106 protein-coding genes (1 of these 106 running past the window's edge) are annotated in these 115,343 nt (G+C 59.6%); 53 read left to right on the top strand and 53 right to left on the bottom strand.

Annotated elements, in window-relative coordinates; all coding sequences use genetic code 11:
* The 4 genes in view from EJA70_RS25160 to lnt are tightly spaced (at most 17 nt apart) and all read left to right on the top strand, a layout consistent with a single transcriptional unit that may run on beyond the window.
* Window positions 1-790, top strand: partial view of a PhoH family protein gene (locus EJA70_RS25160; protein WP_008081076.1) — the 3' portion only. Its footprint begins 209 nt before the window's first position; the window shows 790 of its 999 coding nt (coding positions 210-999); its start codon lies off the left edge, out of view; its stop codon occupies window positions 788-790.
* Entirely contained in the window at window positions 783-1,277 is a 495-nt protein-coding gene (gene ybeY / locus EJA70_RS25155; protein WP_158834321.1) for an rRNA maturation RNase YbeY, read from the top strand. The genes EJA70_RS25160 and ybeY overlap by 8 nt, the downstream gene beginning before the upstream one ends.
* A 5-nt stretch (window positions 1,278-1,282) precedes the next feature.
* Entirely contained in the window at window positions 1,283-2,122 is an 840-nt protein-coding gene (locus EJA70_RS25150) for an HlyC/CorC family transporter (protein WP_158834319.1), read from the top strand.
* Between the two features lie 17 nt (window positions 2,123-2,139).
* On the top strand, window positions 2,140-3,663 hold the full coding sequence (gene lnt / locus EJA70_RS25145; RefSeq protein WP_158834317.1) for an apolipoprotein N-acyltransferase: 1,524 nt from the start codon (window positions 2,140-2,142) through the stop codon (window positions 3,661-3,663).
* A 201-nt stretch (window positions 3,664-3,864) separates the two neighbouring features.
* Here the strand turns inward: lnt and EJA70_RS25140 are convergent, their stop codons facing one another.
* Together EJA70_RS25140 and EJA70_RS25135 are read right to left on the bottom strand one after the other, a co-directional pair.
* Complete coding sequence (locus tag EJA70_RS25140) at window positions 3,865-4,626, bottom strand: YdcF family protein (protein WP_158834315.1); 762 nt, start codon at window positions 4,624-4,626, stop codon at window positions 3,865-3,867.
* 104 nt (window positions 4,627-4,730) lie between these two features.
* Complete coding sequence (locus EJA70_RS25135; RefSeq protein WP_008081071.1) at window positions 4,731-5,054, bottom strand: hypothetical protein; 324 nt, start codon at window positions 5,052-5,054, stop codon at window positions 4,731-4,733.
* Window positions 5,055-5,308: 254 nt separating this feature from the next.
* Here EJA70_RS25135 and leuS point away from each other — a divergent pair, with 254 nt between their 5' ends.
* From leuS to holA, 3 genes are all read left to right on the top strand, one after another.
* Window positions 5,309-7,915: a leucine--tRNA ligase gene (gene leuS / locus EJA70_RS25130; RefSeq protein ID WP_158834313.1), complete on the top strand. Its 2,607-nt coding sequence runs from the start codon at window positions 5,309-5,311 to the stop codon at window positions 7,913-7,915.
* Window positions 7,916-8,003: 88 nt separating this feature from the next.
* Entirely contained in the window at window positions 8,004-8,609 is a 606-nt protein-coding gene (lptE, locus tag EJA70_RS25125) for an LPS assembly lipoprotein LptE (protein WP_008081069.1), read from the top strand.
* 39 nt (window positions 8,610-8,648) lie between these two features.
* Complete coding sequence (gene holA / locus EJA70_RS25120; protein ID WP_158834311.1) at window positions 8,649-9,686, top strand: DNA polymerase III subunit delta; 1,038 nt, start codon at window positions 8,649-8,651, stop codon at window positions 9,684-9,686.
* A gap of 58 nt (window positions 9,687-9,744) precedes the next feature.
* Here the strand turns inward: holA and EJA70_RS25115 are convergent, their stop codons facing one another.
* The gene (locus EJA70_RS25115) at window positions 9,745-10,707 is read right to left on the bottom strand and encodes a hypothetical protein (RefSeq protein WP_158834309.1); all 963 of its coding nucleotides are present in this window, start codon (window positions 10,705-10,707) and stop codon (window positions 9,745-9,747) included.
* A 163-nt stretch (window positions 10,708-10,870) separates the two neighbouring features.
* On the opposite strand from EJA70_RS25115, the gene arfA reads away from it, so the two are divergent.
* Window positions 10,871-11,023 (top strand): alternative ribosome rescue factor ArfA, encoded by a 153-nt coding sequence (gene arfA, locus EJA70_RS25110; protein ID WP_008081065.1) that lies wholly within the window; start codon window positions 10,871-10,873, stop codon window positions 11,021-11,023.
* A gap of 244 nt (window positions 11,024-11,267) precedes the next feature.
* Window positions 11,268-12,590 (top strand): lytic murein transglycosylase, encoded by a 1,323-nt coding sequence (locus tag EJA70_RS25105; RefSeq protein ID WP_158834307.1) that lies wholly within the window; start codon window positions 11,268-11,270, stop codon window positions 12,588-12,590.
* Between the two features lie 86 nt (window positions 12,591-12,676).
* Here the strand turns inward: EJA70_RS25105 and EJA70_RS25100 are convergent, their stop codons facing one another.
* From EJA70_RS25100 to EJA70_RS25040, 13 genes are all read right to left on the bottom strand, one after another.
* Window positions 12,677-13,624: an LD-carboxypeptidase gene (locus EJA70_RS25100; RefSeq protein ID WP_158834305.1), complete on the bottom strand. Its 948-nt coding sequence runs from the start codon at window positions 13,622-13,624 to the stop codon at window positions 12,677-12,679.
* A gap of 107 nt (window positions 13,625-13,731) precedes the next feature.
* The gene (gene lipA, locus EJA70_RS25095; protein WP_161806657.1) at window positions 13,732-14,730 is read right to left on the bottom strand and encodes a lipoyl synthase; all 999 of its coding nucleotides are present in this window, start codon (window positions 14,728-14,730) and stop codon (window positions 13,732-13,734) included.
* 25 nt (window positions 14,731-14,755) lie between these two features.
* Entirely contained in the window at window positions 14,756-15,403 is a 648-nt protein-coding gene (lipB, locus tag EJA70_RS25090; protein WP_008087909.1) for a lipoyl(octanoyl) transferase LipB, read from the bottom strand.
* Entirely contained in the window at window positions 15,403-15,678 is a 276-nt protein-coding gene (locus EJA70_RS25085; protein ID WP_008087908.1) for a DUF493 domain-containing protein, read from the bottom strand. Before EJA70_RS25085 ends, lipB begins: the two co-directional genes overlap by 1 nt.
* 85 nt (window positions 15,679-15,763) lie before the next feature.
* The gene (locus EJA70_RS25080) at window positions 15,764-16,921 is read right to left on the bottom strand and encodes a D-alanyl-D-alanine carboxypeptidase family protein (RefSeq protein WP_008087907.1); all 1,158 of its coding nucleotides are present in this window, start codon (window positions 16,919-16,921) and stop codon (window positions 15,764-15,766) included.
* Between the two features lie 189 nt (window positions 16,922-17,110).
* Complete coding sequence (locus EJA70_RS25075; RefSeq protein ID WP_129395666.1) at window positions 17,111-18,121, bottom strand: septal ring lytic transglycosylase RlpA family protein; 1,011 nt, start codon at window positions 18,119-18,121, stop codon at window positions 17,111-17,113.
* Complete coding sequence (gene mltB / locus EJA70_RS25070; protein ID WP_008087906.1) at window positions 18,121-19,131, bottom strand: lytic murein transglycosylase B; 1,011 nt, start codon at window positions 19,129-19,131, stop codon at window positions 18,121-18,123. Before mltB ends, EJA70_RS25075 begins: the two co-directional genes overlap by 1 nt.
* A gap of 17 nt (window positions 19,132-19,148) precedes the next feature.
* Window positions 19,149-20,252 carry a rod shape-determining protein RodA gene (gene rodA / locus EJA70_RS25065; RefSeq protein ID WP_042704880.1) on the bottom strand — a complete coding sequence of 368 codons (1,104 nt, stop codon included), beginning with the start codon at window positions 20,250-20,252 and terminating at the stop codon, window positions 19,149-19,151.
* 31 nt (window positions 20,253-20,283) lie between these two features.
* Window positions 20,284-22,179, bottom strand: coding sequence for a penicillin-binding protein 2 (gene mrdA / locus EJA70_RS25060; RefSeq protein WP_158834303.1), 1,896 nt, complete (start codon window positions 22,177-22,179; stop codon window positions 20,284-20,286).
* A gap of 10 nt (window positions 22,180-22,189) precedes the next feature.
* Window positions 22,190-22,657 carry a 23S rRNA (pseudouridine(1915)-N(3))-methyltransferase RlmH gene (gene rlmH, locus EJA70_RS25055; RefSeq protein ID WP_003185785.1) on the bottom strand — a complete coding sequence of 156 codons (468 nt, stop codon included), beginning with the start codon at window positions 22,655-22,657 and terminating at the stop codon, window positions 22,190-22,192.
* A 9-nt stretch (window positions 22,658-22,666) separates the two neighbouring features.
* Window positions 22,667-23,161 carry a ribosome silencing factor gene (gene rsfS / locus EJA70_RS25050; RefSeq protein WP_008087903.1) on the bottom strand — a complete coding sequence of 165 codons (495 nt, stop codon included), beginning with the start codon at window positions 23,159-23,161 and terminating at the stop codon, window positions 22,667-22,669.
* 72 nt (window positions 23,162-23,233) lie between these two features.
* Window positions 23,234-23,956: a nicotinate-nucleotide adenylyltransferase gene (nadD, locus tag EJA70_RS25045; RefSeq protein ID WP_158834301.1), complete on the bottom strand. Its 723-nt coding sequence runs from the start codon at window positions 23,954-23,956 to the stop codon at window positions 23,234-23,236.
* Entirely contained in the window at window positions 23,925-25,196 is a 1,272-nt protein-coding gene (locus tag EJA70_RS25040; protein ID WP_008087899.1) for a glutamate-5-semialdehyde dehydrogenase, read from the bottom strand. The genes nadD and EJA70_RS25040 overlap by 32 nt, the downstream gene beginning before the upstream one ends.
* A 177-nt stretch (window positions 25,197-25,373) precedes the next feature.
* On the opposite strand from EJA70_RS25040, the gene EJA70_RS25035 reads away from it, so the two are divergent.
* Together EJA70_RS25035 and EJA70_RS25030 are read left to right on the top strand one after the other, a co-directional pair.
* Window positions 25,374-26,069, top strand: coding sequence for a DNA-3-methyladenine glycosylase (locus EJA70_RS25035; protein ID WP_008087896.1), 696 nt, complete (start codon window positions 25,374-25,376; stop codon window positions 26,067-26,069).
* A 126-nt stretch (window positions 26,070-26,195) separates the two neighbouring features.
* On the top strand, window positions 26,196-27,512 hold the full coding sequence (locus tag EJA70_RS25030) for a bifunctional DedA family/phosphatase PAP2 family protein (protein ID WP_158834299.1): 1,317 nt from the start codon (window positions 26,196-26,198) through the stop codon (window positions 27,510-27,512).
* Between the two features lie 91 nt (window positions 27,513-27,603).
* Here EJA70_RS25030 and EJA70_RS25025 read toward each other — a convergent pair whose 3' ends face one another.
* From EJA70_RS25025 to EJA70_RS25015, 3 genes are read right to left on the bottom strand one after another with little or no spacing between them, the layout of a single operon-like run.
* Window positions 27,604-28,194 (bottom strand): LON peptidase substrate-binding domain-containing protein, encoded by a 591-nt coding sequence (locus EJA70_RS25025; RefSeq protein ID WP_158834297.1) that lies wholly within the window; start codon window positions 28,192-28,194, stop codon window positions 27,604-27,606.
* 10 nt (window positions 28,195-28,204) lie between these two features.
* Window positions 28,205-28,921, bottom strand: coding sequence for an LrgB family protein (locus EJA70_RS25020; RefSeq protein ID WP_008085111.1), 717 nt, complete (start codon window positions 28,919-28,921; stop codon window positions 28,205-28,207).
* Window positions 28,921-29,283, bottom strand: coding sequence for a CidA/LrgA family protein (locus tag EJA70_RS25015; protein ID WP_008085109.1), 363 nt, complete (start codon window positions 29,281-29,283; stop codon window positions 28,921-28,923). Before EJA70_RS25015 ends, EJA70_RS25020 begins: the two co-directional genes overlap by 1 nt.
* 190 nt (window positions 29,284-29,473) lie before the next feature.
* Between EJA70_RS25015 and EJA70_RS25010 the strand changes: the two genes are divergently transcribed.
* The 3 genes from EJA70_RS25010 to EJA70_RS25000 all read left to right on the top strand — a co-directional run bounded on the left by EJA70_RS25010 (window position 29,474) and on the right by EJA70_RS25000 (window position 32,428).
* Complete coding sequence (locus tag EJA70_RS25010; RefSeq protein ID WP_007909575.1) at window positions 29,474-29,929, top strand: MaoC family dehydratase; 456 nt, start codon at window positions 29,474-29,476, stop codon at window positions 29,927-29,929.
* Between the two features lie 102 nt (window positions 29,930-30,031).
* Window positions 30,032-31,759 carry a C13 family peptidase gene (locus tag EJA70_RS25005; protein ID WP_158834295.1) on the top strand — a complete coding sequence of 576 codons (1,728 nt, stop codon included), beginning with the start codon at window positions 30,032-30,034 and terminating at the stop codon, window positions 31,757-31,759.
* Window positions 31,760-31,786: 27 nt separating this feature from the next.
* Window positions 31,787-32,428 (top strand): oxidoreductase, encoded by a 642-nt coding sequence (locus EJA70_RS25000; RefSeq protein WP_008083662.1) that lies wholly within the window; start codon window positions 31,787-31,789, stop codon window positions 32,426-32,428.
* Between the two features lie 130 nt (window positions 32,429-32,558).
* Here EJA70_RS25000 and EJA70_RS24995 read toward each other — a convergent pair whose 3' ends face one another.
* The 4 genes from EJA70_RS24995 to EJA70_RS24980 all read right to left on the bottom strand — a co-directional run bounded on the left by EJA70_RS24995 (window position 32,559) and on the right by EJA70_RS24980 (window position 36,998).
* A complete protein-coding gene (locus EJA70_RS24995) occupies window positions 32,559-32,843 on the bottom strand; it encodes a YceK/YidQ family lipoprotein (RefSeq protein ID WP_158834293.1) in 285 nt (94 codons plus the stop codon).
* Window positions 32,836-33,483: a flavin prenyltransferase UbiX gene (gene ubiX, locus EJA70_RS24990; protein WP_007909567.1), complete on the bottom strand. Its 648-nt coding sequence runs from the start codon at window positions 33,481-33,483 to the stop codon at window positions 32,836-32,838. The genes EJA70_RS24995 and ubiX overlap by 8 nt, the downstream gene beginning before the upstream one ends.
* Window positions 33,480-34,829, bottom strand: coding sequence for a UDP-N-acetylmuramate:L-alanyl-gamma-D-glutamyl-meso-diaminopimelate ligase (gene mpl / locus EJA70_RS24985; RefSeq protein WP_008083666.1), 1,350 nt, complete (start codon window positions 34,827-34,829; stop codon window positions 33,480-33,482). Before mpl ends, ubiX begins: the two co-directional genes overlap by 4 nt.
* 255 nt (window positions 34,830-35,084) lie before the next feature.
* A complete protein-coding gene (locus EJA70_RS24980) occupies window positions 35,085-36,998 on the bottom strand; it encodes a sigma-54-dependent Fis family transcriptional regulator (protein ID WP_158834291.1) in 1,914 nt (637 codons plus the stop codon).
* Between the two features lie 380 nt (window positions 36,999-37,378).
* On the opposite strand from EJA70_RS24980, the gene EJA70_RS24975 reads away from it, so the two are divergent.
* The 9 genes from EJA70_RS24975 to EJA70_RS24935 all read left to right on the top strand — a co-directional run bounded on the left by EJA70_RS24975 (window position 37,379) and on the right by EJA70_RS24935 (window position 46,865).
* Window positions 37,379-38,899, top strand: a complete 1,521-nt coding sequence (locus tag EJA70_RS24975; protein WP_008083670.1) for an aldehyde dehydrogenase family protein — start codon at window positions 37,379-37,381, stop codon at window positions 38,897-38,899.
* Window positions 38,900-39,205: 306 nt separating this feature from the next.
* A complete protein-coding gene (gene eat, locus EJA70_RS24970; RefSeq protein WP_008083672.1) occupies window positions 39,206-40,576 on the top strand; it encodes an ethanolamine permease in 1,371 nt (456 codons plus the stop codon).
* 164 nt (window positions 40,577-40,740) lie between these two features.
* Window positions 40,741-42,135, top strand: coding sequence for an ethanolamine ammonia-lyase subunit EutB (locus tag EJA70_RS24965; protein WP_158834289.1), 1,395 nt, complete (start codon window positions 40,741-40,743; stop codon window positions 42,133-42,135).
* On the top strand, window positions 42,132-42,965 hold the full coding sequence (eutC, locus tag EJA70_RS24960; RefSeq protein ID WP_371924619.1) for an ethanolamine ammonia-lyase subunit EutC: 834 nt from the start codon (window positions 42,132-42,134) through the stop codon (window positions 42,963-42,965). The genes EJA70_RS24965 and eutC overlap by 4 nt, the downstream gene beginning before the upstream one ends.
* A gap of 115 nt (window positions 42,966-43,080) precedes the next feature.
* Window positions 43,081-43,542, top strand: coding sequence for an N-acetyltransferase (locus tag EJA70_RS24955; RefSeq protein ID WP_003228592.1), 462 nt, complete (start codon window positions 43,081-43,083; stop codon window positions 43,540-43,542).
* 246 nt (window positions 43,543-43,788) lie between these two features.
* Window positions 43,789-44,439 carry a DedA family protein gene (locus EJA70_RS24950; RefSeq protein ID WP_008081798.1) on the top strand — a complete coding sequence of 217 codons (651 nt, stop codon included), beginning with the start codon at window positions 43,789-43,791 and terminating at the stop codon, window positions 44,437-44,439.
* Window positions 44,440-44,443: 4 nt separating this feature from the next.
* Window positions 44,444-45,256 carry a zinc-dependent peptidase gene (locus EJA70_RS24945; RefSeq protein ID WP_158834285.1) on the top strand — a complete coding sequence of 271 codons (813 nt, stop codon included), beginning with the start codon at window positions 44,444-44,446 and terminating at the stop codon, window positions 45,254-45,256.
* Between the two features lie 112 nt (window positions 45,257-45,368).
* A complete protein-coding gene (gene ppa, locus EJA70_RS24940; RefSeq protein ID WP_008052339.1) occupies window positions 45,369-45,896 on the top strand; it encodes an inorganic diphosphatase in 528 nt (175 codons plus the stop codon).
* 222 nt (window positions 45,897-46,118) lie between these two features.
* Window positions 46,119-46,865 (top strand): helix-turn-helix transcriptional regulator, encoded by a 747-nt coding sequence (locus EJA70_RS24935; protein ID WP_158834283.1) that lies wholly within the window; start codon window positions 46,119-46,121, stop codon window positions 46,863-46,865.
* A 346-nt stretch (window positions 46,866-47,211) separates the two neighbouring features.
* Here EJA70_RS24935 and EJA70_RS24930 read toward each other — a convergent pair whose 3' ends face one another.
* The 5 genes from EJA70_RS24930 to EJA70_RS24910 are packed head-to-tail and all read right to left on the bottom strand — an operon-like array spanning window position 47,212 to window position 55,660.
* Window positions 47,212-48,693: a hypothetical protein gene (locus EJA70_RS24930; RefSeq protein WP_158834281.1), complete on the bottom strand. Its 1,482-nt coding sequence runs from the start codon at window positions 48,691-48,693 to the stop codon at window positions 47,212-47,214.
* 55 nt (window positions 48,694-48,748) lie between these two features.
* The gene (locus EJA70_RS24925; protein WP_158834279.1) at window positions 48,749-52,159 is read right to left on the bottom strand and encodes a DEAD/DEAH box helicase family protein; all 3,411 of its coding nucleotides are present in this window, start codon (window positions 52,157-52,159) and stop codon (window positions 48,749-48,751) included.
* 1 nt (window position 52,160) lies between these two features.
* Window positions 52,161-52,991, bottom strand: a complete 831-nt coding sequence (locus tag EJA70_RS24920; RefSeq protein ID WP_178116984.1) for a hypothetical protein — start codon at window positions 52,989-52,991, stop codon at window positions 52,161-52,163.
* Between the two features lie 3 nt (window positions 52,992-52,994).
* Complete coding sequence (locus EJA70_RS24915; protein WP_158834277.1) at window positions 52,995-54,110, bottom strand: restriction endonuclease subunit S; 1,116 nt, start codon at window positions 54,108-54,110, stop codon at window positions 52,995-52,997.
* Complete coding sequence (locus tag EJA70_RS24910; protein WP_256677729.1) at window positions 54,107-55,660, bottom strand: class I SAM-dependent DNA methyltransferase; 1,554 nt, start codon at window positions 55,658-55,660, stop codon at window positions 54,107-54,109. The genes EJA70_RS24915 and EJA70_RS24910 overlap by 4 nt, the downstream gene beginning before the upstream one ends.
* A gap of 273 nt (window positions 55,661-55,933) precedes the next feature.
* On the opposite strand from EJA70_RS24910, the gene EJA70_RS24905 reads away from it, so the two are divergent.
* The 6 genes from EJA70_RS24905 (at window position 55,934) to EJA70_RS24880 (ending at window position 61,233) form a co-directional block, all read left to right on the top strand.
* Window positions 55,934-56,854, top strand: coding sequence for a restriction endonuclease (locus EJA70_RS24905; RefSeq protein ID WP_158834275.1), 921 nt, complete (start codon window positions 55,934-55,936; stop codon window positions 56,852-56,854).
* A gap of 184 nt (window positions 56,855-57,038) precedes the next feature.
* Window positions 57,039-57,650, top strand: coding sequence for a DarT ssDNA thymidine ADP-ribosyltransferase family protein (locus tag EJA70_RS24900; protein WP_137216635.1), 612 nt, complete (start codon window positions 57,039-57,041; stop codon window positions 57,648-57,650).
* Window positions 57,625-58,269, top strand: coding sequence for a DUF4433 domain-containing protein (locus tag EJA70_RS24895; protein ID WP_158834273.1), 645 nt, complete (start codon window positions 57,625-57,627; stop codon window positions 58,267-58,269). Before EJA70_RS24900 ends, EJA70_RS24895 begins: the two co-directional genes overlap by 26 nt.
* Complete coding sequence (locus tag EJA70_RS24890) at window positions 58,266-59,351, top strand: macro domain-containing protein (RefSeq protein WP_158834271.1); 1,086 nt, start codon at window positions 58,266-58,268, stop codon at window positions 59,349-59,351. Before EJA70_RS24895 ends, EJA70_RS24890 begins: the two co-directional genes overlap by 4 nt.
* A gap of 203 nt (window positions 59,352-59,554) precedes the next feature.
* Window positions 59,555-60,724: a GGDEF domain-containing protein gene (locus EJA70_RS24885; protein WP_158834269.1), complete on the top strand. Its 1,170-nt coding sequence runs from the start codon at window positions 59,555-59,557 to the stop codon at window positions 60,722-60,724.
* A 77-nt stretch (window positions 60,725-60,801) separates the two neighbouring features.
* Window positions 60,802-61,233: a hypothetical protein gene (locus EJA70_RS24880; RefSeq protein WP_150648528.1), complete on the top strand. Its 432-nt coding sequence runs from the start codon at window positions 60,802-60,804 to the stop codon at window positions 61,231-61,233.
* Window positions 61,234-61,242: 9 nt separating this feature from the next.
* On the opposite strand, the gene EJA70_RS24875 is transcribed toward EJA70_RS24880, so the two are convergent.
* The 6 genes from EJA70_RS24875 to EJA70_RS24850 are packed head-to-tail and all read right to left on the bottom strand — an operon-like array spanning window position 61,243 to window position 71,438.
* Window positions 61,243-62,055 carry a YfaP family protein gene (locus EJA70_RS24875; RefSeq protein ID WP_158834267.1) on the bottom strand — a complete coding sequence of 271 codons (813 nt, stop codon included), beginning with the start codon at window positions 62,053-62,055 and terminating at the stop codon, window positions 61,243-61,245.
* Window positions 62,056-62,058: 3 nt separating this feature from the next.
* Window positions 62,059-63,678: a DUF2300 domain-containing protein gene (locus EJA70_RS24870; RefSeq protein WP_158834265.1), complete on the bottom strand. Its 1,620-nt coding sequence runs from the start codon at window positions 63,676-63,678 to the stop codon at window positions 62,059-62,061.
* 1 nt (window position 63,679) lies between these two features.
* Window positions 63,680-68,254: an alpha-2-macroglobulin gene (locus EJA70_RS24865; RefSeq protein ID WP_158834263.1), complete on the bottom strand. Its 4,575-nt coding sequence runs from the start codon at window positions 68,252-68,254 to the stop codon at window positions 63,680-63,682.
* Window positions 68,251-68,901: a DUF1175 domain-containing protein gene (locus EJA70_RS24860; protein WP_158834261.1), complete on the bottom strand. Its 651-nt coding sequence runs from the start codon at window positions 68,899-68,901 to the stop codon at window positions 68,251-68,253. The genes EJA70_RS24865 and EJA70_RS24860 overlap by 4 nt, the downstream gene beginning before the upstream one ends.
* On the bottom strand, window positions 68,886-70,598 hold the full coding sequence (locus EJA70_RS24855) for a DUF2138 domain-containing protein (protein ID WP_158834259.1): 1,713 nt from the start codon (window positions 70,596-70,598) through the stop codon (window positions 68,886-68,888). Before EJA70_RS24855 ends, EJA70_RS24860 begins: the two co-directional genes overlap by 16 nt.
* Window positions 70,599-70,646: 48 nt before the next feature.
* The gene (locus EJA70_RS24850; RefSeq protein WP_158834257.1) at window positions 70,647-71,438 is read right to left on the bottom strand and encodes a YfaP family protein; all 792 of its coding nucleotides are present in this window, start codon (window positions 71,436-71,438) and stop codon (window positions 70,647-70,649) included.
* A 565-nt stretch (window positions 71,439-72,003) separates the two neighbouring features.
* On the opposite strand from EJA70_RS24850, the gene EJA70_RS24845 reads away from it, so the two are divergent.
* The 4 genes from EJA70_RS24845 (at window position 72,004) to EJA70_RS24830 (ending at window position 77,175) form a co-directional block, all read left to right on the top strand.
* Window positions 72,004-72,246, top strand: a complete 243-nt coding sequence (locus EJA70_RS24845; RefSeq protein ID WP_003228627.1) for an exodeoxyribonuclease VII small subunit — start codon at window positions 72,004-72,006, stop codon at window positions 72,244-72,246.
* Window positions 72,243-73,130 (top strand): (2E,6E)-farnesyl diphosphate synthase, encoded by an 888-nt coding sequence (ispA, locus tag EJA70_RS24840; protein ID WP_158834255.1) that lies wholly within the window; start codon window positions 72,243-72,245, stop codon window positions 73,128-73,130. The genes EJA70_RS24845 and ispA overlap by 4 nt, the downstream gene beginning before the upstream one ends.
* A 91-nt stretch (window positions 73,131-73,221) precedes the next feature.
* Window positions 73,222-75,120 (top strand): 1-deoxy-D-xylulose-5-phosphate synthase, encoded by a 1,899-nt coding sequence (dxs, locus tag EJA70_RS24835; RefSeq protein ID WP_158834253.1) that lies wholly within the window; start codon window positions 73,222-73,224, stop codon window positions 75,118-75,120.
* 168 nt (window positions 75,121-75,288) lie between these two features.
* Window positions 75,289-77,175, top strand: coding sequence for a TonB-dependent receptor domain-containing protein (locus EJA70_RS24830; RefSeq protein WP_158834251.1), 1,887 nt, complete (start codon window positions 75,289-75,291; stop codon window positions 77,173-77,175).
* A gap of 132 nt (window positions 77,176-77,307) precedes the next feature.
* Here the strand turns inward: EJA70_RS24830 and EJA70_RS24825 are convergent, their stop codons facing one another.
* The 12 genes from EJA70_RS24825 to nrdR form a co-directional block, all read right to left on the bottom strand.
* Window positions 77,308-78,108 (bottom strand): cobalamin-binding protein, encoded by an 801-nt coding sequence (locus EJA70_RS24825; RefSeq protein ID WP_158834249.1) that lies wholly within the window; start codon window positions 78,106-78,108, stop codon window positions 77,308-77,310.
* Window positions 78,108-78,527, bottom strand: coding sequence for an MFS transporter (locus EJA70_RS24820; RefSeq protein ID WP_158834247.1), 420 nt, complete (start codon window positions 78,525-78,527; stop codon window positions 78,108-78,110). The genes EJA70_RS24825 and EJA70_RS24820 overlap by 1 nt, the downstream gene beginning before the upstream one ends.
* Window positions 78,524-79,141 (bottom strand): GTP cyclohydrolase II, encoded by a 618-nt coding sequence (gene ribA, locus EJA70_RS24815; RefSeq protein ID WP_008081835.1) that lies wholly within the window; start codon window positions 79,139-79,141, stop codon window positions 78,524-78,526. The genes EJA70_RS24820 and ribA overlap by 4 nt, the downstream gene beginning before the upstream one ends.
* A 222-nt stretch (window positions 79,142-79,363) precedes the next feature.
* Entirely contained in the window at window positions 79,364-80,107 is a 744-nt protein-coding gene (locus tag EJA70_RS24810; protein WP_158834245.1) for an ABC transporter substrate-binding protein, read from the bottom strand.
* Between the two features lie 37 nt (window positions 80,108-80,144).
* On the bottom strand, window positions 80,145-80,648 hold the full coding sequence (locus EJA70_RS24805; protein ID WP_008081837.1) for a phosphatidylglycerophosphatase A: 504 nt from the start codon (window positions 80,646-80,648) through the stop codon (window positions 80,145-80,147).
* Window positions 80,645-81,610: a thiamine-phosphate kinase gene (thiL, locus tag EJA70_RS24800; RefSeq protein ID WP_158834243.1), complete on the bottom strand. Its 966-nt coding sequence runs from the start codon at window positions 81,608-81,610 to the stop codon at window positions 80,645-80,647. Before thiL ends, EJA70_RS24805 begins: the two co-directional genes overlap by 4 nt.
* A gap of 18 nt (window positions 81,611-81,628) precedes the next feature.
* The gene (gene nusB / locus EJA70_RS24795; RefSeq protein ID WP_158834241.1) at window positions 81,629-82,129 is read right to left on the bottom strand and encodes a transcription antitermination factor NusB; all 501 of its coding nucleotides are present in this window, start codon (window positions 82,127-82,129) and stop codon (window positions 81,629-81,631) included.
* The gene (gene ribE, locus EJA70_RS24790; protein ID WP_003228649.1) at window positions 82,126-82,602 is read right to left on the bottom strand and encodes a 6,7-dimethyl-8-ribityllumazine synthase; all 477 of its coding nucleotides are present in this window, start codon (window positions 82,600-82,602) and stop codon (window positions 82,126-82,128) included. The genes nusB and ribE overlap by 4 nt, the downstream gene beginning before the upstream one ends.
* A gap of 235 nt (window positions 82,603-82,837) precedes the next feature.
* Window positions 82,838-83,929, bottom strand: coding sequence for a bifunctional 3,4-dihydroxy-2-butanone-4-phosphate synthase/GTP cyclohydrolase II (ribBA, locus tag EJA70_RS24785; RefSeq protein ID WP_158834239.1), 1,092 nt, complete (start codon window positions 83,927-83,929; stop codon window positions 82,838-82,840).
* Between the two features lie 16 nt (window positions 83,930-83,945).
* Entirely contained in the window at window positions 83,946-84,623 is a 678-nt protein-coding gene (locus tag EJA70_RS24780; RefSeq protein WP_008081847.1) for a riboflavin synthase, read from the bottom strand.
* A 47-nt stretch (window positions 84,624-84,670) separates the two neighbouring features.
* The gene (ribD, locus tag EJA70_RS24775; protein ID WP_158834237.1) at window positions 84,671-85,804 is read right to left on the bottom strand and encodes a bifunctional diaminohydroxyphosphoribosylaminopyrimidine deaminase/5-amino-6-(5-phosphoribosylamino)uracil reductase RibD; all 1,134 of its coding nucleotides are present in this window, start codon (window positions 85,802-85,804) and stop codon (window positions 84,671-84,673) included.
* A complete protein-coding gene (gene nrdR, locus EJA70_RS24770; protein ID WP_007910946.1) occupies window positions 85,801-86,265 on the bottom strand; it encodes a transcriptional regulator NrdR in 465 nt (154 codons plus the stop codon). The genes ribD and nrdR overlap by 4 nt, the downstream gene beginning before the upstream one ends.
* Window positions 86,266-86,393: 128 nt before the next feature.
* Here nrdR and EJA70_RS24765 point away from each other — a divergent pair, with 128 nt between their 5' ends.
* From EJA70_RS24765 to trxA, 3 genes are all read left to right on the top strand, one after another.
* Window positions 86,394-86,858: a YbaY family lipoprotein gene (locus tag EJA70_RS24765; protein WP_026000529.1), complete on the top strand. Its 465-nt coding sequence runs from the start codon at window positions 86,394-86,396 to the stop codon at window positions 86,856-86,858.
* On the top strand, window positions 86,855-87,508 hold the full coding sequence (locus EJA70_RS24760; RefSeq protein WP_158834235.1) for a methyltransferase: 654 nt from the start codon (window positions 86,855-86,857) through the stop codon (window positions 87,506-87,508). The genes EJA70_RS24765 and EJA70_RS24760 overlap by 4 nt, the downstream gene beginning before the upstream one ends.
* A 198-nt stretch (window positions 87,509-87,706) precedes the next feature.
* Window positions 87,707-88,579, top strand: a complete 873-nt coding sequence (gene trxA / locus EJA70_RS24755) for a thioredoxin (RefSeq protein ID WP_158834226.1) — start codon at window positions 87,707-87,709, stop codon at window positions 88,577-88,579.
* A gap of 113 nt (window positions 88,580-88,692) precedes the next feature.
* On the opposite strand, the gene EJA70_RS24750 is transcribed toward trxA, so the two are convergent.
* Entirely contained in the window at window positions 88,693-89,052 is a 360-nt protein-coding gene (locus EJA70_RS24750; protein WP_008081852.1) for a hypothetical protein, read from the bottom strand.
* Between the two features lie 135 nt (window positions 89,053-89,187).
* On the opposite strand from EJA70_RS24750, the gene EJA70_RS24745 reads away from it, so the two are divergent.
* The 5 genes from EJA70_RS24745 to EJA70_RS24725 all read left to right on the top strand — a co-directional run bounded on the left by EJA70_RS24745 (window position 89,188) and on the right by EJA70_RS24725 (window position 93,382).
* Entirely contained in the window at window positions 89,188-89,787 is a 600-nt protein-coding gene (locus EJA70_RS24745) for a DUF2796 domain-containing protein (protein ID WP_158834224.1), read from the top strand.
* 139 nt (window positions 89,788-89,926) lie between these two features.
* Window positions 89,927-90,637, top strand: a complete 711-nt coding sequence (locus tag EJA70_RS24740; RefSeq protein WP_158834222.1) for an ABC transporter ATP-binding protein — start codon at window positions 89,927-89,929, stop codon at window positions 90,635-90,637.
* 1 nt (window position 90,638) lies between these two features.
* Window positions 90,639-91,904 carry an ABC transporter permease gene (locus EJA70_RS24735; protein WP_158834220.1) on the top strand — a complete coding sequence of 422 codons (1,266 nt, stop codon included), beginning with the start codon at window positions 90,639-90,641 and terminating at the stop codon, window positions 91,902-91,904.
* Between the two features lie 11 nt (window positions 91,905-91,915).
* A complete protein-coding gene (locus EJA70_RS24730) occupies window positions 91,916-92,434 on the top strand; it encodes a DUF3299 domain-containing protein (RefSeq protein WP_158834218.1) in 519 nt (172 codons plus the stop codon).
* A 249-nt stretch (window positions 92,435-92,683) separates the two neighbouring features.
* Window positions 92,684-93,382: an OmpW family protein gene (locus EJA70_RS24725; protein ID WP_008081866.1), complete on the top strand. Its 699-nt coding sequence runs from the start codon at window positions 92,684-92,686 to the stop codon at window positions 93,380-93,382.
* Between the two features lie 381 nt (window positions 93,383-93,763).
* Here EJA70_RS24725 and EJA70_RS24720 read toward each other — a convergent pair whose 3' ends face one another.
* Entirely contained in the window at window positions 93,764-94,696 is a 933-nt protein-coding gene (locus EJA70_RS24720; protein ID WP_158834216.1) for an NAD-dependent epimerase/dehydratase family protein, read from the bottom strand.
* The gene (locus EJA70_RS24715) at window positions 94,689-95,573 is read right to left on the bottom strand and encodes a sugar nucleotide-binding protein (protein ID WP_045123148.1); all 885 of its coding nucleotides are present in this window, start codon (window positions 95,571-95,573) and stop codon (window positions 94,689-94,691) included. Before EJA70_RS24715 ends, EJA70_RS24720 begins: the two co-directional genes overlap by 8 nt.
* A 324-nt stretch (window positions 95,574-95,897) precedes the next feature.
* On the opposite strand from EJA70_RS24715, the gene EJA70_RS24710 reads away from it, so the two are divergent.
* Window positions 95,898-100,184, top strand: coding sequence for a DEAD/DEAH box helicase (locus tag EJA70_RS24710; protein WP_158834214.1), 4,287 nt, complete (start codon window positions 95,898-95,900; stop codon window positions 100,182-100,184).
* Between the two features lie 157 nt (window positions 100,185-100,341).
* Here the strand turns inward: EJA70_RS24710 and EJA70_RS24705 are convergent, their stop codons facing one another.
* A complete protein-coding gene (locus EJA70_RS24705) occupies window positions 100,342-102,438 on the bottom strand; it encodes a mechanosensitive ion channel family protein (protein ID WP_158834212.1) in 2,097 nt (698 codons plus the stop codon).
* A 345-nt stretch (window positions 102,439-102,783) separates the two neighbouring features.
* Here EJA70_RS24705 and EJA70_RS24700 point away from each other — a divergent pair, with 345 nt between their 5' ends.
* From EJA70_RS24700 to EJA70_RS24685, 4 genes are read left to right on the top strand one after another with little or no spacing between them, the layout of a single operon-like run.
* Window positions 102,784-103,710 (top strand): DUF72 domain-containing protein, encoded by a 927-nt coding sequence (locus EJA70_RS24700; RefSeq protein ID WP_158834210.1) that lies wholly within the window; start codon window positions 102,784-102,786, stop codon window positions 103,708-103,710.
* Window positions 103,707-104,504, top strand: coding sequence for an endonuclease/exonuclease/phosphatase family protein (locus EJA70_RS24695; RefSeq protein WP_008081885.1), 798 nt, complete (start codon window positions 103,707-103,709; stop codon window positions 104,502-104,504). The genes EJA70_RS24700 and EJA70_RS24695 overlap by 4 nt, the downstream gene beginning before the upstream one ends.
* The gene (clsB, locus tag EJA70_RS24690; RefSeq protein ID WP_158834208.1) at window positions 104,501-105,775 is read left to right on the top strand and encodes a cardiolipin synthase ClsB; all 1,275 of its coding nucleotides are present in this window, start codon (window positions 104,501-104,503) and stop codon (window positions 105,773-105,775) included. The genes EJA70_RS24695 and clsB overlap by 4 nt, the downstream gene beginning before the upstream one ends.
* Entirely contained in the window at window positions 105,772-106,761 is a 990-nt protein-coding gene (locus EJA70_RS24685; RefSeq protein ID WP_158834206.1) for a lysylphosphatidylglycerol synthase domain-containing protein, read from the top strand. Before clsB ends, EJA70_RS24685 begins: the two co-directional genes overlap by 4 nt.
* A gap of 77 nt (window positions 106,762-106,838) precedes the next feature.
* Here the strand turns inward: EJA70_RS24685 and EJA70_RS24680 are convergent, their stop codons facing one another.
* The 3 genes from EJA70_RS24680 to EJA70_RS24670 all read right to left on the bottom strand — a co-directional run bounded on the left by EJA70_RS24680 (window position 106,839) and on the right by EJA70_RS24670 (window position 109,972).
* Window positions 106,839-107,594 carry a S9 family peptidase gene (locus tag EJA70_RS24680; protein ID WP_158834198.1) on the bottom strand — a complete coding sequence of 252 codons (756 nt, stop codon included), beginning with the start codon at window positions 107,592-107,594 and terminating at the stop codon, window positions 106,839-106,841.
* Window positions 107,584-108,693, bottom strand: coding sequence for a DUF3182 family protein (locus tag EJA70_RS24675; RefSeq protein ID WP_158834196.1), 1,110 nt, complete (start codon window positions 108,691-108,693; stop codon window positions 107,584-107,586). Before EJA70_RS24675 ends, EJA70_RS24680 begins: the two co-directional genes overlap by 11 nt.
* A gap of 298 nt (window positions 108,694-108,991) precedes the next feature.
* Window positions 108,992-109,972, bottom strand: a complete 981-nt coding sequence (locus tag EJA70_RS24670; RefSeq protein WP_158834194.1) for a GlxA family transcriptional regulator — start codon at window positions 109,970-109,972, stop codon at window positions 108,992-108,994.
* A gap of 101 nt (window positions 109,973-110,073) precedes the next feature.
* On the opposite strand from EJA70_RS24670, the gene EJA70_RS24665 reads away from it, so the two are divergent.
* The 7 genes from EJA70_RS24665 to EJA70_RS24635 all read left to right on the top strand — a co-directional run bounded on the left by EJA70_RS24665 (window position 110,074) and on the right by EJA70_RS24635 (window position 115,273).
* On the top strand, window positions 110,074-110,628 hold the full coding sequence (locus tag EJA70_RS24665) for a cysteine hydrolase family protein (RefSeq protein WP_008081891.1): 555 nt from the start codon (window positions 110,074-110,076) through the stop codon (window positions 110,626-110,628).
* A 243-nt stretch (window positions 110,629-110,871) separates the two neighbouring features.
* Entirely contained in the window at window positions 110,872-111,453 is a 582-nt protein-coding gene (locus tag EJA70_RS24660; protein ID WP_256677725.1) for a YjfI family protein, read from the top strand.
* 17 nt (window positions 111,454-111,470) lie between these two features.
* Window positions 111,471-112,169, top strand: coding sequence for a PspA/IM30 family protein (locus tag EJA70_RS24655; RefSeq protein WP_158834190.1), 699 nt, complete (start codon window positions 111,471-111,473; stop codon window positions 112,167-112,169).
* A 158-nt stretch (window positions 112,170-112,327) separates the two neighbouring features.
* Complete coding sequence (locus tag EJA70_RS24650; protein WP_008081894.1) at window positions 112,328-112,966, top strand: DUF2491 family protein; 639 nt, start codon at window positions 112,328-112,330, stop codon at window positions 112,964-112,966.
* A gap of 14 nt (window positions 112,967-112,980) precedes the next feature.
* On the top strand, window positions 112,981-113,406 hold the full coding sequence (locus EJA70_RS24645) for a DUF350 domain-containing protein (RefSeq protein ID WP_158834188.1): 426 nt from the start codon (window positions 112,981-112,983) through the stop codon (window positions 113,404-113,406).
* Window positions 113,407-113,423: 17 nt separating this feature from the next.
* A complete protein-coding gene (locus EJA70_RS24640) occupies window positions 113,424-114,113 on the top strand; it encodes a DUF1190 domain-containing protein (RefSeq protein ID WP_158834186.1) in 690 nt (229 codons plus the stop codon).
* A 2-nt stretch (window positions 114,114-114,115) separates the two neighbouring features.
* Entirely contained in the window at window positions 114,116-115,273 is a 1,158-nt protein-coding gene (locus tag EJA70_RS24635) for a glutathionylspermidine synthase family protein (RefSeq protein WP_158834184.1), read from the top strand.
* Window positions 115,274-115,343: the final 70 nt, after the last annotated feature.

The raw sequence follows: 115,343 nt of genomic DNA, 5'->3' as shown, positions 1-115,343 counted from the left end.
GGAAACCAAAGGTTCAGAGCTGTCGCCAGATACGGTGCACCTGTTCCTGCAGGAATCGGCCGTGGTCGAGCTGGACAACCACGCCCCCGCCGAAGCTTCCGTTGCCCTGCGCACCAAGAAAGGCATGATTCGCCCGCGCGGCTTGAATCAACTGCGCTACGTCAAGGAAGTCCTCGGCAACGACATCAACTTCGGCATCGGTCCGGCCGGTACCGGCAAGACTTATCTGGCCGTGGCCTGCGCTGTCGATGCACTGGAACGCGAGCAGATCCGTCGCATCCTGCTGGTGCGTCCGGCGGTTGAAGCGGGTGAGAAACTCGGCTTCCTGCCCGGCGACCTGTCGCAGAAGATCGACCCGTACCTGCGCCCGCTCTACGACGCGCTCTACGAGATGCTCGGCTTTGAATACGTGGCCAAGCTGATCGAACGTCAGGTGATCGAAGTTGCGCCGCTGGCCTACATGCGCGGTCGCACGCTGAACAACAGCTTCATCATTCTCGACGAGAGTCAGAACACCACCGTCGAACAGATGAAAATGTTCCTCACGCGGATCGGCTTCGGCTCTACAGCGGTCATCACCGGTGACATCACCCAGGTCGACTTGCCGAAAGGCACCAAGTCGGGCCTGCATCATGTGATCGAAGTGCTCAAAGACGTGCCGGGCATCAGCTTCACCCACTTCCAGCCGAAAGACGTCGTGCGCCATCCTTTGGTCCAGCGGATCGTCGAAGCTTACGAGCGCTTCGAAAACCGTGACGAAGCGCCCAAGGACACCTCGCGAAATGCTTGAGCTAGACCTGCAAATCGCGACTGACGCGAACGCGCCGAGTGAAGCCGACTTCCGTCTGTGGTGCGAACTGGCCCTGCGCCAGCGCACCGCCGACTCGGAAATGACCATTCGTCTGGTCGACGAGGAAGAAGGCCGCGAGCTCAATCATACCTGGCGCCAAAAGGATTACGCGACCAACGTCCTGTCGTTCCCTGCTGACGTGCCCGACGAGTTTCTCGACATCCCGTTGCTCGGCGATCTGGTGATCTGCGTGGCGGTGGTTGAGCGCGAAGCCGCCGAACAAGGCAAGGAACTAAAGGCCCACTGGGCGCATCTGGTCATTCACGGCTGCTTGCATCTGCTTGGTTACGACCATATAGATGACGACGAAGCCGAAGAAATGGAAGCACTGGAACGCGAGTTGCTTGCCGAATTGGGCTATCCCGATCCGTACGCGGACGACGAAACCGAAACATCCCCTATCGTTACAACAAAGGATTCAGAGTAATCGCTATGAGCGAAGATCGATCGAGCAACGGGCAGAAGTCATGGCTGGGTAAACTGACCCAGGCTTTTGCCCACGAGCCGAAGAACCGTCAGGAGCTTCTCGAGCTGCTGCGTGATGCACATCAGAACAAACTGCTGGACAGCGAAGCGCTGGCCATCGTCGAAGGCGCCATTCAGGTGGCTGACCTGCAAGTACGCGACATCATGGTGCCGCGCTCGCAGATGATCAGCATCAAAGCGACCCAGACACCCCGTGAATTCCTCCCGGCCGTGGTCGACTCGGCCCACTCGCGTTATCCAGTCATCGGCGAAAGCCATGACGATGTGATGGGCGTGCTGCTGGCCAAGGATCTGCTGCCGCTGATCCTCAAGGAAAACGGCGACAGCTTCAACATCAAGGATCTGCTGCGCCCGGCCACGTTCGTGCCGGAGTCCAAGCGTCTGAATGTGTTGCTGCGTGAATTCCGCGCCAACCACAACCACATGGCCATCGTCATCGACGAATACGGCGGTGTGGCGGGCCTGGTGACCATCGAAGACGTGCTGGAACAGATCGTCGGCGACATCGAAGACGAGCACGACGTCGAAGAAGACAGCTACATCAAGCCGCTGCCAAGCGGCGATTTCCTGATCAAGGCCCTGACGCCGATCGAGAACTTCAACGCGTTCTTCGACAGCGAATTCTCCGATGACGAGTTCGACACCGTCGGAGGGCTGGTGATGAGCGCGTTCGGGCACTTGCCAAAACGCAACGAAATCACTGAAATCGGCGCCTATCGTTTCCGCATCCTGAACGCCGACAGCCGTCGGATTCATTTGCTGCGACTCACGCCAATCGCCCGGTAATACATCTAAGGATTGAAATGCGCTGGACAACCCGCCCCGGCTGGCCCGGTAACCTGCTGGCCGTGGCGGCCGGTGCAATCACCACCTTCGCTCTGGCACCGTTCAACATCTGGCCGCTGGCTTTGCTGGCAGTCGGTTTGTTCTATGCCGGCATGCGCGAGCTGAGCCCGCGTCAGGCGCTGGGCCGTGGCTGGTGTTTCGGTTTCGGCCTGTTCGGCGCCGGCACCAGTTGGATCTATTACAGCATCCACCATTTCGGCGGCGCTTCGGTGCTGTTGGCCGGGTTTCTGATGCTGCTGTTTACCGCCGCGATTGCCTGGTTCTTCGCCCTGCCCGCCTGGATTTGGGCGCGCTGGCTGCGCCGTAACGAAGCGCCGCTCGCTGATGCGTTGGCGTTCGCCGCGCTGTGGGTCGCTCAGGAAATGTTTCGTGGCTGGTTCCTCACCGGTTTCCCGTGGTTGTACTCGGGTTACAGCCAGCTCGATGGTCCGTTGGCCGGGCTTGCGCCAGTCGGCGGCATGTGGCTCGTGGGGTTCGTGCTGGCACTGACTGCTGCGCTGATCTACAACGCACCGCGCTTGCTGCAAAGCGGACGCAAAGGTTTTGTCGTTGCCGGTCTGGTGTTGCTGATCGCACCGTGGGCTGCCGGTATCGCGCTTAAGGGTCACGCCTGGACAAGTCCGTCGGGAGCGCCTCTAAGCGTTGCGGCGATTCAGGGTAATGTCGCACAAAGCATGAAATGGGACCCGGCCGAGCTCAATGCACAGTTGGCGTTGTACCGTGATCTGAGCTTCCGTTCGAAACCGGTGGATCTGCTGATCTGGCCGGAAACCGCCGTGCCGGTGCTCAAGGAGTCCGCCGAGGGCTACCTGAGCATGATGGGCAACTTCGCGGCCGAGCGTAAATCGGCGCTGATCACCGGCGTGCCGATTCGCGAAATGGTCCGTCACGAACGCCGCTTCTTCAACGGCATCACCGTGGTCGGCGAAGGCGACGGCACTTATCTGAAGCAGAAACTGGTGCCGTTCGGCGAGTACGTGCCGCTGCAGGACATCCTGCGTGGCTTGATCGCGTTCTTCGACTTGCCGATGTCCGACTTCGCCCGTGGCCCGGCCGATCAGGCGTTGCTGCAAGCCAAGGGTTATCAGATTGCCCCGTTCATCTGCTACGAAGTGGTGTACCCGGACTTCGCTGCCGGGTTGTCCGCGCGCAGTGATTTGTTGCTGACGATCAGTAACGACACTTGGTTCGGCACCTCCATCGGCCCGTTGCAACATTTGCAGATGGCACAGATGCGGGCGCTGGAAGCCGGGCGCTGGATGATCCGCGCGACCAACAACGGCGTGACCGGGCTGATCAACCCATTCGGGCAGATCACCGAGCAGATTCCGCAGTTTGAACAGGGTGTGCTGTACGGCGAAGTGGTGCCGATGCACAACCTGACGCCGTATCTGCAATGGCGCTCGTGGCCGTTGATCATTGTCTGCTTGCTGCTGTTTGGCTGGGCACTGATGGCCAGCCGGATGTCGAAAACCCTCTAAAAGCATTAGTTTCAAACCTACTTCTGTGAGGGATTCATTGTGGCGAGGGGATTTATCCCCGATCGGTGGCGAAGCCGCCGCAAATCCATAACACACGGTATATCTGATGTACCGCGATTGCAGGTTTTGGGGCGGCTTCGCCACCCATCGGGGATAAATCCCCTCGCCACAGAAGCTCTATCCAACCAAGAAGTCGCTTTCTCAGCGGTAAAACAGCGAATACCCCACCTGCCCCACCGCTTCATTCAGCAACTGCCCGCTCTGCCAGATCGATTTGAATTCCGGCAACCAGCCACCGAAGGGTCGGGCGTTATCAGTGCCTAAAAAGCCCACCGGCGCCGCAACCACTTCAAACCCGGCCTGCTCGAAGCACCATACCGCACGCGGCATGTGCCAGGCCTGCGTCACCACGACTACGCGTTTGATGCCCTGCGGCAGCAACAGGTCGGCGCTGAATTTGGCGTTTTCCCACGTGGTGCGGCTGTCGCCTTCCTGCCAACGCACCGTCACGCCAAAGTCATCGAGCAATGAATCTGCCATCAGCTTTGCCTCGGTCGGCGGCGTACCGTAATGCAGCCCGCCACTGGTCAGAATCGGCAGGCCCGACGCCTTGGCCAGCCGTGCCGCATAACGCTGACGCTCAAGCCCCACGCCGGTTGGCTGATCCTCACCCCACGCCAGATCACCACGTTCGCGCCCGGAACCCAGCACCACAATCGCATCGGCCCGTTGCGCCAGCGTCGCCCATTCGGCACGGGCCAGCGGTGGCTCACGCTCCAGCGCCTTGGCGCCCCATTGCACAACCACCGGCAGGCTCATCAACCACAACCCGCCAAGCCCCAGGGCAAAACACACTCCGGCCAGGCGCGGCCGCGAACGGCGCAGCCACCACGCAACCAGCAACAACAGCAGCAGAATGCCGGGCGGCAACAAGAGTTGTTTGATCAAATAGCGAAAAGGCATCGGGCATCTCCAAAGATGCCCGAAGCCTAAAAGTGTTGATGAAGCGTTACAACCGATAGGTGGGATCCCGTTGAAAAAGATCCGTTTCTTGACCTGCCATGCGCTTACTTGGCCTGCAGAGCACGTACTTTGACGGTGTCTCTGCCGGGCGCCTTGTCCTTGAGCCAGATGACCTTGGCCGAATGTGCTGCATCGAGCTGCTTCACTGCTTGTGACAGGCATCCATGCGTTTCACGTTCACTGCGATCCAGATAGGCCTTGACCAGTTTGAACTCGGCGGGACTCAAGCCACGCAATTCCAGTTCCAGGGGGCGCTCGTCGCGCAGCCGGTCAGCGGTTTTTACAGCGTCCAGGGCCATACCCAGACGATCGATCAACCTCTCGTACAACTCGGGTTTAGTCACGTTTTTTTGCCGTTGCTCCACCATCCCTCACCTCATTGAAGATAAGACTCACTCCCCAGTTAGAGCTTAGCTTCGCTGCACAAACCGGCTGTACGCCGCGACCAACGGCCCCGACGCAAGTATTGCGGGGTATGTAGCTGTAATCAGGGTTTCCCTAGGCCAAGCGCGGTCATGTATGCTACGGCGCTTCCTGTAATTCCACTTCCAGCTCGTCCGGGCCAACCCCGGAACCTGCGTTGAAGAGGATTAGGCCACCCCTATCCAGTACAAAAGTAGCCATGCACGAACAATATCAGCCCCGTGAAATTGAAGCCGCCGCCCAGTCATTCTGGGATGAGCAAAAGTCCTTTGAAGTCAGTGAACAGCCAGGCAAGGAGACTTTCTACTGCCTGTCGATGTTCCCTTACCCCAGCGGCAAGCTACACATGGGGCACGTGCGCAACTACACCATCGGCGACGTGATCTCCCGCTATCAGCGCATGCAAGGCAAGAACGTTCTGCAACCGATGGGTTGGGACGCCTTCGGCATGCCGGCAGAAAACGCCGCGATGAAGAACAACGTAGCGCCGGCAAAATGGACCTACGAAAACATCGCCTACATGAAGTCGCAGCTGCGCAGCCTCGGCCTGGCGGTCGACTGGTCGCGTGAAGTCACCACCTGCAAGCCGGATTACTACCGTTGGGAACAATGGCTGTTCACTCGCCTGTTCGAAAAAGGTGTGATCTACCGTAAAAACGGCACCGTGAACTGGGACCCGGTCGACCAGACCGTTCTGGCTAACGAGCAGGTCATCGACGGTCGCGGCTGGCGTTCCGGCGCGCTGATCGAAAAGCGCGAAATCCCTATGTACTACTTCAAGATCACCGCCTACGCGGATGAGCTGCTGGAGAGCCTCGACGAACTGACTGGCTGGCCTGAACAGGTCAAGACCATGCAGCGCAACTGGATCGGCAAATCCCGCGGCATGGAAGTGCAGTTCCCGTACAACGTCGACTCGATCGGCGAAGCCGGCACGCTCAAAGTCTTCACCACCCGTCCGGACACCCTGATGGGCGCGACCTATGTTGCCGTGGCTGCCGAGCACCCACTGGCTACCCTGGCCGCCAAGAACAACCCTGAGCTGCAAGCGTTCATCGCTGAATGCAAGGGCGGCAGCGTTGCCGAAGCCGACGTCGCTACGCAAGAGAAGAAAGGCCTGCCGACCAGCCTGTTCGTCGAGCACCCGCTGACTGGCGAAAAACTGCCGGTGTGGGTCGCCAACTATGTGCTGATGCACTACGGCGACGGCGCTGTCATGGCGGTACCGGCGCACGACGAGCGCGATTTCGAATTCGCCCACAAGTACAACCTGCCGGTTAAATCGGTAGTCCGTACCAGCTCTGGCGACACCAACCCTGCCCCGTGGCAAGACGCCTACGGCGAGCACGGCACGCTGATCAACTCCGGCGAGTTCGACGGTCTCGACTTTGCCGGCGCGTTCGACGCCATGGAAGTCGCCCTGATCAAGAAAGAACTGGGCGCCTCGCGCACTCAGTTCCGCCTGCGCGACTGGGGCATCAGCCGTCAGCGCTACTGGGGCTGCCCGATCCCGATCATCCACTGCGAAACTTGCGGTGACGTGCCGGTACCGGAAGACCAACTGCCTGTCGTTCTGCCGGAAGACGTGGTGCCGGACGGCGCCGGTTCGCCGCTGGCACGCATGCCTGAGTTCTACGAATGCAGCTGCCCGAAATGCGGCCAGCCTGCCAAGCGTGAAACCGACACCATGGACACCTTCGTTGAGTCGTCGTGGTACTACGCCCGTTACGCCTCGCCGCACTTTGAAGGCGGTCTGGTGGAAAAATCCGCAGCCGATCACTGGCTGCCGGTCGATCAGTACATCGGCGGTATCGAACACGCGATTCTGCACCTGCTCTACGCGCGCTTCTTCCACAAGCTGATGCGCGATGAAGGTCTGGTCAGCTCCAACGAGCCGTTCAAGAACCTGCTGACCCAAGGCATGGTGATCGCCGAAACTTACTACCGTCGCGAAGCCAATGGTGCCTACACCTGGTTCAACCCGGCGGACGTAGAACTTGAGCGTGACAGCAAAGCCAAGGTCATCAGCGCCAAGCTGAAATCCGACGGTCTGCCGGTGGAAATCGGTGGCACCGAGAAAATGGCCAAGTCGAAAAACAACGGCGTCGACCCACAGTCGATGATCGATCAGTTCGGCGCCGACACCTGCCGCCTGTTCATGATGTTCGCTTCGCCGCCTGACATGAGCGCCGAATGGTCGGACTCCGGCGTTGAAGGTTCGCACCGTTTCCTCAAGCGCGTCTGGCGCCTGGCGCAAGCCCACGTCACTCAGGGCTTGCCGGGCAAACTTGACGTTGCCGCGCTGACCGACGAGCAGAAAGCCGTGCGCCGCTCGATCCACCTGGCCATCAAGCAGGCCAGCCATGACGTCGGCCAGAACCACAAATTCAACACCGCCATCGCTCAGGTGATGACGCTGATGAACGTGCTGGAAAAAGCCGCGCAAGGCACCGAACAGGATCGCGCGCTGGTTCACGAAGGCCTCGAAGCCGTGACCTTGCTGCTGGCACCCATCACGCCGCACATCAGCCACGAACTGTGGAACCAGCTGGGCCACACTGGCGCAGTCATCGACGCCGGCTGGCCGGCTGTGGACGAAAGCGCATTGGTGCAGGACAGCCTGACGCTGGTTATCCAGGTCAACGGCAAACTGCGTGGTCAGATCGAAATGCCGGCCAGCGCAACCCGTGAAGAAGTGGAAGCCGCCGCCCGCATCAACGAAAACGTGCTGCGTTTCGTCGACGGTCTGACTATTCGCAAAGTGATCGTGGTACCAGGGAAACTGGTCAACATCGTCGCCAGCTAAATTGGATTGGGCGTCAGGTCCGCCTGACGCACTGTAAAACCTTTCGGGCCGCAGGGTCGGCCCACATGGTTTCAAGGGGAGCAACACAATGATCAAACGCAATCTGCTGGTGATGGGCCTCGCTGTGCTGCTGAGCGCCTGCGGTTTCCAGCTGCGTGGCACTGGCACTACCGAACTGACGATCAAGGAACTCGACCTGAGCGCCCGCAACGCCTACGGCGAGACGGTGACCGAGCTGCGTCAGGTGCTCGAGTCCAGTGGTGTCAAGGTCTACAGCGGTGCACCGTACAAGCTGTACCTGGCTGACGAGCAGGAAAACCAGCGCATTCTCAGCTACGCCGGTGCCGGCCGTACTGGCGAATACCAGGTCAATACCGTTCTGAACTACGACATCGTCGGCGAACACAATCTGAACCTGCTGAGCGACAAGCTCGAAGTGCAGAAAGTGTTCATCCACGACGGCAACAACCTCGTCGGCTCCGATCAGGAAGCCAACGACGCCCGTCGCGAGACCCGCCGCGAGCTGGTTCAACGGATGATGCTGCGCCTGCAACAACTGACCCCAGGTCAACTGCAGCAGCTGCAACAAGCGGCCAATGACCGCGCCAAGGCTGAAGCCGACGCGCTGCAAGCGGCGCAAAAGGCTGAAGCGGAAACCCCGCGTCAGTCGCCGCTCGAAGTACCGCAGCAGTAAGACGTTCGGGGCGCTCAGGCGCCCCGTTCGGTATTTCTTATGAAGCTCGCTCCCGCCCAACTCGGTAAACACCTGCAAGGTGCCCTTGCGCCGGTCTACATCATCAGCGGCGATGACCCGCTGCTGTGCCAGGAAGCCGCCGACGCCATCCGCCGTGCTGCCCGTGAACAAGGGTTCGACGAACGCCAGGTCTTTGCTGCCGACGCCAATTTCGATTGGGGCACGTTGCTGCAGGCCGGCGCGAGCATGTCGTTGTTCGCTGAAAAGCGCCTGTTGGAACTGCGCCTGCCTTCAGGCAAGCCCGGTGACAAGGGCGCCGCAGCGTTCATCGAATACTGCTCGCGTCCCGCTGAAGACACGGTGCTGCTGATCAGCTTGCCCAAGCTCGATGGCAGTACGCAGAAGACCAAGTGGGGCAAGGCGCTGGTCGAAGGCCAGCAGACCCAGTTCATCCAGATCTGGCCGGTGGATGCCAATCAACTGCCGAGCTGGATTCGCCAGCGTCTGTCGCAGGCCGGTTTGTCGGCCAGCCAGGACGCGGTCGAATTGATTGCTGCACGTGTCGAGGGCAACCTGCTCGCCGCCGCGCAGGAAATCGAGAAGCTCAAGCTGATGGCCGAAGGTGGCCAGATCACCGTTGAAACCGTGCAGGCCGCAGTGGCGGACAGTGCGCGTTTTGACGTGTTTGGCTTGACCGATGCGGTGCTCAACGGCGAACCGGCGCACGCATTGCGCATGCTGGAAGGCTTGCGCGGTGAAGGGGTCGAGCCACCGGTGATTCTTTGGGCGCTGGCGCGGGAGTTGCGCCTGCTGGCCAATATCTCGCTGCAGTACAGCCAGGGCACGCCACTGGACAAGTGCTTCAGTCAGGCGAAACCGCCGGTCTGGGACAAGCGCAAACCCCTGATGAGCAAAGCCCTGCAACGCTACTCGGCGCAACGCTGGGCGCAGTTGTTACTGGAAGCCCAGCGCATCGATGCGCAGATCAAGGGTCAGGCCGCGGGTTCGCCGTGGATGAGTCTGAGCCGACTGGCATTGTTGATGGCAGGCCAGCGGTTGACGCTACCTGCCGAGTAAGGCCAACCGAAGCGGCGCCAATGCCCGAGCCCGCTCTGCATCCGTGATTGAACAGCCCTCACGGGTAAATCTGATCACTACCCGAGTAGGTAAAGGAAGCCGCCCAGGTTGACTTGTTGATCGTCAACATTACGACAGGCACAACCTTGCCACCACTTTGACTGTAATAAGCACTCTGATTCTGCCTTGCCTGAGTCCAGCCTGGCGTTGAGCCGCTGGTGTAGAAAAACGCCTTGATGGGCATATTGGCAGCCGCTTGTTTGGCCCAGACACGAACAACCAGTTCGTTTTCGTCATTGACGCCATTCTTCGGAATTTTTGGCATCGCCAGCAAGGCTTCTCGAAACAACACTGCCGTCTGATCAGGCGATGTATCTCGAACATCGAAACTGCATTGTTTCTGCTCGCGCACTGTTGCACCGGCCAAGTAGTGCGTCAAAAATTTAGTCGACGTGGTGATCGCCTGCGAAGCGCAGGAAGCACTGCGATTACCATGCAGACTGTGTGGCCCACAACCGTAGTCCGACCGCCACTCTGTCGCGCCATCTATGGGAAAGAAGCACAGATACTGAAACTTCAACTGACCGGCAAGCTCGGAGACCGGCGTGACTATATAGCCGTTATTGGCATGGCTATAGAGGGCTGGAAACCGAGAATCCTGGCGCATATAAGAAAACGCAACGAAGCCTTTTTTCACGTTGGCCGGGCTTGGATCCCAGATATTGAAACCCGGTCCGTTGGTCGTCCCCCTGATCACGACGCCTGAACACAAAAAACTCGGTGCAGTTTCACTATTGAAACAATTGCGCGACGTTTGATTCCATTTCGCATTGAGATCAGCAACCACCGCCGCACCATTGTTGCGAGGTTGTGAGAAAGCACCGAATTGCTGGTCACCTGGCACGCTTTGAGTTGAAATCTGTTCTTCGCTCGGTACCGGTGGGGCGGGGACCGGTAGTTCCTGTGTAGCGGAGCAGGCAATCAACAAAAAGGCCCAGACCAACAAGATTATTTTTTTCACGATCGATATCCCTTGTGCATCGTGGTTATGAAATCTGCCGTAATGCATAAACGGACGATCTGCGTACTTGCGTTCAAATGCCTGAGTGATCCGCAAAGCAGGATTACCGGCTACGCTACTGACGCAACGCTGTATACTCGCCCGGTCTAAAAGGAGACCCACCATGAGCAAAAAGCGCCCCAACAAGGCCAAATCCATCGTCGCCCAACCCTTGTTTCGCAGTCGTCAAGAGCGACCAACCAAGGGCAAAGGCAGCTACCGCCGCGAAGCCTTCCAGTCTAAAAGCTGGGAGGCTTCTTGCTTTCTGGCGGCATGAATGACGCTGGAACTCGCTTCGTCTGATGGCCTCTCCCCCTCTTCTCTGTACCATTTGAGCACTCATTTAGCGCCGCTTTGGCAAAGCGCGTAACTGTCAAACCTGACAGTTGATCAATGCAGAATTCGGAGTTTTACTGGCCGGATAAACATTAAATCCCGAGCAAAATCTGCCCCCTCGCAAGTCGCTTGGCACGGCTGTCGTGTTAAGGTCTGCACCTGATTCGTTTCCCCTGGAACTGTGCATGCCCCTAAGTCTTTCCCGTCGTTGGCCTGTTCGCCATTCGATCGCTGCAGCAAGCTTCGTTCTGCTTGTCGCCTGTGCGGAAAAACCCACCGCCGCCGACGCGCAACCTCTTCAAGCCGCCCCTGTCGCCACGGCCCCAGCGATTATCCCGCCGGTAGTGCCGTCCGCCGACCCTCTCGATCTTCAGCCGACCCAGACCTTTGCCGAATGGCAGGCAGGCTTCCGCAAGGACGCGCTCGCCGCCGGGATCAGCCCTGAGTTGTTTGATCGCGCCTTTGCCGATGTCAGTTTCGACGCCAGCGTGATTCGTGCCGACCGCAGCCAGCCGGAATTCTCCCGCCCGGTGTGGGAATACCTCGACGGCGCGCTGTCGCCGCTGCGCGTGCGCAAGGGTCAGGCGCTGCTCAACCAGTACGCCGACATTCTGCAAAGCATCGAACAGCGTTATGGGGTCGACCGTCAGGCGCTCGTTTCGGTGTGGGGCATGGAGAGTAATTTCGGTCAGTTCCAGGGCAGCAAATCGGTGATCAACTCACTGGCTACCCTCGCCTACGAAGGCCGCCGCCCGGGCTTTGCCCATGCGCAATTGATTGCTGCCCTGCAGATCCTGCAACAGGGCGATATCACGCCAGAGAAGATGCTCGGTTCCTGGGCCGGGGCGATGGGCCAGACCCAGTTCATTCCGACCACCTACAACACCCACGCCGTGGATTTCGACGGTGATGGCCGCCGCGACATCTGGGGCAGCCCGGCCGATGCCCTGGCTTCGACCGCGCACTACCTGCAAAGCTCAGGCTGGCAGCGTGGGCAGCCGTGGGGTTTCGAGGTGCAACTGCCGAGCAGTTTCAACTACACACTGGCGGATGGAGCGATTCGCAAGAGCGTCGCCGAATGGCGTCAGCTGGGTGTGAACTTGCCTAATGGCGCTCAGGTACCTGAGGGCTCCGAGCAACTGTCCGCGGCCCTGCTGTTGCCGGCCGGTTATCGTGGCCCGGCGTTCCTGATCCTCGATAACTTCCGGGCGATCCTCAAGTACAACAATTCCTCGTCGTATGCCTTGGCGGTGAGCCTGTTGTCCGAGCGTTTCAGTGGCGCAGGCTTGATCAATGGCAACTGGCCGAAAGACGACTTGCCGTTGAGCCGCACCGAGCGCATCGAGTTGCAGACCCTGCTAAGCGCGCGCAATTACGATGCGGGCACGGCGGACGGGATTATCGGCGCCAATACGCGCAAGGCGATTCGCAGTGCACAGCAGTCGTTTGGCTGGCCGGCGGATGGCTATCCGACGCACAAGTTGCTTGAGAGCCTGCGGGGCCAATAAGCAAGATCAAAAGATCGCAGCCTGCGGCAGCTCCTACAGGGATCGTATTCCAATGTAGGAGCTGCCGCAGGCTGCGATCTTTTGCTTTATCGGGTCACCACATCCTGCTCGAGCATCAATTCCTTCTTCCCGGCATCCAGCCGTACCAGCGCGCCCATCGGCAGCGTCAGGTTCGGGTCGCAATGCCCGCTACGCCACCCCGACAACACCGGTATCCGCAAAGGCTCGAACGTCTGCTTGAGCAAACGATTCAGCGACTCGACATCTACCCCGGCAATGTCCCCGACCAACACCCCGCGCAACTTGGTCAACTTGCCGGCCAGACGCATCTGGGTCAGTAACCGGTCGATCCGATACAGCGGTTCGTTGATGTCTTCGATCAGTAGAATTACCCCTTCGACATCGATTTCGTAAGGCGTGCCTAGTGTTGAAGCGATCATTGCCAGATTGCCGCCAAGCAAACGCCCGTGTGCAACGCCGGGCTCAACGGTGGTCAACGGATACGCCACCGGATGGCTCAGCACACTCCCCGCTTTCACCTGACCACGCAGCATGGCGAAGAACGACGTCACGGTCGGCGGTTCCTTGTCACCCAACAGGTCGGCGTTGAGCAGTGGCCCGTGGAAGGTCACAAACCCGGCGTAACGGCTGATCGCCAGGTGCAGCGCGGTGATATCGCTGTAACCGACGAAAGGCTTGGCGTGGCGGCCGAGCAGGTCGTAGTCGATGCGATCCAGCAGGCGCGGCGTACCGTAGCCGCCGCGCAGGCAGATGATCGCGTCGACTTCAGGGTCGGCAAACGCAGCGTGCAGGTCATTGAGACGCACGTCATCGCTGCCGGCCAGATAACCATCTTTCTCGTAGACACCGGGGAACACCTTCAGCGCATAGCCGCGAGCGCGCATCCATTGCACAGCCTTGTCGGTATCCAGCGCGCCGGGGCCGGCCGGCGCGATCACGCCGATCACGCCCTCTGACGGCAGCGCCGGCACGGGTTTATGCGGGAAAAGGCTGTGGGTCGGTCGAACGGTCATCCATGGGGCTCCCAGTGTGAAGTCATGCGCACACAGTAGTCAGGAAAGCAGGCAAAAAAAAGCCCGCCGGACTTAAAGCCACGGCGGGCATTTTATTCAGCGCTGAATCAGGAACCCATCAACTCAGCCTTGACCAGCTTCGCTTGCTCGTCAGCGTGGTACGAAGAACGCACCAGCGGGCCGGAAGCGACGTTTTTGAAGCCCATCTTGTAACCTTCCTCGGCGAACCAGGCGAAGGTGTCCGGGTGCACGAAACGCTGCACCGGCAAGTGGCTGCGCGACGGTTGCAGGTACTGACCGAGGGTCAGCATGTCGATGTCGTGTTCGCGCATGCGCTTCATGACTTCGATGACTTCCTCGTCGGTCTCGCCCAGACCCAGCATCAGGCCGGATTTGGTCGGAATGTGCGGCATCATCTGCTTGAAGCGTTGCAGCAGAGTCAGCGACCACTGGTAATCCGAACCCGGACGCGCAGCCTTGTACAGGCGCGGCACGGTTTCCAGGTTGTGGTTGAACACATCCGGCGGCTCGGCGGCGGTGATTTCCAGCGCGACGTCCATGCGGCCACGGTAGTCCGGGACCAGGGTCTCGAGCTGCACGTTCGGCGACAGTTTGCGGATTTCGCGGATGCAGTCAGCAAAGTGCTGGGCACCACCGTCGCGCAGGTCGTCGCGGTCAACCGAAGTAATCACCACGTACTTGAGCTTGAGGTCGGCGATGGCGATGGCCAGGCTTTCCGGCTCGTTGACGTCCAGTGGCTTCGGACGACCGTGGCCAACGTCGCAGAACGGGCAGCGACGGGTGCAGATGTCGCCCATGATCATGAAGGTCGCAGTGCCGCCGGAGAAGCACTCACCCAGGTTCGGGCAGGACGCTTCTTCGCAGACGCTGTGCAGCTTGTGTTTACGCAGCAGGCTCTTGATACGGTCGACTTCCGGCGAAACCGGGATGCGCACACGAATCCAGTCAGGCTTCTTCGGCAGTTCGGTGGTCGGAATGATCTTTACCGGGATGCGTGCAACCTTCTCGGCGCCGCGCAGCTTGACGCCGGCTTCTACCTTGGGACGCGGGGCCGGGCGCTCGGTCACGTCGAGCGTCGGGATCATGGTTTGCACTGCATCAGTAGTCATATCAGTCGATTCCGCCCGTCAGGGTCGTCTGCTCAGCATAGTCGAGGTGTTTGACGAGCTGCGCACGCAGCCGGGCACTTACCTCGGCAAATTCAATCGATCCTGCGTGATCGCTCAGCTGGGTCATCGCCAGCCCGGCATAGCCGCAGGGATTAATCCGTCGAAACGGTTCCAGGTTCATATCCACGTTCAGGGCCAGGCCATGAAAGGAACAACCGTGGCGAATCCGCAAACCCAGAGAAGCGATTTTTGCTCCATCGACATAGACGCCGGGAGCATCTGGCTTGGCTGCAGCGGTAACGCCGTAGCTGGCCAGCAGTTCAATCAGGCAAAGCTCCATGCGGCTGACCAGATCGCGCACGCCGAAACCCAGCTTGCGCACATCCAGTAACAGGTAAGCCACCAATTGGCCGGGGCCATGATAAGTCACCTGGCCGCCACGATCGACCTGCACCACCGGGATATCTCCCGGCAGCAGCAAGTGTTCGGCCTTGCCGGCCTGGCCCTGAGTGAACACCGGTGGGTGTTCGACGAGCCAGATTTCGTCGGCGGCATCGCTGCCGCGTTCGTTGGTAAAGCGTTGCATGGCATGCCAGACCGGCTCGTAAGCCATCTGGCCGAGCTCACGAAAGCCCAGCGTGCCTGGCATCACAACACCATGTGCACGAAACCGGTTGCCCGCAGTTCGCTGTTGATGTTGTACAGCTGATCCTGATCGGTCGCGACGATGTGCAACTGGATGGTGGTGTATTTGCCGTTGCTGCTCGAACGCTCGTCGACACGCTCATCGTTGATCTTCGCGAATTTCTTCACGATTTCGATGATCTTGTCTTTGTGGCCTACCCCCGTGTCGCTGATCACCTTAACCGGATAATCAACCTGGGGAAATTCGATCTTTGGCGCCTTTACTTCGGTATCGGTCATGGCGTAACGGCCTCTTGAGCGCAAGCCGTGATAACGCGCATGGCCCCGCACCGGATCGGGGCGGGGCCATGCAGGTCAACACAAATCAGTTGAACAAGCCGTAGAAGAATAGACGGATGCTATCCCACATGCGGCGGAAGATACCACCCTCCTCGACGCCATCCAGAGCGATCAGGTCAGCGCTGTGCACGACCTTGTCTTCCAGTTTGACTTCGACTTTACCGATCACGTCGCCCTTGGCGATTGGCGCGGTCAGTTGCGGGTTCATGGTCATGCTGGCAGCGAGCTTCTTCAGCTGGCCTTTTGGCAGGGTCATGGTCAGGTCTTCAGCCAGGCCGGCCTTGACTTGATTGGTGGTGCCTTTCCACACCGGGGCCTGAGCCAGTTCGGTGCCCTTCTGGTAGAAGGTCTGGGTTTCGAAGAAGCGGAAACCGTAAGTCAGCAGCTTCTGGGTTTCAGCGGCGCGAGCCACTTCGCTGTTGGTACCGAACACCACCGCGATCAGGCGCTGGCCGTCACGTACCGCCGAGGACACCATGCAGTAGCCGGCTTCGTCGGTGTGACCGGTTTTCAGACCGTCAACGGTCTTGTCGCGCCACAGCAGCAGGTTACGGTTAGGTTGCTTGATGCCGTTCCAGAAGAACTCTTTCTGCGAGTAGATCGCGTAGTGAGCCGGGTCTTCGTGGATGATTGCACGGGCCAGGATTGCCATGTCGTGAGCCGACGAGTAGTGCTCAGGGTTTGGCAGGCCGGTCGGGTTCATGAAGTGGGTGTTGCTCATGCCCAGATCAGTCACCGTCTTGTTCATCAGGTCGGCGAACGCATCTTCGCTACCGGCGATGTGCTCGGACAGGGCGACGCTGGCGTCGTTGCCGGACTGGATGATGATGCCGTGCAGCAAGTCGCTGACAGTCACCTGCGAGCCGACTTTGATGAACATCCGCGAACCGCCGGTGCGCCAGGCGTTTTCGCTGACGGTCACCGGATCGTTTTCACCGATCTGGCCACGGCGGATTTCCAGGGTCGCGATGTACGCGGTCATCAGCTTGGTCAGGCTGGCCGGCGGCAGACGCTGGTCGCCATTGTTCTCGACCAGCACGTTGCCGCTGCTGGCATCCATCAGAACGTAGGCTTTAGCGGCCAGTTGTGGTGGCGACGGCATCATCTCGGCCGCGAAGGCGGCTGGCGAGAGGAGCAGCGGGACTAGCAGACACAGGCGTTTGGCAAAGGTGGTGATGTTCATCCGTCTCTCGAAATCGCTAATGGAAACTGTCCTTGCGGACAAAATTTAATCAGATGGCTTTCTAACGAGCCATCGCGTGTTCAGTTGCTCACTCCAGTCACCCTTGCCGGGCTTTTGTTCTTCGACGAGCCAACAACCTGATTCACCCCCCAATCGCTGGTGAACCGTCAATCAAGATCTACGTTTTGCTTACTCGGTGACCACGCTTGGCGAACCAAGGTTGGCCAGGCGCACGCTGTTCTGCACCTGGGCAATTTCACCCGGCGAGCCGATCGGCCCCAGACGTACCCGATGCAGGGTCTGCTGATTGCGCACGATCGAACTGATGAACACCGGAGCGCTCACCATCCCGCTGAGCTTCGACCTCAGGAGTTCTGCAGCGTCCGGGTTGGCGAACGCGCCCACCTGCAGATACTGGCCAGTTGCTGTTGCAGAAGCGTTTTTTTTTGCACTCATCGGCACCGGTACGGTGTCTGAGGCATGTTGTTGCGGTGGCGGCGTCCACTGCTCGACGGTGCCGGCCGAGGCCGTGATCACCGGCGCGCTGTTCTGCGCGACCTGCGGCTCGTTGAGCATCAACGGTGCCGGACGGCCCTTGGCAGCCCAGTATTGCTGCGGATCGATGCCTTCAACCTTGACCCGCGCAGTGCCGGTTTCGGCGTAACCGAGTTTTTTCGCGGCCGCGTACGACAAGTCGATGATGCGATCGGAATAGAACGGCCCACGGTCATTGACCCGCAGGATCACCGTGCGGTTGTTGTCCAGATTGGTCACCCGAACGTAACTTGGCAGTGGCAATGTCTTGTGGGCGGCACTCATGCCGTACAGGTCATAGACCTCGCCATTGGCGGTGTTCTGACCGTGAAACTTGGTGCCGTACCAGGACGCCGTGCCGGAGGCGACGTAGGTCTTGGATTCCTGCAACGGGAAGTAGGTTTTGCCCAGTACGGTGTAAGGGTTGGCTTTGTACGGACCGGTGTGCAGGGTCGGCGTGGCATCGGGGATGCGCGATACGTCGACGTCCCACCACGGCGCACCGTCTTTGTGCGCACGGTTGATGTCCAGGCCCGGCTGCGCACGCACAGCGGTATTCGAGGTTTTCGGCGTTGGCGAACGGCTGGTCGAACAACTGGCGACCAGTACTGCCAACGCAGCGAATGCCACCAGCTTCAGGGGTTTATTGTTAGGCAATGCCTGCATTACTTGACGCCCCGTGCTTGTACCAGCTGTTCAGACAGTTGATGTACGGCCATGGCGTACATCACGCTGCGGTTATAACGCGTGATCGCGTAGAAATTCTTCAGGCCCATCCAGTATTCAGGGCCGTTGTCGCCTTCGAGGCGAAATGCAGTCACCGGCATATCATCGCGCAGCGCATCATGACTTGACCAGCCCAGCGCCCGCAACTCTCCGACCGTCTTCGTCGGCTCGATGCCGGTGGTCAGGCCTTCATCGACCTGCTCGCCACGCACATCGGCGCGGCTGACCACCGGCTCACCGGCGACCCAGCCGTGACGCTTGAAATAGCTGGCAACGCTGCCGATCGCATCGTCCGGGTTGTTCCAGATATTGATGTGGCCGTCACCGTCGAAATCCACCGCATACGCGCGAAAGCTGCTCGGCATGAACTGCGGCAGGCCCATGGCCCCGGCGTACGAACCTTTGAGGGTCAATGGATCGACCTGCTCTTCGCGCGCCAACAGGAGGAACTCACGCAGTTCCTTGCGGAAAAATTCGGCACGGGGAGGATAGTCGAAACCGAGCGTCGACAAGGCATCGATCACCCGGTAATTACCGGTATTACGTCCGAAAAAGGTTTCAACGCCGATGATCGACACGATGACTTGTGCCGGCACGCCGTATTCCTGCTCGGCACGGGCCAGCGTCGCCTCGTGCTGACGCCAGAAGTCGACACCGCGGGCAATGCGCGCGTCGGTGATGAACATCGGGCGGTATTCTTTCCACTGTTTGACCCGTTCGGCAGGTCTGGAAATGGCATCGAGAATCGCCTGCTTGCGTTGAGCCTCGCGGAACACCGCCATCAGTTGCTCACCGGCGAAACCGTAGTCGCGGGTCATTTCACCGACGAACTCGGCCACCTGAGGAGAGCCTTCGTACTCGCCGGCCAGCGCTTCCTGCATGCTGCCCAGGAGGCCCATCAGGCCTACCACTGGCGCGCATCGAGTCGCCCAGCCACGCATTACTTGCATTGAACTCTTCACCTTATTCAAACCTGTGCGATCCACTTGCGATGGGTATGGATCGACATCAAAACCCCAAACGCTGACAGCAGCGTCACCAGCGAAGTTCCTCCGTAGCTAATGAACGGCAACGGTACCCCTACGACCGGCAACAGGCCACTGACCATACCGATGTTGACGAAAACGTAAACAAAAAACGTCATGGTCAACGCACCGGCGAGCAATTTGCCGAACAGCGTTTGCGCCTGAGCGGTGATCACCAGCCCTCGGCCAATCAGCAACAGGTAAATCAGCAGCAGCGCACAAATACCCACCAGGCCGAACTCCTCGCCGAGTACGGCAATGATGAAGTCGGTGTGGCTTTCCGGGAGGAAGTCGAGGTGCGACTGGGTGCCGAGCAGCCAGCCTTTGCCGAACACACCGCCGGAACCGATCGCGGCTTTCGACTGAATGATGTTCCAGCCGGTGCCGAGCGGATCGCTTTCCGGGTCGAGGAAGGTCAGGATTCGCTGCTTCTGGTAGTCGTGCATGATGAAAAACCACATCGCCACCGACACCGGGATCGCCGCCGCCAGCACGCTGAGAATCCAGCGCCAGCGCAGCCCGCCCATGAACAGCACAAACGCACCGCCCGCCAGAATCAGCAGCGAAGTGCCGAGGTCAGGCTGGCGGACGATCAGGATGAACGGCACACCGATCAGCATCAGGCTGATGCCGACGTGCTTGAGCTGCGGCGGCAACGTGCGCTTGGACAGGTACCAGGCGATGGTCGCCGGCATCAGGATCTTCATGAATTCCGAGGGCTGGAAGCGGATCACCCCGGGAATATTGATCCAGCGCGTGGCGCCCATGGCGTTGTGGCCCATGATGTCCACCACCAACAGCAACACCACGCCGATCACATAACCGAGCGGCACCCAACGGGCCATGAAACGCGGCTCGAACTGGGCGATGACGATCATCGACACCAGGCCGATGCCGAACGAGGTAGCCTGTTTGGCCAGCAGGTCCCAGCTCTTGCCGCTGGCCGAATACAGCACGAACAGGCTGCCGGCGGCGAGAATTAGCAGCAGGATCAGCAACGGACCATCGATATGCAGTCTTTGCAGCAGCGTCGCGCGGCGACGCATCACATCCTCACTGGAGAGCATGCGATCAAAGTTATTCATCACGGGCCGTAGCCTCCGCACTGATTGGGCTGGCGTATTCGGCCTTCAAACGTCCGTCCTGATCGAGCAGCCAGGCGTCCATGACCTGACGCACCACGGGCGCGGCGACACCGGAGCCGGATTCACCGTTCTCGACCATCACCGACACGACGATGCGTGGGTCATCGGCCGGGGCAAAGCCGACGAACAAGGCGTGGTCGCGATGACGCTCCTGAACCTTGGAGCGGTCGTATTTCTCGCCCTGCTTGATCGCGACGACCTGAGCCGTACCCGATTTGCCGGCGATACGGTATTGCGCGCCGATGGCCGCTTTGCGCGCGGTACCACGAGCGCCGTGCATCACTTGCTGCATGCCGTGGTTGACCTTGGTCCAGTCCGACGGATCACGCAGGACAATGTCCGGTATCGGATTCTCATCCACCGGTTTCACTCCTTCGAGGGATTTCGCCAGGTGCGGACGGTTCCAGATGCCTTTGTTGGCGACCAGCGCCGTGGCCTGGGCCAGTTGCAGCGGAGTCGATTGCATGTAGCCCTGGCCGATCCCGAGGATCAGGGTTTCGCCAGGGAACCACGCCTGTTTGCGCGTCGCTCGCTTCCATTCGCGGGACGGCATCAGGCCGGGCGATTCTTCGAACATGTCCAGCGAGACCTTCTGGCCGATGCCGAACTTGTTCATGTAAGCCGACAGCCGATCGATGCCGAGCTTGTGCGCCAGGTCATAGAAGTAGGTGTCGTTGGACCGCATGATCGCCGTGTCGAGGTCGACGAAACCGTCGCCCGTGCGGTTCCAGTTACGGTATTTGTGATCGTAGTTGGGCAGCATGTAGTAGCCCGGGTCGAACACTCGGCTCGACGCCGTCACCACACCGGAATCAAGACCGGCAATCGCCACCGCCGGTTTGATCGTCGAACCCGGCGGATACAGACCGCGCAATACACGGTTGAACAACGGCCGATCGATCGAATCACGCAACTCGGCATACGCCTTGAAGCTGATGCCGGTGACGAACAGATTCGGGTCGAAGCTCGGCTGACTGACCATCGCCAGCACTTCGCCGGTCTTCGGATCCAGCGCAACCACCGCGCCACGGCGCCCGCCCAATGCCGCCTCGGCCGCTTCCTGCAATTTGATGTCCAGACTGAGGACGATGTCCTTGCCGGGAATCGGGTCGGTGCGCTTGAGCACCCGCAACACGCGGCCGCGAGCGTTGGTCTCGACTTCTTCGTAACCCACCTGACCGTGCAATTCCGGCTCGTAGAAACGCTCGATGCCGGTTTTACCGATGTGATGGGTGCCGCTGTAGTTGACCGGATCGAGGCTCTTCAGCTCTTTCTCGTTGATCCGCCCCATGTAGCCCACCGAGTGCGCAAAATGCGCGCCTTGCGGGTAGTGACGAACCAGTTGCGCGACCACTTCCACGCCTGGCAGGCGGAACTGGTTAACGGCGATGCGGGCGATCTGCTCTTCGGTCAGCTCGAACAGGATCGGCACCGGCTCGAACGGCCGGCGCCCCTGACGCATGCGTTTCTCGAAGATCACCCGATCCTCGGGCGTCAGTTCCAGCACTTCGACGATGACGTCGAGCACCTGCTGCCAGTCGCCGGAGCGCTCGCGGGTCATGCTCAGGCTGAAGCTTGGACGGTTGTCCGCCACCACCACGCCGTTGCGGTCAAAAATCAGCCCGCGCGTCGGCGGAATCGGCTGCACATGGACGCGGTTGTTTTCCGACAGTGTCGAGTGGTACTCGTACTGGATCACCTGCAAGTAATACAGCCGCGCAATCAGCACGCCGATCAGCAACATGATCGCAATGGCCCCGAACACGACGCGGCTACGCACCAGGCGTGCGTCCTTTTCGTGGTCCTTGATGCGGATCGGCTGAGACATGAGGGCAGGCTTACTTGTGGTAAGGGTGACCGGACAGCACGGTCCAGGCACGATACAACTGTTCGCCGATCAGGATCCGCACCAGCGGGTGCGGCAACGTCAGCGGCGACAACGACCAGCGCTGATCGGCGCGGGCACAGACTTCCGGCGCCAGCCCTTCCGGGCCACCGACCATGAAATTGACCGTGCGCGAATCCAGCCGCCAGCGATCGAGTTCGACCGCCAGCTGTTCGGTGCTCCAGGGTTTGCCGTGGACTTCCAGCGTGACGATCCGCTCGTTCGGCCCGACCTTGGCCAGCATGGCTTCGCCTTCCTGACGGATGAAACGGGCCACGTCGGCATTCTTGCCACGGGTATTGAGCGGTATTTCCACCAGTTCGAGCGCCAGCTCGGACGGAAGACGCTTGGCATACTCATGCCAGCCTTCTTCCACCCATTTGGGCATGCGTGAACCGACGGCGATCAGGCGCAGTCGCACAGCAATCCCTTACAGCTGGTCTTTGTTGAGCTTGGTGAAATGCTCGTGGGTGTTTTCCGGGCTGTGGTGCTTGGCGTCGGCCGCGCGGCTTTGCTCGGCACCGGCCCACAGGCGTTCCAGGTCGTAGAACTGACGCGCCGAGGCAGTCATCATGTGCACGATCACCAGGTCCAGGTCCAGCAGCACCCAGTCGCTGTCGCCCTTGCCTTCTTCGCCCAGCGGCTTGGCGCCCTGCTTTTTGACTTCTTCGCGAACCTTGTCGAGCATCGCGTTGATCTGGCGGTTGGACGTACCGGTGGCGATGATCATGTAGTCGGTGATGCTTTGCTTGTCGCGAACATCGATGATCTGAATGTCTTGCGCCTTGACGTCTTCCAGGGCTGCAACGGCAATCTTGACCAGTTCGTCGCCTTTGAGCGGCTCATTGGTGTTGACCGGCTCTGGCAGCGGGGCGCTCTTGAATGTGCCTTTGCGCTTTACTTTGGTTTGGTCTTTGTCAGTCATATAAAACTCGTTTTGCTCATATATTCGGCGGCTTGGCGATACGTGGATTCGTATCAGTGAAGCACGCCTTGCTCAGTTCGACGCACGGTAAAGACCGTGCGCATCGATGTAGGCCAGGACCGCGTCGGGCACCAGGAAACGTACCGACTTACCGCTGGCCAGCAGTTGACGGATCTGGGTGGCGGAAACCGCGAGCGGTGTCTGCCAGACGAATGCAATCTGTCCGCTCGGCCCTTTCAGGGCCAGCGGGTCGCTCACCGAACGCGCTGCCAGCAGGTTGCGCAAGGCATCCGGCGGTTCGCTGTCGGCGTCCGGGCGCTGTAGCACCAGGATGTGGCAATGCTGGAGCAACTCTTCCCAGCGATGCCAAGTGGGCAGGCCGCAAAATGCGTCCCAGCCCAAAAGCAGAAAAACCTGGGTCTCGGCGGGCATTTCAGCACGCATCAACTCCAGGGTATCAATGGTGTAAGACGGTTTGTCCCGCTGCAATTCGCGGGCGTCTACCACCAGCGGCGGCACTCCGGCCACCGCGCACTCGACCATCGCCAGCCGATCCTGCGCCGACACTTGCGGCGTATTGCGATGCGGCGGCCGTGCACTCGGCGTCAGCCGCAACTCATCGAGCGCCAGCGCTTCGGCGACTTCCAGACCACCGCGCAAATGGCCGATGTGCACCGGGTCGAACGTACCGCCCAGCACGCCAATGCGTCGCGGACGGGTTTCGCTGCCGGGCTGCGGCGCTGTCAGGTCGAGGTCGGACAAGTCAAACCGTCGCCTGGCCGCGCAACTGGCCATCACCGACCACGATGTACTTCTCGCAGGTCAGTCCTTCGAGGCCCACCGGGCCACGGGCGTGCAGCTTATCAGTAGAAATGCCGATCTCGGCACCCAATCCGTATTCAAATCCATCGGCGAAGCACGTCGGGGTGTTGATCATCACCGACGCCGAGTCGACTTCCGCGACAAAACGGCGGGTGTCAGCGAGGTTTTCGCTGACGATCGAGTCGGTGTGATGGGAGCCGTAATGGTTGATGTGCTCGATCGCCTGGTCCAGCCCGTCGACCACGCGGATCGACAAAATCGGCGCCAGATATTCAGTGTTCCAGTCTTCTTCGCTGGCCGCGACCGCTTCGATGATCGCCCGGGTGCGCTCGCAGCCGCGCAATTCGACGCCTTTTTCGCGGAACTGGGCAGCCATCGTCGGCAGGAAATCCTTCGCGACTGTTTGATCGACCAGCAGCGTCTCCATCGCACCGCAAATACCGTAACGGTAAGTCTTGGCATTGAAGGCGATGCGCTGGGCTTTCGGCAGATCGGCGTGGGCACTGACGTAAACGTGGCAGATGCCGTCCAGATGCTTGATCACCGGCACCCGGGCATCGCGGCTGATGCGCTCGATCAGGCCACGGCCACCGCGCGGCACGATCACGTCGACGTACTCGGGCATGGTGATCATCGCGCCAACGGCGGCACGGTCAGTGGTTTCGACCACTTGCACCACGGCGGCGGGCAATTCAGCCTCGGCCAGACCGCGCTGGATGCACGCGGCAATCGCGCGGTTGGAGTGAATCGCCTCGGAGCCACCACGCAGGATTGTGGCGTTGCCGGACTTCAGGCACAGGCTGGCGGCATCGATGGTCACGTTCGGCCGGGATTCGTAAATGATCCCGATCACGCCCAGCGGCACGCGCATCTTGCCGACCTGAATGCCCGACGGACGGAAGCTCATGTCACGGATCGCACCGACCGGGTCCGGCAGTGCAGCCACCTGACGCAAGCCGACGATCATGCCGTCGATGCGCGCCGGGGTCAGTTCCAGACGTTCCAACAGTGCTGGCTCCAGACCGTTGGCGCGACCGGCGGCCAGATCCTGTTCATTGGCTGCAGCAAGCTCGGCGCGCGCAGCGTCGAGGGCATTGGCAGCAGCCTGCAAGGCGCGGTTTTTCTGCGCGGTGCTGGCACGGCCGATGACCCGGGAGGCTTCGCGGGCGGCGCGACCCAATCGGGTCATGTAGTCAAGAACGGACTCAGTCATGGTCTGCTGGGGTCTTGGCAAAGAGGAAAGCGGCAGATTATAGCTGTCGCGTCCCGGGACTAACAGCGGTGACGGGCGGATGGTCAAAATGAACCGCGAATCGCCGACGTTCAGGCGTAATTAAGCTGCGGATTGTTATCATCACGATCTCTTCAGCCTGGATAAACCTTGCCTGCCATGTCCAATCTGACTGTTCGCTCGCACGCCGAGCGCCTGCCGCTGGGGCTCCCGGACACTTTTTTTGACCGTGACGCCCAAGTGCTGGCCAAGGATTTGCTCGGCAAAGTCATCCGCCATCGCGTCGGCGATCTGTGGCTCAGCGCGCGGATCATCGAAACCGAAGCCTATTACTGCGCGGAAAAAGGCAGCCACGCGTCCCTCGGCTACACGGAAAAGCGTAAGGCTTTGTTTCTGGATGGCGGGCACATCTATATGTATTACGCCCGTGGCGGCGATTCGCTGAACTTCAGCGCGCAAGGGCCGGGCAACGCGGTATTGATCAAATCCGCCTATCCATGGGTCGATGAAATCAGCGGCCCGGCCAGTCTGGCGCAGATGCTCTTGAACAACCCCGATGCGCAGGGCCGTGCGCGACCGTCGCAAAAGCTCTGCGCCGGGCAAACGTTACTGTGCAAGGCGCTGGGACTGAAAGTGCCGGTGTGGGACGCCAAACGTTTCGATCATGAAGTCCTTCTGGTAGAAGACACCGGGCCCGCGCCCTCGCACATCATTCAGACCACCCGCCTGGGCATCCCCCATGGCCGGGACGAACACCTGATGTACCGCTTCGTCGACGCGACCTACGCACAATGGTGCACGCGGAACCCGCTGCGACGCGGCCAGGTCGAAGGCCGCGACTATTTCCTGCTGTAAACACACACTCATGTAGGAGCTGCCGAAGGCTGCGATCTTTTGATCTTGTTTTAAGGATCAGGATCAGAAGATCGCAGCCTTCGGCAGCTCCTACAGGGGGATCATCAATGGTTTGGAGTTTTTGGTATGGGCCCATGGCTCGATAGCGTAACCGGTTGGCTGGCGGCCAACCCGCAGTGGCTGGCCGCCGCAGTGTTTATTGTCGCGTGTGTGGAATGCCTGGCGATTGCCGGTTTGATCGTGCCCGGCACGGTGTTGTTGTTTGCCGTGGCGGTGCTGGCCGGCAGCGGCGCGCTGTCATTGAGCGAAACCTTGCTGCTGGGTTTCCTCGGCGGGATTCTCGGTGATTTGATCTCGTACTTCCTCGGCCGCCACTTCCACCAGAACATCCGCCGTCTGCCGGGCTTGCGCCATCACCCGGAGTGGATGGCCGGTGCCGAAAGCTACTTCCAGCGTTACGGCATCGCCAGCCTGCTGGTCGGGCGCTTTATCGGCCCGTTGCGGCCGATGCTGCCAATGGTTGCCGGTATGTGCGACATGCCCTTCCCGCGTTTCGCCGCTGTCAGCCTGTTGGCCGCCGCCGGCTGGAGCCTTGCTTATCTGCTGCCGGGCTGGGCCACAGGCGCGGCCATTCGCCTGCCGCTGCCGGAAGGTTTCTGGCTGCAAGCCGGGATTGTCGCGGCGAGCATTGCCGTGATGGTCGGCCTCAGCGTCAACAGCAGCCTGCGCCGCCACCGCCGCGCGACGATCTGGATCAGCAGCATGAGCCTGTTGATCCTGATTGGCCTGTTCATCGGTTATCCCTACCTGACGGCCCTCGATCAAGGCGTGATGACGCTGGTGCAGGAACATCGCCAGCCGATGCTCGATGAAATCGCCGTGACGTTCACCCTGATCGGCGAATTCCGCAACATGCTGATGTTCAGCGCCCTGCTCACCGGCCTGCTGCTCCTGTGTCGACAATGGCGTCAGGCAATCTTTGCCGGCGGCGTGTTGCTCTGCACAGCGTTGCTGAACACTGGCACTAAAATGTTTTTCGCTCGGGTGCGCCCGGAAGTGCTGAGCGATCCGCTGACCAGTTACAGCATGCCCAGCGGCCATGCTTCCGGCTCGTTTGCGCTGTTCCTGGTGCTGGCCGTTCTGGCTGGCCGCGGACAACCGCCGCGCATGCGCCTGACCTGGCTGTTTGTCGGCTGCATTCCGGCCCTGTCGATTGCCTTGTCGCGGGTTTATCTGGGGGCGCATTGGCCGACGGACATCCTCGCCGGGGCGATGTTGGCGGCGTGCGTGTGTGCGGCGGGGTTGTGGCTGAGCCAGCGTAAACAGCCACTGAATGCGATGCCGTTCAAGGTCTGGTGGCTGATTTTGCCGGCGCTGGTGGTGTTGTTCAGTCTGTTTGTGTTTCGGCATTTGCCAAACACGATGTTGCGTTACGCTTATTGAAGGTCAAAAGATCGCAGCCTGCGGCAGCTCCTACATGAGCTCAGTGTTCCTCATGTAGGAGCTGCCGCAGGCTGCGATCTCTTGCGGTCGGTCAGGCGAACAGCTCACCCTGCAATTCATCAAGCAGTGCCTGGATTGCATCCAGTCGCTGCTGCGGATCGTCGAGTTGCAGCAGGTCGATCTTGTCTTCCTCGGCAAAGGGCAACAGATAGGCCAACTGATTGGCCAATGACTGCTGACCGAGCGCTTCGATGCCCATGTTCAAGGCTTCGACCATCGGGTGTTCCGCCAGCGCCTTGAGCAGCGCAACCAGGTCGGCGTCTTCGTCCTGCAGCGGTTGCTCAGGCTCGTCATCCAGCCACTCGACGTCGGCAAGAATCAACTGATCGCGCTGCACTTCAGTGCGCAACACATTGAACCGGCGCCCTCCCTGCACGCGAATCCCCAGCAAGCCGTTGTCCTGCTGTTGGAAATCGGTAATGCGCGCCTCGCAGCCGACCAGCGCATAGCCCTCCGGCGCCAGCCCGACTTCGCTGCCCTGCAGAATGCACACCACGCCGAAACCGCCGCCCTGTTTCATGCAGCGGCCGATCATGTCCAGGTAGCGCGCTTCGAAGATCTGCAAGTCGAGCTTGCAACCAGGAAACAGCACTGTGTTCAGCGGGAAAAGCGGCAGACTCATAGACATTTCCTTACACCACCATCGACACCGCCAACGGCAGGAACACCGCCGTGGCCACGCCCATCAGACTCATCGCCAGCGCCGCGAAGGCACCGCATTCATCGCTCTCCTGCAACGCCACCGAGGTGCCGACGGCGTGCGCGGTCATGCCCAGCGCCATGCCGCGCGCCTCGGGGCTGTGCACGCCAAGTCGGGTCAACAGCGCCGGGCCGAAGATCGCGCCGATCACCCCGGTGATCAACACGAATACCGCTGCCAGCGCCGCGACGCCACCGATCTGTTCGGCCACCAGCATCGCAATCGGCGAGGTTACCGACTTCGGCGCCATGGTCATCAGGATCATGTGCTCGGCGCCAAACCACCAGCCCAAAAGCACGCCCATGCCGGTCGCCACCACGCCGCCTATCACCAGCGTAGTAAATATCGGCCAGAACAATTGGCGGATGCGTTTGAGGTTGAGATACAGCGGCACTGCCAGCGCCACCGTGGCCGGGCCGAGCAGAATACTGAGGATCTCGGTGCTCTTGCGGTATTCGGCATAGGTCAGGCCGCAGCCGAGCAATACGCCGATCACCAACAGCATGGAGACCAGCACTGGTTGCAGAAAGATCCAGCGGGTTTTCTCGAACGCCGCCAGCACCAGTTGATAGGCGCCGAGGGTGATACCGATGCCGAACAATGGATGATGGATTACCGAGGCCCAGGCCCCTTGCCAGTCGAAGAGCATCAGGACTCCTCCGACCGGTGCGCATGACGTTTGACCATGCGTTGCATCAGCACGCCGGCAAAGGCCATCGAGAGGATCAGCGACAGCACCAACGCGCCGACAATCGCCCAGAAATCGGCGGCAATCGCCGTGGCATACACCATCACGCCAACCGCCGGCGGCACCAGCAGCAATGGCAGATAACGCAGCAGACTGCCGGCCGCGAGGTTCAGCGGCTCGCCGACTTCACCGCGAATAATCAAGAAGATCAGCAACAGCAGCAGGCCGATGATCGGCCCCGGCAGCACCGGCAACAGCAAATGATTGAGCGCCGTGCCGAGCAATTGAAACAGCACCAGCAGGGTCAGGCCACGTAACAACATCCGACTTCTCTCCCGTCTCTCTCCCGTTCATCGCCCGCATTATAAGCACGCCTGCGCTATGGATCGGCATTCGCCAAAAGCATGGTCGGTTGACCGGAGCAAATCGCCATGATGATCTACAGTGGTTCGCAGGGCGGTCAAATCCCCCACCTGAAAAACTATAAAACCGATGAACCCAAGGAGAGTCTCAATGCCCTATGTTCCCGTTGCAGAGCTCAAAGATTATGTCGGCAAGGAACTCGGACGTTCCGAATGGCTCACCATTGATCAGGAGCGTATCAACCTGTTCGCCGAAGCCACCGGGGATTATCAGTTCATTCACGTCGACCCGGTCAAAGCCGCGCAAACGCCATTTGGCAGCACCATTGCCCACGGTTTCCTGTCGTTGTCGCTGATCCCGAAATTGATGGAAGACATCCTCATCCTGCCGCAAGGCGTGAAGATGGTGGTCAACTACGGCCTGGACAGTGTGCGTTTCATCCAGCCGGTCAAGGTCAATTCGAAAGTTCGCCTGAAGGTCGACCTAGGCGAAGTGACCGAGAAAAAACCTGGCCAGTGGCTGCTCAAAGCTACCGCAACGCTGGAGATAGAAGGTTCGGACAAACCGGCCTACATCGCCGAGCCGCTGTCACTCTGCTTCGTGTAAACGTTCCGGATGCGAAGCAGCGCACGCTGTTTCGCGTCACGTCTCTATTTATGCGACGCATAGCTGCGGCATACTCGGTCGCCTAATTGCCCGGATCCCGCTATGCGCTCACTCGCTGCCCTCGCACCCATTGCCTTGACCCTGATGCTCACCGCGTGCGGCGACGGCGAATCGCTGCTGCCCCCGGATGCACGCCTGCCGGATGGCGGACGCTATCGCGGCGAACTGGTCGATGGCTTGCTGCAAGGTCAGGGACGCGTCGACTACCCCAATGGCAGCTGGTACGCCGGGCAGTTCGACAAGGGCCAGTGGCATGGCCAGGGCGAATGGCACGGCAGCAACGGCGAGGTCTATCGCGGACAGTTCCAGCTTGGGCTGTTCGACGGTCAGGGCAGCCTGACTACCAACGCCAGCAGTTACATTGGCGGTTTCAAGCAGGGTCGGCGTGACGGCGAAGGCACCCTGAAAGAAAACGCCATGACCTACCGTGGCGAATTCAAGGCTGATCAATATTCCGGGCTCGGCCGTCTGGAAATGGACGACGGCAGTTCCTATCAAGGCCAGTTCGCCCACGGCAAGCCCAACGGCGAAGGTCAGCGTGGCGACTCCAGTGGCAACACGTTCAGCGGGCATTTCGTCAACGGTCAGTTGGAAGGCAACGGCACCTTCAACAGCGCTGACGGCGACATCTACGTCGGCGGCTTCAAGAACAATCAATTGCACGGCAAGGGCCGCTACGAAAACGCTGACGGCGATGTCTGGCTCGGTCAGTTCAAGGAAGGCGCGCTGACCGGCAAGGGCGAACTGATCGGTGCTGACGGCAGCCATTACATCGGCTCGTTCAGCGACTGGCGTTTCAGTGGGCCGGGCCGTTTGAATCTGTCCGATGGCAGTTTCTACATCGGCGGTTTCGACAACGACAGTTACTCGGGGCGCGGCACTCTGGTGCTCACCGATGGCAGCGTCATGAGCGGCACCTGGATCAACGGCCAGCGCGTGCGCGATGCCGACGGCAAGTTGCTGCCCGATACACTTGAGCTCGGTTTGCTTGCTCAGGGCCGTCTGCTCGAAGACGCCTTGGCCGCCATTCCCGCCTCGACCCCGGCGGTCGAGCTGTATACGCTGACCCTCGGCGGCGACGGCAAGCAGAGTGTGTTCCTGCGCGAATCCGATTATGTCGCCAACATGCTCAATACGCGCTTCGGTGCCTACGGCCAGATCCGTCTGGTCAACCACCGCGACCACCTCGGCGACCGGCCGATGGCCACCCGCGAGAACCTGCGCCGCGCCGCGCAAACCCTCGCCGAACGCAGCGGCCCGGAAGATTTGCTGTTCATCTACCTGACCAGCCACGGCACCGCCGAACATGAACTGGTGCTCGACCAGCCGCGCATGGAACTGGCCGACCTGCCCGCTGACGAACTCGCTGCTGTGCTCGCGCCGCTGAAAAACCGCGACAAGATCATCGTCATCTCATCCTGCTACTCCGGTGGTTTCATCCCGGCGCTGAAAGACGAACGCACGCTGATCATGACCGCCTCGCGCGCCGATCGCGTGTCCTTCGGCTGTTCGGAAGAAGCCAACTTCACCTACTTCGGCGATGCGCTGTTCGCCCAGGCGCTGAACCAGACCGATGACCTGGAGCAAGCCTTCAAACTGGCCAAGGCCACCGTCGCCGAACGCGAACTGGCGGACAATTTCGAAGCCTCGGAGCCGCAGATCTGGGCGCCGAAAACCGTGTTGGCGCACTGGCAACTGCTGCGTAAACAGCAAGCCAGAAAAGCTTTGCAAAGTGCTGCATTGAACGACGGAGCGATAAAGAGCAACTAAGCTGAACAGTATCAAGGGAGAGACACTATGTACTTGACGCCTCAGCACGTATTGCTTGCCGGAGCCACCGGTTTGACCGGTGAACATCTACTCGACCGTTTGCTCAACGAGCCAACGATTTCTCGCGTGCTCGCCCCTTCGCGTCGGCCATTGGCGGAACATCCGCACCTGGAAAACCCGGTCGGCGATCCGCAGGTGTTTCTGCCGCAGCTCAGCGGCCGGGTCGATATCGCCTATTGCTGCCTCGGCACCACAATCAAACAGGCCGGTTCCGAAGCGGCGTTTCGCGCGGTTGATCTGGACATGGTCGTGGCGTTCGCCAAGCGTGCACGGGAGATGGGCGCGCGGCATCTGATTGTCATCAGCGCGATTGGCGCCGATCCGAAATCGTCGGTTTTCTACAACCGGGTCAAAGGCGAAATGGAGCAGGCCTTGCGCGCGCAGGATTGGCCGCAACTGACCATTTGCCGACCTTCGCTGTTGTTGGGTGAACGCACGGAGCCACGTCTGGCCGAGCAGTTGGCCGGGCCGTTGTCGAAGCTGATTCCGGGCAAGTATCGTGGCATCGAGGCGTGCCAATTGGCGCGTGCGATGTGGCGATTGGCGCTGGAAGAGCAGGATGGCGTGCGGGTGATCGAGTCGGATGATTTGCGCAAGTTAGGCAAATAGTTCCAGGACTTTGTGGTGAGGGGATTTATCCCCGATGGGGTGCGCAGCGCCCCCAAGAATCTTAAAAGCGACGACTGCTGCGCAGCCGATCGGGGATAAATCCCCTCGCCACAAGGGGTTGTGTGCGCTTCTACAATCCGCCTGTTGCCTGAAAACTCACGCCGATCACGGTAAGAAGCGACAACGGCAACAACAGCGTATCCAACAACGCACTGCCCGGCAGATCCACCCCCGGATAGCTCGGCGCCTCAGCCCCGAAATGATCCATCGCGCAGCACCCGCCATTCAGCGCATACAAGTCCAGCCGCGTCCCGGAGTACACCACTGGCGCCCCCGGCTTGGCCGCGTCCAACGTGCGCGCCGTGGCGCACCCGTTCAGTAACAACGCCAGCCCGATGACCAGCAGCCTATTCATCGCTGCTCAAGTGATGCTCACCCCAACGCGGCAGCATGTCCTGCGGAATACCGAGCAGATTGAGAATCCGCGCCACGACGAAATCGATCAGGTCGTCGATGGTCTGCGGCTGGTGATAGAAACCCGGCGAGGCCGGCAGAATGGTCACGCCCATGTTCGACAGCTTGAGCATGTGCTCCAGATGAATACTCGAATACGGCGCCTCGCGCGGCACCAGAATCAACTGGCGGCGCTCCTTCAACGTCACATCAGCAGCGCGTTCGATCAGATTGTTGCAAGCGCCCGTGGCAATCGCCGACAACGTTCCGGTGGAACATGGCACCACGACCATCGCCGCCGGTGCGCCGGAGCCCGAAGCCACCGGCGACATCCAGTCTTCCTTGCCGTACACGCGGATCTGCCCGGCGGCAGCCCCGGTGTATTCAGTGAGGAACGCCTGCATCATCTGCGGTTTGGGCGGCAGCGTGACGTCGGTCTCGGTGGCCATGACCAATTGCGCAGCCTTGGAGATCAGAAAGTGCACTTCGCGATCTTCGCGCACCAGACAATCCAGCAGGCGCAAACCATACTGCGCGCCGGAGGCGCCGGTCATCGCCAGCGTGATGCGTTCCGGACCATTGCTCTCAAAACGAGTGTTCATTGCAGCGCCTCGGCGAGTTTGCCGTGCAGGCCGCCGAAGCCGCCGTTGCTCATGATCACCACGTGCGTGCCGGGCTGGGCCTGGCTCTTCACGCGTTCGATGATGCCTTCCAGCGAATCGCTGACAATCGACGGCACGGTGCACAACGCAGCGGTGCCAGCCAAATCCCAACCGAGGTTGGCCGGGGCGTACCAGATCACCTGGTCGGCATCGACCACGCTGGCCGGCAAACCGTCACGATGCGCGCCGAGCTTCATCGAGTTGGAGCGCGGTTCGATGATCGCGATCAGCGGTGCGTCGCCGATGCGTTTGCGCAAGCCGTCGAGGGTCGTAGCGATGGCGGTCGGGTGGTGAGCGAAGTCGTCGTAAATGGTGATGCCGCGCACTTCGGCGACTTTCTCCATACGACGCTTAACGTTCTTGAACGCGCTCAACCCGGCGATACCCATCGATGGCACCACGCCAACATGCCGCGCCGCTGCCAAAGCTGCCAAGGCGTTGGCAACGTTGTGCTGACCGGTCAGCTCCCACTCGACGGTGCCTTGCGACACGCCTTCGAACATCACTTCGAACGCCGAGCCGTCTTCGCTCAGCAGTTTGACCTGCCACTGACCGCCGGCACCGGTGGTTTGCACCGGGGTCCAGCAGCCCATTTCGATGACACGCTGCAAGGCCGGCTCGGTGGTCGGATGGATGACCAGGCCTTCGCTCGGAATGGTGCGCACCAAGTGATGGAATTGCCGCTCGATCGCCGGCAGATCCGGGAAGATGTCAGCGTGATCGAACTCAAGGTTATTGAGGATCGCGGTGCGCGGACGGTAGTGAACGAATTTCGAGCGTTTGTCGAAGAAGGCGCTGTCGTACTCGTCAGCCTCGATCACGAAGAACGGCGTACCGCCCAGTCGCGCCGACACCGAGAAATTCTGCGGCACGCCACCAATCAGGAAGCCCGGGCTCATGCCAGCATGTTCCAGCACCCAGGCGAGCATGCTGCTGGTGGTGGTTTTGCCGTGAGTGCCGGCAACCGCCAGCACCCAGCGACCTTGCAGCACGTGGTCGGCCAGCCACTGCGGGCCGGAGACGTACGGCAGGCCTTTGTTCAGCACATATTCCACCGCCGGGTTGCCGCGCGACATGGCGTTGCCGATCACCACCAGATCCGGCGCCGGATCGAGCTGCGCCGGGTCGTAGCCTTGCGTCAGTTGAATGCCTTGGGCTTCAAGCTGCGTGCTCATTGGCGGATAAACGTTGGCGTCGGAGCCGGTCACGTGATGGCCCAGCTCTTTGGCCAACACCGCCATCGAGCCCATGAAAGTCCCGCAGATACCCAGAATATGAATGTGCATAGTCGACCTCGTAAAACATGGCCGCAGGTTAGCGTAGGGAGGGGGAAATCGCACTCTTTAGGTGATGGGGCGGAATGGCATTTGTGTTCGGCTGTGGATTGTTGCCCCTCACCCCAGCCCTCTCCCGAGGGAGAGGGAGCCGATTTGTGGTGCTTGCAAAATATCAGTTCGGCTCAGGGCCTTCAGGTCGGCGTAAATCGCCAGAACACCTCGGTCAGTCCCCTCTCCCTCTGGGAGAGGGCTAGGGTGAGGGCTCTAACTGACCCGCCGCTCAATCCCATGTTTACGCAGCTTCCTGTAAAGCGTATTACGGCTAACCCCCAACTGCTCAGCCGTATGCGTCATATGCCACCGCGTCTGTTCCAGCGTTTTAAGCAGCGCCACCCGCTCAGCATCTTCCAATGGGCGCTCAGATACATCAGGTTGCAAAACCGCCACCCGTGCCTGGCGAATCATCACGGGCAAATCTTCCAGCCCGATCCGCCCTTCATCACACAATGCCGCCAAAGTGCGCAGCACATTGCGCAACTGCCGCACGTTCCCCGGCCAGTTGAACGCCAGCAGCGCCTGACGCGCCGACTCTTCGATGATGATCGTATCGCCGCCCGCCTCTTCGGCCAGCAAAAAATCCAGCAACTGCGACTTATCACTGCGCTCGCGTAATGCAGGCAACGCCACTTCCAGCCCATTCAAGCGGTAATACAGATCCTCACGGAAGCTGCCGTCGGCAACCCGCTCCAGCAGATTGCGGTGCGTGGCGCTGATGATCCGCACGTTGACCGACTCCGGCTCACCGCCGATCGGCACCACTTGCCGATCCTCCAGCACCCGCAACAAGCGCGTCTGCAAAGCCAACGGCATGTCGCCGATTTCATCGAGGAACAACGTACCGCCATCGGCCTGCTGCAACTTGCCGCGCATGCCGTCCTTGCGTGCGCCGGTGAAACTGCCGCCGCGATACCCGAACAGTTCGCTCTCGATCAGGCTCTCCGGGATCGCCGCGCAGTTGAGGGCGACGAAGGCTTTACTCGAACGCTGACTGGCCTGATGCACGGCCTTGGCGAAAGCTTCTTTGCCGGAGCCGGTTTCGCCGTTGATCAGCAGCGGCACATCACGTTCAAAAACACGCAGCGATTTGCGGAAGTCCGCCTGCAACGCCTCATCACCGAGACAGATGCCCGACAGCCGCGGAGCCTCAGCCACCATTGGCGCGGGCATGCTCGGCGCCGGTTTACGCGACTCACCGCGCAGCACGGCAAACAGATGGCGACCATCACGGGTGCGCAACGGCCAACTGGCGCTGGCATTCGCGCTGGCGCGGCCGAGCAACTCATCCAGCGAACAATCGAAAAACGCCTCGACCGGTTTCCCCAGCAAACCACCGCGAATATGCCCGAGCAGGTTCAGTGCGCTCTGATTGACCGCACTGATCCGCCCTTCGCCGTCAAACGCCAGCAGCCCCTCGCTGAACAACCCGACAGACTCGGCCTGCAAGTGGAAACGCAGCAACCATTGGTTATCGAAGCAGCGCAGGAAGTAGCAACTCTCAATCATCTTCGCCGACAGATTGACCAGCGCCATGGTGTGGAACTGGCTCTGCCGCGAGACATCGTGGCGGGCCGAGGACACGTCGAGTACCGCGAGCAATTCACCATGCGGGTCGAACACCGGGCTGGCCGAACAGGTCAGCCCGGTGTGACGCCCGCGAAAGTGTTCGTCCTGATGAATGGTCAGCGCCTGACGTTCGACCAGGCAGGTGCCGATGCCATTGGTGCCTTCGCAGGCCTCGCTCCAGTCCGCCCCGAGCCAGAGGCCTGCGCGTTCGAAAATCTTGCGTTCGGCGGGCGCGGTGACGCAGTTGAGGATCACCCCGCGCGCATCGGTCAGCAGCACTGCGTGGCCGGCGCCGGACAGTTGTTGATGGAGGCTGCTCATTTCATTGCCGGCGATCTGCAGCACTTGTTGCAGACGTTCGCGGCTTTCGAGGACGCGGCCATGTTCGAGCACGGTCGGCGCGATGCTCAGCGCCGGGTCGAGGTGATAGTCCTCAAGACAGCGCAGCCACGAGCGGGCAATCGACGGATCGGCGCCGGGACCGTGCAGGTGCGGTTTGCCCTGACTGACGGTGAGGACCTGCCGGGCATGGCGACTCAAATGGTTGTCGTGCATTTCTTATTGTTCTCCATATTCCCCGTGTAGGAGCTGCCGAAGGCTGCGATCTTTTGATTTTGTATTTTTGAAGATCAAGATCAAAAGATCGCAGCCTGCGGCAGCTCCTACAGGGGTTGCTGTTGGCTGAGCATCCTCCAGCTCAAGCACCATTGCAATGCTGGCAAGACTGCCCGGTCACACGCTGTGCCAAAAGCGGTACAAACTGTCACCCCTCCTGTACCGATACCGTCACAGCCCTAATCCACTCGTCCGACAAAAACCCGCCAACCCTTTGATTTCACAGCTCCGCACGGCAGTGGCCCGACCCTTGCTCTACGCTTATAGCAAGCGCACTTGCGCGTTTCTCTAATAAGTACAAAGCCAAGGAGAACATCATCATGCGTTACGCTCACCCCGGTACTGAAGGCGCCAAAGTCTCGTTCAAGAGCAAGTACGGTAACTACATCGGCGGCGAGTTCGTCGCGCCTGTCAAAGGTCAGTACTTCACCAACACCTCGCCAGTGAATGGCCAACCGATTGCCGAATTCCCGCGCTCCACTGCCGAAGACATCGACAAGGCACTGGACGCTGCGCACGCCGCTGCCGATGCGTGGGGCTCCACTTCCGTGCAGGCGCGCTCGCTGATCCTGCTGAAAATCGCCGACCGCATCGAACAAAACCTCGAACTGCTGGCGATCACCGAAACCTGGGACAACGGCAAAGCCATCCGCGAAACCCTCAACGCCGACATCCCGCTGGCTGCCGACCATTTCCGCTACTTCGCTGGCTGCCTGCGCGCCCAGGAAGGCAGCGCGGCCGAAATCGACGGCAACACTGTGGCCTATCACATTCATGAACCGCTGGGCGTGGTCGGCCAGATCATCCCGTGGAACTTCCCGATTCTGATGGCCGCGTGGAAACTTGCGCCAGCCTTGGCAGCAGGTAACTGCGTCGTGCTCAAACCTGCCGAACAAACCCCGCTGGGCATTACCGTGTTGCTGGAACTGATCGGCGATCTGCTGCCGCCGGGCGTGCTGAACATTGTTCAAGGCTATGGCAAAGAAGCCGGCGAAGCACTGGCCACCAGCAAACGCATCGCCAAGATCGCCTTCACCGGCTCGACCCCGGTGGGCTCGCACATCATGAAATGTGCGGCCGAGAACATTATTCCGTCCACCGTGGAACTGGGCGGCAAATCGCCGAACATCTTCTTCGAAGACATCATGCAGGCCGAGCCGACCTTCATTGAAAAAGCCGCTGAAGGCCTGGTGCTGGCGTTCTTCAACCAGGGCGAAGTCTGCACCTGCCCATCCCGCGCACTGGTACAGGAGTCGATCTACGACGAGTTCATGGCCGTGGTGATGAAGAAAGTCCTGCAAATCAAACGTGGCGATCCGCTGGACACCGACACCATGGTCGGCGCGCAGGCGTCCGAGCAGCAATTCGACAAAATCCTTTCGTACCTGGAAATCGCCAAGGGCGAAGGCGCCGAGCTGTTGACCGGCGGCAAGGTGGAAAAACTCGAGGGCAATCTGTCGACCGGCTATTACATCCAGCCGACCCTGCTCAAGGGCACCAACAAAATGCGCGTGTTCCAGGAAGAGATCTTCGGGCCGGTGGTGAGTATCACCACGTTCAAGGACGAAGCCGAAGCACTGGCGATTGCCAACGACACCGAGTTCGGCCTCGGCGCCGGCCTGTGGACCCGCGACATCAACCGCGCCTACCGCATGGGCCGTGCGATCAAGGCCGGTCGCGTGTGGACCAACTGCTACCACCTGTACCCGGCGCATGCTGCGTTTGGCGGTTACAAGAAGTCCGGCGTGGGGCGTGAGACGCACAAGATGATGCTCGACCACTATCAGCAAACGAAAAACCTGCTGGTGAGCTACGACATCAATCCGTTGGGCTTCTTCTAAAACCTGAGGGCGACACGGATATTCCTGTGTCGCCCGTTCAAATGTCATCGCTGGCAAGCCAGCTCCCACAGGTTTCGGTGGTGTCCCCATTATTGAGATCGGCAGAGATCCCTGTGGGAGCTGGCTTGCCAGCGATGGCGTCCTGAATGACACAACACAAAAGGTCTGGCCGCTCTGGCACGACCCTTGCGTACCCGTCATTCAGGTTTTGCACTGAAATTGCCGCTGCGTGAACAGCACCCATCCACCCAACCGCCACACCCGCAAGTCCAAAAAATCGAACAATAAAAAAGACAGCGAGGACTTATGACTTCAACCACACAGCTCAAACCCACACTCGGCACTCTGCACCTCTGGGGCATTGCCGTCGGCCTGGTGATTTCCGGCGAGTACTTCGGCTGGAGTTACGGCTGGGGCACCGCCGGCACTCTGGGTTTTCTGGTCACGGCGTTGATGGTCGCGACGATGTACACCTGCTTCATCTTTAGCTTTACCGAATTGACCACCGCCATCCCACACGCCGGCGGGCCATTTGCCTACAGCCGTCGGGCGTTCGGCGAGAAAGGCGGATTGATCGCCGGCATCGCCACGCTGATCGAGTTCGTCTTCGCGCCACCGGCCATTGCCATGGCCATCGGCGCTTACCTAAATGTGCAGTATCCGGAGCTTGATCCGAAGATCGCCGCCGTCGGTGCGTATTTCGTCTTCATGACCTTGAACATCCTCGGCGTCAGCATCGCGGCGACTTTCGAACTGGTGGTCACTGTGCTCGCTGTCGCCGAGTTGCTGGTGTTCATGGGCGTGGTCGCGCCGGGTTTCAGCTTCAGCAATTTCGTTCTGAATGGCTGGTCGGGCTCCAATGAGTTCACCGTGGCCTCAATCCCGGGCATTTTTGCCGCGATACCCTTTGCGATCTGGTTCTTCCTCGCCATCGAAGGTGCAGCCATGGCGGCCGAAGAAGCCAAAGACCCGAAACGCACGATTCCCAAGGCTTACGTCAGCGGCATTCTGACCCTGGTGTTTCTGGCCATCGGCGTGATGGTCATGGCTGGCGGCGTTGGCGACTGGCGTCAGCTGTCGAATATCAACGATCCGCTGCCGCAGGCGATGAAAGCCGTGGTCGGCAATAACTCGACGTGGATGCACATGCTGGTGTGGATCGGCCTGTTCGGGTTGGTGGCGAGTTTTCACGGGATCATCCTCGGTTACTCGCGGCAGTTCTTCGCGCTCGCCCGCGCAGGTTATCTGCCTAAGGGGCTGGCCAAACTCTCGCGCTTCCAGACCCCGCACCGGGCGATTCTGGCCGGTGGCGTGATCGGCATTGCGGCAATCTACAGCGACGGTCTGGTCAATCTGCAAGGCATGACCCTGACGGCGGCGATGATCACCATGTCGGTGTTCGGCGCCATCGTGATGTACATCATCAGCATGCTCAGCCTGTTCAAACTGCGCAAAACCGAGCCGAACCTGGAACGCACCTTCCGCGCGCCGGGCTATCCGGTGGTGCCGGCGATCGCGCTGTTTCTGGCGGTGGTGTGTCTGGTGGCGATGGCGTGGTTCAACACGCTGATCGGCTGTGTATTCCTCGGTTTCATGGCTGCCGGTTACCTGTATTTCCAGCTGACCGCCAAGCAACGCGCCGATGCACCGGCAGACGCTATGCTCGAAGGTATCTGACTGCCATATAAAAGTGCACAGCACCCATCCAGGCACTGTGCTGGAACCCTGTAGGAGCTGCCGAAGGCTGCGATCTTTTGATCTTGCTGTTAAGAAGATCAAGGTCAAAAGATCGCAGCCTGCGGCAGCTCCTACAGGGGGTTTATCGTTTACAGGAGGATATTGTGGCCGCATTCGCCCATTCCGTCGGCGCCCAGACCTATCGCTTCGACAGCCTCAAAGAGGTCATGGCCAAGGCCAGCCCCGCCCGTTCTGGGGATTTTCTCGCCGGCGTCGCTGCGCTCAACGACGGCGAGCGCGTGGCTGCGCAAATGGCGCTGGCCGACATCCCGCTCACGCACTTCCTGCAGGAAGCGCTGATCCCCTACGAGTCCGATGAAGTCACTCGACTGATCATCGACACCCACGAAAAACAAGCCTTTGCCGTGGTCAGCCACCTCACCGTCGGCGGTTTCCGTGACTGGCTGCTCAGCGACGCCGCCGATGAAACCAGCCTGCGCAACCTCGGCCCCGGCCTGACCCCGGAAATGGTCGCTGCCGTGTCGAAGATCATGCGTGTGCAGGATCTGGTGTTGGTGGCGCAGAAGATTCGCGTGGTGACGAAATTTCGCGGCACCCTCGGCCTGCGCGGGCGCCTGTCGACGCGCCTGCAACCGAATCACCCGACTGACGAACCGTCCGGCATCGCCGCGAGCATTCTCGACGGCCTGCTCTACGGCAACGGCGACGCGATGATCGGCATCAACCCGGCCACCGACAGCATCGCTTCGATCTGCGCGATGCTGGAGATGCTCGACGCGATCATCCAGCGCTACGACATTCCGACCCAGGCCTGCGTGTTGACCCACGTCACCACCTCCATCGAAGCGATCAACCGTGGCGTGCCACTGGATCTGGTGTTCCAGTCGATTGCTGGCACCGAGGCGGCCAACGCCAGCTTCGGCATCAACCTCAACGTGTTGCAGGAAGGCTATGACGCCGGCCTGAGCCTGAATCGCGGCACCCTCGGGCAAAATCTGATGTATTTCGAAACCGGTCAGGGCAGCGCTCTGTCGGCCAACGCCCACCACGGCGTCGACCAACAGACCTGCGAGACCCGAGCCTACGCCGTGGCGCGGCATTTCAAACCGTTTCTGGTGAACACCGTCGTCGGATTTATCGGCCCGGAGTACCTCTACAACGGCAAACAGATTATCCGTGCCGGCCTTGAAGACCACTTTTGCGGCAAGCTGCTCGGCGTGCCGATGGGCTGTGACATCTGCTACACCAACCACGCCGAAGCCGATCAGGACGACATGGACACCCTGCTGACCCTCCTGGGTGTCGCCGGGATCAACTTCATCATGGGCATCCCCGGCTCCGACGACATCATGCTCAATTACCAGACCACCTCGTTCCACGATGCGCTCTACGCCCGGCAGACCCTGGGGCTGAAACCGGCACCGGAGTTCGAACAGTGGCTGGCCAACATGGGCATCTTCACGCAAGCGGATGGCAAGGTTCGCTTTGGCAAAAACCTGCCGCCGGCCTTCCGCCAAGCGCTGGCACAACTGGGATGAGTCACATGGAAAAACCGCCCATCGACCCGCAAAACCCATGGCTGGAACTGCGCCGCCTGACTCCGGCGCGGATCGCCCTCGGCCGCACCGGCACCAGCCTGCCAACCAGCGCCCAACTGGACTTTCAGTTTGCCCACGCCCAGGCGCGCGATGCGGTGCATCTGCCCTTCGATCATGCCGGGCTCAGTGCGCAACTGAGTGACCGTGGGCGCGAGAGCTTGCTGCTGCACAGCGCCGCCGTGGATCGAAACAGCTACCTGCAACGCCCGGATCTGGGACGCAAACTGAGCGATGACTCGGCGCAAAGCCTGCGTGACTATGCGGCGGCGCATCCGGGTGGCGTGGATCTGGCAATCGTCGTGGCGGATGGCTTATCGGCGCTGGCGGTGCATCGCCACACGTTGCCGTTTCTCACCCGCCTGGAGGAGCAGATGAGCGGCGATGACTGGTCGATCGCGCCCGTCGTGCTGGTGGAACAGGGCCGCGTTGCCGTCGGCGATGAAATCGGCCAATTGCTCGGTGCAAAAATGCTGGTGATGCTGATCGGCGAGCGTCCAGGCCTGAGTTCACCGGACAGCCTGGGTTTATATTTCACCTACAATCCAAAGATCGGGCTGACCGATGCCTATCGCAACTGCATTTCCAATGTGCGGCTGGAAGGTTTGAGCTACGGCATGGCCGCGCATCGCTTGTTGTACCTGATGCGCGAAGCCTGTCGGCGTCAGCTGTCGGGGGTCAATCTGAAGGACGAAGCACAGGTGCAGACACTGGAGTCGGACACAGGGAAGGATATAAAAGGAAACTTCCTACTCGATCCGCCCACAACCTGAACCGTTTCCGCATTGCGTTTCTGCGCCGGTTTCAGGCAGGATCGATGCACGGCCGCCAGGGTTTCCCATCGCCGTCAGAGCAGTTGAAGACAGCCACTTGAAGACGAGACCTATCATGCGGATTATTCAAGCGACCCTCGAACATCTGGATTTGTTGACTCCGTTGTTCGTCAAATATCGCGAGTTCTACGGTTCCCTGCCTTACCCGGATTCCTCCCGCGCGTTTCTCGAAAAACGCCTGCGCCGCAAGGAGTCTGTGATCTATCTGGCCCTGGCCGACGATGACGACAAGAAACTGATGGGTTTCTGTCAGCTTTATCCGAGCTTCTCTTCGCTGTCACTCAAGCGCGTCTGGATCCTCAACGACATCTATGTCGCCGAAGACGCCCGTCGCCAACTGGTCGCCGACAACCTGATCCGCACCGCGAAGAAAATGGCCAAGGAAACCCAGGCCGTGCGCATGCGCGTCTCCACCAGCAGCAACAACGAAGTGGCGCAGAAAACCTACGAATCCATCGGGTTCAAGGAAGACACCGAGTTCAAGAACTACGTATTGCCGATCAGCGACGAACTCTGACAGCAAAAGATCGCAGCCTGCAGGAGCTGCCGAAGGCTGCGATCTTTTCGCCTTACCCATCCGCCCTGCCTTCCTGACAAATATTCACGCCCGACATCCCTCGCTACAAAACCAACACGCTTTTCAACTCTCAGACCGTATAATCGCGATCTTTCCGGCTTGTAAGAAAAACTACACCTCACTGTAGGCTTACACCCGATTCACCCGCACAGACCCGCTGAGTCGGGCCGACACACAGGTGCCTCCATGGATTTCAACCCGCTCGACCTTATCCTGCATCTCGATGTTTACCTCGACATGCTGGTAACCAACTACGGGCCATGGATCTACGCCATTCTGTTTTTGGTGATCTTCTGCGAAACCGGACTGGTGGTAATGCCGTTCCTGCCGGGTGATTCGCTGTTGTTCATCGCCGGCGCCGTAGCGGCGGGTGGCGGAATGGACCCGGTACTACTCGGTGGTCTGCTGATGCTCGCGGCGATACTCGGTGACAGCACCAACTACGTGATCGGACGAACGGCCGGGGAAAAACTCTTCAGCAACCCGAACTCGAAAATCTTCCGCCGCGATTACCTGCAGAAGACTCACGATTTCTATGACAAGCACGGTGGCAAGACCGTGACTCTGGCGCGCTTCCTGCCGATCATTCGTACCTTCGCACCGTTCGTCGCTGGTGTGGCAAGAATGCCGTACCCGCGCTTCTTTGGTTTCAGCGTGCTCGGCACCATTCTCTGGGTCGGCGGCCTGGTGACGTTGGGCTACTTCTTCGGCAACGTTCCGTTCATCAAGAAAAACCTGTCGTTGCTGGTTGTGGCGATCATCCTGCTGTCGCTGGTGCCGATGATCCTTGGCGTGGTTCGCAGCCGTTTCAGCGGCAGCAAAGCCGAATCGCACTAAGCCCATGTGGTCGCTGAGCGCCTGGCGACGCCGGCGCATTCTGGCGAAGCACCCGATTGCCGACGATATGTGGCAACGGGTGCGCGATCACCTGAGCTTTCTTGACGGCATCACCGACGCGCAAGACCAATGGCTGCGCGAAGCGTGCGTGCTGTTCCTCGAAGAAAAACATCTGACCGCCCTGCCCGGCGTCGAGCTGCATCAGGAGCAACGCCTGTTGCTCGCCGCTCAGGCGCAATTGCCACTGCTCAACCTCGGTGATTTGAACTGGTATCAGGGTTTCCACGAAATCGTCCTCTACCCCGATGACTTCCTCAGCCCGCAGCGTCACCGCGATGCCAGCGGTGTCGAGCATGAGTGGGATGGCGAGCACAGTGGCGAGGCCTGGCAACAAGGGCCGATCATCCTCGCCTGGCCAGGCGTGATGGCCAGTGGTGGCTGGGAAGGTTACAACCTGGTGATCCACGAACTGGCGCACAAGCTCGACATGCTCAACGGCGACGCCAACGGCCTGCCCCCGCTGCACGCCGACATGCGCGTCAGCGACTGGGCCGAGGTCATGCAGGCTGCTTATGACGATCTTGATGGCCAGCTTGAGCGTAACCCCGATGCCGAAACGGCCATCGATCCTTACGCCGCCGAAAACCCGGCGGAATTCTTTGCGGTCACCAGCGAATACTTCTTCAGCGCTCCAGATCTGCTGCACGAGGCTTATCCACAGGTCTATGCGCAACTGCAGCTTTTCTACCGTCAGGACCCGTTGGGCAGGTTGCGGCAACTTCAGGCCAGCGACCCGGTCTATCAGGCGCACGACTAAGCGCTGCACGACTTCTGGTACGTGGCGTCGGCGTAGGAATATGCCTATAATCGCCGCCACTTTTTGGTCAATCCGGCCAAGTGTTTTTGGTCAACTACGGGGGCAACGCCCAATGAGCTACAGCAAGATTCCGGCTGGCAAAGACCTGCCGAACGACATCTACGTCGCGATCGAGATCCCGGCCAACCACGCGCCGATCAAATACGAAATCGACAAAGACAGCGATTGCCTGTTCGTTGACCGTTTCATGGCCACCCCAATGTTCTACCCGGCCAACTACGGTTACATCCCGAACACCCTGGCTGACGACGGTGATCCCCTCGACGTGCTGGTTGTAACCCCTTACCCGGTTGCGCCAGGCTCGGTGATCCGCGCCCGTCCAGTCGGCATCCTGAACATGACCGACGACGGCGGCGGCGATGCCAAAGTTATCGCAGTGCCACACGACAAGCTGTCCCAGCTGTACGTCGACGTGAAGGAATACACCGACCTGCCGCCACTGCTGATCCAGCAGATCGAGCACTTCTTCGCGAACTACAAAGATCTCGAAAAAGGCAAATGGGTCAAGATCGAAGGCTGGGCCGGTGCTGACGCCGCCCGCGACGCGATCACCAAGTCGGTTGCTGCCTACAAGGGCTAATTGCCCTGACCCGCAGTCCGCTTGAAGAAAACCCCGGTCGATCCGGGGTTTTTTATGCTCGAGAAAGGTCGTCTTAAACAAGGCGTTTACGACGGACTACAGAAAAGTTTTAACCTGTGTAATTTCCCACAAGAACGTCTTACATCCCGTCGCAAAATTCAGCCCGTTTTTGAACGCCCGGTTTATTCAAACGGCTCTGGCACGGCCGTAGACTCCGTGTTTATGAGAAAGAACACTAGCGGTCCAAGATTCAGGGCACTCCTGGAAGCAGCGAACATCTCGACCACGGGTTTCGCAAAGTTCTGGGGCACGGAAGCCCAAAATGTCCACAACTGGTACACCCGGGGCGTCCCGGCGTATCGCATGGAAGAAGTCTCACGCCTGCTGTCCGTCAACAGCGAATGGCTGAAAACCGGCGAAGGCAACAAAGAAGCGCCGAGCCTGAACGCGCCTGCCAGCAACGGCGACACCTTCGACGCCCACGCCATCCGTGGCGTCTACACCGTCATCGATCCCAACGACATCAATCTGCTGTTCTTCAAGGAAACGCCGCTCACCGACGGCTCCGGCAAAACCCACGTCATCCAGGACCCGGACCAATCCATCCGCCTGCTGCGCAACCACCTCGATCAACTCGAAGTCAGACACACCGACGCCATCTGCGCGCACATGATCGGCAACAGCATGGCCGAACGCATCGAAGACGGCTCCGTCGTCGCCATCGACCGTGGCCTGACCCAAGTCGTCGACGGCGAAATCTACGCCATCGAACACGACGGCATGCTGCGCATCAAATACCTGCACCGCATGCCCGGCAACGGCTTACGGCTGCGCAGCCACAACAACGCCGAATACCCGGACGAAGTATTCCGCCCGGCGCAAATTGAAGAGCAAAGGATTCACATATTGGGCTGGGTGTTCTGGTGGTCGACCGCGGGCAAACGCCGGCCGGTGGTGCCGTTCCTCTGATCTGACGGCCAGCACCTCCCCCTGTAGGAGTGAGCCTGCTCGCGATGAGGCCCTGAAATACAGTACAAATCCCCAATACCTACTACAGCAGTCGCTCTAAACCGCACTTCAGACTGGGAATTCGCAGCAAAACTCAGTATCCTGCGCCCCACATTTGCGCATCGACCCGCCCCGCGGCTCAGAGAGCGCCCGACGCGGCAGACCAACGTCTGACCAAGTCCCACAGCCGGACGCAGATCCGGATGTACGTTTTGAAGGCTGGCAAGGCTTACCAAAAATAGGCCAAGCCAGTCCCCGAGAAGCCGGCCACAAGCCGGCTTTTTAATGTCTGAAATAATCTCTATACTCACCCTAGCTTATAAGAAGCTACACCTCTGGTAACTCTCTCGATCCATCTCGTATGCGATTTATAAAAACTCATAAAATCATCACTCGCACCATTATTTGTATATAAAGTAGGTTCGGGGGAAATCTGAAAAGATGCATAGGACAAACCAAGCGCATCACAAATCTCGAAGTCTTTTCCTGCGCGTCCAAATGAAAGATGGGAAATGTACTTCACCCCCAGCGCAGCAAATAATTTCTCCGGAGACAGTTTCAACCTTTGACCATTCCAAATATAACTCCCACAAAGTGAAATCAGTTCACCCCCCGCCGAATCCCAAATGGTCAGAGCGTACCTCGGAAGATGTGAATCATCTCCATCTTTATGAAACCCTACCAAACTAGCTATCACGTTCCGCGGATCGAAAATTTGAATATCAACTTTAATGCCTTCGCACTTTTCCTCAAACTCTTCTATAGTCCTTAAGATAAGCTTATTCCATGACGGCTGATGACGTGTAAAAGCATCAATACTTTTCAGATGCTTACCGTAGGCGGCCTTATGCTGAGATTTAAAAATAATATCCAGCCAGTCCTTTCCACCAGCTTTTTTTAGCGATGCACTTTGAATAAAGTCTGATACGGAGTGGAGAGGAAAGCGACGAGCCAACTCCTTAGAAAAGGAGACCTTATTCACCCCCCAGAGCGAGTCATATGAAGCCAATTTGTTCGGAGTTCCTCTATCCGTCTCTAAAAACTCTTTTGGCAGGATCCTCGTTAGTGCGAACAAATAATCTTCATACACATTGAATGGACCATCAATTGGCTCTCTTCCACTTTTTATGCCTGTCTGCTGGATAAGCTTATCAGCCTCACCAATGGTGGGCTCATCCCAGTCTCGCAGCGCGGCGAGATAAACCCTGGCTTTCACGTGTTCGAGTTCATTGGGATTAACAAAAATTGCAATTACAACAGGAACAGCAAATCGATCAATGTAACGTTTTAGAGTATCAAAGGCACTCCGCGCCGCTTCCAAATCTTCAAATACAATCTGTTGGTGCTCATTATGATACTCTAGGCGATAAACTGGAGCAGTCGCAGGATCAAATCGTTTTGAACTCAGCGGAACGCCATTATCATCAACCTCGAGTTCATACCCTTCTATCGAATACTCCGTTTCACGTTGAAACAACGGCAAAGAAGAAGCTAACTCTTTCCATACTGTCGACACGATAAACACTCGGCACTCATGCGCTTCCAAGCCACTCGACTGGATATACTTTGAAACCTCATGCAAAGCTTCCCGAGCTGACGACTCGGAGCGCTTTAGCTCTATAAAAACGTGAGAGCCACATTCATCCCTAGCATAAATATCAATAAATCCGCTAGAGCCTTCACGCCCCCTGACAAAAACCTCATCATCAACGAGTACGAGCCCAGACTCAAGAACAGCTAAGTTTTCTTTCAAATTATCTCGAATAACGTCTTCGCCAACAGCACTCATACATCTAGTCCTTAGATAGTTTCGAGAAACTCTTTCAATTTACTAACAACAGAGATCAAGCAACCAACGCAGCCGACTCTACAGCCTTCAGTGCGACAATCAGCTTGTCAACGTCTTCAGGAGCGAACAATCCGTCTGGCCCACTAGGCGTGATGTCTGTGAAGGGTGATTCATAGAGTAAGGCTGCGCTCATCACCCCATGTTCTGTCAAATGCTGAATCACCAAATTACTGAATTCGATTTGACTGGCATTGAATGATTTCCCAGCCAAGAACTCCGAAAGAGCATCAGATGCAGCATCGCGATCCAAGCCTACGAGCGAGCGGATGAATAGCCCCAACCCTTTGGCTTGTTCCTTGGCGCGGCTGATTTCCCCAGCACCGCCACCGCTCTCAACCAGCATCTGCTCAAGCGCTTCAAGATCCAGCGCAGTCAGCGGTTGATTACGTCGCAGCTTCTGCAGTGACAAATGATCCTGATGCGCCCGCAGGAACGCGCGGGCCTTGTCACGAAAACGCTCGAAACTCGCAGGATTCACCATCGAAGGCATGATCACTTCGTCGATTTGCCCCAACTCATCCTCAAAATCGGTATAGACGCGAACGCCTCGCCCTTTTTCCAGAAGCTTGATCAAACTGCGCAGTTTGCGACGCGCCTGCTCCAGCATCGACACCGTTACGTCTTCCCACCACTCCTGACTCGCTACGGCCTCGACCATCAGCAAATGCTCAGCAATCGCCGGGATGTTGCTTTGGCCCAACAGCGCCTCAGCCAGCTCCCGAACCTTTTCGCTCAAGTTGGCGAAGCCTGGCTCTGCATTGAGAACACATAGCTGCAGTCTGAGCAGCAAAAGATCGAAGCGCTTGGCTTCCTCATCCTCTTCCGCCAACTGGGTGGGTAGCCCGGACAGATGCTCGGCAAGCTCCTGCAGTTGGTTGTCACCGAGATCTTTCCAGATACCGGCAGCGGAGAACCGCTCAACCCAGTAACGCTTTGGTCGAACCACAAAGTTATCAAGCGTCATCGCACTGACGCGCTCGTGTAACCCACGAGCAATGTCAGCTCGAAGTTCATCGTCGCTATAGATGACCGAATAGGTGCCACAAGACTCTTTGGCATCAACACTGTTTCGGCGTCGATCCAGCGCCGCCAACATCTGCAAACGCGCTTTGAACAAACGCTGCCCCAGTGGCTCGCTCAACGTGCCCTCAGTTGGCTCAGGGTTCTGGTTGAAATATTCCAGGTTCTGGCAGAAATCAAAGATGAAGAAGTCCTCTTTGTCCTGGTCTGGCCCGAACAGGTCGTCGCACAATCGCGTACCACGTCCGACCATTTGCCAGAACTTGGCTTTGGAGCGAACGATCTTGAAGAACACCAGGTTGACCACTTCCGGCACATCAATACCGGTGTCGAGCATGTCCACGGAAATGGCAATGTGCGGCGCTTTGTCCTTGATCGAGAAGTCATCGATCAAGGATTGTGCGTAATCGGTTTTGTAAGTCACCACCCGAGCGAAAGCGCCCTTCTTGTCCGGATAGCTCGCGTCGAACCGCTCGGCGATGAACTCAGCATGTGCGTTGTTCTTGGCGAAAATAATGGTCTTGCCCAACCGATCGCCGCCCGCCACTTTGTGGCCGCGCTCCATCAGCGTCTGCAACACCTTGTCGACCGTGTCGGTATTGAACAACCAGCGGTTGACCGCATCAGCGCTGACCTCGTCCGGGACTTCTTGCTCCTCGCCCCATTCGAGCTCGTCCCACTGGTCTTTCTCTTCTTCAGACAGTTCGTCGTAGCTGATCCCTTCGCGCTGAAACTTCAGCGGCACAGAAACCCCACGCGGTTTGACCAGATAACCCTCAGCGATTGCATCATCCAAAGTGTAGGCATCGGTTGGGACGCCACTTTCAAGGTTGAACAGGCTGTAAGTATTCCGATCGATTTCGTCTTTAGGCGTCGCCGTCAGGCCAACCAGCAACGCATCGAAGTAGGAAAAGATCGCGCCGTATTTTTGATAAACCGAACGGTGCGCCTCATCGATGATGATCAGATCGAAATGGCCGACACCAAAGCGCCGCTGCCCTTCCTGCTTTTCATCGATCAGCCCCATCATCGTTGGGTAGGTCGAGACGTAGACGCGGCCCTCGGTGTTCTTCTCGGTCACCAGATTGACCGGCGCCGCGTTGGGCAAAAACTTCTTGAACGCGTTCGCAGCCTGATTGACCAAGGCCACGCGATCGGCCAGAAACAGAATGCGTTTGGCCCAATTACAGCGCATCAGCAAATCGCTCAAAGCGATGACTGTCCGGGTCTTGCCGGCCCCAGTCGCCATGACCACCAACGCTTTGCGCTGGTGATCCTGCTCGAAGGTTTCACCAATACGGCGAATGGCCCGTTGCTGGTAGTGCCGCTCGACAATGAGCGGGTCAATCGTCGCCTCACCCAACTTCTTGCGGCTGCTACGACGTTGAATCAGCAGCGCCAATTCGGCCTTCTTGTGGAAGCCCTGAATGAGGCGCGGCGGGTAAAGCAAGTCGTCCCACAGCCAGTGTTCGTAGCCATTAGTGAAATAGATCAGCGGGCGCTGGCCGAACATCACCTCCAGGCAATTGGCGTACAACTTGGCCTGCTGCTGCCCCTTGCGGGCATCGTGCTGCGTGCGTTTGGCTTCTATCAACGCCAGCGGCTTGCCGTCGTCGCCCCACAGCACGTAATCGACAAAACCTTGTTCTTTACTGTTCGGCATGCCCGCGACTTCAAACTCACGATCACGGGCGGCATTCAGTGGCCAGCCTGCCTCGTGCAGCAACTGATCGATAAACAAATCACGGGTTTGTGCTTCGTTGTAATCGTGGTTATCCGGCTGACTGGCGTTGGCGGCTTTGGCAGCGGCCACATCAGCACGTAGCTGGGCCAGTTCTTGATCCAGCGCGGCGTTTTTCTTCTGTGCTTGCGACAGCGCGGCGTCTCGTTGAGCGAGTTCGCGTTCAAGCTTTTGCAGTTGCGCTTGAGTTTGCGTGGCGGCGACTTGCGGCGGCTTGGGCAACAGCGCCGTGTCGAATTTTAGCGCGCCATCGGGTTTGCCCGCCGCGCTGCGTGCGTAATGCCGCCCCAACCAATAGGCCACATGAAACAGTTCACTCAGCACCGCTTTGGCATCTTGCTCGCGCACTTGCCGGGCGCTGTGCACGGCATCGTTACCGCGCTTGCGGATGACTTCCATTTTGGCGTGGAGCATCGGCCCAGTCAGGGTCTTGAATGTTGGCTCAAACAGGAACGCCGACAAGTCGCTTTTGTACGGCAGCTTCAGACTGCGATCAGCCTTGAACAGCCACGCCACCAACAACTCCAGCGTGCGCCGGGCGTAGAAGCAGGACGTGCGCGGATCCGCCAGCACATTGGCTTCAGCCTTCAGCGCCTCGGCATGCAACCCGGGCCATTCAGCGCGCAAGAAGGCAAAGTTACTCATATCAACGTCCTTGAAATATGGCGGCAACGTCCAGCCGATCGGTCAGGTAGGGGGTGAATCCGGTGAATAGGATACAAAGTGCCAGCATATCGCGCATCTCTATATTGCCTTCCACGCTACCGGGCTTACCGCCATGGCGGATGCCGGGATAGTCGCAGGTGAAACCATAGAGACTTTTCAGCGCTTGGCGAACCTTGGCGTGGGGCCAGTGCGGGAGTTGGTCGCAGATGCTCGACAGTGCGTATTCATTGACCTGCGGATTATTGCGACCGAGGGCTTCCAGCAGATTGATCTGTTTCTGCAGGCAGGTTTTGATCCGCCCTTCACCGCCCCTGTCGTGCAGGTCGCGGAAGGCTTCGTCAAAATCCCTTTGCAGGGTATGCAGGTGCGGATGCTCGGCGTTGCTGTTGCGCAGGCCTTGAACCAGATTGGCGAACAGGCCGGGAACCGTCGGATACAAGCGACAGGGGCGGCGTAGTTCGTAGTTCAGGTTGTAGGTATCGATGAAGTTGGACAGGCGATTGAAATACGCATTGGCCAGTGCGTCGCCGGCCAGTTCGTCGAGCACTTCGTAGGCGGTTTGCAAGAAGCTCAGCAGAGATGATTCGTCGATCAGGTCATCGGCGCAGATCTGCCGGAAGGCTCGAACGCTCTGAGGCGGGTCGTCGATGATCTCGGCCAGCGCGGCCATGGATGGGGGCGTTTTTAAGGCAGGCATCAACGCCCGGTACAACTCGCAGAACAGATCGGCAGGCGCCGATCCGTGACGCGTCAAGGGGCTCCAGAGCTCGCGCCAGGTTCGAGACCAGACTGGGAGCATGGAGCCGCGCATGAATTAGAGTTCGCCTCGGAAAGCACGGTGTTGGACGGACAAAAAAAGGCTATCTAGTAGATTTAAACGAGTCCGTTGCAGCAATACTTGACTATCTAATTTGCGGCATATATTCACAAACTTCTGTTGCTGCTCAACTGGAGGAACTGAAATTTTCACTCGGCTAAGTCGCCCAGCCGAAACAAGAGGCTGTCCAGACTTGCTAGCATATTGATTTAAGTTCGCATACTTCAGAGCAAAATACACATACTCCACCGACAACCCATCACGCAACCCGCTTACATACAATGCATTATCTGTAACCCACGAAAACGGGGACGACATATGTACACAACCACAATATGCACCAACCCTCCCAATTACAATCTTGGGATCATCAAACATATACTCATCATGGTAGCCGCTAGTACCATTCCCCCCATAAACAGGATACAGACCATTAGATGACATTTCGGAGGCGGGCAAGAAGCTCCCACTTTTAAACTTCAACAGCTGCCCTAGCTCTACTGCCGGATATTCACAACCTAACGCATCCCGATTAAAAAACATATTAAAGAACAATGACTCATAAAGTTCAGACAGCAACTCTAGAGCTTTACGACACTTTGCACGCACCCCATCTAGCCCAGCTAAAGCTTCAGAGATTCTATTTTGCTCGAACAATGAAGGCAAAAAAACCTGTAAATCTGAAAAAAAACTTATTGGCACGCGCCGATGCCCTGCGCTCCCAGTCATTTTTCGCGCCCCTGCAAGACGAACGCTGCACTGACGCAAAAAATACAAAAGATATCTAGAATTCACCTGACTACTATCAGGTCTTACTACGTGAAACTCAGTAGATCCAAACCCATATTTATTAGCGATCCTTGCTTGAGCAATTTTTCCATTTTCAAAACAAGGTGTAATTTTCGCGATTAATAAATCACCATTTTCAAAAGCTGTATAGCCTCTATTAACTTCAGAGTAGGGACGACTTTCACCAGCAGACGTTTCTCCCCCGACTGTCACAGCAGCCATTGAGAGAAAAGAGACAAGGTCTTGATCCTCAAGATCCTGAACTGCTTTTGGATTCAGCTCTGCGATCTCACAAAGCCGAACAATATTTTGGTCGTATTTCACCCGACAAGCCCCCGCATCTCCTGCATTTCCGACCTGATGCTTTCGTCAAGGGCATCGAGTTCAGCCAATATCTCCCGCGGCGAGCGATACTCTACTTCATCTTGCACCATCTCTTTGTATCGACTAAGGCTGAGATCATAACCTTGAGCAGCAATTTCGGCTTTCGGCACGCAAAAACTTTGCGCCGTACGCGAACGATCAAGTTCTACCCCTCTACGTTCACGCCAATGCGCTAGCACATCCGGCAAGTTATTCTTCTCATGTTCACCTTCATTCAATACAACGCTAGGAGCCACACCTAACTTATCATCACTAAGAAGCGGCGTGCGCTTGTCATCCAAACTCATACCATCAGCTAGCAAATCGTAAAACCAGACGTTATCTGTGCCTCCGGAATTGGTTTTGGTAAATAGCAAAATTGATGTCGCTACCCCCGCATAAGGTTTGAATACACCGCTCGGCAATTTGACGACGCCATCCAGCTTATGATCTTCAATGATCATACGACGCAACTCTTTATGCGCCTTACTGGACCCGAACATCACACCATCAGGAACAATCACAGCCGCACGACCACCTGGCTTAAGCAAACGCAAAAACAACGCCAAAAACAATAACTCGGTCTTCTTAGTTTTGACGATCTTCTGCAGATCTTTCGCCGTACTTTCATAATCCAGACTCCCCGCAAACGGCGGGTTAGCAAGAATCAAGCTGTAGTGCTCAGCCTCTCCCGCAGTGCTTTCCGCCAGAGAGTCGCGATAACGAATATCCGGGTTCTCCACCCCGTGCAACATCATGTTCATGCTGCCAATCCGCAACATGGTGTTATCGAAATCGAAGCCATGGAACATGCCATGGTGGAAGTGCTCACGCTGTGCAGCATCCAGTAGCAGACTCGGATTTTTTTCACGCAAATATTCACCGGCCGCAACCAAAAAGCCGCAAGTACCGCTGGCCGGATCGCAGATCACGTCGTTCGGCTGCGGCGCGGTGAGTTCAACCATCAACTGAATGATGTGTCGTGGCGTGCGGAACTGACCGTTCTGCCCGGCGCTGGCGATTTTGCCGAGCATGTATTCATAGACGTCGCCCTTGGTGTCGCGATCATCCATCGGGATGTCGTCGAGCAAGTCCACCACTTTGGCCAGCAGCCCCGGCGTCGGAATAGTGAAACGCGCATCGCGCATGTGGTGGCTGTAGGTGGAGTCATCGCTGCCGATGGTTTTCAGGAACGGGAACACGTGATCGGCGATGACTTCAAACATGTCCGCCGGGGCCAGGTTCTTGAAGTGCGACCAGCGGTAATCGTTGTAATTGCAGCCCCGCGCGTCGAGGCCTTCAGGGAAGATACGGCGCTCCATCGGCTGTTTCAGACGATTGGACTTGTTCTCTTCCAGGGTGTGCAACTCATCCAGACGACGCAGGAACAGCAAATAGGTCAGTTGCTCCATGACCTCCATTGGGTTGGAGATACCACCCGACCAGAAGGCATTCCAGATTGCGTCGATTTTGCTTTTGAGTTCGCCGGTGATCACCGTGTGTTGCTCCATAGCTCACGCGCCCGATCAGCAGGCGCTAAAAAGTGGGGGATGATAGCGCCTGGGCAAAGCTTGCGTATGCCAGACGGCGGAATTTATTGCGCAGGGATGTTCTGTAGGACAAAACCCTTTCCGGTCAGCCATTCAATGTGTGAGTGTGCTGAGACACAGCGGCTTACGCTTTCACCGCATCAGCGCTAACGCTCGAAGGCATCCTCAGCGAGGGTTAATTTATACTCGCCCGCCGGTCAGTTCAAAAACACCTATCAGCACAGGGATGCGCCCATGTCCGTTCCAACCTACGATCAGTTCATCGAACCGATCCTGCGGTTTCTCGCCACAAAACCCGATGGTGCAATTGCTCGGGATGCCCACGAGGCGGCAGCCAAAATACTGCAATTAACAGAAGAGCAGCGTGAGGATCTGATCGCGAGTGGTCAGGCCACCTACAAGAACCGATCTGGCTGGGCGCACGATCGTCTCAAGCGCGCCGGTCTTTCCAGCAGTGCCAAACGCGGTTATTGGAAGTTGACTGACGCAGGAGTGCAGTACGCCAAGGAGCATGCATTTCCACTGTCAGCCAAGGACGTGGAGCATTTGGCAATCGGCTACATGAATGTGAAGCTGAAGGTCGCGCCTGACGCTGAGCCACTGGATGACCAACCGAATGCGGAGCCAGATCTAGCCTCTGCCACCGAAAGCCCCGACGACCGACTGGAGCGAGCGCTGAAGGAGTTGCGCGATGCCACGGCGGCCGACCTTTTGGATAACTTGCTGCAAGTCAGCCCCAACCGCTTCGAAGTGATCGTGCTGGATGTGCTTCATCGCCTGGGTTACGGCGCCAGTCGTAATGATCTGCAACGTGTCGGCGGTTCCGGTGATGCGGGTATCGACGGCATTATCTCGCTCGATAAATTGGGGCTGGAGAAGGTTTACGTTCAGGCCAAGCGCTGGCAGAACACGGTTGGCCGGCCTGAACTGCAGGCGTTCTATGGGGCGCTTGCTGGGCAGAAAGCTAAGCGCGGCGTATTCATCACCACGTCTGGCTTTACGGCGCACGCTGTTGACTTCGCTAAATCGGTGGATGGCATTGTGTTGGTAGACGGGACACGACTGGTGCATCTGATGATGGATCATGAGGTAGGCGTGACATCGCGTTTGTTGCGGTTGCCGACGCTGGACCGCGATTACTTTGATGAGGAGTGAGTTCAGGAGTTTTGCTGCCTGACCCTGCTAACCAATTTCCATACTGGGCTTGTGGTCAAAAGTGATGGCACACTAGAATCGCAACGACTGTTCTACCAACCCCACGGATCGAGGGTTACATCAGCGCGGGGCAAGGCCGGGACTGAATTCAGTTTAGGTTGATGTGCAGGTCAAGGAGACCACTATGTCGGACGTCAAAGAAAAAAAGAAAATCGAGGACCAGTTTCTTCTCTATCACCTCACCTCCGTTGAAAATTTGGAGAGCATTTTCCGTGATGGTTTAAAACCTAGGGCCGACCTCACTGATTTCGCTGACGTAGCAGATGCCGAGATTCTCACGAAACGCAAAACGCTGGAGCTTGACCGCTTCGTACCGTTTCACTGGTTTGCCAAAAATCCTTTTGATGGACGCGTACAGGGCGACAATCCGGACAAGAGGTTTGTGCTGATCTGCGTTCGCAGATTATTTGCTCAAAAAAATGAATGGAAAATCATTCCTCGACACCCATTGGCCGGTGATGAGATAGAGCTGCTTGAGTACGACAAAGGGTTCGAAGCGATCGACTGGGAGCTGATGAACGCGCGCGACTACTCGAACTCCAAATGCAAAAGTGTTTGCATGGCGGAATGCCTTTCGCCTGAAGTAGTAAAAGTAAAAGACTTCATCATGCTATTTGCGCCGAACTCTGAAGTCGGTGCTGTGTGCTTGGAAAAAATGCTAAAAGCGGATGTTAATGTACCCGTTCATATAAATCGGGGAATGTTTCGCAATGAACTACACCAGCCTGAATCCTGAGAAGGCTCTGATTTGGCGTATCGTCCATCGCGATAACCTGCCCTGGATTCTGGATAACGGTCTGCATTGCGCGAACTCGGAAGTACAGGCACCTCAGTACGTGAACATCGGCAACGTCGACTTGATCGACAAACGCCGTTCACGCCAGGTGCCTATCGCACCCGAAGGCGTTCTGGCCGACTACGTGCCCTTCTACTTCACGCCCTTCTCGGTAATGATGCAGAACATTCATTCAGGCTGGAGCGTTCAGCAACGCACCAACGACGAGATCGTCATTCTCGTCTCCAGCCTTTATCGCGTTGTAGAGCTGGGCCTACCGTTTGTCTTCACAAACGCACATGCCTACCCAAATTGGACAGACTATTACAGCGATCTGGCGGATCTCGACCGGATCGACTGGTCTATCCTTCAACGACGCGACTTCAAGCGCGATCCTGATGATCCTCGCAAAATGGAGCGTTATCAGGCTGAGGCACTGATTCACCATCACTTACCGATTACGGGACTACTGGGCATCATGTGCCACACCGATGCAATGAAAGTACGCATAGAAGCAGACGTTGCCGCTAGAGGCCTGACGTTGCCGGTCCATGCGCGCCCCAAATGGTATTTCCAATGATCAGATTCACCCAAGGCAACCTGCTGGAAGCCAAGACCGAAGCCCTCGTCAACACGGTGAATACCGTGGGTGTGATGGGTAAAGGCATCGCTTTGATGTTCAAAGAACGCTTTGCGCAGAATTACCGACTGTACGCAGCCGCGTGCAAGGCCGGTGAAGTGGAAACCGGCAAGATGCATGTGACGGCCACCAATGAACTCGATGGCCCGCGCTGGATCGTGAATTTCCCTACCAAACGTCATTGGCGCTCTCCCTCGCAAATGGCCTGGATCACTGAGGGTCTGCATGACTTGCGTCGTTTCCTGATAGAAAACGACGTAAAGTCCGTCGCCGTCCCACCGCTAGGTGCTGGTAATGGTGGACTGAAGTGGGCCGAGGTTCGCGAGCAAATAGTTGAGGTACTGAGTGATCTGGATGTGGATGTATTGGTGTTCGAACCCTCCAATCAGTATCTGAACGTTGCGAAACGCAGCGGTGTGGAGCAGCTCACTCCGGCACGAGCGCTGATTGCAGAACTGGTGCGACGTTATTGGGTTCTGGGCATGGAATGCAGCCTGCTCGAGATTCAAAAACTGGCGTGGTTTCTTGAGCGTGCAATCGAGAAACTTCCGGGGACTGAGAACCCGCTGAATCTCAAATTCGTCGCTCATAAATTCGGACCCTATGCCAATCGATTGGAGCATCTGCTCAACAATCTGGATGGCAGTTATCTGCATTGCGCCAAGCGCATCAGTGATGCGGAGAACACTGACGTGATTTGGTTTGATCAAGATCGCAGAGTATTTTTGCAGACCTATCTCAAGACTGAAGCCAAGGAGTACTCCCAGGCTTTGGAACGCACGGCCGAATTGATCGATGGTTTTGAATCTCCTTTTGGCATGGAGTTGCTAGCGACGGTCGACTGGTTGTTGATTCAGGAAGGCGTTGCGCCAACCGTTCCGGCTTTACGCGAAGCGCTGATGAAATGGGATGGTGGCTCCAGCGCTGCGGCACGGAAAAACAAGCTATTCGACGATCAAGCTCTGAGGATTGCGATTGAACGACTGACTTCCAGCAGCTTCAGCCCAAACATGGCGGCCTGACGCAGGAACGAAAAAGGGCAATTGGTGCTGCGCATTGCCCTGTCGTCTGTCGCACTCAAGGCAATCCTCGTGTTCACATTCCAACACTTGCCAAACTCAGCCCCCACAGTGCTAAATCCCGCCTCATAATCACCCCCTCTGTTTTTACCCGCATCCCCGACCCCGGCCGGATTCCGGTATTGAGCCTCACGGGAATCCATGGAATGGCCCTGCATATCCCGACCCTGCTGGTCGTTTCCGTCTTCGTCTTCTTTTTGATGGGGCTGTTGACGCTGCACGCCTGGTATCGCGAAACCCGCGAGCCGCCGCTGGCCTACCTCGGCAGCATGATGCTGTTGGGCGCGCTGGGCGTGGTGCTGGTGAGTTGGCGGGATCGCGGGGTGGATTTCGTTCCGATCATCTTCGGCAACATTGTGCTGTTGCTCAGCGCCGCGATGAACTGGACGGCCATGCGCACGCTGACCGGTCGCAAACCCTACCTGCCGGGCATTTTGGCGGGTTCTGTGGTCTGGCTGCTGTTGTGCCTGATACCCGCCTTTTACGACTCGATGGCGAATCGAGTACTGATCTACTCTCTGCTGGCATTCGGGTATGGCGTGCTGACGACATTGGAACTCTGGCGCAACCGTCACAGCCTGGACGTTGCGTTCATGCCGGCGTTGGTGCTGACCGTTTCGCACACCCTTTTCTATGCGGTGCGCAGCGCGACCGATGACGGGCTGCCGGTGACCAAGGCGTTGCTGGGCAGTGGCGAAGGCGTGCCGTTTTTCTCATTCATGCTCTTCGAGTCGATGTTGTATGTCATCGGGATTGCCTACATCACCTTGGCGATGGTCAAGGAACGCGCCGAACTCAAGCTCAAGGCCGCGGCGTTCAGCGATCCGTTGACCGGCATCGGCAATCGTCGCGCCTTCATGCAGCACGCCAGTCACTTGCTGGACAGCTGTCAGCAGCGGGCCGAACCGGCGGCGTTACTCCTTTGCGATCTGGATCACTTCAAGCGTTTGAACGACACCTACGGCCATCCTGTCGGCGATCAAGCGTTGATCGCGTTTAGCGAAGTCCTGACGGAAAGCGTGCGCAAAGAGGATGTATTCGGGCGCATCGGTGGCGAGGAGTTTGCCTGTCTGCTCTGCGCATGCGATGAGCCGACTGCACTGGAGACTGCCGAGCGAATCCGTCACTCCTTCGCCCGACTCTCCATTCTGGAACCGGGGCTGCTCAGCGTCAGTATCGGCGTGGTCACTACCCGTGAATCGGGTTACGACCTGTCGCGTCTGCTGTCGGAGGCGGATCAGGCGCTGTACGGCGCCAAGCATCAGGGGCGCAACCGGGTGCAGACGTTGCGCTCGTTGTATCTGGGGCTGGCGTAAAAACCCTTTTGAAGTAGCCGTCCAACACGGTTGGCCGGGCTATAAATCCGAGCAACGCTCCACAAGGAAGTTAGACATTGATTCCCCGCACGCTGAACTCACAGCTGAAATCCGTTGCCGCAACAACCCTGTGCCTCTGCTTGACCGGGTGTGTCGGAGTAGGCATCTCCCTGCCAGAAAAAGTCACACTGAAAACCGACGCATACCGAGCGCAAAGTTACCGTTCAATCACCCCACAAATCACCCGAACAGCAACATCGACGCCCACCCGCGAATGGTGCGGAATCACTGTCTGGGCGCTGGTGATTCCGGTGCCCTTGAAGCTGCCGGTCTGCCACTCGTACTCCGAGCAATCCTTCGGCAGTGACGAGTTCGGGAGGGAGACCGTTCTGCTCAACACCCGACAATCAGTGCCATCCCCGCTCTACGCCTGCGGCCCACTCATGGTGCTGGGGCCGATCGTTCACGGTTACGAAGGGAATGCGCTGTGCGGTGTTTTTCCTGACTGATCCGTTGATTCACGGATAACTGAACGACTTCACCAGCGTCAGTTCGCCGACCGCGCGCATCGGGATCAGAAACGTCTCCATTTTCTCGTTCGGAGTGCCCTCTTCGGTAATCACCGTCACCTGCGCGGTGGTCAGCGCCTGCACCGGTTCATCGCCACCCTCGTCATCCCCGCGATAGCCACCCCCAAAGTAGTTCACATACACCAGGTACTGGCCTTTGATCGGCGCCGGCATGGCGAAAATTTCCGGGCCGTAGCCGGTGGTGACGTCGACGTCGAGCGCGGCACCGTTGGCGGCGGTACGGTTGCCGTACCAGATGTGTGCGCCGTCGGGGGTGACGAGGTGCAGGTCGAGGTCGGTGCCGTCACTGTCCCAGGCCAGCAGCACGCGCAGCTTGGCCGGGGTGGCGCCGCCGCTGGTGTTGAGGAATTGTGTGCGATGGCGTTGTTGGCCGTCAGGGCTGCGCACTTCGACGCTGTTGCTGCCGTTGGGGAAGGAAAACGGACGATCGAAGCGGCCGCTGTCGTCGATTTTCAGCGGCATGCTCACGCCGTTGACGATCAGCCGCCCGGGCTCATTGTTCTTTGGTGTGGCTTTGATTTCACCGCTTATGCGCGCGGTGTTGGCTTGGCCGACCGGGGTGTTAACCGACGAGGCTGGGTAGTTGACGGTCTGGCGGAAGCTTTCGCCCTCGCCTTCAGGTGCGCCGCTACGCCAGCCGCCGACCGGGGTGTCGAGTTTGACGCTGTCGGCGGCCATCGCCGGCGATAACGCGGTCAACGTGCAGAGCAGCAGCAAGACCTGTGGATAACGAAGTGTCATGGTCTATTCCAGCAAAAGGTGACGGGCGAGCCCTTCGATGTAGGTTTCATCCTGACCGTTGGGGTGTGCTTCAAAGGCCAGGTGCAGATATTCGTGGGTCAGGTCGAGGCGATCCTGCAGGGTCAGCACACCACGTACGTAAATACGTTGGCGTTCGCGGTCGACGAAGGGACGGCCGAAGGCCAGTTTGCATACGGCGAATGTGCTGACTTCGTCGTAGCCGGTTTCGCTTTCCAGCTTCGCACGCCAGCCGCGACGCTGTTTTTGCAACCAGTCTTGCGCGGCGGGCAATGCTTCGCAGGAAGCGACAGGGTTGTCCCAACGGCTGAGACTGGCGCGCGGGTAGGCGTGCAGCAGAATCGCGTCATAGCGCTGACCGGCATTAGCTTGCTCGACGGCTTGTTGCCAGGCGAGTTTGTCCGGGCCGGGTTGATCGGAGTGATAAGTGACAGTGCTGCCGGCCAACACCAGGTCTGCCGTCCATGCAGCGATGTTGCGCGATTCAGCGGAGGCCGGGCGCGGTGCGACGCGTTGGCGAGTGCTGCTGTCGTCGATGCTCAGGCAATCGCCGTTGCGTGTGGCGTTTTGCAGCAGATAAGTGCGGATCGCTACGGCCAGCGCCTTGGCCGCTTCGGCAGGTTCGGGTCTGGCTTCACGTTCCAGCACGCGGGCGACGTATTCTTCGCGATCAAGCCTTGCGACGAGTTTGTCGTTGAGCAGAAACAGTTCGCCGTCGCTGTGGATATCCAGCGCGTTGCCGTTGGCGAATTCGACGCGATAATCGCCACGCAAAGGGCCGGAAGGCACGACCCGCTCACCAGTCAGAACCCGTGTAACCGGATAACGCGAGAACAACCCGACTTCAACACAACGCCCCGCCTCTGCCGGCCAAGCCGCTGGCAGCACGGTCGCAAGCGCCTGCCCGTAGTGGCGCAAAACCATCTGACTGGTGCCGCGACCGCCTGCCCAGACCGGCGAGCCATCCGCCGTCCAACCGGCAAACCCACCCTGACGCGATTGCGCATCCTGATCGCCGAGCCAGCTCCAGGTTTTCACCCGCAGACGCCCGCCCAGTTCACCGACGACATTGCCGTCCGCCGCGTTCAGCACCACGTCGAGCAGCACTCGACGCGCCTGATCCTGCGCCGGCAAAGTGGCCAGGACCTTCAGCAGTTCAACCACGGAAACCCGTTGCGCCGGTTGCACCGACGGCAAATCCAGCAACCACGATGGCGCCTGTCGCGCCTGCCAATACGTTCGCCAATCCGTCGCCGTAATGCCCAATCGCGCAGGCTCGAAATACAAGCCGCAGGATTTCACCAGCGCCTGATCACGCTCTATCTTGCCGCCCGCCGAGCAGCAATAGACTTCTTCCTTGGACTGCCCGCGACACTCATACGCCGGTTCCCGAGCACCTGTATCGACCAGCCACGCGTAGACAAACAACTTCCACAGGCTGCCCAACGGCGTATCCAGTGACGACGGCAACGGTTCACGCTTGATCAGTTGCGTCTGACTCAACGATAACAACTCGCCCTTAAAGGCCACGCGCAACGGCTCATCCTGCGCTGTCGCCAGCGCAGGGATCACACACATCAGCAGCCACAGCAGCGGCCGGCTCATGTCAGTTGACCGTGACCTGACCGAGGGCGGCTTTCGCTTCCTGGGCCTGATGCTGCGGCGCGTAAATCTGGGTGAAGCGCACCGGCGGCAGGTTGAACTGGCCCTTCTGCGAGAAACGCACCAGATGGCGCAGGCGCAACTCGCCGCTCAATGCATCGACCGGCACCGCGTAAGCCAGTTGCCCCGGTTCGAAACGCGCCTTCTCCAGCGCGGTCGGCTCGGTGCCATCCTTACCCTGCAACTTGATGCCCCACGTCGTGCGCTCGACATCGGCGCCCGGCGGCAACGGCACTTCGAGCATGCCGTAGCGCAGCGGTTTCGGCGCTTTGCTGGTGAGGATCACTTCGTCCAGATACAGACTGTCACTGGACAGCGGCTTGGTCCCGACCGGCTCAAGCTTGAAGGTGAAGGCTTCCTCGCCCGGCACCAGTCGCGACAGGCGACGGGTGATGGTCACGGCCATCGGATCGACCGCCGGCTGCTGAGTCTGGAAGCTCAACGCCGCGCGCAGCGGACGCTCTTGCGTGCCGGATACGGTCAACACGCTCGGCACTGGCGTCGCGCCTTGCCAAGTCCAATACATTTCGCCGCTGGCGCCGTAGTTTTTCTTCCAGCCTTCACCCGGCGTCAGTGCAATGGTCGGTGACGCCTGGGCGATGCTGCGTTGCAGCCAGGTCAGCGCCAGCGCGCGTTCCAAGGTCGATTGTTGCGGCAGCAGACGTTGCAGCAGCGCTTGCGCACGCGCTTGATCGAACGGCTGCAACGACAGGTTCAAGGCTTCGGCAAACGGCTGCGAACTGACCGACAGACGCTGTTGCGCAGCGCCCACCTGACGATTGAATGCATCCGGCAAGGCCACTTTCGACTGCGTGGCCAGCGCTGAGGTCAGCACCCGCGCCGCCGCCAGACCGAGCGCCGAATCCGGATCGCTCATCACCAGACTGTCTTCGCCATCGTCCATCAGCGTCTGCACATTGCCTTCACCGGCCTTGGCCAGATCGTCCATCAAACCGCTGAGCAGCGTGTTCACCGGCAGATGCATCTGCTTGGCAAACGACAGAATCAGCGCCCGTTGCAGCAACGGCGTGTTCGGCGCTTGCTTGGCGTAAACCTCCAGCACGCGCTGCCAATGCTCCGGCGGCAAGCTCAGTTCCAGCACATAGCTGGCGTTAAAGTCGGCGTAATAGGCATAGGCCGTGAGGAACGCATCCGGCTCACCGTCGTAACCCCACCAGGTGAAACTCGCCGATGGCCCGGCCATTTGCACCAGACGCAGACGGCTGTTTTGCATGATCAGGCGCAAGCGATCGCGGATCTGCGGGCTCGACGCCAGCGATGGATAAGCGATGCTCAACGGCAGTAAACGGCTGGCCGTCTGCTCGACGCCGCCATACGGATAGCTGAGCAGATCATCGAGTGCCGAACGGAACAGCGCTTGCGGGCTGTCATCCAGGCGCAGGCGAATATCCGTGGCGTCGGCCGGCAGACTCAACGGCGTGTCACCACTGGCGACATCAAGGCTCTGCGTCTGCGTCACTTGCCAGCCGTCACCGGTCGCACTCAGGCGCACAGCGAGGGAGTCGGCGGTCTTGCCGTCCTGCACCAACTCCGCTGTCCATTCGCCTGAAGCCAAGGCGAACGCCGGCAGCGGCAGGTAATTGATGCCGTTGTTGAGGGTCACCGGCAGGCGTTGTTCGGCGCCAGCATAGTGAGTGACCAGTTCAGCCTTGACTGGTTTTTCGGCCTGACTGAAGGCGAACACACCGAGTTGCGGCTGATCGCCCTTGCGGAATTTGCTCGGGCCGCTCCACTTCAGGTACAGCGGTTTTTCCGAACGGACGAACTGTTTCTTCTGCCCGACCTGACCGTCATCGGCGATGGCGCGGGCGGTGATGCGCCAGCGGGTCAGCGAGTCCGGCATCTTGAAGGTGAAGCGGGTTTTGCCGTCGACACCGGTCAACAACTCCGGCTGCCACGCGGCGGTGTCGACGTCTTCACGACGCGGACGCTCCAGCACTTTCACCCCACGTTCGCTGCGGTTGGCTTTGCCCGGTGCGCCAGGGCTGCCCGGCAACGCGACGTCGTAACTGATGAACGACAAGCTGGCGCTGGTGCGCACATTGTTACGGCGCGGGTGATAGAAGAACTGGTCGATGGTCGGTGCGACTTCCGGTTGCAGCGCATAGACCATTTCGTCGACGACGCTGACGGTCAGATGCGCCGGCACTGCTTTGCCGGCGAACTGCGTGGTCAGGTCAACCGTGACCGTGTCGCCCGGCAGGTACACCGCTTTGTCAGTACTGATCGCTACGTCGATTTGCGGCGCGACCACTTTGATCCCGGCGTTCTGGAAGCTGTACTGACCGCCCTTGGTGTAGAGCACGGAGAAGGTCAGGTTCGGCGCAAAGTTATCCTTCACCGGGATGCGCGCGCGGTATTGGGTGTCGCTGAGTTTTTCCAGTTTCAGCCAGTCGCCGCCCTTGGCCAGCAGCGCAGTGGCTTCGACCTTGTCACGCTCCAGCGAGAGCAATGCATCACTGACCGGTTCCGGGAACGTGATCAAAGCCAGCGCTTCATCGCCGGCCTTGTATTCAGGCTTGTCGAGGACGATTTCCACGGTACCTGGTACCGCTTTGACGCCATCGCCAGTGACCGCATGCCCGGTAGCACCGAGAACGCGACCGTGTTGATCTTTCAAGGTCAGGTTGTAGGTGCCCGGACGCTCGAAAGCGAGGCTGAAGCCTTTATCCTTCGCGGCAAGTTTGCCTTCGCCGGTGCTCTGGTCTTCCAGACGCACCCAGCCATACGTGCTCGGCGTCACTGCTTTGCTTTGCTCGGTGCCGCCCTCGTTGGCGTAGCTGAACGCAACCTTGTCGCCGACCGCACTGAAGCGTTGCGGCGCGCTCAAGCGGAAGCTCGCGGCACCGCGGTCGATGAGGATTTCCTTGGTGGTCTTGACCCGATACGCCGCGCCATCGCTGGCAAAAACGGTGAGCATGTAACGGCTCGGTTTGTCGGCGGCCGGCAGATCGAGGGTCGCGTTGCCTTTGCTGTCGGTGGTCAGTTCGGTGCTGGTCAGCTCCACCGGGAATTGCCCGAGGTATTGCAATTCGTTGTCGACCATCGACAGTTGCTGGGCACGCAGGCTCAGGGTCAGTTTGGCGTTGGCCACCGGTTTGCCGTCCGGGTAGAGCAACACCAGACTGCCTTTGACCGGCTCGCCGGTGCGGTAATCCTGTTTGGCCAGATTCAGCGAAATCTCGAAGTGCGGCTTGATGTATTCCGCCACTCGGAACGCGCTGCTGTAGGCCTGATCCTTGTAGTTGAAACGAATCTCGTAACCGCCCGCCACAGCGTTGTCCGGCAACTGGAAGCGGCCCTGAGTACCGGCCTTCGAATCAAGTTTCAAATCGAGGTGCTGCAACTCGGTACCCGTAGCATCCAGCACGCTGACGTTGACGTCCGCCGCCCCCGGCAACACTGAATCCCGCGCATTCTTGAACTCGCGGCCAACGATCTTCAACGACACCCAATCACCCGGGCGATACAGCGGCCGGTCGGTGAAGGCATACAGTTTGGTGTCGTAGATTTCGCTGTCGTAATAGAAGTTTTCCGAGACGAAGACGCCGCCCTCTTCATCCTCGCCGATCACGAACGAACGCTCCGGGCTGACGTGTTTCAGGCGCAGCAAACCATCGGTATCGGTGGCGCCGCTGCTCATCACGCCGAGGCCATCGGTCCACAGCACATTGACCTTCGGCACCGAACTGCCTTCGTGTTTGCGCGCAGCCCAGACCAGCAATTCATCGCCGGCAATTTTGCTCACTGCCACCGTGTTGGAAACGAACACCATGGTGGTCGCGCGGTACTTGCCGATCAGCGCTTCGACCAGATACAGACCGGGTTTCAGGTTGCCCAACGGGATGTAAACGTTGCCCGGTGCAACGCTGACGAAATCACTGGATGAACCCGCCAGATTAACCCCTTCCGGCGGCTGAATCGGCTTGGCCTGCCACAGCGGATAGCGGAACTGGCTGACTACCGGCAGGCCCGGAATCAACGCAAATTGCGGCTGCGCGTCGTACGGTGTCGGTGCGGCGATGGCATTGCCCATCTTCAGTTCCGGCACTTCTTCTGTGACCTGCTTGCGCGATTCATAAGAGAACGCGCGCTGCATCACCCGACGGGATTTGCGGTACCAGTTATCCCATAGGTACGCGAGGGTGTTGGACAGGCCTTCGCCCTTGAACTGGCCGTCGCTGACCACACGATGCAGGTTCTTCTGGCGCTTGAGGAAATCCAGCGGCTTGTCGATGCGATACACACGAATGTCGGCGCCGCCATACGGTTCCATGCGGAAACGACGGTAATCACGACCCGGCGCTTCGAGGCGCACCATCGCCTGTTCGTCGGCAGCAAAGCTGCTATCGGCCAGCAGGAAAAAGCTTTCACCGGAGACCGGCGTGTAGCCGCTCGGCTCGACCGAATCTTCGGCGTTGACGCTGGCCAGTGGCAGCAACAGCGCCAGCAGCAAAGGAATTCGGGAGCAGAGTCGCAACATGCGGGCACCGGTCATTGGGAGAGAAAGTTCAGTCGATAGACGCCGATGAAGTTGGGGTTGGCTGCGTCGGGTATCCATCGGGTGTCCTTCCATGTCATGAGTTGCTGCAGGCTTGCCGAACGCATGCCGTTGTCAGTCGGGGTGGTGGTGCCGGTGTGATAGGCGATGTAGCGGCCCATCCAGATCATCAGGTGCTGGTCATCGCCCTGATCGAAAAACATCAAGTCACCGGGCCGCGCCTGCGACACGTCGCGGCTGACCAGATGGCTGTTGAACTGAATCAGTTTGATCGCGTTGACGTACGGCCCAACCTTGCCGCCGCCCTGCTGCCATTGCTGGGCGAGCTTGCGCTGCTCGTCGCTGAGCGACAGTTCCGGCGGCAGATAACGATTGGACAGGCCATTGCTGCGCAGCCATTTGTCGTCGTGGACTTTCAGCGCTTCGTTGGCGGCAAAACGTACCAGCCCGGCGCAGTCCTGCTGATACCAGCGTGGGCTCGGGCCCTGGCTCAGTTGCTCCTGGGCGATGCGCACGAACCAGGCGCGAAACACCTGGGACTGCGCCGGATCCAGTGCAGGTGCTTCAATGGCTCGGGCGCCCGCGCTGAGTAACAGCGCAAGCAGGCCGAGGCTGCGGATCAGTGCGGTCACAGCGCTTTCCATTCCAGCGGCAGCCATTGCCAGTGGCCGTCAGGCTCGCTGCCTTCAGGCAGGGTCAGCGCATATTTGCCGTAGCCGCCGAGGGTGCGCAGTTTCGGGATCAGGTAGGTTTGCGCGGCGTTGTAGAACACCGGTTCCATGTCCTGCGGCAGGCTGTCGAGGGTTTCCTGCTGCATCAGCTGCGCCATCGAATCCGGGCCGAAGTAGATTGGCATCAGCACATCTTTGGGCAGCACGTCGGCCATTGGCGGGAAGCGCTTGTCGAGGGTGCCGAGGGCTTTGTCGACGAGTTTGTCGTCGAGGGAAAACAGCAGCGTCGAGCCATGACGGGCCAGGCTTACTTTCATGAACGCCTTGCCGGAAATGGCGTCCGGGTTCTCCGCAGTCTTCGCCGCATACGGGCCGAAGTTGGAGCTGACCTGACGCTGCCAGACGTGGTTCTGGCCTTCTTGTTTCTCGACCACAGGGAAGACGTTTTCTTCGACGTTGGACTCGAACGCACCGACCATCGAACCGAACAGCTTGCCGAGGTCGCCATCAAGTTTGCTGCTGTCCTCGTCTTTCAGACTGGCCACCAACAGCGGCGTGTACAAACGCGAATCAGCGTACCAGCACAGGCCTGCCGCGCCGGCCACGTGGTCGGTGAGGGTCTGCGCCACCGCGTCTTCAGCGCCGAGTTTGACCAGCAGCGGTTTTTGCGGTTCAGCAGCCACCGGCAGGGTCACGCAGGCACTGGCGCCCAGCGGCATCGCTTGCCACACCGGTTTGAAGTCGAAGTCGGGTTGGTTTTCCAGTTCGTCCATGGCGAGGTAGCTGTGCCAGCCCTTGTCGTCCATATCGAACCGCAGTCCGGCGAAATTCGGGATGAAGCGCTGATAACCCATGGCGAGGACGCTGGAATTCACCGACAGACGCTGTTTGGTTTCCGGGGTTTTCGCCGGCAGACCGAACGCTTCAGGGAAGAGTTTTTCGCCATTGAGCAACGCCGCCAGCGCTTGTGGTGAAACGTGGCCCGACTCTTCGGAGGCGCCGTTTTCCGGGTCGTAATACTTGGCCGGGTTGGACAGCACCACCAACTTGTCGCCGTGGGAGGCGAACAACAGGGCTTTGTTGGCGTTGTAGGTCAATTGGTACAGCGGCACGCTATCGCCGCCAACTTTCAGTTCGCCCATCTGACTGAGCTGCGTGTCATCCAGCGCGACTTTCGCCAGCGGTTCGAGCAGTTTCGCCAGACCGCCGCGATCCATCACCAACAGGAAATCCTTCAAGCGACCATCCGCGCCACGCCACAGCGCGACGTCAGCCGGCTGATCGAAAAGCTGCTCGATCAGGCTGTCCTGCAACTTCAGGTCGTGCTCGTAGATGATCCGGCGCAGGCTGCCGATCAGCCCGAGACGGTCGGCGTGGGTTTCGTAATAGAAGACGAAATCTTCGGTGAGCGTGGCCTTGAGGAACGGCACCGTCAGCAGGTCCTTGGGCAACTGGCTCAACGAGCGGGTTTCCAGCAAGGCATCCGGACGGCTCAGGCCGAGCTTGTCACTCGCCAGCTCCGCCGGCGGCGCCTTGGGCTTGAGCAGCAGCCAGCCAAAACCACCCGCCACGCCGGCCACCAGGCACAACCCGGCCAGCAGCAAAGGCCAGCGTCGCGAAGGTTTGGCCGCTGGCGTTTCGACAGCCGAAGTCACAGTGTTATCGCTCATCTTCTCGCTCATTTCCCAAAGCTCAGGATTTCATCCGTGGCGGAATGCTTAATAGTTGAAAGTCTTGACCAGCAGCAGATCACCGATCGCCCGCAGGGGCACGATGAACGTTTCGCGTTTTTCGTCGACGGTGTTTTCGTTGAGCACCAGCGTGATTTGCGAGGTGATCACCTCGTTCTGGTTGCTGGTCTCATCGAAGTTATAGCCGCCGTTGCCGAAGTTGCCCCAATAGTTGACGTAAACCAGATAGGTGCCATGCAGCGGCGCGGTCATGGTGAACATTTCCGGGCCGGGGCCATCGACACCATCCGGGTCGAGCCCGCCGCCATTGCTCAGCGCCGGCTGCGCCCAGAACGCATGCTGACCGTCGGGCGTGACAATGTGCAGATCGAGCTCGGCTTTCGGATCGTCCCATCCCAAGACAAGACGAATTCGCGCCGGCGTGCGCAAATTGTTTGCTTCATAAAATTGCACACGCTTGAGCGACTGGCCTTCGGCGCTGATCACCTCGACGCTGTTGGAACCGGCGCCGAACGCGTACGGCCGAGCGAAACGCCCTTGGTCGTCGGTGTACAGATTCAGTGGATTGCCATTCACCGCGAGGCTGTGCGGCGGGCGCATGTGTCCGATGGCCTTGAGTTGGCCCTGGATCATCGTGCGATTACGCTGGATGCCGCGATCGATCGGCGGCGTCGGATAGGCGACTTGCGGGTTTTCCGTGCGGTCGAGCAAACCGTGATAGCGCCAGCCGCCCACCGGTTCCGACAACTCGGCACTCGGCGCGGCCAGCAGCGCGGGCGCGCAGGCCAACCCGATCAGCAGCAAAAGAAATGAACGCATGTGATGCCTCCTGCCATGCCTGAACGAAACCTTGCACCCGATCCTCGGTACTTCACAGCGGTGAAACTGCGCTTCGTCTGAAAGACCCGTGACTATCGGGTCGTAGAAGGCGCGAAGATTAGCCATTTGGCAGTTTTTTAACAATCGGATACAGGTGCGATAGCTGTAGGAAACGTGCCTTTTGAGGGATGTGAGCCGAATAGAGCGGTTATTCGGCTCACAAAATGAGCCGAATAAGCCTGAATCACCACAAATCCTGTGGCGAGGGGATTTATCCCCGATCGGCTGCGTAGCAGTCGCAATGTGAGCTGACCTGATAGACCTGAAGATACACATATATAGGTTTGGGGCTGCTACGCAGCCCATCGGGGATAAATCCCCTCGCCACAGGGATCTTTGTTCTCACACGAGATCTTTGGTCTCACAGGAGATCCTTGTATTCAGATGGGATTCTTGTTCTGCACCAGGGATCACTCGTTGTCGCTGGCATCGCCCCGCTCATTTGCCCATAAACCCCCTATCTGCTAGTGTCGCGCCGGTTTAACGTCAACCGGAAATCGCCGCCATGGCCCGCAAAAAAGCTGCACTGGATTTCGAACAGTCCCTCGCCGACCTGCAAACATTGGTCGAGCGTCTGGAGAACGGTGAATTGTCGCTGGAAGACTCGCTGACCGCTTTCGAGCAGGGCATCGGTCTGACCCGTGATTGCCAGGCAGCGCTGGCGCAAGCCGAGCAGAAGGTGCAGGTGCTGCTGGAGCGCGATGGCGAACTCGCCGAGGAACCCTTCGACGCGGAACAGCCAGAATGATTGCAGCGTACACGGCGACCAGCCAGGGCCGGGTCAACGCGGCGCTGGAAACCCTGTTCAATGCGCCGCTGCCGGAACTGGCGCGGCTTTATGAAGCCATGCGCTACAGCGTGATGAACGGCGGCAAACGCGTGCGTCCGCTGCTCGCCTATGCGGCGTGCGAAGCGCTCGGCGGCAAGGCTGAGCAAGCCAACGGCGCGGCCTGCGCAGTTGAGCTCATTCACGCCTACTCGCTGGTGCACGACGATTTGCCGGCGATGGACGACGACGATTTGCGTCGTGGTCAGCCGACTACTCACAAAAAATTCGATGAAGCCTGCGCGATTCTTGCCGGTGATGGTTTGCAGAGCCTGGCGTTCAGCGCCCTGCTCGATCCGCGCCTGAGCGATTGCAGCAGCGATATACGCCTGCAAATGGTCACCGCACTGGCGCAGGCTGCGGGCCCGGCAGGCATGGTCGGCGGCCAGGCCATCGACCTGGGTTCGGTCGGCCTCAAGCTCGATCAAAAAGCCCTCGAACAGATGCACCGGCACAAGACCGGCGCGCTGATCGAAGTCAGCGTCAAACTCGGCGCCCTGGCCAGCGGCCGTGCCGAGCAGGACGAACTGCGCGCCTTGCAAACTTATGCACAGGCCATCGGCCTCGCTTTTCAGGTGCAGGACGACATCCTCGACGTCGAAAGCGATACCGCAACCCTCGGCAAACGCCAGGGCGCCGACATTGCCCGGGACAAGCCGACCTACCCGGCCCTGCTCGGTCTCGATGCGGCAAAAGCCTACGCGCTGGAACTGCGCGATCAGGCCCTGCATGCCCTGCGACCGTTTGACGCGGCAGCCGAGCCCTTGCGCGAGCTGGCCCGGTATATCGTCGAGCGCCGCAGCTGACGGCGTATCCGCCAAAAAAGACCAACGCGTGGGCAGGGGGCGATGCATCAGGTAAACTGCCGCATCTTCTATACCTATAACGATTCGCCTGATGCCCACGACGTTTCATGAGATTCCCCGCAAGCGCCCGACCACGCCCCTGCTCGACCGCGCGAATACGCCGGACGGCCTGCGCCGGTTAGGCGAAGCCGAGCTGGAAACCCTGGCCGATGAGTTGCGCCTGGAATTGCTCTACACGGTCGGCCAGACCGGTGGGCATTTCGGTGCAGGCCTGGGCGTGATCGAGCTGACCATCGCGCTGCATTACGTCTTCGACACGCCGGATGACCGGTTGGTGTGGGACGTTGGTCATCAGGCGTATCCGCACAAGATCCTTACCGGTCGCCGTGAGCGCATGGAATCGCTGCGCCAGAAGGACGGTATCGCTGCCTTCCCGCGTCGCGCCGAGAGCGAGTACGACACCTTTGGCGTCGGCCACTCCAGCACCTCGATCAGCGCTGCGCTGGGCATGGCGATTGCCGCCCGCCTGCAAAACAGTGATCGCAAGGCGATTGCCGTGATCGGTGATGGCGCGTTGACCGCCGGCATGGCCTTCGAGGCGCTGAACCACGCGCCGGAAGTGAACGCCAACATGCTGGTGATCCTCAACGACAACGACATGTCGATCTCGCGCAACGTCGGCGGCCTGTCGAATTATCTGGCGAAGATCCTTTCCAGCCGCACTTACGCGAGCATGCGTGAAGGCAGCAAAAAGGTCCTGTCGCGCCTGCCCGGCGCGTGGGAAATCGCCCGTCGCACCGAAGAATACGCCAAAGGCATGCTGGTTCCCGGCACCCTGTTCGAAGAGCTGGGCTGGAACTACATCGGCCCGATTGACGGCCACGACTTGCCGACCCTGATCGCCACGCTGCGCAACATGCGTGACCTCAAAGGCCCGCAGTTTCTGCACATCGTCACCAAAAAGGGTAAAGGCTTCGCCCCGGCGGAAGTCGACCCTATCGGTTACCACGCCATCACCAAACTTGAACCCCTGGACGCTCCAGCCGCTGCGCCGAAGCCTGCCAGCGGGCCGAAATATTCGGCAGTGTTTGGCGAGTGGCTGTGCGACATGGCCGCAGCGGATCCGCGCCTGGTCGGGATCACCCCGGCAATGAAGGAAGGCTCGGACCTGGTGGCGTTCAGCGAACGCTTCCCGCTGCGCTACTTCGACGTGGCGATTGCCGAGCAACACGCGGTGACGTTCGCCGCCGGCATGGCCTGCGAAGGCGCGAAACCGGTGGTGGCGATCTACTCGACGTTCCTGCAGCGTGGTTACGACCAGTTGGTGCATGACGTTGCGGTGCAGAACCTCGACGTGCTGTTCGCCATCGACCGCGCCGGTCTGGTCGGCGAAGACGGCCCGACCCACGCCGGCAGCTTCGACCTGTCGTATCTGCGCTGCATCCCGGGCATGGTCATCATGACCCCGAGCGATGAAAACGAACTGCGTAAAATGCTCACCACCGGTCACCTCTACAACGGCCCGGCGGCGGTGCGTTACCCGCGCGGCAGCGGCCCGAATGCGACCATCGAGAAGGATCTCGAGCCGATCGAAATCGGCAAGGGCATCGTCCGTCGTCAGGGCAGCAAAGTCGCCCTGCTGGTGTTTGGCGTGCAATTGGCAGAAGCGCTGAAAGTCGCCGAGACGCTCGATGCCACGGTGGTCGACATGCGTTTCGTCAAACCGCTGGATGAAGCCTTGGTACGCGAGATTGCCGGCAGCCACGAGTTGCTGGTGACGATTGAAGAGAACGCGATCATGGGCGGTGCCGGTGGCGCGGTCAGCGAGTTTCTCGCCCGCGAGAACATCCTCAAGTCGATGCTGCACCTGGGCTTGCCGGATATCTACGTCGAGCACGCCAAACCTGCGCAGATGCTGGCCGAGTGCGGGCTGGATGAGGCCGGGATCGAAGCGTCGATTCGCGAAAGACTGGCGCTGCTCGACCGCTAAGTCGCTAAACACGCAATCCCTGTGGGAGCGGGCTTGCCCGCGAAGGCGTCAGCACAGTCAACTTTGATGTTGAATGTGCTGGCCTCATCGCGGGCAAGCCCGCTCCCACAGTGTTTTGTGGAAACCCGATATGTGTGTGTGTACACCTGAAATTCCCGATGGATTGCCATGAAACTCTCGCGTCTCGCCCTGCCTTTCTTCCTGCTGCCGTCCGCCAATGCCCTCGCCGACACCTTCGAGCGCGATCAGGCGCTGAAGCTGCCGGATGTGCTGATCTCCGCCAACCGTCAGGTTGAAGCGCGCAATGACAGCAGCGCCGCCAACACCGTGTTCACCCGCGAAGACATCGACCGTCTGCAACCGAGCGACGTGCCGGACTTGCTGCGTCGCGTGCCGGGTGTGCAAGTGGCGCAAACCGGTGGGCGCGGCAGTCTGCCCGGCGTTTATATTCGTGGCACGCAGTCGGCGCAAAGCCTGGTGCTGGTCGACGGCCAGCGCATCGGCAACTCGACGTCCGGCGACAGCAATCTGCAACACCTGAACATCGAACAGATCGAGCGCGTCGAAGTGCTGCGCGGTTCGCGTTCGGTGATTTATGGCAGCGATGCGATTGGCGGGGTGATTCAGATTTTCACCCGACGCGGCACCGAGCAAGGTCTTCAGCCACGCATGCACGTCGGTTTCGGCAGCAACCAGACCTGGGAGCGTAGCCTCGGTTTGTCCGGCGGCGATGAAAAAACCCGATTCAACCTCGGCGCCAGCCTCGATGAAACTGCCGGGATTGATCGCACGCACGAATCGTACCCAAGCGATAGCGATCACGATGCCTACCGCAACAAATCCGTCAGCCTGAGCCTCAGCCATGCGTTGACCGATGACATCGAGATTGGCGCCAATCTGCTCGATAACCGTGGCAAGAGCGAGTTCGACAACCCGTTCGGTAGATATGACGTCGTGACGGGTCAATCCTACCAACAGCAGCCTTACAGCGATTTCAACGTCAGCAGCATCAGCAGCTACTTCGACGCACGGGTCAACGACCTGTGGAAAACCCGCGTCGAGTTCGGCCATACCGAGAACCGCGAGAAGACCCTGGATAAACTCAGTGACGAGCGCACGGTGTTCAACACCTATCGCGACTCGGTGAACTGGCAGAACGACCTGACCTTGAATTCGCGCAACAGCCTGATCCTCGGCGGTGACTGGTACGAGGATCGCGTCAACAGCAGCACCGCATTCGACGCAGACAGCCGCTGGAACCGCGCCGCCTTCATCCAGCATCGTTATCAGGCCGACAGCTTCTCCACCGAGCTGGGTCTGCGTCACGATGACAATCAGCAGTTCGGCAGCCAGAACACCTGGAGCGGCACGTTCACGTTGCCGTTGAACCCGGATAACGACCTGTTGCTCAGCTACAGCGAAGGCTTCCGCGCGCCAACGTTCAACGATTTGTATTACCCGGATTTCAGCAACCCCGATCTGAAACCGGAAACCTCGAAAAGCTATGAGCTGCAATGGCGCAGCCAGTTGAGCGACAGCAGTCGTCTGGAAGCGTCGATTTACCGTACGGATCTGCAAGACGCGATCATCTTCGGCAGCAATTCACGTCCGGAGAACGTCGCTTCAGCGCGAATCAACGGTTTCGAAGCGGCGCTGAAACAGGAACTGTTCGATTGGCAGAGCAATCTTGGCGTGTCGATCATCGACCCCCGCGATCGTGATAGCGGGCATACCTTGGCACGACGTGCGCGGCGGACGTTGAGCTGGGATCTGGATCGCCAGTTTGACCAGATCGGCGTCGGTGCAAGTTGGCAGGCGGTGAGCAGCAGTTATGACGATCTGAAAAACGAAAATCCGTTGGGTGGTTATGCGTTATTCGGATTGCGCAGCAGTTGGGCGTTGAACCGCGAGATCAAGCTGGATCTGAAGGTCGATAACGTTTTCGACAAGGGTTACAGCCGGGCGAATTACAGCTATGACGGCGGCCAATACGGTTATCGCGAGGAAGGTCGTGTGTGGATGTTTGGTGTCACCTGGACACCCGAAATCCGCTAAGACCTCGCATCTGGATATCACCCGATACCCTGTAGGAGCTGCCGCAGGCTGCGATCTTTTGATCTTCGGCAATCCCGACTCAGCCACAAAGCAAAGTCAAAAGATCGCAGCCTTCGGCAGCTCCTACAGGGGTTATCGGTGGGGCTGGATGAGTTGGCAGAGCTTGGCGGTGGCGTCGATCATCTGGCCGCTGGGGCGTTCAAGGCCTTTGTCGGTGATCAGCAGTAATTGCTGCTGTTTTACAGCGGCGACCTGCGGCCAGTTTTTCCAGGCGTTGAGCTGGGACTGGTCGCTGGCCAGAATCACTTCGGGATCACGCTGCAACACTGATTCGATGCTGACTTGCGGCGCAGGCAAGGTCAGATCACTGAACACATTGCGCGCCCCGCACACTTCCAGCGCATCGCTGATAATCTGCCCGCCACCGACGGTATACAGCGGCTTGTCCCACACCTGATAAAACACCCGCAACGACACTTCCCGGTGATAGCGCTGGCGCAGCTCGGCGAGTTTTTGCCGCAGCTCAGCCGCCAGCTTCAGCCCACGCTCAGGTCGACCCAATTGCGCGGCAATGGCTTCAATCTGCGCAGAAAGCTGATCAAGGGAATGCGGTTCGGCGACGAAAGTCGGAATGCCCAGGCGCTTCAACTGATCACGCTGCGCCGGGCCGACGCTGCCGGGCCAGAGCAACAACAAATCAGGTTTGAGGCTCAGCAACTGTTCCATGTCGAGCTGGCCATAACGACCGACCGATGCAACGTTGGCAATTTCAGCCGGGCGTTCACCGGCATCCAGCACACCGACCAGCAGGTCTGCGCAATCCAGTTCAACAACGATTTCAGAAAGCGACGGCGCCAGGCTGACCACCCGCAGGCTTGCCAGCACCGGGTCGCTGACGGCCAGCAGCAGAACCGCCAGCCAGAGACGGCGCATCAGCCGAGTTGACGCGGGATACGGTAGAGGTAAAACAGCACGGCGGTGGACAGCGCCAGCAGCATCAATGGCACCGCTTCGAGACCGACGAATACCGCCAGTGCGCCGATCCAGGCCGGCAAGGCTGCCGCGAGAAACGCCGAGCGACGGTTCGCCGCAAGGGCAATCCATGCGCTGGGCTCTTCAGGAGTATCGAGGGCTTTTTGCGTGGCGATCAGGGCGTGCTTGTAACGGCCGAAAAATTTCAGGCTGACAAACATCGACGCCACGCCGGCAATAAACAGCGGCATCGCCAGTACCGGCAAAATCCCCTCGCCCTGCCCGAACAGCGCATTGAGGACGAACAGCGGCACCAGCGCCAGCGCCAGGTATTTCCACCAGGCGACTGACAATCGGCGTCGCACCTGACCGCGGGTCACGCGCGATCAACCTCGCCCTGATGCTCGTTGCCCATCATGTGGTCGAGCTTGCTGGCCTTGGTCGCCAGGTACAGTTTGTTGTGCGGGTTGTGGCCGGTGTGCAGCGGCACGCGCTCGGCGACGGTGATGCCCATGTCGGTTAAGGCTTTGACCTTGCGCGGGTTATTGGTCATCAGGCGCAGGGATTTCACGCCCAGATGTTCAAGCATCGGCAGGCACATGGCGTAATCGCGCTGGTCGGCGGCGAAACCCAGACGCTCGTTGGCTTCAACGGTGTCGGCACCGCCGTCCTGCAATTCGTAGGCGCGGATCTTGTTCAACAAGCCAATGCCACGACCTTCCTGACGCAGGTAGAGCAACACACCACGGCCTTCGCGGGCGATGGCTTTGAGTGCGCCTTCGAGTTGCGAGCCGCAGTCGCAACGCTGGCTGAACAAGGCGTCGCCGGTCAGGCATTCGGAGTGCAAACGGCCGAGAACCGGGGCACCGTCGGCAAACTCACCCAGGCTCAGCACGACGTGCTCGCGGCCGGTGGCTTCATCGAGAAAACCGTGCATGGTGAATTGCGCAAAAGGCGTTGGCAGCTTGGAAGCGGCGACAAAGACGACAGGCACCGGTGTGCTCCTGATCTAAAGAGTCTGAAAATTCGCAGGCCGGCATTGTAACAGCAGGTTCCTACCGGCGCTTAGGCTGAATTATCGGGCATAACGATCAAAAAGTTTGATAACTACCCGGACAACATGGATCCCTGTAGGAGCTGACGAGTGAAACGAGGCTGCGATCTTTTGATCTGTTTTTTAGAATCAAGATCAAAAGATCGCAGCGTGCCGCAGCTCCTACAGGGGATTTGTGGCGAAGGGGTAGGGTTGCTTCCACTTCTCGAAGATCGGCTTCAGCTCGCCGCTGTTCACCAATTGCTGCATGCGCTGGTCGTACAGCGCCATCAGCGCCCGGGCCTGCGGAGTGTCGGCAAACCCGAGAAACAGTGGCAACTCGGCCAGGTGCGAATAGCGATACTGCGTCGGATCCGCCGCCGTTTTCACCACCGCTTCAATCTCGGTCAGCGCATCGATGTAGTAATCCGCCCGCCCCTGCTTGAGCATCGAGAGAATGCCGGTGCGGCGCTCGATCTGGTTGTAGCGCTTGATGTTCGGCAGGTAGTTTTCGTAACGATAGCCACGCACCCACGCCAATCGATACTTGCCCAGCGTCGCCTGGGTGGGCGATGGGTTGTTCGCCAGGCCCAATGCGTAGATATGGTCGGAATCGAAATTCCACTGCGGATACAGCACTTGCTCGGCTTCGTCGCGGTAGGAGCCGACCAGCGCGTCGACTTCCTTCAACTGCACCAGCCCCACCGAACGAGTGTACGGCACCGTGCGAATATCCAGCTTGACCCCCGCCGGCTCGAACACTTTGCGCAATACATCCCAACCCAGACCATGGCCATCGGCGGCGGTGTAGTCTTCCCAGTCTTCGCTGGCCAGATGGATGACTGCAGGCGTCGGCGCGGCTTCCTGCGCACTGGCCACAGAGCCCAGCAAAGCAAGAAACACTACCGCCAACCAGCGTCGAGTCATCCCTAGTCCCCTCACTTGACCCTGATATCCCTTGGAATCAGGCGAAAATCCACACCAGGCCCTGCATGGCCAGCCAGGCGAACACACCGGCCAGCACATCGTCGAGCATGATGCCGAAGCCGCCATGCACATGCCGGTCGACCCAGCGGATCGGCCAGGGCTTGAGAATGTCGAAGAAACGGAACACCAGGAAACCCGCAAGCAACCAGTACCAGCCTTCCGGCACCAGCCACAGGGTGATCCACATGCCGACCATTTCGTCCCAGACGATGCCTTCGTGGTCGTGTACCCGCAGGTCGTCGGCCACTTTGCCGCACAGCCAGAAGCCGAACAGCATGGTGATCCCGAGCATCAGCCAGTAACCCCAGTCGGGCAACATCTGCCACAACGGGATAAAGGGTAGCGCAACTAACGAGCCCCACGTGCCCGGTGCTTTCGGCAGGGTGCCGGAACCGAAACCGAAGGCAATGAAATGCCAGGGATTGCGCCACACCGACGGCGGTACGAATTCGCCCGGAACCTGTTTCGGGTGGTCTGTCACGGTGACTCCTGAAAATGTTGATAACCCCGGATTTGCGGGGTGATGTCGCGCCCGTCACGATCCAGCAGCGCCACGCCCTGCCCCTCTGCCACACGACCGATCACGTGGATCGGCCAGCCATTGGCCAGCAACGCTGGCAACTCGACGGACGGCAGGGTGAAGGCCAACACATAATCATCGCCGCCGCTGAGCGCTGCACGTTCGGCGCCACGCTGGCCGAGAAACGCCACTAAAGCATCCGACAGCGGTACGCGCTCGCGTTCAATTTCAAGCCGAACCTTCGACGCCAGCGCGATGTGCCCGCAATCGGCGAGCAGGCCATCGGAGATGTCCAGCGCCGACGTGGCTTTGCCGCGCAAGGCCTGACCGAGCGCGAGCTGCGGTTGCGGCGACCAGTAATGATCGAGCAGCGGCTGGCCGATTTCTGGCTCAGCCACACGCTGGCCCAACACCAGTGGCAAGGCACCGGCAGCATTGCCCAGCTCCCCGCCGACACACAGCAAGTCACCCGGCTGCGCGCCGCTGCGGGTCAAGGCCTGACCGGCAGGAATACGACCGAACACGGTGACAGTCAGGCTTAACGGCCCGCGCGTGGTATCGCCGCCGACCAGAGCGACGCCGCAGCTCTGCGCCATGCGGTTCAAACCGCGGGCATAGGCTTGCAGCCAATCGGCGGTCACCGTCGGCACAGTCAGGGCAAGGGTAAAGGCAACGGGCGTGGCGCCCATGGCGGCCAGATCGCTGACCGCAACGGCCAGCGAACGCTGACCGAGCAGAAACGGATCGCAGGGGTCGGCGAAATGCACACCGGCCACCAGCGTATCGGTGGAAATCGCCAGCTGTTCCCCGGAAGGAACAGCGAGCAAGGCGCAGTCATCGCCGATCCCGAGAGCAACGCCTTCGCCGCCCTGCGCACAAGGCGCGGCGGCGAAGAAATTGCGGATCAGCTCAAACTCGCCCATAGCCGTTTCAAACGCCGATCAGCGCTTGAACGCCTTCACTTCAGCTTCACGCAGGCGCGGGGCCAGTTTGTCCAGCACGCCGTTGACGAACTTGTGACCGTCGGTGGAACCGTAGACTTTCGCCAGTTCGATCCCTTCGTTGATCACAACGCGATACGGCACGTCGACGCGCTTGAGCAGTTCCCAGGTCGACAGGCGCAGTACGCACAGTTCAACCGGATCCAGCTCTTCGATGGTCAGGTCCAGGCACGGCGCCAGCGCGGTGTCGATCTCGGTCAGATTGGCCGGAACACCGTGCAGGATGTCGTGGAAGTAGCTGGCATCGGCGAAGGTGAAATCGTTGTCGACGCGAAACTGCGCTTCGATTTCGTTCAGCGAAGTACTGGCCATGTGGCGCTGGTACAGCGCTTGCGTCGCCAACTGACGGGCAGCGCGGCGCTTTTCACTTTTCGAAGGCTTGCCAGCGTCGGTTGGACGCGGTTCGCGCGGGTTGAAACGATCGCTTTCGTCGCTAATCACTTGGCCTCCAACTGTGCCAGCAGGCTGACCATTTCCAGAGCGGACAGGGCAGCTTCAGCACCTTTGTTACCGGCCTTGGTGCCGGAACGTTCGATGGCTTGCTCGATGGAATCAACGGTCAGTACACCGAAAGCGACCGGCACGCCGAACTCCATGGACACCTGGGCCAGACCCTTGGTGCATTCGCCGGCCACGTATTCGAAGTGCGGAGTACCGCCACGAATGACCGCGCCCAGGGCGATGATTGCTGCGAACTCGCCTTTCTGGGCGACTTTCTGCGCAACCAGCGGGATTTCGAAGGCGCCAGGTGCGCGGATGATGGTGATGTCGCTTTCGCTCACGCCGTGGCGAACCAGGGCATCAACTGCACCGCTGACCAGGCTTTCAACGACGAAGCTGTTGAAGCGGCCCACTACCAAAGCGTAGCGGCCTTTAGGGGCGATGAAGGTACCTTCGATGGTCTTCAGGGTCATTCGTCAGTTCTCTTAAAGAGCCGGGACGCGTTTCGTACGCATCCCTCAGTGATATTAGCCACAAATACATGGCCGGAAAAATCCGCATTGCTACTGGACAGCACCCTTGTGGCGAGGGGATTTATCCCCGATGGACTGCGCAGCAGTCCCAAAAAAGGGGCCGCTGCGCAGCCCGTCGGGGATGAATCCCCTCACCACAAGAATCCATGTCAACAATGCCGGAAACGACCGGTCATTATTCGGAGGGCACGTATTCTACAACTTCCAGATCGAAACCGGATATCGCATTAAATTTCATTGGCGCAGACATCAGGCGCATTTTGCGCACACCGAGGTCACGCAGGATCTGCGAACCGGCACCGACGATGCTGTAGGTGGTCGGTTTTTTCGGCGCTGGCTGATCAGCGGTTTCACGGATATGCGCCAGCAGCACGTCGCCATCGAGCGGGTGACCGAGCAGCAACACCACACCGCTGCCCGCCTCGGCAACCGCAGCCATCGCGGCGCGCAGGCTCCAGCGGCCCGGTTGCTTGACCATCAGCAGGTCGCGCAGCGGGTCCATGTTGTGTACGCGAACCAGCGTTGGCTCTTCAGCGCAAACAGTGCCCAGGGTCAGCGCCATGTGCACGTCGCCTTCCACCGAATCACGATAGGTCACCAGGTTGAATTGGCCCAGTTCGCTGTCCAGTGGCTGCTCGGCGATCCGCTGAACGGTACGTTCGTGGATCATCCGGTAGTGAATCAGGTCGGCGATGGTGCCGATCTTGATGTTGTGTTCAGCAGCGAAGGCTTCCAGCTCAGCGCGACGGGACATGGTGCCGTCGTCGTTCATCACTTCGCAGATCACCCCGCTCGGTTCGAAACCGGCCATGCGCGCGAGGTCGCAAGCGGCTTCGGTGTGGCCAGCGCGAGCGAGGGTGCCGCCGGCCTGAGCCATCAGCGGGAAGATGTGGCCAGGGCTGACGATGTCTTCAGCCTTGGCGTCTTTGGCGGCCGCAGCTTGCACGGTGCGCGCACGGTCGGCGGCGGAGATGCCGGTGGTGACGCCTTCGGCGGCTTCGATCGAAACGGTGAACTTGGTGCCGAAACCGGAACCGTTGCGCGGCGCCATCAGCGGCAACTTCAACAGTTCGCAGCGCTCGCGGCTCATCGGCATGCAGATCAGGCCACGGGCGTGCTTGGCCATGAAGTTGATGTGTTCGGCCTGGCAGCATTCGGCGGCCATGATCAAGTCGCCTTCGTTCTCGCGGTCTTCGTCATCCATGAGGATGACCATCTTGCCTTGGCGGATGTCTTCAACCAGTTCTTCGATGCTATTGAGCGCCACAAGGCACCCCCTTCAGTCAGGATTTGAGATAGCCGTTGGCGGCCAGAAAGCTTTCAGTGATCGTGCCACCAGGCTTTTGTGAAGAGCCGGACTCTGCAGCCTTGTCACCCAAGAGCAGACGCTCCAGATAACGCGCCAGCAAATCGACCTCCAGGTTCACCCGGCGACCTGGCGTGTACGACGCCATGATGGTTTCGCTCAGGGTGTGCGGAATGATCGTCAGCATGAATTCGGCGCCATCGACTGCGTTCACGGTCAGGCTGGTGCCGTCGACGGTGATCGAGCCTTTGTGGGCGATGTACTTGGCCAGGTCTTTCGGCGCGCGGATGCGAAATTCCACGGCGCGGGCATTGTCGGAGCGCGAGACGATTTCGCCGACACCGTCGACGTGGCCGCTGACCAGATGCCCGCCGAGACGGGTGGTCGGGGTCAGGGCTTTTTCCAGATTGACCGGGCTGCCGCTTTTCAGGTCGTTCATGGCGGTGCAGTCCAGCGTTTCACGGCTGACGTCGGCGGCAAAGCCGTCGCCCGGCAGTTCAACGGCAGTCAGGCACACGCCGTTGACCGCGATGCTGTCGCCGAGTTTGACGTCGCTCAGGTCGAGCTTGCCGGTGGCGACGTGGACCCGCACATCACCGCCCTTTGGGGTCAGTGCGCGGATACTGCCGATGGATTCGATAATGCCGGTAAACATGGGGTTCTCCTTGAGAACTAAGCCAGCGTAATAACGATGGCCGGGAATTATACGCTCGCCGAACGGACAGGGATGGCAGTGACTCGCCAGTCATCGCCGACCGCACGAATTTCAGTGATTTTCAGCTCCGGCGCATCCTTCATATGGGCCAGCGGCCAGTCCAGCAATGGACGCGCCGTGGAACCGAGAAACTTGCCGGCGATGAAGATCACGAACTCGTCGACCAGACCGAGCTGAGCGAAGGCGCCGGCCAGACGCGGGCCAGCCTCGACCAGCACTTCGTTGGTGCCACGGTTGGCCAGCTCGATCAGCAATTGATGCAGATCGACCTGACCGTCATCACCCGGCACGATCAGGCATTCCGGGCCATGGGCGTATTGCTCTTCGATCGCGACGCAGGTGGCGACCAACGCCGGACCAGTCTTGAAGAACGGTGCATCGAGTGGCACCCGCAGGCGGCCGTCGATCAACACGCGCAGCGGCGGTCGGCTCATGGCCAGCGCGGTTTGCTCGCGATCCAGACCGAGTTCGTCAGCGCGAACGGTCAAACGCGCGCCATCCGCCAGCACCGTGTCAGCGCCGGTCAGCACCACGGCCGCCTGAGCGCGCAAACGCTGGACCGCCGAACGCGCCGCCGGGCCGGTGATCCATTGGCTCTCGCCGTTTTCCATCGCCGTGCGCCCGTCGAGGCTCATCGCCAACTTGACCCGCACGAACGGCAAGCCGTGTTCCATGCGTTTCAGAAAACCTTGATTCAGCTGGCGCGCTTGAGCTTCGAGCACACCGCTTTCAGTGGCGATGCCGGCATCGGCCAGGCGTTGCAAACCACGTCCGGCAACTTGCGGATTCGGATCACGCATCGCCGCTACGACTCGGACGACACCGGCATTCACTAGCGCATCGGCACACGGCGGCGTGCGGCCATGATGGCTGCACGGTTCGAGGGTCACATACGCGGTAGCGCCCCGAGCCAGTTCACCGGCAGCGCGCAGCGCATGGACTTCAGCGTGCGGTTCGCCGGCGCGTTCGTGCCAGCCTTCGCCGACAATCTGCCCGTCGCGCACCACCACACAGCCGACCCGAGGATTGGGATGGGTGGTGTAGTGACCTTTGCGCGCGAGTTCCAGCGCACGCGCCATAAAGTGCGCGTCGAGGATGGCCTGCTCGGCGACGGTGGTCATTCCTTCACCGGTTCGCGGGCGAGGCGGTCGATTTCTTCGCGGAATTCGTTGAGGTCCTGGAAGCGCTTGTACACCGAAGCGAAGCGGATGTAGGCGACTTCATCAAGCTTCTGCAATTCAGCCATGACCAGTTCGCCGACCACGAGGGATTTGACCTCGCGCTCGCCGGTGGCGCGCAGCTTGTGCTTGATGTGAACCAGAGAGGATTCGAGGCGCTCGACGCTCACCGGACGTTTCTCCAGGGCGCGTTGCATGCCGGCGCGGAGTTTTTCTTCGTCGAACGGTTGGCGGCTGCCGTCGGTTTTGATCAGGCGCGGCAACACCAGTTCGGCCGTCTCGAACGTCGTGAAACGTTCGCCGCAGGCCAGGCATTCACGCCGGCGGCGCACCTGTTCGCCCTCGGCGACCAGACGCGAGTCGATGACCTTGGTGTCGTTGGCACCGCAGAAGGGACAGTGCATGGTGGCTGGCAACAAAAAAAGGGAGGGCCATGGTAGCGCATCCCGGTGGCAAGACAAGCCATAGGCTTTGCGGTATACAGAACGGCATGATCGTTTGATCCATGGATTTCATTTTGCCGGAGCATCCAATGCCGTTACGTCCGCTCGTTTTGCTCAGTCTTTTCAGCCTGCTGGTGGCCTGTGGCAGCGATGCACCCAAGCCCCAGCCGCCGACGCCAGGCCCGGCACCGCAACAAGCGCAGAAAAAAGCCAAGGAAGCCGCCGAGCTTGGCCCGCTACCGGCTTATCAACGCGAACTGAGCGGCACCCTGCAAGGCGTGCCGGCCGGTGCCGAAGTCGAATTGGCGTTGCTGGTAATCGATGAAAAGGATCGCCCACAACAATTGCTCGCCAGTTCCAGCCTGATCGGCAACAACCAGATCCTGCCGTTCCGCCTGCGCTTCAACCCGGACGCCTTCCCCGCCGGTGCGCGGGTTGAATTGCGCGGTCGCGCCAGCCAGTCCGGCCAGTTGATCCTGCACCTGCCGTCGCAGACCATCACCCAGCCGACCACTCAAGCGTTGGGCCAACTGCAATTTGTCAAAGCACCATGACGGCACCGCTCGACCTGCAACAGGCGTTAGGTGAATTGCTCGGCGACGCCAGACTCAAGGTCTGCGCGTTGCCGGACACTGATTTACAGCTGTGGCTGATTGATGGCGACAACATGGGTCGCGAATTCAGTCAGGAAGAAATTCAGCGAATTCTGCACGAGCCACCCTATTGGGGTTTCTGCTGGGCCAGCGGTCTGGCGGTGGCGCGTTATCTGGCGGAGTTTCCCCAGTGGGTGCGCGGCAAACGCGTGCTGGATTTCGGCGCAGGTTCGGGGATTGCCGGGATTGCGGCGGTGAAGGCCGGGGCGCTGGAGGTGGTGGCCTGCGATCTCGATCCGCTGGCGATTGCTGCGTGCCGGGCGAATGCCGCGCTGAATAATGTTGAGATGAGTTATTCGACGGATTTCTTTGCCGAAGCAGATCGCTTTGATCTGATTCTGGTGGCGGACGTGTTGTATGACCGAACGAACCTGCCGTTGCTCGATGCGTTTTTAAGCCGTGGCCGCGAGGCGTTGGTCGCGGATTCGCGGGTCAGGGATTTTCGCCATCCGTTGTACGAGCGCATTGAAATGCTTGAGGCGATGACCTTGCCGGATCTGGCCGAGCCTGAGGAATTTCGGCATGTCAGCCTGTACCACGCGCAGCGCTAACCAAAAGCTTCGCGGGCAAGCCCGCTCCCACAGTGACCGAGTCGAACCAACATTTCGTCTACGACACAGAACCCTGTGGGAGCTGGCTTGCCAGCGATGGCGTCCTGCCTAGCGGTACACCTCTCAAATCTGCCCCGCTTCCGGCCACACCCCGCCAAGCCGTATAGTTGCCCTATCCACGCTTTGACGAGATCCCCCATGAGTGAGCAAACGCCGTACATCTTCGACGCCACGACTGCCGATTTCGACCAGTCGGTGATCGAGGCTTCTTTCAACAAACCGGTGCTGGTGGATTTCTGGGCCGAATGGTGTGCGCCGTGCAAGGCGCTGATGCCAATGCTGCAAGGCATTGCCGAGAGCTATCAGGGCGAATTGCTGCTGGCCAAGGTCAACTGCGACATCGAGCAAGACATCGTTGCCCGTTTCGGTATTCGCAGCCTGCCGACCGTAGTGCTGTTCAAGGACGGTCAACCGGTCGACGGCTTTGCCGGTGCACAACCGGAATCCGCTGTGCGCGCCCTGCTAGAGCCGCATGTGCAGATGCCGCCGCCGGCGGCTGCCGATCCGTTCGAACAAGCTCAGGCGTTGTTCGATGACGGCCGTTATGCCGATGCCGAAGCGGCGCTGGTGGTGATGCTCAATGAAGACAACACCAACGCCAAGGCGCTGATTCTCTATGCGCGTTGCCTGACTGAACGCGGCGAGCTGGACGAAGCGCAAACCGTGCTTGATGCGGTCAAGAGCGATGAGCACAAGGCTGCTTTGGCTGGGGCCAAGGCGCAGATCAAGTTCCTCGGTCTGGCACGTGACCTGCCGGATGCCGCCGACCTGAAAGCGCGTTTGGCGAAAGATCCGCAGGATGATGAGGCGGTGTATCAACTGGCGATTCAGCAGCTCGCTCGCCAGCAGTATGAGGCGGCGCTTGAGGCAATGCTCAAGCTGTTTATCCGTAACCGCAACTATGGCGAAGGTTTGCCACACAAGACTTTGCTGCAGGTGTTTGAGTTGCTGGGCAATGATCATCCACTGGTGACGGTGTACCGCCGCAAGATGTTTGCTGCGCTTTATTAAGATCAACAGATCGCAGCCTGCGGCAGCTCCTACAGGTTCAGCGTTCATCCGCAAAATGCGCGGTGAACACGATCCCAATGTAGGAGCTGCCGCAGGCTGCGATCTTTAGCGGCTCACTCGATCCAGCTGTAGAGCGGCGTATCCCCGCCGCTCACCACTTTCACGTCCGCGCTATGGCGCAAGCGCACCAGCAAGCGCTTGCCCGCCACCGCGCTGCCGGTCAGCCCTTCAAGCTGTTCAAGCAGATCCGGCCCGCTGAGTTGCCCGGCCTTGCGCAACAGATCCTTGGCCAGCTGCCACAACGCATCGTCCTGATTCAGCGGTTTCGCCGCAGGCGCCGACGCCACCGCTTCAGGCTGGCCGATCGGCGCCTGCGTATTCAGCGCCGAACCCAGCTTGGCCCAGTCACTGTCATCCAGTTCAACAGTCAAATCCACCGGCACCTCGCCGACGGTTCCACGTATCCGCAACATTGCGTTCGCTCCCGCACATTTCTGACCTGCATGCTCCCACGGGACTTGTGCAACGCCAAGCGCACGGGCAAACTCTGCGAACTTTCGTTATAAGATCACATAACAAAATATTCACTTTACTTCCCGGAGACCGCCATGCGTCGTCTGTTGCTCGCTTTGCCGTTTGCCCTGTTGCCGCTGGCCATCGCCCACGCGGCCGATGAGCATGACCACGACCACGACCATGAACACGGCAGCCTCGGCGCGCACGAACACGGCGTTGGCCGTCTGAACGCTGCGCTGGACGGTCAGACTCTGGAACTGGAGCTGGAAAGCCCGGCGATGAACCTGGTGGGTTTTGAACACGTCGCCACCAGCGATGCCGACAAGGCCAAGGTCGCCGCCGCCCGTACGCAGCTGGAAAAACCGCTGGCCCTGTTCAGCCTGCCCGCCGCTGCTGGCTGCAAAGTGGTCAGTCAGGAGCTGGAGAGCCCGCTGTTCGGCGACAAACCGGATGCCGACGATCATGACGCCGATGAAGCGGACAAGGACGGTCATGAGCATCACCACGACCACAGCGAAATCCACGCGCATTATCAATTGAACTGCGCGGCACCGGGCGCGTTGAAGACGCTGGACCTGGCCAACGTGTTCAGAACCTTCCCGGCGACGCAGAAAATTCAGGTACAACTGATCAGCACCAGCGGCCAGCAAGGGACCGAAGTGACGGCCAAGGCTGCTTCACTGAAATTCTGATAACACCGGAACATGTATTCCAATGTAGGAGCTGCCGCAGGCTGCGATCTTTTGATCTTGCTTTAAGAAGATCAGGAGCAAAAGATCGCAGCCTTCGGCAGCGCCTACAGGGGCTATGAAAACTCATGAAATTGGTGTCATGACCCAAGCACTCATCGAACTGTCCGACCTGGGCTTTAACTGGCCCGGTCACCCGCCGTTGCTGGACATCCCGGCGTTTCGCCTGGAAGCCGGCGAAACCCTGTTCCTCAAAGGCCCCAGCGGCAGCGGCAAGACCACCCTGCTCGGCCTGCTCGGCGGTGTGCAGAAACCCGGTCGTGGCAGCATTCGTCTGCTCGGCCAGGAGCTGACCCAACTCTCGGCCGGCGCCCGCGATACCTTTCGCGTCGATCACACTGGCTACATTTTCCAGCAGTTCAACTTGCTGCCGTTTCTCTCGGTGCGCGAGAACGTTGAGCTGCCGTGTCACTTTTCCAAGCTTCGCGCACAACGGGCGAAACAGCGTCACGGCAGCGTCGACCAGGCCGCCGCCACCCTGCTCGCGCACTTGGGTTTGAAGGATGAAAGCATTCTCGGCCGTCGCGCCGATTCACTGTCGATCGGTCAGCAGCAACGGGTCGCCGCCGCGCGAGCACTGATCGGCCAACCCGAACTGGTGATCGCTGACGAGCCAACCTCGGCGCTGGATTACGACGCCCGGGAAAACTTCATTCGCCTGTTGTTCGCCGAATGCCGCGAGGCCGGTTCCAGTCTGTTGTTCGTCAGCCACGACCAGAGTCTGGCGCCGCTGTTCGACCGTCATCTGTCCCTGGCCGAACTCAATCGCGCCGCCACGTCTGCCGAGGTCTGAGATGTATCTGTTTCGTCTGGCCATGGCCAGCCTGGCCAACCGCCGCTTTACCGCCCTCCTCACCGCGTTCGCGATTGCCTTGTCAGTGTGCCTGCTGCTCGCCGTAGAACGGGTGCGCACCGAGGCCAAAGCCAGTTTCGCCAGCACCATCAGCGGCACCGACCTGATTGTCGGCGCCCGCTCCGGTTCGGTGAACCTGCTGCTGTACTCGGTGTTCCGCATCGGCAACGCCACCAACAACATTCGCTGGGACAGCTTCGAACATTTCGCCAACAACCCGAAAGTGAAATGGGCGATCCCGATGTCCCTCGGCGACTCCCATCGCGGTTACCGCGTGATGGGCACCACTGAGGCCTATTTCGAGCATTACCAGTACGGTCGCCAGCAGCATCTGCAACTGGCCGACGGACGTGCATTTGCCACCGATCCGTTTGAAGTGGTGCTCGGCGCGGAAGTCGCCGATGCACTGCATTACAAACTCGGCGACCAACTGGTGCTGGCCCACGGTGTGGCGGCGATCAGTCTGGTCAAACATGACGACAAACCGTTCACCGTGGTCGGCATTCTCAAGCGCACCGGCACGCCGGTCGATCGCACGTTGCACATCAGCCTTGGTGGCATGGAGGCGATTCACATCGACTGGCACAACGGCGTGCCGGCCCGCGGCAATGGACGGATCAGCGCAGATCAGGCGCGCAATATGGACCTGACGCCGCAAGCGATCACCGCATTCATGCTCGGCCTCAACAGCAAGATTTCCACCTTTGCGCTGCAACGCGAGATCAACGAATTCCGTGGCGAACCGATGCTGGCGATCCTGCCCGGCGTGGCGTTGCAGGAATTGTGGAGCCTGATGAGCACCGCTGAAAAAGCGCTGTTCGTGGTTTCGCTGTTCGTCGTGCTGACCGGTTTGATCGGCATGCTCACAGCGATTCTCACCAGCCTCAACGAACGTCGTCGCGAGATGGCGATTCTGCGTTCGGTCGGCGCAAGGCCGTGGCACATCGCGAGTCTGCTGGTGCTGGAGGCCTTCGCGCTGGCACTGACCGGCGTCATCGCAGGTCTGGCATTGCTGTACATCGGCATCGCCGCTGCGCAGGGCTACGTGCAGGCCAATTACGGTTTGTTCCTGCCGCTGGCATGGCCGAGCGAGTATGAATGGACGCTGCTCGGTGGCATTCTGGCGGCCGCGCTGCTGATGGGCAGCGTGCCTGCCTGGCGTGCGTATCGCCAATCCCTGGCCGATGGCCTGTCGATCCGTTTATGAGGATGTTCACCATGCCCCGCGCCTTGCTTGCGCTGCTGTTGCTGGTCGCCTTGCCCGTGTGGGCCGCGGCGCCGAAAGACCTGACGTGGTCGGAAATGATCCCGCCGGACGCCGCCCCGGAAGTGCCGAACATGACCCCACTGCACGACCTGTCGAAGATGGGCGATGCGCTGTCTGCCGAATCCGCGCCAGCGGCGAAGCAAGACATGCCGAATGCGCCAGTGGTGCAGTCGCTCGACGGTCAGACTATTCGACTGCCGGGTTACATCGTGCCGCTGGAAGTCAATGAAGAGGGGCGTACAACGGACTTCTTGCTGGTGCCGTATTTCGGCGCGTGCATTCATGTGCCGCCACCGCCGTCGAACCAGATCGTGCATGTGAAAAGCGAGTTGGGCGTGAAGCTTGATGAGCTGTATCAGCCGTACTGGATCGAGGGGCCGTTGCAGGTCAAGGCGTCGAGCAGCGAGCTGGCGGATGCCGGGTATCAGATGGAGGCGGACAAGATTTATGTGTATGAGCTGCCGGAGTAAACCCCGGTAGTTTTGTGATGTCTGTAAGCGCTTCATCGCTGGCAAGCCAGCTCCCACAGGTTTCGTTGGTGATCACAAAATTTGTGAAGGACTCGATCACTGTGGGAGCTGGCTTGCCAGCGATGAGGCCCGCAAAGGTTCCACAAAACCTTCCCCCTTCACTGTTTCATTGAGCTGAGTCAAAAGACCGTATCAGTTGGCTTCGTACCATAGGACATCAGACACTTTTAACGTCCTTCTGGAGCCCCCATGAACAAGTCCTTGCTCAGTGCTTCGCTGTTTGCCCTCGCGCTCGCAGCCCCGCTCGCCCACGCCCACGATGCCGGTGACATCATCGTTCGCGCCGGTGCAATCACCGTCAATCCGAAGGCCGACAGCTCCAGCGTCAAGGTCGATCAGGGTCCGTTGAGCGGCACCAATCTGGGCGGCAAGGCGACCATGAGCAGCGACACCCAACTGGGTCTGAACTTCGCGTACATGGTCACCAACAACATCGGTATCGAGTTGCTGGCGGCCTCGCCGTTCGAACATGACGTGAAGCTCAAGGGCACCGCCCTGCCCGCGGCCAACGGCAAACTCGGCACCCTGAAACACCTGCCGCCGACCCTCAGCGTTGTCTACTACCCGCTGGATTCGAAGTCGGCCTTTCAGCCGTACGTCGGCGGCGGCATCAACTACACCTGGATCTACGACGAACACGTCGGCAGCGAAGCGCAGTCGAACGGTTTCAGCAACTTCAAGGCGAAAAACTCTTGGGGTCTGGCGTGGCAGGTCGGTGCTGACTACATGCTGACCGACAACATCATGCTCAACGCCCAAGTGCGTTACATCGACATCGATACTCGTGCGACTGTGGAGAACAACGCGGTGGCACCGGGCACTCGCGCCAAAGTGAATGTTGATGTCGATCCGTTTGTGTACATGGTGGGTCTGGGCTACAAGTTCTAAGCTGATTTTTACCGAACGTTCACGTGGTGGTGAATAGGCTTGGTGGTGGGCAGACTTGAATCTGAAGGCGACTGCCTGTTAGTTGATCGGGGCGGTGCGACGATTCGTTAAATCCCCTCGCCACAAGGGATAGCGGTACATTCCGGCCGTGAAAAAGGCGCCTGTTGAAGGGCGCCTTTTTCATGTCTGCCTGGAATGCGTGGTGAGTTTGAGATCTATCCCCCTCACCCCAGCCCTCTCCCTCAGGGAGAGGAGGAAAGGGAGCCGATTTGGGTGCCTTTCAAATCCGAGTTCGACTCGATATTTCAAGTCGATGTATCTCGTCCAAACACCTCAGTCAGTCCCCTCTCCCTCTGGGAGAGGGCTAGGGTGAGGGGATTTTCAGGAGCGCCCCAACAACCGCGCCAACCCCACACTCATCGGCGTCTGCTGCGGCAGTTTGAAGCGCTCCAGCAAACGAGCGTTATTCGCCCGCGAATGACGGATGTCACCGGAGCGCGCCGGGCCGTAGCTGATCGGCGGCAACTCGCCGACTACCGTTTGCAGGGCTGCGAGCATCTGCTTGAGATTCATCGACTGATTCCAGCCAACATTCACCGCACCCACTTCCACCTCAGGCTTTTCAATCGCCTGCACCAGCACATCGACCAGATCCTCCACGTAGAGGAAATCCCGCGTTTGCTCACCGTCACCAAACACGGTAATCGGCAAACCTTTCTGCGCGCGTTCGCTGAAAATGCTGATCACCCCGGAGTACGGCGAGGACGGATCCTGACGCGGGCCGAAGATGTTGAAGAAGCGGAAAATCGCCGGCTCCAGACCGTGCTGGCGACGATAGAAATCGAAGTAATGCTCACCGGCCAGTTTGTCCGAGGCGTACGGCGTCAGCGGCGCTTTCGGCGTGTCTTCGTCAATCGACGCGCCTTCGCCGTTGTTGCCATACACCGCCGCACTGGAGGCAAACAGCACACGTTTGACCCCAGCCTGACGCATAGCCTCGCAGACATTCAGCGTGCCGATGAAATTGCTCTGGTGGGTCTTTACCGGGTCGTCCACTGAAGCCTGCACCGAGGCCACCGCGGCCAAGTGCGCCACCGCGCTGCAACCTTGCATCGCCTGAGCGACCAGCGCGGCATCGGCGACATCGCCAACGATCAGTTCGACCTTGGGATTGTCCAACGGCAGATTGGCGCGTTTGCCGGTCGACAGGTCATCGAGAATGCGCACCGAATGGCCCTTGGCGAGCAAGGCATCGGTCAAGTGCGAACCGATGAAACCGGCGCCGCCGGTGATTAAAACTGGGCCTTCAGCCATGACGATAAAACCTATCCAGTAAAGCCGGGAGCGCGGCACGCCAGGCGCGCGGCTTGATCCCGAAAGTGTGCAGAATTTTCTTGCAGGCCAGCACCGCGTGTTGCGGTTCTTCGGCAGCGTCCGGGCGCGCGGCGTGAGCCTGAGCGGTCGGCGCTTCGATGGCCAGGGCGTGCAGGCTGCGCGCTTCGGTCAGAATCGCCTGACCCAGCGCCAGCGGCGTGGTCGCCTCGTGGCCGGCGTAATGATAAGTGCCCCACAGCGGCGCCGCGCAATCGAGTTGCTTGAGCACCGAGATGATCACCCGCGCAGCGTCGTCGACCGGGGTCGGATTGCCACGGCGGTCATCGGCCAGCAGCAATTCTTCAGGTTGCTCGGCGCGGGCGAGAAAACGCCCGAGGGTGCCGTCGGCGCTGTCATCGAGCAGCCAGCCGAAACGCAGCAACACATGCTGCGGGCAGGTCGCGCGAACGCTCTGCTCAATGCGCCACAGTGCCTGACCGCGCAGGCCCAATGGCACCGGTTCGTCTTTTTCGCTGTAGGCGGTAGCACGCGAGCCATCGAACACTCGATAGCTGGAGGGCTGCACGAGAACGATGTTGTGATGCTGGCACAGTTCGGCCAGACGCTCGATCGCGCGCTCCTGCCCGGCCATCCGGGTTTCGCTGACGGCCTCGGCCTGGAACCAGTCAAAATAGTAGGCGAGGTTGATCAACGCATCGGGACGGGTGTCGTCGAGCAATTGGGTCAGGCTCGCGGCATCCCAGCCATTTTCGGGCGGGCGGGGGGCGAGGAAACCGATGTCTTCCTCTGCACCGAGGCGAATCAGCGCCTGCCCAAGGGCATTTCCGCCGCCCAGTAACATAAGGCGCATTCGCATAGAGTCAGCAGGCCCAGTCTGGTTGGAACGATGGCTTTAGCGACGGATCTTGTGGAACCGTCGCCGATAATTGCCGGAATCGTTGCATTTTGCGGGTTTAGTGCGCAACCGTCATCCGTAAAGTGTACATCCCCGGGATTTGTGTCATGGCCACTGGCCCGATCGCTGGCAAGCCAGCTCCCACAGGGTTCAGTGCTGACCACAAACTCTGTGAACCCCCGCAATCCTTGTGGGAGCTGGCTTGCCAGCGATGAGGCCCTGGAAGACGCTGAAGATCCTGAGCGGTACTTGCATCTTCCCCCCTGCGCCCGCATAACTTATCCCATGAATCTGCCCCTCCCCGCCGACAGCGCTCTGGCAGGCTTTCACCCCGCCGTCAGCGCCTGGTTCCGCAAGACCTTCCCGACGGTCACCGCCGCCCAGGCCCGTGCTTGGCCATTGATCCGTCAGCGTCGCTCGACACTGATCGCCGCGCCCACCGGCTCGGGTAAAACCCTCACAGCCTTTCTCGCCGTGCTCGACGACCTCGTCCACCGTGGCCTGGAAAACCCCGACGGTCTGCCCGACGAAACGTTCGTCGTGTATGTCTCGCCACTGAAAGCCCTGTCCAACGACATCCGCATCAACCTGCAAAACCCCTTGGCCGGGATCACCGAACAGCTGCGGCAAATGAACCTGCCGGAAATACACATCACCACCGCCGTGCGCACCGGCGACACCCCGCAAAAAGAACGCGCCGCCATGCGCAAGACCGCGCCGCACATTCTGGTGACCACGCCGGAGTCGCTCTACGTGCTGCTCGGCTCGGAATCCGGACGAAAAATGCTCGGCACCACGCGCACGGTGATCATCGATGAAATCCACGCCATGGCCGCCGGCAAACGCGGCAGTCACCTGGCCTTGAGCCTTGAGCGCCTGCAAGCGCTGTGCGCCGAACCGCTCACCCGCATCGGCCTCTCCGCCACGCAGAAACCGGTCGAAGCCGTAGCGCAATTCCTCGTCGGCCATGATCGCCCCTGCGAAATCATCGACATCGGCCACGCCCGGCCACGGGATCTTGGCATCGAGGTGCCGCCCGTGCCGTTGTCGGCCGTCATGGCCAATGACGTCTGGGAACTGGTCTACGACAGCCTCGCCGAACTGGCCCGCGAGCACCGCACCACGCTGATTTTCGTCAACACCCGACGCCTGGCCGAACGCCTGAGCCGACACCTCAGCGAACGCCTCGGCAAGCACGCAGTGGCGGAGCACCACGGCAGCCTGGCCAAGGAGTTTCGCCTCGACGCCGAACAACGCCTCAAGCGTGGCGAGTTGCAGGTGCTGATCGCCACCGCCTCGCTTGAACTGGGTATCGATATCGGCGAAGTCGATCTGGTCTGTCAGATCGCTTCACCGCGCTCCATCGCCGGGTTTCTGCAACGGGTCGGCCGTTCCGGCCACCAAGTGGGTGGCACGCCCAAAGGTCGGCTGTTCGCCACCACCCGCGACGACCTGATCGAATGTGCCGCCCTGCTCGACTGCGTGCGCCGTGGCGAACTCGATACCCTGCACATCCCGGTTGCGCCGCTGGACGTTTTGGCACAGCAGATCATCGCCGAGGTCAGCTGTCAGGAATGGCCCGAGGATGCCTTGCTGGCGATGTTCCGCAAAGCTTCGCCGTATCGCGATCTCGACGAAAAACACTATCAAGCCTTGCTGAGCATGCTCGCCGACGGCTACAACGGTCGCCAAGGCATCCGCAGCGCCTACCTGCACCGCGACGCCGTCAGCCGCACCTTGCGTGGCCGCCGTGGTGCGAAACTCGCTGCCGTGACCAGCGGCGGCACCATCCCCGACAACGCCGATTACAGCGTGATGCTTGAGCCGCAAGGCTTGAACATCGGCAGCGTCAACGAAGATTTCGCCGTGGAAAGCATTGCCGGCGATGTGTTCCAGCTCGGCAATACCTCCTACCGCATCCTGCGTGTGGAAACCGGCAAAGTACGGGTCGAGGATGCCCACGGCCAGCCACCGACCATACCGTTCTGGCTCGGCGAAGCACCGGGGCGCAGCGATGAACTGTCGTTCGCCGTGGCGCGCCTGCAAGCGCAGCTCGACGCGTTGCTTGGCGCCAGCCCCGGCGACCTGCAACCGGCGCTTGACTGGCTGAAGCAGACCCTCGGCCTCAATCTGGCCAGCGCCGAACAACTGGTCGAATACCTCGCCCGCGCGCGGCAAACCCTCGGCGCCCTGCCCTCGCAGGACACGCTGTTGATGGAGCGATTTTTCGACGAGTCCGGCGGCACGCAACTGATCATCCATTCGCCATTCGGCAGCCGCATCAACCGCGCCTGGGGTTTGGCCCTGCGCAAGCGCTTCTGCCGCACCTTCAATTTCGAATTGCAGGCGGCCGCCAGCGAAGATGCGATCGTGCTGTCGCTGTCCACCAGCCACAGCTTTGAACTGGATGAGATCTGGCGCTACCTGCACAGCAACAACGCCGAGCACACGCTGATTCAAGCGGTGCTCGATGCGCCGCTGTTCGGCGTGCGCTGGCGCTGGAATGCCGGCGTGGCGCTGGCATTGCCGCGTTTTACCGGTGGCCGCAAAGTCACGCCGCAGTTGCAGCGGATGAAAAGCGAAGACCTGATTGCCAGCGTGTTTCCCGATCAGATTGCCTGCCTGGAAAATCTAGCTGGTGAACGCGAAATTCCCGAGCATCCGCTGATTGAGCAAACCCTCGACGACTGCCTGCACGAGGCGATGGACAGCGAAGGCTGGCTCAATCTGCTGCGACGCATGGAGCGTGGCGAGGTGCGTTTGATCAGCCGCGACTTGCCGGCGCCCTCACCGCTCGCGGCAGAAATTCTCAGTGCGCGGCCGTACGCCTTTCTCGACGATGCACCGCTGGAAGAACGTCGTACCCAAGCGGTGATCAATCGACGCTGGAGCGATCCGCAATCGACCGACGATCTCGGTGCGCTGGATGCGGACGCGATTAACGCTGTACGCGAAGAAGCCTGGCCGTCGCCAAACGCTGTGGATGAAATGCACGAGGCATTGATGAGTCTAGCGTGCATCAGCGAGGCTGAAGTGCAAGCGAACGAAGGCTGGCGCGAATGGCTGGAAACCTTGGCCAAAAGTGGTCGCGCCTGCTGTTTACAAATCGCCCCCAAGCATTGTTTATGGCTGGCCCGCGAGCGCCTGACCTGTCTGCAAGCACTTTATCCACAGGCCAAATTGCAACTCGAGCTGGAGGCGTTGCCGGGATTCGATGAGGTCTGGACATTCGATGAGGCGTTGGTCGAAGTAATCCGCGCGCGCCTCGGTGCGTTCGGCCCACTGCCGTTACCCGCCATAGCTGAACCGCTCGCGCTGCCAACCGCTCAAGTCAATCAGGCCCTCGCCCAACTGGAGCGTGAGGGCTACGTGCTGCGCGGCCAGTTCACGCCGAAACTCAACATCGAGGAATGGTGCGAACGGCATCTGCTCGCGCGTATTCATCGCTACACGGTCAAGCGTCTGCGCCGAGAAATCGAACCGGTGGCGTTGCAGGATTTCATGCGCTTCCTGTTCGACTGGCAGCATCTTTCGCCCGCGACGCGGGGTCAGGGTAGCGCGGTGTTGCCAGCGATTGTCGGCCAGTTTGAAGGTTACGCGGCAGCGGCCTCGGCGTGGGACAGCGACATTCTTCCGGCGCGTCTCAAGGATTATTCGCCGAGCTGGCTGGATGAGCTGTGCCGCAACGGCAAACTGGTGTGGACACGCCTCAGCGCCCGGCAAAAAGTCAGCGGCACGGCGTTGCGCAGCACGCCGATCGTATTGCTGCCGCGCAGTCAGGTCGGCCTTTGGAGTGCGCTGGCGGAACAGACGCCCGTGAGCGAACTGTCGCCGAAAACCCAAAAAGTGTTTGAAGCGTTGAGTCAGCACGGCGCGCTGTTTTTCGATGAGCTGATTCATGAAGCGCACCTGCTGCGCACCGAACTGGAAATCGCTTTGCAGGAACTGGTCGGCGCGGGACTGGTGAACGCCGACAGCTTCGCCGGCCTGCGTGCGCTGATCACCCCGGCGAGCAAGCGCCAGCAGCGCAGCAGTCGGCGTGGGCGCGGCGCGTTTGTCGGTGGCATGGACGATGCCGGGCGTTGGGCGTTGTTGCGGCGCGGGACGGCGGTGGATAACAGCGAGACGCTAGAACACGTCGCCATGACCTTGCTGCGCCGTTACGGCGTGGTGTTCTGGCGCTTGCTGGAGCGCGAGGCAGACTGGTTACCGAGTTGGCGGGAATTGCTGCGTACGTTTCATCGGCTGGAAGCGCGGGGCGAGATTCGTGGTGGACGGTTTGTCAGTGGTTTGGCCGGTGAACAGTTCGCCTTGCCGGAGGCGATTCCGTTGCTGCGCGAAGTCCGTCGGCGGCCGCATGACGGCAGTCTGGTGGCGGTGTGCGGGGTTGACCCGCTGAACCTGGCCGGGACGTTGTTGCCGGGGGTGAAGGTGCCGGCGCTGGTGAGTAATCGTTTGGTGTATCGGGATGGGTTGCCGGCGGCGGCGGAGATTGCCGGCAAGCAGCAGTTTTGGCTGGAGCTGGATCAGATTGCCATGGAGCAGGTGCGCGGCAAGCTGATCCGGCATTGAGGTTTGGCTGCCTCCGCCTCATCGCTGGCAAGTCGAATCGTCGCACCGCAGCTCCCACAGGGTTTTGGGTGATGCTGGAATAGAAGGCACACCACAATCACTGTGGGAGCTGGCTTGCCAGCGATGAGGCCAGCACTAACACCAAAAAATCAACCGGTTAAGTCCGCGACTCCTGCGGCACCTCAGTCGCAACCACCTCTCCCTCGTGCACCTGCCGCTTCGGCAACAAAACCTGCTGTGGATAAGTCTGCGCAAAATGCACCGTTTCGGTGTTATCCACAAGCTTCTTCAAACGCTGATTGAACGCTCGGCTCACCGCATACTGCCCGCCCGACACCGTGCGGAATTGCGCCGTCAGCACCACGCCATTCAAATCCATCCGGTCCACGCCAAACACGTCCAGCGGCCCTTGCAGATTGTACTTGAGGAACGGGTCTTCACGGATCGAATCGCCGGTCTCGCGGATCAGCTCGATGGCTTTATCGACATCCGTGTCATAAGTGAATTGCACCGAGAAAAACGCATAGGCAAATTGCCGCGATTGGTTGGTCACAGCCTTGATCTGGCCGAACGGCACCGAGTGCACAAAGCCCTTGCCGTCACGCAACCGCAGCGTGCGGATGGTCAGCCCTTCGACCGTGCCGGCATGCCCGGAATCAAGCACCACCCAATCGCCAATCGACAAGGTGTCTTCGATGATGATGAACAGCCCGGTGATCACATCCTGCACCAATTGCTGCGAACCGAAACCGATGGCCAGACCGACCACACCGGCACCGGCCAGCAGTGGCGCCACATTGATCCCGAGATTGGCCATGGTGGTGATCGCGCAGATCACCACGAGGATGATTTTGATCGCGTTGCGCAGCAGCGGCAGGATGGTTTTCACCCGCGTGCTCGGCTGGCGCGCCGCGCGTTTGCTGACCGGTGGCTTCAGCGCCTCTTGAATCGCCGTGTCGAGTACCACCCACAACAGCCACGTCACCAGGAAGATCAGGCCAATGCTGCTCAGCGCGTTACTGATTGCTCGCCCGACCGTGCTGCTCTGGGCGAAATCGAGCAGTGACACACCCCAGATCCGCCCGAGAATATCGATGAAGGCAATCGCAATGACGATCCGCAGCAACGCATGCAACAGGCTCAGGAAGCGTTCCTTATAAGCACTGCTGCGCTGGATCGCCTCGGCTTTTCGCGACTTGAACACGTGCTGCAGGATCGTGCTGAGAAACACCGTGCCGATCAGCAACACCGTAGTGAACAACGCGCAGCGCAGGGCTTTTTGATTGTCCTCGCCGATGCCGATCAGGTTCACTGCCGAGACCAGCACCATCAGCACAATCGGCCAATACCACAGCCCGGAAAAAATCCGCAGCGACTCCTGCATTGAGGGTTGTTTCAGCCGTTGGCTCAGCGGGCGATTACGGATCAGATGCGCCACCGGACGACGCAGGCGAATCACCAGCAGACCGAAAATCACCGAAGCAATCAGCCCGGTAAACACCGCGACACTGCTAGTGATATTGCCGCCCAGTTGACGGGCAATCTGCGGACTGGTCAGCGCATCGCTGAGGGCCGCGAGAAAGCCGATCAGGAACAATGGCTTCGGGCAGTAATCACGGATGATGCGCGCTGCCGGGCGCTTGTGGCCGACGTTGAACATCACCACTACGCATAGCAACATCGAAGTAGAAAAGATGCCGCTGCTGGTGGCGTAGGCCAGGCACAGCGCCAGCGCACGCCCCACCGAGGCCTGCAGAAAGTGGCTGACGTAAAGGGTCAGCGGCAGGCAGATCAGCGCCGGTACCGTGTACGGCAGCAGGTAGCCGATCAGGTCCTGGCTGCGCTGCCGGGTGCGTAACCAGCGGCCTTGGCGCAAGCGGTTGGCCAGCAGACCGCCGAGTACAGTCAGCAGCGCAAAACTGCCGAGCCAAGTACCGGACAGCGAAAGGAAGTCTCCGGCGACGCCCCAGCCCGAGCGGTTCGACGGTTGATTGACCAGTTTATCGACTTCATCGGCCGCACGATCGGCGCGCAGGCGCCAGGCGTCGACCAGATGTTCGTTGATGTCGAGTTTGTCTTGGACGTCGTCGATGCTCGAACTGATCGCACCGAGCAGACCGCCCTGCACCAGCGGCTCGGGTTTGGCCGATTCCTCGGCAGCCGCCGGAACACCCGGCAGCGCGGCAGCGTCGATTTCACTGGCACCGAGAAACAGCAATGCTCCCAGCAGAATGGCGATCCTGAACTTGACCAAAACTCCGATCTCCTGTGGCTGAACCTGTAAGGAACTGATCAAGTTTTGCGCGGCAAGTTCAAGAGCCCCCTCACCCTAGCCCTCTCCCAGAGGGAGAGGGAACTGACCGAGTTGACTGGTCTTGATGCATCGACCCGAAGGTCTACAGTCGAACTCAGGCCTTCAAAACCACGCAGATCTGCTCCCTTCCCCCTCGCCCCCTTGGGGGAGAGGGTTGGGGTGAGGGGGAGCGCTTTTGATCTTCGCCTTAGATGTGACCGTCCGTAATACCGCCGAAACTTTCCCGATCCGCCCGCAGTCATCAAAAGACAGCGGCAACACGAGGGCTTTCGACGGGAGGGTGGCATGGCGACGATTCACATCGGTATTTCCGGCTGGCGCTACGAACCGTGGCGCGGGGACTTCTACCCCAAGGGACTGGCGCAAAAGCGCGAATTGCAATTCGCCTCGCGAGCAGTCAACAGCATCGAAATCAATGGATCGTTCTACGCCCTGCAACGGCCCGAACGCTATGCGCAGTGGTACGCCGAAACACCCGACGACTTCGTCTTCAGCGTCAAAGCCCCGCGCTTCATCACCCATATCCGCCGTTTGCGCGATATCGAAAAACCGCTGGCGAATTTCTTCGCGTCGGGGATTCTGGAACTCAAAGAGAAACTCGGGCCGATCCTTTGGCAGTTCCCGCCGAACTTCAAATTCGAGCCTGAGCGCTTCGAGCACTTCCTCGCGCTATTGCCCCATGACACCGAAGCGGCCGCCGCCCTCGCCCACCAACACGATTCCCACCTGCACGGCCACGCGAGCATGAAAGCCTGGCGCAAAAAGCCGCTGCGCCACGCGGTGGAAATCCGCAACGACAGCTTCCTTGATCCCGATTTCGTACGGCTGTTGAAGCGCTACAACACCGCACTGGTGATCGCCGACACTGCCGATAAATGGCCGTATCGCGAAGACCTCACCAGCGACTTTGTCTATCTGCGCCTGCACGGCGCCGAAGAGCTTTACGCCAGCGGCTATACCGCGCCGGCCCTCAAGCGTTGGGCCGAACGCATCGACGCTTGGCACCACGGCGAGCAACCAAAAGATGCCCACCTGATCGCGCCACGCTTGAAGCCACGCGCACGCAAATCCCGCGAAGTGTTCTGCTATTTCGACAACGACATCAAAGTCCGCGCGCCGTACGACGCCCGCGATCTGCTGCATCGTTTCGAACTGGATAAAGACCTCGCCACCACCCCCGGCGAACCCGCTGGCGAAGGAGTGCTGGCATGAGTATTCCAGAACCGGTCGGCTTCACCGATGAAGGCTCGGTCGCCGCGCCGTCGGTGCGCACATTCACCGTGCTGACGGTCAACACCCACAAGGGTTTTACCGCACTGAATCGGCGCTTCATTCTTCCGGAATTGCGCGAAGCGGTGCGCAGCGTGGCGGCCGACGTGGTGTTCCTGCAGGAAGTCCACGGCACTCACGAGCACCACCCCAAGCGTTACAGCAACTGGCCGACGATGCCGCAGTACGAATTCCTCGCCGACAGCCTCTGGCCGCAGTTCGCCTACGGGCGCAACGCGGTGTACCCGGAAGGCGATCACGGCAATGCGCTGCTGTCGAAATTCCAGATCATCCGCCACGACAACCTTGATGTGTCGATCAGCGGCCACGAGAACCGCGGCCTGCTGCACTGCGTACTGCGCCTGCCCGGCGACGGTGTCGAGATCCATGCGATCTGCGTGCACCTGGGCCTGCGTGAAAGTCATCGCAACGCTCAGCTGAAGCTGCTCGGCGAACGCCTTGCCGAACTGCCAGATGACGCCCCGGTGATCGTCGCCGGCGACTTCAATGACTGGCGCCAACGCGCCGATGCGTTGCTCAAACCTTGTGGCCTGCGCGAAGTCTTTGCCGAGCACCATGGCAAACCGGCGCGCAGTTTCCCCGCACGCCTGCCGACGCTGCGCCTCGACCGTATTTATGTACGCAACCTCAAAACCAGCCAGCCGAAAGTCCTCGCCAATCGGCCCTGGTCTCACCTTTCCGACCACGCACCGTTATCGGTGGAGATCGAACTATGAACAGCGCGCCGCTGGAGAAATCCGCCGTGGAACCCATCAGCATCAACCCGCCGATACGCGAGCCCGGCCAGGTCGACGTCGAGTACCGCTGGCAGGGTGGCAACCGTGTGCAATTGCTGGAGAACGGCGAGGAGTATTTCCCCCGCGTGTTCGAGGCGATGCGCGCGGCGAAAAGCGAAATCCTGTTGGAGACTTTCATCGTCTTCGAAGACAAGGTCGGCGCCGAACTGCAGGAGATTCTGATTGATGCGGCGAAGCGCGGCGTGCGCACCACCGTCAGCCTCGATGGCTTCGGCTGCGGCGAGTTGAGCACCGGCTACCTCGCCGCGCTGAGCGAGGCCGGTGTGCATTTGCAGATCTTCGATCCGGCGCCCAAGCACTTGGGCATCCGGACTAACTGGTTTCGCCGCCTGCACCGCAAGATCGTCGTGGTCGACGGCCTGATTGCGTTCATTGGCGGGATCAACTTTTCCGGTGATCACCTCGCCGATTTCGGCCCTGAGGCCAAGCAGGATTATTCGGTGGAAGTTCAAGGCCCAGTGGTCGCCGACATCCATCATTTCGCCCTGCTGCAAAGTGGTCGGCCGGGCCGTGCGCGGTTCTGGTGGCAACGCCGGCGCCAGCGGCGCGCAGAGATGGCCTTCGAAGACCACGACGGCCAGGTGCGTCTGGTGTTCCGCGACAACGATCAACACAGCACCGATATCGAAGACGTCTATTTGCAGGTGTTGCGCCGTGCCAAACGTCGGGTGGTGATCGCCAACGCCTACTTCTTCCCCGGTTACCGCTTGCTGCGCGAAATACGCAATGCCGCGCGGCGTGGTGTCGATGTGCGGCTGATCCTGCAAGGCCAGCCGGACATGCTGGTGGCCAAACTTGCCGCGCGCATGACCTACGATTATTTGCTCAAGGCTGGCGTGCAGATTCACGAATATTGCCAGCGCCCGCTGCACGGCAAAGTCGCGCTGGTCGATGAAGAATGGAGCACTGTCGGTTCAAGCAATCTCGACCCGTTGAGTCTGTCGCTGAACCTTGAAGCCAACGTGCTGATCCGCGACCGCGCGTTCAACCAGCACTTGTTCGAGCGGCTCGAAGACCTCAGCCAAAATCACTGCAAAGCCATGGACGCGAGCAAGTCGCCACGCGGGCGTATCTGGCACATGACCGTCGGCTTTCTGGTGTTCCACTTTCTGCGGCATTTCCCGGCGATGGCCGGTTGGCTGCCAGCGCACAAACCACGACTGAAGCCGTTTCGAGGTAACCGCTCATGAGCCATACCGAAGCGCACCCGAGCGGCCATTCGGCGCCCGCGACCCACTCGAAATGGAGCCGATGGAAACGCCCGCTGACCGTGTTGTTTTTCCTCGCGCTGATCGTGTTGCTGACGATGTTCGCCACGCGAATCGAATGGGCCGAAGTGCTGCAAACCCTTGCTGACTTCAAGGTGCGCACGCTGATTATCGCCGCCAGCCTGACGTTGCTGAGTTTTCTGGTGTACGCCAGTTTCGACCTGATCGGCCGCACCTACATTCGCCAGGATCTGACCTGGAAACAGATCCTGCCGGTGGGGATCATCAGCTATGCGTTCAACCTCAATCTCAGCGCGTGGGTCGGCGGCATTGCCATGCGCTATCGGCTGTATTCGCGACTGGGCGTGAGCAAAGGCAACATCGCCAAGATTCTCGGGCTGAGCCTGGCGACCAACTGGTTTGGCTACATGACCATTGCCGGGGTGGTGTTCAGCAGCGGTCTGGTGAGCATGCCGCCGGGGTGGAAAGTCAGCAGCGGCGCGTTGCAGGGCATCGGGATTTTATTGCTGCTGGTCAGCGCGGGTTATCTCGCCGCGTGCCAGTTTTCCAAACGGCGTGAGTGGTCGATTCGGGGCGTGGAAATCAATCTGCCGTCGCTGCGCATGGCGGTGCTGCAACTGTTGCTGGGGGCGTTGAACTGGTCGCTGATGGCGGCGGTGATTTTCACCTTGTTGCCGGGCAAGCTCGACTATCCATTGGTGCTGGGCGTGTTGTTGATCAGCGCGATTGCCGGGGTGATCACGCATATTCCGGCGGGGCTTGGGGTGTTGGAGGCGGTGTTTGTCGCGCTGCTGCAACATGAGGTTTCGCGGGGCAGTCTGGTGGCGGGTTTATTGGCGTATCGGGCGATTTATTTTCTGTTGCCGTTGTTGATCACGCTGGTGATGTATTTGCTGGTTGAGGCAAAGGCCAAGGCGCTGCGAATAGAGAAGAAACCGAGGCATTAAGATCAAAAGATCGCAGCCTTCGGCAGCTCCTACCGAGATTGATGTAGGAGCTGCCGAAGGCTGCGATCCTTTGATCTTCAAGATTGAATAATGCTCAACCGCTCGCCGACGACCATCTCGGTAATCCAGTCCACCAGAATCGATGTATACGCCTGCTGCGACACCGGCTCGCTCAACGCGTGATCGGCACCATCAATAATCCGGTGCGTCAGCGAATGCGTCTGCTGGCACGCCGCGCGGTAACTCATGATCGCCGCGTGCGGTACGTAGTCGTCAGTTTCCGATTCCACCAGCAACACATCCCCGGTGAACTGCGCACACGCATGCAGCGCTCGGTTGGAGTCCGCGCGCACCAGCGTACTTCGATAATCGCGCAAATCCGCTTTATCCAGCTCGCGCTTGGGCGTGTGCCACTGCTCGTCGCGATACAGCGCCGGCACCCGCAGCGCCAGCCAGCGCACCGGGCGCAAAGACGTGAGGATTGCCGCCAGATAACCGCCGTAACTGGTGCCCACCACGGCGATTGCCGAGGTGTCGAGCGCCGGATGCGCAAGCAAGCGGTCGTAGGCCGCGAGCAAATCGCGCAGATTATCTTCGCGGGTGACACGGGTCAGCGGAATCCCGGTACCGCCAGTGTGCCCGCGCAAGTCGAAAGTCAAACACACACAACCGAGCCCGGCGATGCCTTTGGCCCGCTCAAGGTCACGTTCCTGACTACCGCCCCATCCGTGAACAAACAACACCCCTGGGACTTTCGATTTGGGACTGAGAAACGTCCCGCTCATCTGTTCATCATCAATGTCGATTTGAATGCTTTCGCTTCTAGCCGTCATAGGATTTGACCGTTACGTATTTAAGGAGAAATTCACTGTTCTCGGCCGGGCCGCGATACACCTCGATGGCGTCCGCCGGCAGCGGCTGATCGATATAGGTTTCCACCGACGACACACGAATCGCGCGCATCGCCGGGTCGTTGATGAAGCTTTGCAGCGCCGCGACCTCAGCGCTGCTGGCGCCGCCCATGCGCCAGGATTGTTCGAGTACACCGCTGCGGGTTTTGCCATTGCTGTCCAGCCCTTGGGCGATGTCGTAATTGCGGCGCGAGGCGTAGAAGCGTGGATAGGCTTCATCGGCGGCGCGATCGAAAACCTGCGCCTGCTCGATGGCCAACCGCACATCATCGGGCAGCTCAAGCGCCAGCAAATCATCGTAACCGCCCTGCACTACCAACAAATTCGAGCCGCCGTAAACGTCTTCGCCGTGGGCGTCCTTGGTCAAGTATTGATCACCGCAGTAACTCAGGACTTTATCGCCGATGAACGTCTGTCCGACGCTGTGAGTGATGACGTCGCTCAAGTCCTGTTCCAGCACTACGCCGTCGCTGAATTGTTTTGCAAAGTCGGGGCGAGCGAGGATTTCGTCGAAGGCATCGAGGCTTTGGATCACTTCCTGACCACGGCCGGCACAGGCGTGAATCGGTTTCAAACGGATCGGCCCGTTGTACAACAGGTGTTCGGCGGCTGGCCGGGCATCCGCCAGCGAAAACACACTGAGCCCATCGAGCACCACGTTGCGCACTCGCTCGGAAAACAGCGGAGACCATCCTTGCGGCGCATGGGCCAGATGACTACGCAGGCCGTGACTGATGGCTTTGGTGCAGATGAAATCGTGCTCGACAAAACCGCCCCACAAATCCTCCGCTCCCCTGATGCCCAATTCATGAGCGTGGGTAGCGCCGACGATGGTTTGTGTGGGCAACAGGTAGAGGTCCCGACCGCGGTGTTTTTCCGGGTCGTAACTGCCACCGAATTTAAGCCCGAGGATCTGCGCCAGCCAACGGGCCAGGGCCTTGTTGGTCTGCACTTCGTGTTTCGGCGCGTCGGGCCGCACCGAGTGGGCGACGACGATTTTCCTGCGGGGTGTCGGGGTCATGCGTCCCCCTTCCATCGGTTCGATGACTGTAACGGTGAAGGGTGCAGAGATCAGGCCAACGGCCGCTCTGCGGAAATCTTTGGCTAATCAGAAACTTGGCAAAATCATACTGGCACCACGCCTGCTTCAATCTGCACGACCCACGGTATATACCCGGCAAATTGCACGATTCTCCAACCCATGGAGAACCTTGTGGGAGCTGGCTTGCCAGCGATAGCGGTGGCTCAGTCACCGACGTATGAACTGAAAGACCCAATCGCGGGCAAGCCCGCTCCCACAGGGTAATGCAGTGTCTGGACTAACGCATCAAACCGAATCGCGCCCGGTAATCACTCGGCGCCAGCCCGGTGATCTTCTTGAAAATCGCCCGGAACGCGCCAGGGTCCTGATACCCGACCGTCCACGCAATATGGTCGATGGTGCCATTGCTGAATTCGAGCATCTCGCGGGCCTTGCCGACGCGCAAATGCTGGCAATACTCGGTCGGTTTCAACCCGCTCGCCGCGCGAAACCTGCGCAGGAACGTACGTTCCTCAAGCCCCGCCCGCTGCGCCATCGCCGTCAATGAAACATCCGTCGCGCCAGTGCTTTGCAACCAGTGCTGGACCTTGAGAATAGCCGCATCGCCATGATTTAGAATCGGCGCAAAATTGCTCCCGCACTCACTGGCGCTGTCGCTGTGTTCGATCACCAGAAACCGTGCCGTGCCGGAGGCAATGCTCGGCCCGAGCAACCTGTCGACGAGACGCAAACCCAGCTCCGACCAAGCCATCAAGCCAGCGGTGGTAATCAGGTCGCCGTCATCGACGATTGGCGTATCGGCTTTCAATTTGATCGTCGGGTATTGCTCGGCGAACGCCTTGGCTGATGTCCAGTGGGTGGTGGCGCTCCGGCCATCGAGCAAACCGCTTTCCGCCAACATCAGCGAACCGACGCAGACGCCACCCAGCGTCGCGCCACGGGCATGTTGATCGCGCAACCATTGCGCGAGGCTGGCCGGCATTTGCGCGGCGTTGAAGCCGGCAATTGACGGCGGAATCAACACCGCCAGCAGCTCACTTTCGGTATCGGGATGACTGTCAAAGCCCCGCACCGGCGGTTGATCACCGTCGACCTGCCAATGGCTGACCCGCAGTACCGGCAATTGCGCCGCCTGATGTTCAGCGGCAATCCGGTTGGCCACCCCGAACAGATCGGTCAAGCCATGCACCGCTGCCATCTGCGCACCGGGATAAATCAGCACGCCGAGTTCCGCAATGGCGGCTTTTTCTGCGCCCATTGTCAGTTTTCCCCTGTCTATTGTCGGTGCGGCCAATCCCCGAGTCGCTGGCCAGCGCCAATACTGAAGCCACTTCCAGCCAACCTGTCGAGGACACCACCATGGCCAAGCAAGCGCTCATCGTAGTCGATATCCAGAATGACTACTTCCCTCAAGGCAAGTGGCCGCTGGCCGGCGCCGACGCCGCTGCGGACAACGCCGCACGACTGATCGAAACGTTCCGCACAGCAGGCGATTCAGTGGTGCATATCCGCCACGAATTCACCTCGCCCGATGCGCCGTTTTTCACCCCGGGGTCGGAGGGTGCCAAGCTGCACCCGAAAGTGCTCAATCGCGCCGACGAACCGGTAGTGCTCAAGCATTTCGTCAATTCGTTTCGCGAAACCGAACTGCAAGCGATCCTTGATGAACAAGGCATCAAGGAGCTGGTGGTGGTCGGCAGCATGAGCCACATGTGCGTCGACGGCATCACCCGCGCAGCGGCCGATCTGGGCTACAGCGTGACGGTGATTCACGATGCCTGCGCGAGCCGCGACCTGCAGTTCAACGGCCTGACCGTGCCGGCGGCGCACGTCCATGCGGCGTTCATGTCGGCACTTGGTTTTGCCTACGCCAGCGTAGTCTCCACCGATGAATTCATCAGCGCCCAGAGCTGATTGAGCGCACGACAATACCTCGTAAACACTCAGGCCCGCCTCGCTGCGGGCCTTCTTTTTGGCTGTCATGAAAATCTCACGCGTGAGTCATTGATGGCCATTTGATTTGGTTGTAGTGTGGCTCACGCGTGAGAGGGTCATAACGGAGTCAGTGCCATGAAAAGCCGCTCGCCCACAACGAAGTCAGAGCGTCCAAAGGGAGAGCACTCGAAAGCGTCCGCGAAAAAACCGTCGAGCTTCTATATGAAGCAGATGCGCGCGGGCCTGGCGGCCGCCGGTTATGTGAAACACGAAACTTGGGTGCTTCCGGAAAACCGAAGCTTGCTCAAGCAGATGGAGCAACAGCTACGCCAACCGATTCTGGCTGGCTCATTCATGTCGGAGAATTACATGAGCGCAGGCAACAACTGGAACATCGATAGCCTCTTCAACGCCCTCAAGGCCCTCGACGAGGTGGCTTCGCAAGAGATCACGCTGTCGCTGATCCAGAGCTCCGAACCCAGCATCAAGCTGGAAATGAACGAATTCGGCGGCCTGCCGATTCACATCGCCCTGGCCGGCGCGCAGATCATCGTCGACACCGTGCTGGTGGACATCGACTCGATCTCTGACGTGCACGCCTTCAATGACGCCGTGCTGCGCAGCCGGGAAATGTTCCCGCTGTCGTCGATCGGGATCGAGTCGATGCCGAACGGCCAGACCGTTTACAACATGTTTGGCGCCCTCAGCGCCGACTCGAGCCTGACCAACGTGGTCACCGAGGTGAAAACCCTGGTCGACAACGTGCAGCGCGCGAGCGAAGCCTTCGAACACTTCTTCAAGTAATCCACAGGGAAAATCCAATGACTCAGTCCATCTGGAGCAAATTGTTCACCGCACTGCGCGGCGGTGCCAATGAAGTCGGCGAAGCCATCGTCGACCAGCAAGCCCTGCGTATTCTCGATCAGGAAATCCGCGACGCCGACACCGCGCTGTCGAACGCCCGTCGTGAGCTGGTCACCATCATGGCCAAGCACAAACTGGCCGCCGACCGCGTGAGCGAGTACGACGCCAAGATCAAGGACCTCGAAGCCAAGGCTGTCGCGGCCCTCAACGCCGGCCGTGAAGACCTGGCGCTGGAAGTGGCGGAAGCGATTTCGACCCTGACCAACGATCTGGACACCGAGAAAAAACAAAGCGACGAGTTCGGCACCTACGCCGACAACATGCGCAAGGACATCAACAAGGCGGAAGCGCGGATCAAGAGCCTGCGCCAGCAAGTGGACATGGCCAAGGCCCGTGAAAGCGTGCAGAAAGCGCAGGTCAGCGCCTCGATCGCCAGCGGCGGTGCCAACGGCAAACTGGAAACCGCAGTGGGCACGCTGAACCGTCTGCAAGCCAAGCAACAGCAACGCGCTGCGGAGCTGAGCGCGGCGGACGAACTGGCCGACGCCTCGAGCGGCAACGATCTGGACCGCAAACTGCGCGAAGCCGGCATCACCCCGAACGCAGGCAGCGCCAACGCGATTCTTGAGCGCCTGAAGCAAAAGTCCACCCAATAACACCCATGTAGGAGCTGCCGCAGGCTGCGATCTTTTGATCTGTTGCTTAAAGATCAAAAGATCGCAGCCCTCGGCAGCTCCTACATTAGGACTGGGCCGGTACACTGGCCGCGCTTTTTTGCCGACGAATACCTCCACCCGCTTCAAGGAATGTACCCATGGGATGGTTCAAAGATTTGCTGGGCAGCCACGCGGCGCCAACGCCAACCGTTGCCATCGGCCCGCTCGGGATGGCCCAGGGCAAAGGCCTCAGGTTCGATTCGACCCTGGCGCTGTTGCTCGACGGTTCGAGCTCGGTAAGGGTGCCTGTCGATCAGGCAATCTGGAGCGCCGGCTGGGTCGACCTCGGCCAGTCCAACAAACTGCACCGCTATTACACCAACGACGAGGATTTCTGGGTACAGATCCACGTCACCGGTGACGATCAGATCGAATCGGTGATCCTGTTCAATTACCTCAGCTACGTCACCGTCAACAGCGACGCTGAACTGCAGCGCCTGGCCGGCGCCAACAGCGCAATCGGCCTGCCGACGTATACCCACGAAGGTGTCGAGTACACCCGCGAATGGGGCACTGAACAAGGCCAGACCGAACTGGTACCGCTGACCGAGCACGTGGCCAATCCCGACGAGAGCTACACCGTCGAACATCGCTCGATGCTGTATGCGCGTGAAACCGGCTTGACCGATCGTCGTGAATTGCTGCTGTTCTCCGTCGAACAGGACGAAGAAGGCACCGTCAGCCTGAGCACTTCGCTGGGCATTTCGCTGTACACAACTGACTTGAGCACCATCTAAAAAGGAAGTTCTTCATGCTGGAAGTGCTGGCCGTTTCCCTGAACAAGACCGCTTTGGTCGGCTTCATCGTCTACCTGTTCGGCGCCGTAGTGCTGTTCATGCTTTTCCAATTCGTCTACACCCGCCTGACCCCGCACAAGGAGTTCGAGCTGATTCGCTCGGGCAACAACGCTGCCGCCATTGCGCTGTCTGGCGCAATCATCGGTTTCGCGATTCCGGCGAGCAATGTCATCGCCTTTTCGGCCAACGTCCTCGATTTCGTGCTCTGGGCCGTGATTGCTGCTGTCGTGCAATTGCTGGCGTTCCTCGCGACCGGGCTGGTGCTCAAAGGCACGTCCCAGCGCATCGCCAACGGTGAAGTTGCTTCCGGCATCTACGTTGCAGCGGTGGCGATCAGCGTCGGCATGCTCAATGCCGCGTGCATGACACCGTCCAACTGATCGGCAGGAAGCCTTAAATGAAACGAAGCAAATACGTTCAGTTGTCCCTCGCCGCATCGGTGGCCTTGGCCATCTCCGGCGAAGTGGCCGCCGTCGATCAGCCGCGCAGTTTCCAGAGCGTGGAACAGTGCATCGATGCCGAAGTGGCCGCCGATGCCTGCTCGAACGCCTACGTCGCCGCCCTGACCGAACACCGGCGCATTGCCCCGGCGTACGACGACAAGGACAAATGCGATGCGGACTTCGCCGCCGGCTGGTGTCAGAAAAATTCCGCCGGCCGTTTCGTGCCCAAGCTTGGCGGCTTCAAGGTTGCGCAAAACGCTGAAGCAACGCAGGACCTCGATACCCTCGCCGACGCGCAAATGCCCGCAGGCGACGCGGCCGCGGCGCAAAATGTGCAAAGCACCTCGCACAGCTCCAGCGGCTCGAACAATGGCTTGCTCACCGGTTGGCTGATCGGCAACGCGATGAGCAACAACGGCAATCGCACGGTTTACCGCGATCGCGACACCCGGCAAACCTACGACACCTCGACGCAGTACCGCAAAATCGAAAGCGCACCACGCAGTCAACCGGATTACGAGAGCACGAAAAGCAAACCGGTGAATGTCGCAGCGTCGACCTCCCGTGGCGGCTTCGGCAGCCAGTCCACTGCGCGCAGTGGCTGGGGTGGCTGGGGCAGCAGTTCCGGTCGTTCGAGCAGCTGACCATGAAAAAGGTCCAATGCGCCGAGCGCCCCGACTGGAAACAGACTGCCGAGAGCCTCGGTTTCATGTTTCACACCATCGACGACGAGCCTTACTGGGACGAAAGCGCGTATTACCAGTTCACGCTCGCGCAGATCGAAAATGATCTGGAAGACCCGACCACCGAACTGCACGAGATGTGCATGAATCTGGTCGACCGCGTGGTCAATAGCGAGGAACTGCTGGATCGCCTGAGCATTCCGGCGCCGTACTACGACATGATACGAACCTCCTGGCGCGAAGGTCATCCGCATCTGTATGGGCGCATGGACTTTTCCTACAGCGGCGACGGCCCGGCAAAATTGCTCGAGCTCAACTACGACACACCTACCAGTCTTTACGAAGCGGCGGCGTTTCAATGGGGCTGGCTGGAACAATGCATCGAACGCGGAACCCTGCCGCCTCACGCCGACCAGTTCAACAGCATAGATACCAAACTGCATCAGGCGTTTGCCGAGTTGCAATTGAAGCGACCGTTCTACTTTGCCTCGATGAAAGATTCGGTCGAAGACAAAGGCACCACGGATTACCTGCGGCTGATCGCGGAAAAGGTCGGCATCGAATCGCGGCACATCGATATTGAAGACATCGGTCTGACGAGCGAGGGTCGTTTTGTCGACCTGGAAGATCGCTGGATCCCGCACCTGTTCAAGCTGCATGCCTGGGAGTTCATCTTCCACGAACCGTTCGGCGCGGCGATTGCCGAGTGCGACACGCAGTTTTTCGAACCGGCGTGGAAGGCGATCCTGTCGAACAAAGGCGCATTGCCGTTGCTGTGGGAAATGCACAAGGGCCATCCGAATCTGCTGGCGGCGCATCTCGATCCGAACCCGGCCAGTGCGGTGCCCAAGGGCTGGGTGCGCAAGCCGTACTTTTCCCGCGAAGGTGCGAACATTGAGTTGCAGACGGCTGAAGGCCTGATCGTCAAAGAGGACGGGCCCTACACCGATGCGCCCTTTATCCTGCAAAAATTCGCGCCGTTGCCGAAGTTTGGCGACAGCTACACGCTGATTGGCTCCTGGGTGATTGGCGACCAGGCGGCGGGGATTGGCGTGCGCGAAGACAACAGCCTGATCACCAAAGACTCCAGCCGCTTTCTGCCGCACCTGATCCTCGATTGAACCACGCGCCCTGTAGGAGCTGCGGCACGCTGCGATCTTTTGATTCTGTTTTTCAAGATCAAAAGATCGC

It is taken from the genome of Pseudomonas sp. PB103 (assembly GCF_009764635.1).
Taxonomy (GTDB): domain Bacteria; phylum Pseudomonadota; class Gammaproteobacteria; order Pseudomonadales; family Pseudomonadaceae; genus Aquipseudomonas.
Note: the sequence above shows the minus strand (reverse complement) of the source record. Positions and strands in the feature narration are given on the sequence as shown.

Coding starts and splice junctions, on each gene's coding strand:
- ybeY (WP_158834321.1), top strand. CDS start 783: ATGCTTGAGCTAGACCTGCAAATCGCGACTGACGCGAACGCGCCGAGT.
- EJA70_RS25150 (WP_158834319.1), top strand. CDS start 1,283: ATGAGCGAAGATCGATCGAGCAACGGGCAGAAGTCATGGCTGGGTAAA.
- lnt (WP_158834317.1), top strand. CDS start 2,140: ATGCGCTGGACAACCCGCCCCGGCTGGCCCGGTAACCTGCTGGCCGTG.
- EJA70_RS25140 (WP_158834315.1), bottom strand. CDS start 4,626: ATGCCTTTTCGCTATTTGATCAAACAACTCTTGTTGCCGCCCGGCATT.
- EJA70_RS25135 (WP_008081071.1), bottom strand. CDS start 5,054: ATGGTGGAGCAACGGCAAAAAAACGTGACTAAACCCGAGTTGTACGAG.
- leuS (WP_158834313.1), top strand. CDS start 5,309: ATGCACGAACAATATCAGCCCCGTGAAATTGAAGCCGCCGCCCAGTCA.
- lptE (WP_008081069.1), top strand. CDS start 8,004: ATGATCAAACGCAATCTGCTGGTGATGGGCCTCGCTGTGCTGCTGAGC.
- holA (WP_158834311.1), top strand. CDS start 8,649: ATGAAGCTCGCTCCCGCCCAACTCGGTAAACACCTGCAAGGTGCCCTT.
- arfA (WP_008081065.1), top strand. CDS start 10,871: ATGAGCAAAAAGCGCCCCAACAAGGCCAAATCCATCGTCGCCCAACCC.
- EJA70_RS25105 (WP_158834307.1), top strand. CDS start 11,268: ATGCCCCTAAGTCTTTCCCGTCGTTGGCCTGTTCGCCATTCGATCGCT.
- EJA70_RS25100 (WP_158834305.1), bottom strand. CDS start 13,624: ATGACCGTTCGACCGACCCACAGCCTTTTCCCGCATAAACCCGTGCCG.
- lipA (WP_161806657.1), bottom strand. CDS start 14,730: ATGATCCCGACGCTCGACGTGACCGAGCGCCCGGCCCCGCGTCCCAAG.
- lipB (WP_008087909.1), bottom strand. CDS start 15,403: ATGCCAGGCACGCTGGGCTTTCGTGAGCTCGGCCAGATGGCTTACGAG.
- EJA70_RS25085 (WP_008087908.1), bottom strand. CDS start 15,678: ATGACCGATACCGAAGTAAAGGCGCCAAAGATCGAATTTCCCCAGGTT.
- EJA70_RS25080 (WP_008087907.1), bottom strand. CDS start 16,921: ATGAACATCACCACCTTTGCCAAACGCCTGTGTCTGCTAGTCCCGCTG.
- EJA70_RS25075 (WP_129395666.1), bottom strand. CDS start 18,121: ATGCAGGCATTGCCTAACAATAAACCCCTGAAGCTGGTGGCATTCGCT.
- mltB (WP_008087906.1), bottom strand. CDS start 19,131: ATGCAAGTAATGCGTGGCTGGGCGACTCGATGCGCGCCAGTGGTAGGC.
- rodA (WP_042704880.1), bottom strand. CDS start 20,252: ATGCGTCGCCGCGCGACGCTGCTGCAAAGACTGCATATCGATGGTCCG.
- mrdA (WP_158834303.1), bottom strand. CDS start 22,179: ATGTCTCAGCCGATCCGCATCAAGGACCACGAAAAGGACGCACGCCTG.
- rsfS (WP_008087903.1), bottom strand. CDS start 23,161: ATGACTGACAAAGACCAAACCAAAGTAAAGCGCAAAGGCACATTCAAG.
- nadD (WP_158834301.1), bottom strand. CDS start 23,956: ATGGCCAGTTGCGCGGCCAGGCGACGGTTTGACTTGTCCGACCTCGAC.
- EJA70_RS25040 (WP_008087899.1), bottom strand. CDS start 25,196: ATGACTGAGTCCGTTCTTGACTACATGACCCGATTGGGTCGCGCCGCC.
- EJA70_RS25035 (WP_008087896.1), top strand. CDS start 25,374: ATGTCCAATCTGACTGTTCGCTCGCACGCCGAGCGCCTGCCGCTGGGG.
- EJA70_RS25030 (WP_158834299.1), top strand. CDS start 26,196: ATGGGCCCATGGCTCGATAGCGTAACCGGTTGGCTGGCGGCCAACCCG.
- EJA70_RS25025 (WP_158834297.1), bottom strand. CDS start 28,194: ATGAGTCTGCCGCTTTTCCCGCTGAACACAGTGCTGTTTCCTGGTTGC.
- EJA70_RS25020 (WP_008085111.1), bottom strand. CDS start 28,921: ATGCTCTTCGACTGGCAAGGGGCCTGGGCCTCGGTAATCCATCATCCA.
- EJA70_RS25015 (WP_008085109.1), bottom strand. CDS start 29,283: ATGTTGTTACGTGGCCTGACCCTGCTGGTGCTGTTTCAATTGCTCGGC.
- EJA70_RS25010 (WP_007909575.1), top strand. CDS start 29,474: ATGCCCTATGTTCCCGTTGCAGAGCTCAAAGATTATGTCGGCAAGGAA.
- EJA70_RS25005 (WP_158834295.1), top strand. CDS start 30,032: ATGCGCTCACTCGCTGCCCTCGCACCCATTGCCTTGACCCTGATGCTC.
- EJA70_RS25000 (WP_008083662.1), top strand. CDS start 31,787: ATGTACTTGACGCCTCAGCACGTATTGCTTGCCGGAGCCACCGGTTTG.
- EJA70_RS24995 (WP_158834293.1), bottom strand. CDS start 32,843: ATGAATAGGCTGCTGGTCATCGGGCTGGCGTTGTTACTGAACGGGTGC.
- ubiX (WP_007909567.1), bottom strand. CDS start 33,483: ATGAACACTCGTTTTGAGAGCAATGGTCCGGAACGCATCACGCTGGCG.
- mpl (WP_008083666.1), bottom strand. CDS start 34,829: ATGCACATTCATATTCTGGGTATCTGCGGGACTTTCATGGGCTCGATG.
- EJA70_RS24980 (WP_158834291.1), bottom strand. CDS start 36,998: ATGCACGACAACCATTTGAGTCGCCATGCCCGGCAGGTCCTCACCGTC.
- EJA70_RS24975 (WP_008083670.1), top strand. CDS start 37,379: ATGCGTTACGCTCACCCCGGTACTGAAGGCGCCAAAGTCTCGTTCAAG.
- eat (WP_008083672.1), top strand. CDS start 39,206: ATGACTTCAACCACACAGCTCAAACCCACACTCGGCACTCTGCACCTC.
- eutC (WP_371924619.1), top strand. CDS start 42,132: ATGAGTCACATGGAAAAACCGCCCATCGACCCGCAAAACCCATGGCTG.
- EJA70_RS24955 (WP_003228592.1), top strand. CDS start 43,081: ATGCGGATTATTCAAGCGACCCTCGAACATCTGGATTTGTTGACTCCG.
- EJA70_RS24950 (WP_008081798.1), top strand. CDS start 43,789: ATGGATTTCAACCCGCTCGACCTTATCCTGCATCTCGATGTTTACCTC.
- EJA70_RS24945 (WP_158834285.1), top strand. CDS start 44,444: ATGTGGTCGCTGAGCGCCTGGCGACGCCGGCGCATTCTGGCGAAGCAC.
- ppa (WP_008052339.1), top strand. CDS start 45,369: ATGAGCTACAGCAAGATTCCGGCTGGCAAAGACCTGCCGAACGACATC.
- EJA70_RS24935 (WP_158834283.1), top strand. CDS start 46,119: ATGAGAAAGAACACTAGCGGTCCAAGATTCAGGGCACTCCTGGAAGCA.
- EJA70_RS24930 (WP_158834281.1), bottom strand. CDS start 48,693: ATGAGTGCTGTTGGCGAAGACGTTATTCGAGATAATTTGAAAGAAAAC.
- EJA70_RS24925 (WP_158834279.1), bottom strand. CDS start 52,159: ATGAGTAACTTTGCCTTCTTGCGCGCTGAATGGCCCGGGTTGCATGCC.
- EJA70_RS24920 (WP_178116984.1), bottom strand. CDS start 52,991: ATGCGCGGCTCCATGCTCCCAGTCTGGTCTCGAACCTGGCGCGAGCTC.
- EJA70_RS24910 (WP_256677729.1), bottom strand. CDS start 55,660: ATGGAGCAACACACGGTGATCACCGGCGAACTCAAAAGCAAAATCGAC.
- EJA70_RS24905 (WP_158834275.1), top strand. CDS start 55,934: ATGTCCGTTCCAACCTACGATCAGTTCATCGAACCGATCCTGCGGTTT.
- EJA70_RS24900 (WP_137216635.1), top strand. CDS start 57,039: ATGTCGGACGTCAAAGAAAAAAAGAAAATCGAGGACCAGTTTCTTCTC.
- EJA70_RS24895 (WP_158834273.1), top strand. CDS start 57,625: ATGAACTACACCAGCCTGAATCCTGAGAAGGCTCTGATTTGGCGTATC.
- EJA70_RS24890 (WP_158834271.1), top strand. CDS start 58,266: ATGATCAGATTCACCCAAGGCAACCTGCTGGAAGCCAAGACCGAAGCC.
- EJA70_RS24885 (WP_158834269.1), top strand. CDS start 59,555: ATGGCCCTGCATATCCCGACCCTGCTGGTCGTTTCCGTCTTCGTCTTC.
- EJA70_RS24875 (WP_158834267.1), bottom strand. CDS start 62,055: ATGACACTTCGTTATCCACAGGTCTTGCTGCTGCTCTGCACGTTGACC.
- EJA70_RS24870 (WP_158834265.1), bottom strand. CDS start 63,678: ATGAGCCGGCCGCTGCTGTGGCTGCTGATGTGTGTGATCCCTGCGCTG.
- EJA70_RS24865 (WP_158834263.1), bottom strand. CDS start 68,254: ATGACCGGTGCCCGCATGTTGCGACTCTGCTCCCGAATTCCTTTGCTG.
- EJA70_RS24860 (WP_158834261.1), bottom strand. CDS start 68,901: ATGGAAAGCGCTGTGACCGCACTGATCCGCAGCCTCGGCCTGCTTGCG.
- EJA70_RS24855 (WP_158834259.1), bottom strand. CDS start 70,598: ATGAGCGATAACACTGTGACTTCGGCTGTCGAAACGCCAGCGGCCAAA.
- EJA70_RS24850 (WP_158834257.1), bottom strand. CDS start 71,438: ATGCGTTCATTTCTTTTGCTGCTGATCGGGTTGGCCTGCGCGCCCGCG.
- EJA70_RS24845 (WP_003228627.1), top strand. CDS start 72,004: ATGGCCCGCAAAAAAGCTGCACTGGATTTCGAACAGTCCCTCGCCGAC.
- ispA (WP_158834255.1), top strand. CDS start 72,243: ATGATTGCAGCGTACACGGCGACCAGCCAGGGCCGGGTCAACGCGGCG.
- dxs (WP_158834253.1), top strand. CDS start 73,222: ATGCCCACGACGTTTCATGAGATTCCCCGCAAGCGCCCGACCACGCCC.
- EJA70_RS24830 (WP_158834251.1), top strand. CDS start 75,289: ATGAAACTCTCGCGTCTCGCCCTGCCTTTCTTCCTGCTGCCGTCCGCC.
- EJA70_RS24825 (WP_158834249.1), bottom strand. CDS start 78,108: ATGCGCCGTCTCTGGCTGGCGGTTCTGCTGCTGGCCGTCAGCGACCCG.
- EJA70_RS24810 (WP_158834245.1), bottom strand. CDS start 80,107: ATGACTCGACGCTGGTTGGCGGTAGTGTTTCTTGCTTTGCTGGGCTCT.
- thiL (WP_158834243.1), bottom strand. CDS start 81,610: ATGGGCGAGTTTGAGCTGATCCGCAATTTCTTCGCCGCCGCGCCTTGT.
- ribE (WP_003228649.1), bottom strand. CDS start 82,602: ATGACCCTGAAGACCATCGAAGGTACCTTCATCGCCCCTAAAGGCCGC.
- EJA70_RS24780 (WP_008081847.1), bottom strand. CDS start 84,623: ATGTTTACCGGCATTATCGAATCCATCGGCAGTATCCGCGCACTGACC.
- ribD (WP_158834237.1), bottom strand. CDS start 85,804: ATGACCACCGTCGCCGAGCAGGCCATCCTCGACGCGCACTTTATGGCG.
- nrdR (WP_007910946.1), bottom strand. CDS start 86,265: ATGCACTGTCCCTTCTGCGGTGCCAACGACACCAAGGTCATCGACTCG.
- EJA70_RS24765 (WP_026000529.1), top strand. CDS start 86,394: ATGCCGTTACGTCCGCTCGTTTTGCTCAGTCTTTTCAGCCTGCTGGTG.
- EJA70_RS24760 (WP_158834235.1), top strand. CDS start 86,855: ATGACGGCACCGCTCGACCTGCAACAGGCGTTAGGTGAATTGCTCGGC.
- trxA (WP_158834226.1), top strand. CDS start 87,707: ATGAGTGAGCAAACGCCGTACATCTTCGACGCCACGACTGCCGATTTC.
- EJA70_RS24750 (WP_008081852.1), bottom strand. CDS start 89,052: ATGTTGCGGATACGTGGAACCGTCGGCGAGGTGCCGGTGGATTTGACT.
- EJA70_RS24745 (WP_158834224.1), top strand. CDS start 89,188: ATGCGTCGTCTGTTGCTCGCTTTGCCGTTTGCCCTGTTGCCGCTGGCC.
- EJA70_RS24740 (WP_158834222.1), top strand. CDS start 89,927: ATGACCCAAGCACTCATCGAACTGTCCGACCTGGGCTTTAACTGGCCC.
- EJA70_RS24735 (WP_158834220.1), top strand. CDS start 90,639: ATGTATCTGTTTCGTCTGGCCATGGCCAGCCTGGCCAACCGCCGCTTT.
- EJA70_RS24730 (WP_158834218.1), top strand. CDS start 91,916: ATGCCCCGCGCCTTGCTTGCGCTGCTGTTGCTGGTCGCCTTGCCCGTG.
- EJA70_RS24725 (WP_008081866.1), top strand. CDS start 92,684: ATGAACAAGTCCTTGCTCAGTGCTTCGCTGTTTGCCCTCGCGCTCGCA.
- EJA70_RS24720 (WP_158834216.1), bottom strand. CDS start 94,696: ATGGCTGAAGGCCCAGTTTTAATCACCGGCGGCGCCGGTTTCATCGGT.
- EJA70_RS24715 (WP_045123148.1), bottom strand. CDS start 95,573: ATGCGAATGCGCCTTATGTTACTGGGCGGCGGAAATGCCCTTGGGCAG.
- EJA70_RS24710 (WP_158834214.1), top strand. CDS start 95,898: ATGAATCTGCCCCTCCCCGCCGACAGCGCTCTGGCAGGCTTTCACCCC.
- EJA70_RS24700 (WP_158834210.1), top strand. CDS start 102,784: ATGGCGACGATTCACATCGGTATTTCCGGCTGGCGCTACGAACCGTGG.
- EJA70_RS24695 (WP_008081885.1), top strand. CDS start 103,707: ATGAGTATTCCAGAACCGGTCGGCTTCACCGATGAAGGCTCGGTCGCC.
- clsB (WP_158834208.1), top strand. CDS start 104,501: ATGAACAGCGCGCCGCTGGAGAAATCCGCCGTGGAACCCATCAGCATC.
- EJA70_RS24685 (WP_158834206.1), top strand. CDS start 105,772: ATGAGCCATACCGAAGCGCACCCGAGCGGCCATTCGGCGCCCGCGACC.
- EJA70_RS24680 (WP_158834198.1), bottom strand. CDS start 107,594: ATGACGGCTAGAAGCGAAAGCATTCAAATCGACATTGATGATGAACAG.
- EJA70_RS24675 (WP_158834196.1), bottom strand. CDS start 108,693: ATGACCCCGACACCCCGCAGGAAAATCGTCGTCGCCCACTCGGTGCGG.
- EJA70_RS24670 (WP_158834194.1), bottom strand. CDS start 109,972: ATGGGCGCAGAAAAAGCCGCCATTGCGGAACTCGGCGTGCTGATTTAT.
- EJA70_RS24665 (WP_008081891.1), top strand. CDS start 110,074: ATGGCCAAGCAAGCGCTCATCGTAGTCGATATCCAGAATGACTACTTC.
- EJA70_RS24660 (WP_256677725.1), top strand. CDS start 110,872: ATGAAGCAGATGCGCGCGGGCCTGGCGGCCGCCGGTTATGTGAAACAC.
- EJA70_RS24655 (WP_158834190.1), top strand. CDS start 111,471: ATGACTCAGTCCATCTGGAGCAAATTGTTCACCGCACTGCGCGGCGGT.
- EJA70_RS24650 (WP_008081894.1), top strand. CDS start 112,328: ATGGGATGGTTCAAAGATTTGCTGGGCAGCCACGCGGCGCCAACGCCA.
- EJA70_RS24645 (WP_158834188.1), top strand. CDS start 112,981: ATGCTGGAAGTGCTGGCCGTTTCCCTGAACAAGACCGCTTTGGTCGGC.
- EJA70_RS24640 (WP_158834186.1), top strand. CDS start 113,424: ATGAAACGAAGCAAATACGTTCAGTTGTCCCTCGCCGCATCGGTGGCC.
- EJA70_RS24635 (WP_158834184.1), top strand. CDS start 114,116: ATGAAAAAGGTCCAATGCGCCGAGCGCCCCGACTGGAAACAGACTGCC.